The following is a 115343-nucleotide window of genomic DNA, read 5'->3' as shown; positions in this document are numbered from 1 at the left end:
ACTCTTTTACTCCTGTATATTGAGATAAGAGTTTTTTTGCTTGAGTTAAGGAAAGAGTTGATTTCGGATTTCGTATACTTTGATTAAGAGATCCTAAATGTGGTAACTCCTCAAAATCTTTTTTACATGGAGGAAGGTGAAATGTATAGTTTTGGCATTCAATTAACAAATCGGATTGTTGCTGACTATATTTAGGATTATTGGAGAAGTGTAGTCCAATTTTCTTTGCTTTACCCTCTGCAACTAGCTTGTGTAAACTATCCTGCTTTAGCCTGTATAAAAATTTAGGGTTAGTGGCAGTCTTTGCATGTCTATTGACAACGGATATTGCTTGTAAGAGGTTTTCTGTTGTTAGTTTTAAAGGTGGTGGATGCTTTTGAAAGTTATTTTTCAAATCTAAAATCTCCTTTCTCCATTGCTATATTTGTCATTATACTATTTTTATCTTGGAAAAACTAGCAGATAGTAGTTTTAGATATCATAGTCCCTTATTCGAGGTGCAGATGACTATTTTTACTACTGATGAGTGGTTCATCTTGAAGAAGGATAGCACTAGATGTATAAAAAGTTTTAGCCATATTTTTATAAAGAGAAGCATAGTATGTAATACTTTATAGGCACCACTAGTTGAAGTGGTACCTGTAAGCTTTATCTGTAGCTTATGGCTCTAGATTTTAGTGCTTGCCAAGAAGCAATAAACCGTTGCTTATTTACTTTTACATCTTTCCGTCCAGATAATGGGTCATTTAAGAAAACAAATTGATCATTAAAGCCCACTAATACAACAGCATGAAGATCTAACGGTGTTTTAATTATTTTTCCATTATGTTCCCATTCTTCCCATCTATCAGGTAATTTATAATCACCAGTTGTCCAAACTACAATAGGATAGCCATTTTTTACATGCTTTTCTAAGTCAGCAAAAGAGTAATTTGTTAGATTCACCGCTCTCTCAGGTAGATAGCTATTCACCAAATCCTCCATTGGTTTATCAAATACTGCATACCCAGGATTCTTTCCTGTCATATCTCCTACAAAACCTACGGAAGGATCTCCCCATTTAATAATGTTTCCATTCTTTCTGACCAATAAATCGGTGTCTTTTTGTATATTTTTATATAGCTCAAGTTTATCTACTTTTACACCTGCATAGTTTAAAACCATGGTTAAGCTTGTAACCTCACAACCATATTTTAATTCAGGGTTCTGATTGATGAGAGGGACGTCGAGTAACACATGTTCACTGCTTATAGGTTTTGTGACCTCATATGTTAGGTTTTCATAATTAGGTGATTTTGAATTAGAAGCTGTTTGCTCCCATAAAGGCTGAAACACATGAAGCAAAGGTATAGTGAACAGTAGTAATTTTAACAAATACATATATTCCTCTTTCTATGCCAACTCCTACTTTTAATATGACGAAAAATCTAGCTGATTATAACCATCATCTTTCCAAGAGATGTTTGTATATTGGTGTACTTAAAATTTCTCTTTTCTACCCATTCTTTCTGTTTAACACTATATGGTATAATGATTAAAAATATTTTATGTGGATTATTCTGGTATAAAATAATCAGTTGATATAACATGATGTGTCCGACTACGAGTTATAGAAGGGAGGCTCCCGAAATATGGATGCATTAGATATTTTGTCTGATTTAGATCATGTCATCCCTTTCTTTCAAGCGATATTTAGTGCAGATGAGCAATCAGTTATTGGCTATGAGGTGCTAGGAAGATACTATGGTAAAGATGGTATGGAAAGTCTTGGAGAATTTTTCTTGGATGGAGAAATACCTGAAGAGTATAAACAAGAGGTTGATCACGTTATTCTTACAAAGGCTTTAGAGAAGGCACTTACCTTAGAGGAAGATGTCTTGCTGTTTATTAATAGAGATGCTGATTTACTAATGTACGATGATGGAGAAGTATTCTTACAAACATTGTTAGAGTATGAAAAGAAGGGGATAAGTCTTAGCAGAATTGTGCTTGAGATTTCAGAAAGAAATTATAATGGACAGTACTATCATTTAGATCATCTCTTGACGTATTATCGTACATATGGAATTAAGATTGCTATTGATAAAATGGGCAGCGAAAGTAGTTACTTAGATCGAATAGGAGAGTTAGCGCCAGATATTTTAAAAATTGATCTTCTTGCACTACGCTCTACTTCTACTTCACATACATACCAAAATGTGTTATTTTCTCTTTCGATGCTAGCTAGGAAAATTGGAGCTACATTATTATTTGAGAATATAGAGATGGTGTATCAATTAAAATTTGCTTGGAAGAATGGTGGGAGGTATTACCAAGGGTATTATTTACACTATCCTGAAGAAGACTTTATTTCTCGTTCTAGTAGAAAAGAAACCTTAAGAAGTTTATTTCACGAATTTATCTTAGCAGAAAAGAAAAAACTATCAGCTATATTTACTATTACAGAAGATTTTCAAGTGAAAATGAATGAACTTTTAGTAAAAAATCGAAAATACACAACGTATGAAGAATTGCTTAAATATTTAACAGATGATTTAAGGGATATTGCGTTTAGAATGTATGTTTGTGATGAAGATGGCCAGCAAAAGTCAGCAAATATATATAAGGTAGATTCTAGTTGGATTCTGCAGCCAGAGTATATGAATAAAAATTGGAGTTGGCGACCATATTTCTTAGAAAATATTATTAAAATGAGAAACGAAAAAAAGGGGATACTATCCGATATTTATAGTGACATTGAAACAGGTGAAACGGTTAGGACATACTCCTATCCATTAAATTCAAAAGAGTATCTTTTTGTAGATTTGTCTTATAATTTTCTTGATAAAATGGATTTATTGCTAAATTAACCAGGATAAAGGGAATTTTCCTTTTATTCTGGTTTTTTACTGTTTTAAAAGGGAATAAAGAAAATATATCGCTTTTTATGAGTGAAAGATTAAATCTGAACATGCTACTTACCGTACTATGTAAGTTTTGAAATGAACATATACTTATAACAATTAGACATGTGAAAAACAACCTAACAAATAGAAAGGATGATTTTTCTTGAAATATACATATTCCATCTTTCTAGTAGGTATTGTGCTATTATTTGTTTGTTATACTCCCGACGTGAAGGCTGAATCTTCTTTAACTAGTAAAGAGGAGGTAATTACATTTTTAGGAAAAGCCTTTAATGCCCAAGTATCATTAAATAAACAGGCAAGGACATTAGAAGAAATGGAACAATCATTATCGCCTTTTTTCAATAGAGAATATATACTAGCATTCTTAGAGGATAATTTAGAAGGAACAAACGGAGAATATCGTACATATAGAAGTATTTATTCTACCAACTATATACCGTATTTTCAGTATTCTAACAGTACGAAGGTAGAAATAGGTGAAGATAAGATATTGGTTTATGATTTTCATGATTCTATCCATTATGATGGTGTTGAATATAAAGGCTCTTATGAGGGGTTGCTTCTTAGTAACATAAATGGCCATTGGCTTGTAACGAATGAGCTTAATGATAGAGAAGTTAAGGCAATGAAAAAAACAAGAGAAAAACGTCTAAATAGGCTTATCTATATGCCGTATGACATTTGGTTTGGTCAGAAAACAAGCGGTAAAAATTATGCTAGTAAAATGAAAAAACCGAATATAGACAAAACAAGATATGCAAATAGCGCTAGTAGTCAATCCATTTCGGTTTATGCTTTTTAACCCTATACTTCAATATTTAGAGCTGTAGTTATTTTCTCCAGATCAAATCCATAAATAACAGAGTCATCAATAATGAATGTCGGTGTCGAAAAAGACTGATATTTCTTTATTAATTCCTTTTTCGCAATAGGGTCTTTTTGTATATCTTTTATTTCAAAATCAAAGCCATGTTCTTGTAAAAATAATTTAGAGTATTCACAAGGAGGGCAATCTGGCTGTGTATAAAGAATAATTTTATGCATGACAATACCTCCCTTTCTTTCTTCATCTATCATACCTAGAATGCTATTAGTTAGCAATTCTTTTGTATGTGCAAGGTGATATCTTTCTTTGATTTATCGTTTTTATTAAAAAAAGATGTGTTTTTTTAAAGTTTTATTTGGACAAACTCTCTACAATCTTTTATTCTGTTATTATTGGCATTTACACAAAATAAGAATTGATTGGAAAATTAGTTAGTAAAGTGTATAGAAACATGCTAATAGTGAAACCTATGTAATACTAGGTTTGTTTGAAAGGAGAGAGAGCATGTCACAATTACAAGGCATATTAACAAGATTAAAAAATTTACAAGAGCAGGCTACGGGGGGAGAACCTAGTCAGCGTTTCTTTGAGGTAAATGGAGAAAGAAAATGTCAAGTAACATTTCATCCAAAAACAGAAACATTTGAATTAGAAGTATATAATGATAAAGAAAAACCAAAAAGATATCAATTTGACAATGTTGATATGATTACAATTGAAATTTTTGACTTAATTCAATAAGCTACACATAGAAAAGTTGTTTTCAAAGAAAGAAGATTAGACATAGGATATTTTCCTATTTAATGTTTAGTTCTCTTTTTAGAAAGCAACTTTTTTTGTATGATAGCGAGAAAGAAGAAAATACTATACTACTATGGAGGTGAATAACCATGATGCCAACTGTCATATGTCCAGAATGTTTTCATAAAGAGGACTTAGAAAATGTGTTAACTGCTCAATCTAATCAGAATGTTATTTTTCAATGTAAGGAATGTCAGTTAGTAATTAAGAACATTAAAACAAGTAAGGGTTAAAGAAGCATAATGCCGAGAACTATGTTAAAATAAGGTTGATAAAATAATATTAGGGAGTTTTCGGCTATGGCGAGTATTCACAGCGGAGAGTTTTTAGATGTCTTATGGAAAGATTTATTAATTCCTTCTGAAAGAGTTGCACATGTTCAAATAGGTAATAGTTTAGAACATGCCCTACTCGTTTTAACAAAAAGTGGTTATTCTGCTATTCCTGTTTTAGATGCACAATATAAGCTTCATGGGCTTATTAGTGTACCCATCATTATGGAAAGTATATTAGGATTAGAACGAATTGAATTTGAAAAATTAGAAGAGTTTAAAGTAGAGAGTGTCATGTTAACAGATAATCCAATAGTACATTTAAATACACCTTTCTTAGAGATAATTAAACATTTAGTTGATCATCCTTTTATTTGTGTGGAAGACGAAGAAGGATACTTTGACGGAATCTTAACTAGAAGAGCTATTTTAAAAAGATTAAATGGTTATTTACATCAAAATTTCCAAGAGAAATAATCTATATAACTGCTAACTCCTCCTCCTTTAAAACCCCTTATTATCAAGTATGCTATGAATAACAATGAGGAACCATAATTATGTCTACAATTTCTGAATTACAATTATTAACAGTGTTAGCACAAGAAATGAATATGCGTAAAGCTGCAGAGAGATTGTTTGTTACTCAACCAGCATTATCACAGCGGTTACAGACGATTGAAAAGGAGTGGGGAACTTCTTTATTTATTCGTTCTCAAAGAGGGCTAACCTTAACACCTGCTGGCGAATTGGTAATAGAGTTTGCAAAGAATACACTTGAAAAAGAGGAAGAAGTTCGTGAGTCTATTCACGGACTAAAAGAGGAAGTATATGGTACATTAAAACTTGCTGTCGCAAGCATAGTTGGTCAGAATTGGTTGCCAGCTGTTTTAAAACGTTTTGTGGAGCGTTACCCTCAAGCTAAAATATCTCTTGTAACTGGGTGGAGTAGTGAGATGATAAAATCGGTTACGGAAGAGAGTATGCACATTGGTATAGTTAGAGGTGCTTCGGATTGGAAAGGAGTAAAAAGACATTTATTTGATGATCCTTTATATTTAGTAGATAAAGAAATTGAGAACTTAGATGATTTGCATCACACTAATCGACCTTTTATCCAGTTTAAAAGTGACTCTAACTATTATGAAGAAATTCAAGTATGGTGGCATAGAAACTTTCAAATACCTCCTAAAAATACAATAATTGTAGATCAAATAGAAACATGTAAACAGCTTTCTTTTAATGGAATCGGTTATAGTATTTTGCCATCAATTGCTCTTCAAAAAGCAGAAGGCACTTTATCGAAGATTCCTTTATATAATGATCATAATGAACCAATTAAACGTGCAACTTGGTTAATTGGTTATGAAGCGTCTTTTCATCTTAAACAAGTTCAAGCATTTTTACAGATTGTTAATGAATATTTAGAAGAACAAAAAATAAGTAGTTTTAGGTTAGAGTAGCGAAAACGAGAATTTATGACTTGTTTTCACTACTTTTGTTTGGTAAAGTAAAATTTAGTGTTATATATACATATTGGAGGTAAAGCAAATGAAAATGATGGATGCAAATGAAATTATTTCATTTATTCAAAATAGTACGAAGTCAACACCTGTAAAGGTTTATGTAAAAGGTGATTTAGAATCAGTGACATTTGGCGATAATATTCAAACATTCTTAAGCGGAAATTCTGGTGTAGTATTTGGAGAATGGGATGAAATTAAAGAAGTTTTAGCTTCAAACAAAGATAAAATCAGCGATTACGTATTAGAGAATGATCGTAGAAATTCTGCCATTCCTTTATTGGATATGAAAAATATTAAAGCACGTATTGAACCAGGTGCAGTTATCCGTGACCAAGTAGAAATCGGTGATAATGCTGTTATTATGATGGGAGCAGTTATTAATATCGGGGCAGTTATTGGAGAAGGAACCATGATTGACATGGGTGTTATTATGGGTGGACGAGCTACTGTAGGTAAAAACTGTCACATTGGTGCAGGAGCTGTTTTAGCAGGGGTTATTGAGCCACCATCTGCAAAACCTGTTGTTATAGAGGACGATGTATTAATTGGGGCTAATGCGGTAGTTGTGGAAGGTGTAACAGTAGGAAAAGGTTCTGTTGTTGCTGCAGGAGCTATTGTTCTTGAAGATGTTCCAGCTAACACGCTAGTTGCAGGTGCACCAGCAAGAGTAATTAAAGAAATTGATGATAAAACAAGAGCGAAAACAGAAATAATGCAAGAACTTCGTCAATTATAAGTTAGGTTTGAAATGCGTGGAATTCTTCCACGCATTTCTTGTATCATTAAGGACTAAAAAAACTGAGAAAAGACCGAATAAGTAGAGTACAGCAGGAGATAAAGGGGGATATAATATGAAGCAAATGAGTTTAGTAGAAATTCGAAGAGCATTACATAGAATACCTGAAATTGGTTTTGTAGAATTTAAAACTCAAAAATTACTTTTAGAAATCATTCAGTCTATAAGAAATGATAGAGTCGAAATCAAAACTTGGAAAACAGGTATTCTTGTAAAGGTTAAGGGAAGTAACCCTACTAAGATTATTGGTTACAGAGCAGATATAGATGGCCTTCCTATTATAGAAGAAACCAATCTTTCTTTCTCCTCTATGCATGCTAATGAAATGCATGCATGTGGGCATGATTTTCACATGACAATTGCAATAGGGGTTCTTCAACATCTTATTGAAAATCCAGTGGATGATGATGTTGTATTTATTTTTCAACCTGCAGAAGAAGGACCAGGTGGCGCAGAACCGATGTTAAAAAGCGATGAATTTAAGGAATGGAAACCTGATATGATCATCGCGCTACACATTGCTCCAGAATATCCAGTTGGCACAATTGCTCTAAAACCGGGTTTGTTATTCGCTAATACATCAGAGCTTTTTATTGATTTAAAAGGTAAGGGAGGACATGCTGCCTATCCTCATCAGACAAATGACATGGTTGTTGCTGCTTGTTCGTTAGTTTCTCAATTACAGTCAATCGTCTCTAGAAATATTAATCCTTTAGAAAGTGCTGTTGTTACTATAGGTAAAATTACAGGAGGGACTGTTCAAAATGTAATTGCAGAAAATGCTAGATTAGAAGGTACTATGCGTACTTTATCTAGCAAGGCTATGGATAAGGTGAAAAATCGTGTACAATCCCTTGTTAAGGGGACTGAAATTGCCTTTGATTGTTCGGCTAAGATTGATTTTGGTAGTGGATATTATCAAGTATTTAATAATGAAAAACTTACGGAAGAATTTATGGAATTTACCCGTACAGAATCAAATGTAGAAGTAATTGAATGTCAAGAAGCAATGACTGGAGAAGATTTTGGTTATATGCTGAAAGAAATTCCTGGTTTTATGTTTTGGTTAGGCGTGGATTCACCTTACGGGCTACATCATAGTAAACTAAATCCAAAAGAAGATGCATTGGAAGTTGCTGTGCAATTACTCTCCTCTTATTTAAAAAGGAAAGGTAATGAGAAGGGAAGCTGAAATGAGTAAATAGATTATTCTTAAAGTGGGAATTTGAAAAAACCTAAACTAATACGAAATTCATTTGAAATTTGTATTATTGTTTAGGTTTTTCTTTAGCTGTAGTGCATTTGTTCTAGCAAATGCAAGGAAAATAAATTTTTGATTACTGATTCTGCTTATTAGGCATTGAAATTTTCTATGTCAATTTAGCCTTTATCGTTTCCAATAATAAAGGGAGTTTCCGGTTTTTTAATTCCGTTTTCCTCGAGAGAAATACCTGCTTTTTCTTTAATTAAACGTTCAATTCCCCATTGTTCTCCATTAACTGTTTTAGCAAGAATACGAATAGTAGTACTTGCTACTCCTAAATTTTGTATTCCTATCACATTTGGACCATCCGTTATAGCAGGATTATCCATCGCGATAGAATCACATGCTTTTTGTAGAATTTCAATTGTCTTAGGGATATCATTGTTATTAGACACCACAATATCTACTAATGCTTGCATATCTCCTCTAGAATGATTGCTTAATAATGTTATTTCGCGATTAGGAATAAAATGAAGGGTACCATCTGCTGATCGTACCTGAGTTGTTCGTAGACCCACTTGCTCCACTGTACCTGAAAAAGCAGCAATGGTCACTAAATCTCCTACATCTAACTGTCTTTCTAATAGTAAGAAAAAGCCTGTTACAATATCACTAACTAACCCTTGTGCGCCAAAACCTACAGCTAAGCCAATGATTCCAGCTCCAGCTAATATAGCAGTTGCATTTATGCCAAATAATTGAAGAATAGTAATGATTAGAATAAAAAACAACAGATAGGAAATTAAGTTATTTGTTAAACTCTCAAGAGTAAATGCTCTTCCTTTTGAGATAGCGTTTTTTTGGGTATAAGTCTCAAATAATCTACTAACAAAAGCTTTAGAAATCTTTTTAATAACTATGTAGATGATTAGAACAATTAGAATTCTAAGTGCTACTAAGCCAATTGAAAGTAGCAATGTAACCCAATCGATATTTGTTAAGTAATCTTTCAAATAATTCCATGTTGTCATAATGGTCTCCTTTATGATAATTTTCATTGAGTTATTCCCTAAATTGCTGTGAATTAAACAAAGAAGCTTAAAAAAATGTACACATAGAGAGATATAGTACAATCATTATTAATATGTTAGTATTAATGAGTAATGTAACATTAGTTACTAAATCAAGAAGTCAAGTAGGTAGGTTAACTTAAGTTAGGTAAGGAAATTTGTTTGATCTACTATGTTTGGAGGATTTAAAGTTGAGTAAAGCATTTGCAATTATAGGTTTAGGTAGATTTGGTGGGAGTATCTGCAAAGAACTAACAGAACTTGGCATGGAAGTTATGGCAATAGATAAAAGTGAAGAAAAAGTAAATGAATACGCTAATTTGGTTTCACATGCAGTAGTAGGTAATTCTGTTGATGAGTCTGTATTGAAAAGTCTTGGTATCCGTAACTTCGATCATGTAATTGTTGCAATTGGAGAAGATATTCAAGCTAGTATCTTAACAACCCTTATGCTAAAAGAGCTAGGTGTAAGTCATATAACAGTAAAGGCACAAAATGATTACCACGAAAAAGTCTTGAAAAAAATAGGAGCAGATGCAATTGTTCATCCTGAAAGAGATATGGGCAAACGTATTGCTCATAACATTGTTTCTAACAATGTATTAGACTATTTGGAGTTATCGGATGAACATAGTATTGTCGAAATTAAAGCAAGTCATAAGCTTGATGGACGCTCGATATTAGATTTAGACATTCGTGCTCGTTATGGTATTACTATTGTTGCAATAAAAAGAGAACAAGAAATTATGGTTTCTCCACAGGCTACAGAGCTTATTAAAGAAAATGATATTTTAATTGTTATTGGAGCAGATTCTGATATAACTCGATTTGAGAAGAAGGTTATGTCTTAAAGATTGGCTGTTGGATATGAATCTATATAAAAAGGATGTCTCATTAGAGACATCCTTTTGATGTTTATACTTCCATGATAATTGGAAGGATCATAGGTCTACGTTTTGTCTTTTCATATAAAAATGGGGAGATAGTATCAATGATTTCATTCTTGATCTCAGACCATTGAGTCGTTTTGCGATCCATCACCTTTGTTAGATGCTTACTAATTAAAGTTTGAGCATCGTTAATAAGGTCTCCAGATTCACGCATATAGACAAATCCGCGAGAAATCAAGTCTGGTCCAGCTGAAATTTTAAAATCTTTCATATTGATACTTACTACAACCACTACTAAACCTTCTTCAGAAAGAATTCGACGATCTCTTAGAACAATGTTTCCGATGTCTCCAATTCCACTTCCGTCAATATAAACAGATCCTGAAGGGATTTTTCCTGCGACTTGAGCAGAATCACTAGATAATGCAAGCACTTCTCCATTATCCATGATAAAACAATTTTCTTCTGGTACACCACAATCAACACCAGTTTGAACATGGTTTTTCTGCATACGATATTCACCATGAATTGGCATAAAGAACTTAGGCTTCATAAGTCGTAGCATTAGTTTTTGTTCCTGTTGTCCACCATGACCAGAAGTATGGATATTATTTAGAGGACCATGAATAACTTCAGCACCCGCACGGAATAGCATATTAATGGTCTTGTTTACACTCAATGTATTTCCTGGAACAGGACTAGAAGAGAATACTACAGTATCTCCAGGAATTATTTGAATTTGTCTATGAGTACCATTAGCAATTCTGGATAGTGCCGCCATAGGTTCTCCTTGACTTCCTGTACATAAAATAACTACTTGATTAGCTGGCAATCGATTGATTTGTTGTGGTTCAACAAATGTCTCTTTAGGAGCTTTAATAAATCCAAGCTCTAATCCAATATTAATCGCTGCTTCCATACTTCGTCCAAAAACAGCAATCTTACGACCAAATTCCACAGCTGCATCCGTTACTTGCTGTAGACGGTAAATGTTAGAAGCAAAGGTAGCGAAAACTAGTCGACCATCTGCTTTTCTAAAAATATCAAAAATACTTTTTCCAACCATCTTTTCAGACATTGTAAACGTTGGAACCTCACTGTTTGTACTATCAGACAATAAGCAAAGTACGCCTTCTTTTCCTATTTCTGCCATTTTCGTTAAGTTAGCAGGTTCACCAACAGGAGTGAAATCAAACTTAAAGTCTCCAGTGTGAACAATATTACCTGGTGGAGTTTTTACAACTACTCCATAGGAATCAGGAATACTATGAGTTGTTCTAAAGAAAGAAACAGAAGTTTTGCGGAATTTGATAACGTCATCCTCTTGGATTTCGTGCATTGTAGTTTGTCTTAATAATCCATGTTCTTCCAATTTATTTCTAACAAGCGCAAGTGCTAATTTTCCTCCATAAAGTGGAATATTAATCTGTTTTAAAAGATAAGGTATTCCACCGATATGATCTTCATGACCATGTGTAATAAATAATCCTTTTATCTTATCTACATTTTTCTCAAGAAAGGTATAATCTGGTATAACGTAATCAATTCCTAATAGCTCGTCTTCTGGGAATTTAATTCCAGCATCTATTAATATAATTTCATCTTGGAACTGAACTCCATACGTATTTTTACCGATTTCCCCCAATCCACCTAGGGCAAATACAGCCGTTTGATCATTTTTTACAAATTTCATTATTCAATCTCCAATACTGTAAATTCTTCACCTTGATTTTCATACTCTAAGAATGCACCATCTACAAGTGTAACAAACTCAATATTATATGGTTTTTCTGCCAACTTTGTTCTAACGTCTCTTTCAGAAATACCTTTAACATAGATAGATTTAGTTTTCTCTCTAACTGGTACCTCTAATCTTGAATCTTGATAGTATACTTTATAAATCATTATAAATCGCTCCTTAATTAATAATATCTTCTTTTATTATATAAAAATTAAACATGATTTTCATGTTTTTCATCACCAATTTAGTATCTAATTAACATAACGAGGAAATGATAATGCTTCCCTATTTAGGGATATATGTATTTATTCCTTATATAGAAAATGAGCAAATCGTTTAGCAAAAAGCAAAAGATAATAAAAGGCCAGACTCAACTACCACAATTGCTTGTACATAGTAGTGGTATAAAGAACCACTATTATACGTGGTGGCATGGGTCAGACCATAGGAAATACCTTTACTTTTAAACTAAGCTATTGTCTTTTTTCTCAATAAATCTTTCCACTGTTTTAAAAGCTTTTTCTTGAGCTTTTTTAACATAGTGGATCATCTCCTTATTCCTATTTTAAACCATTATTGTACAAAGTAAAGTCATCAGTTAAGTTTATCTGTACAATTTGTCCAAAAATAGTTTAATTTTGTACTTTTTGTATGCAGTTTTTGATATTTGGCTACGGCAATTATTCTAATTTTTTCTATATATTATTAGTATATGATTTATTTCTAAAAATTCTCATGGATATTATTGGGAATTAGTGTTGTGGGTTCTATTATCAGTTGAGGAATTTGTCCAACCAAAAAAATGGGTTGGACACTAAAATAATGGTTAGATGTAAGAAAGGGAAGTATCATTTAATCCTATCTTTCAATTGGAATGATATCTTCTGTAATAGCAAACGGATCACTTTCATTTATATGATCATAAAACATGATACCATTTAAATGATCAATTTCATGTTGAAATACTATGGCAGGTAATCCCTTTAAGCGAATCTTAATAACATTTCCATCAATGTCTAATCCTTTTACGGTTATTCTTGCATACCGAACAACGAATCCAGGAATAGATTCATCAACAGATAAGCAGCCTTCACCAGTAGTTAAATAAGACTTCTCAACAGAATGGCTAATAATTTTTGGGTTAAGAAGGGCATAGCTGTATTGACTACCATCTAGATCTTTTACATGTACAGCAATCATTCTTTTCGAAATGTTTATTTGTGGAGCGGCTAATCCAACTCCTCCTCTGAGATTATACTTTTCAGCGAGTTCAGGATCTTGGCTATTTATTAAGTAGTCCATCATACTTTTTAAAATTTTTTTATCTTCTTCTGAGGCAGGAATATTAACTTCTTTAGCTACTTCTCTTAAACAAGGATGTCCATCGCGAATGATATCCTCCATTGTTAACATATTGTTCACTCCTTATAAATCCTTTTACTATTCACTAGTCTAGCAGAGAAAAATAGAAAAGTTAAGATGGTTGAATTCTAAAGAACAAAAAGTTGCTTCTTAATACCTATCATACTTTTATGGACAAGTTAATATGCTATAGTAACAGAAATAATCATTTGAACAATATTTGGTTAAGGTAACTGCAATTGTATATTACGACACGAATAGATATATTGATTACGTAAGGAGGAAACAGATGAAGAAAAAAATTTTATTAATTGTTACTATGTTCTTATTATTAATTCTAACAGCATGTGGAAAATCTACTAGTGAAAAAATGTATGAAAAACTAGAACAAGTAGTTTCCATAGAGAAGGGGTTTGAAGAACAACAAGAGCCACTAGTGAGTCTAGAAAAAAAAGAACAAGAAATTTATTCGGAAATTATTACATTAGGGTTAGATCAAATGGATGAAATAACAGCTTTATCTAATGAAGCTTTAGAATCCATTGAAAAGAGAAAAGAATTAATGAATGAGGAAGAAGTAAGTATAAATCAATCTAAAGAAAAGTTTGAAATGATAAAAAGTGATATCGAAAATTTAGATGAAGAGAAGGATAAGGAAATAAAGAAGAAAGCAACTACTTTATACGATACAATGCTAGAGCGCTATGAGGTACATGGGGAGCTATATAAACATTACATAGAAGGCCTAGCATTAGATAAGAAATTATATGAAATGTTTAAAGAAGAAAATGTAGAGATGGAAGAACTAGAGAGTCAGGTTCAGAAAATTAATGAAGCATATGAGAAGGTTTATACTAATAATGAAAAGTTTAATGAGCTAACAAAGAAATATAATGAATTAAAGTTGGAATTTTATAAAGATACTGGTATTAAGTTAAAGGAAAGCGAATAGAGATAAACTTTTGGTCTATAAGTTGTACAAGCTACTCATTTCGTATTATTTACGAAATGAGTAGCTTGTGTCGTTTTAGGCTTTTTTTGTATGAATTTCAAAAAAATGTTATTCGACAAATAATTATTATAACACAGTTCAAATTAGTGTTAACTGTATGGTACAGTTTGTTTGATGTAATTAATACAGTTACATAATGTTTGTGTAAAAAAATAATAAAAACTTCGTGCATAAAGATTGACGGATAATATTTTTGTATATTAAACTTATAAATGTATTGAAAGTTGTATTAATCTTAACAAGTAGATTATTGATACAGACCATACGGAAACCGAATTATTTTTAAGACGTTTTATCTATCGATTTTTGTGGAAAACTGTTTAAGTGTTATTATTTGTTGCTTAAAGCGATCGTGTAACTAGTAAGCGTTAACTATTTTAGTTATTTACCACATCCGACAAACTTTAAACACAAGTAATAGTATGAAATCGTCTTTTAATAGGAAAGGAAAGGGTGGCTTTAATGGCTTCTAAAACTAAGAAGGCACAATTAGATGTGCAAGCACAACTTGAACAAGTTGAAAACCAATTTCAAACACTTCAGATCTTAAATGAAGAGGGCGAAGTTGTAAATGAATCTGCAATGCCTGATTTAAGCGATGAGCAATTACAAGAATTAATGACTCGTATGGTATATACGCGTATTCTTGATCAACGCTCAATTTCATTAAACAGACAAGGTCGCCTAGGCTTCTATGCACCTACAGCTGGACAAGAAGCTTCACAATTAGCTTCACAATTTGCATTAGAGAAAGAAGATTTCATTCTTCCTGGATATCGTGATGTTCCTCAAATCGTTTGGCACGGACTTCCTTTATACCAAGCATTTTTATTCTCTCGTGGACATTTCTTAGGAAACAAAATGCCTGAAGGTGTTAACGTTATTTCTCCACAAATCATTATTGGTGCACAATACATCCAAACTGCTGGTGTAGCACTAGGAATGAAAAAACGTGGAGCTAAATCTGTAGCAATTACTTACACTGGTGACGGTGGTGCTTCACAAGGTGATTTCTACGAAGGAATTAACTTCGCAGGTGCTTTCAAAGCTCCAGCAATCTTTATTGTTCAAAACAACCGTTTTGCAATTTCTACACCAGTTGAAAAACAATCTGCTGCTAAAACAATTGCACAAAAAGCAGTTGCTGCAGGTATCCCTGGTATTCAAGTAGATGGTATGGATCCATTAGCAGTTTATGCTGCTGTTCGTGATGCACGTGAAAGAGCTGTAAATGGTGAAGGTCCTACTTTAATTGAAACTTTAACTTACCGTTATGGTCCACATACAATGGCTGGTGATGATCCAACTCGTTACCGTACTGCTGATTTAGACAGCGAATGGGAAAAGAAAGACCCTCTAGTACGTTTCCGTAAATTCCTTGAAAACAAAGGAATCTGGAGTGAAGAAAAAGAAAACGAAGTAATCGAACGTGCTAAAGAAGAAATTAAAGAAGCAATCAAACTTGCTGACGAAGCTCCAAAACAAAAAGTAACTGACTTAATGAACATTATGTATGAAGAGCTACCAGCTAATCTTCAAGAACAATATGAAATTTATGCAGCAAAGGAGTCGAAGTAAGCCATGGCGCAAATGACTATGATTCAAGCAATCACTGATGCGTTACGCACAGAATTACGTAATGATCCAAATGTATTAGTATTTGGTGAGGACGTAGGTGTAAACGGCGGTGTATTCCGTGCTACAGAAGGTCTTCAAAATGAATTCGGAGAAGATCGTGTATTTGATACTCCATTAGCAGAATCTGGAATTGGTGGTTTAGCAGTTGGTCTTGGAATTCAAGGATTCCGTCCAGTACCTGAAATTCAATTCTTTGGTTTCGTTTATGAAGTAATGGATAGTATTTCTGGACAAATGGCTCGTATGCGTTACCGTTCAGGTGGCCGTTACAATTCTCCAGTAACTATTCGCTCTCCATTTGGTGGTGGAGTTCATACTCCTGAGCTTCATGCTGATAGCTTAGAAGGTTTAATGGCTCAACAACCTGGATTAAAAGTAGTTATCCCTTCTACACCTTATGATGCAAAAGGATTATTAATTTCAGCTATTCGTGATAACGATCCAGTTATTTTCTTAGAGCATATGAAATTATACCGTTCATTCCGTCAAGATGTACCAGAAGAAGAGTACACTATTCCACTTGGTAAAGCTGATGTTAAACGTGAAGGTAAAGATTTATCTATCATCACTTACGGAGCTATGGTTCAAGAATCGATTAAAGCTGCTGAAGAATTAGAAAAAGAAGGCTACTCTGCTGAAGTTGTTGACTTACGTACAGTTAGTCCATTAGACATTGAAACAATCATTGCTTCTGTTGAGAAAACAGGAAGAGCAATCGTTGTTCAAGAAGCACAAAAACAAGCAGGTATTGCTGCTAATGTTGTTGCTGAAATCAATGATCGTGCTATTCTTAGCTTAGAAGCTCCAGTTCTTCGTGTAACTGCACCAGATACAGTATTCGCATTTACACAAGCTGAAACTGTATGGCTTCCAAATTTCAAAGATATCATTGAAACAGCTAAAAAAGTTCTAACTTTCTAATATAGATAAGTTTGCATGAAATAAATTCTAAACAAATTGTATTTTTAAAAATTAGGAGGTTTGATTATATTGGCTTTTCAATTTAGATTGCCTGACATCGGTGAAGGAATTCACGAAGGTGAAATCGTAAAATGGTTTGTTAAACCAGGCGACACAGTAAAAGAAGACGACGTTCTTTGTGAAGTTCAAAATGATAAAGCAGTAGTAGAAATTCCTTCTCCAGTAGAAGGTAAAGTAGAAGAAGTACTTGTAGAAGAAGGGACTGTAGCAATCGTAGGAGATGTATTAATTACATTTGATGCTCCTGGATACGAAAACCTACAATTCAAAGGCGATCATGGTGATGAAGCACCTGCTGAAGAAGCTAAGCCAGAAGCTGCTAAAGAAGAAGCACAAGCTCCAGCTGCTGAAGAAGTAGATCCTTCAAAACGTATTATCGCAATGCCATCTGTGCGTAAATATGCACGTGATAAAGGTGTTAATATTCAACTAGTTTCTGGTACTGGCAAAAACGGACGTATCTCTAAAGAAGATATTGATACATTCTTAAATGGTGGAGCTGCTCCTGCTGCTGCTGCTGAAACTACAACAGAAGCACCTGTTGCTAACGAAACAGCTACTAAAGCACCACAACCAATTGCTATTCCAGAAGGTGATTTCCCTGAAACACGTGAAGCAATGAGCGGAATTAGAAAAGCTATTGCAAAAGCAATGGTAAACTCTAAGCACACTGCACCACACGTAACATTAATGGATGAAATCGAAGTTTCTAAATTGGTTGCACACCGTAAGAAATATAAAGATGTTGCTGCAGCAAAAGGTATTAAATTGACTTTCTTACCTTATGTAGTTAAAGCTTTAACAAGTGCATTAAAAGAATTCCCAGCATTAAATACATCACTTGATGATGCAACGAACGAAATCGTTCATAAGCATTACTACAACATCGGAATCGCTGCAGACACAGAAAAAGGTCTTCTAGTTCCTGTTGTTAAAAATGCTGATCGTAAAGGTATTTTCAATATCTCTAACGAAATTAATGAACTTGCTGGAAAAGCAAGAGATGGTAAATTAGCTCCAACTGAAATGAAAGGTGCTTCTTGCACAATTTCTAACATTGGATCTGCTGGTGGACAATGGTTCACTCCAGTAATCAACCATCCTGAAGTAGCTATCCTAGGAATTGGTCGTATTGCTGAAAAAGCAATCGTTAAAGATGGAGAAATTGTTGCTGCTCCTGTATTAGCACTTTCTTTAAGCTTTGACCACAGAATGATCGATGGAGCTACTGCTCAAAATGCAATGAATCATATTAAACGTTTATTAAACGATCCAGAACTATTGTTAATGGAGGCGTAAGTACATGGTAGTTGGAGATTTTCCTATTGAAACAGATACTATAGTCATTGGTGCAGGTCCTGGTGGATATGTTGCTGCAATTCGTGCAGCTCAACTTGGACAAAAAGTAACAATTGTTGAGAAAAACGTATTAGGTGGAGTTTGCTTAAACGTTGGATGTATTCCTTCAAAAGCATTAATTTCTGCTGGACATCGTTATGAGCATGCTATTCACTCAGAAGATATGGGTATTACTTCTGAGAATGTAAAAGTAGATTTCACTAAAGTTCAAGCTTGGAAAGATACTGTAGTTAAAAAGCTTACTGGTGGAGTTGAAGGATTATTAAAAGGTAACAAAATTGATATTGCATACGGTGAAGCATATTTTGTAGATGCTAACACTTTAAAAGTAATGGATGATAAATCATCTCAAACTTATACTTTTAAAAATGCTATTATCGCTACAGGATCTCGTCCAATTGAGATTCCTACATTCAAGTTCTCTAAACGTGTATTAGATTCTACTGGAGCTCTTGCATTACAAGAAATCCCAGAAAAAATCGTAGTAATCGGTGGAGGATATGTTGGTACTGAGCTTGGTGGAGCATATGCTAACTTTGGTACTCAAGTAACAATTCTTGAAGGTGCTGACGAAATTCTTGGTGGATTCGAAAGCCAAATGTCTGGATTAGTTAAACGTAACTTAAAGAAAAAAGGTGCTGACATTATTACGAAAGCAATGGCTAAAGGTGTTGAAGAATCTGACACTGGTGTTGTTGTTAAGTATGAAGTTAAAGGCGAAGAAAAAACAGTTGAAGCTGATTACGTATTCGTAATGGTTGGAAGAAAACCTAATACAGACGAACTTGGTTTAGAACAGGTTGGTATTGAATTAGCGGAACGTGGTATTATCAAAACAGATAAACAGTGCCGTACTACTGTAAGCAACATCTTCGCTATTGGTGATGTTATTACTGGTCCTCCACTTGCTCATAAAGCATCTTACGAAGGTAAGATTGCTGCTGAGGTAATTGCTGGACATAATTCAGAAATTGACTACTTAGGAATTCCTGCTGTAGTATTCTCTGAGCCAGAATTAGCTACAGTTGGTCATTCTGAAGCGTCAGCTAAAGAAGCTGGAATTGAAGTAAAAGCTTCTAAATTCCCATTCGCTGCAAACGGTCGTGCATTAGCACTAAACGATTCAGAAGGATTTATGAAACTTGTTACTCGCAAAGAAGACGGCTTAGTAATTGGTGCACAAATTGCTGGACCAAGTGCTTCTGATATGATTGCAGAATTAGGTTTAGCTATTGAAGCTGGAATGACAGCTGAAGACTTAGCAATGACTATTCATGCTCACCCAACTTTAGGTGAGGTAACGATGGAAGCTGCTGAAGTTGCTATTGGTAGCCCAATTCACATCTTAAGATAATCCTTAAAAAAGACCTTCTTATAAGAAGGTCTTTTTTTCATACTATTGAAAGATAAAATTCTCTATGGTCAATTTGTGAAAATGGAGATAATCCTCCCTCGAAACATAATGGAAAACGAGGGATTTTTTTATGTAATTCTCCCATTCGAATATGAAAATAGTTGGAGATTGAAAGAGCGATGAAATAATGTATGATACTTCGTAACATAGAGAATTTGGAAAAGACCACTTTTAGAAAAATAGTCGTAGAAATCCTCTTATTATCGTTACTACCATGAAAAACAATGGAAATAGACGGAGAATTACGCCTATTTCCTTAGAATACTTGAAATCGGAGAGATTTTCCTTACTTAACCGGAAAAATCCGCTTATTTGCAAGGAAATTAATATAATATTTGCCATTAGTCGGAATTCTCCGCTTATTTATGATGATTCCTCAAATTGGCTGCGGAATTTTTTAAAACATATTAATATAAGCTTAATTTTAATCCAGATGATTTATGTTTCAGTGATGAGACTCCTATGAAATCTGCTGAAGCTTTATACCCTGTTGGCCCAAGCGTGGACCTCGGAAAAAGCTTCGAGCCCCATGGAAAGCGAACCGAACACCTGTAACAGAAATCAAAACCTTATTTAGCGAGTTAATTACTTATACAAGCTCTCGACACACTCATGTTATAAAAAATGGAGGCATTTTCATTGACATCATCTTTTACATACTGTTGAAAAATAAAATTTTCTATGGTCAAAAAGTGAAAATATCGGTGAAATACCTGGTAAATTCATTAGAAAACGAGAGAGCTTGTATGTACGACACACCAATTCAAATGAAGAAATAGTAGAATCCATGCGGTAATATTGGACATCATCTTTTTTACTATAGATTTTATCATTTTGATGAAGTGATTAGAAATATTCTAGTAAAAGGAAAGGATTTTTAATAAGTTTATGAAGAGACACATATACTATCAATAGTAAGCTTGTTCAAATGGTGGTGTTTCTTTGAAGGTTTATACAACTATTATATTTCAATTAATGGTTTGGAGTGGTTTTTCCGTTATTGAATGGTTATCTCACCGTGATTTAGTTCTCTATAAAGTGATAATGTTTGGTGTCTTTTTTTATCTAGCCATTATTATTGGTAATTATATTATCCGATCTCCTAGAAAAACGCTACTTGCTACTATAATCAGTTTATCTATATATGGTTCCTTTCATCTTATTATGAGTATAATCACCTTAGTTTAATGATAAGATTACCCTTGATATGATGAAAAAGTAAAGTGAGATGGACAAGATGAAGGGATAAAATAGGGGTTACAAATAACTTGATGAATTTTACTCATAAGTGATGACCCCTACGTAGATGATTCTAGAGGGGCCTTTCAGTGGCTTCCTGGTAAGTCCCACAGTATTCTCCTTCTGTTACGCAGAACAACTGCATAGAAATTACCATGAGTTTTCTAAATCACTTTATCAAACAATATGAAGCGTCAGGATAATGATATCATCCTGACGCTTCATTATGATGTAGTAAGAAATTTTACAAATTAACGGATAGCTCGATGCTCTTTAATAACACGTAGCTTTTTAAAATCATAATCTTCAGGCCCCTGAACGGGCAGTCCTGCTTTCAAATTTTGTCTAATGTACTCAAGGTTGTCTTCCGTAATAATCTCTCCAGGAATAAAAATTGGAATGCCTGGTGGATACACCATAATAAATTCCGCGATCACTCTTCCAACAGATTCATCAAACTCAATCAATTCTGTTTCAGAATAAAAAGCATCTCTAGGTGTAAGTGCTAGAAGAGGAATATTTGGAAGCATTACTCTTGCTTCCACTTTAGACGCTTTATCTAGCCTCTCTGCAGCAAGAGCTTTTAATGCCTCAATCAATATATTTGCTTCTCTTTCCGAATCTCCAGGTGTAACAATACAAAGAATATTATAAAGATCAGACATTTCTACTTCTATATTGTAATTCTTGCGGAGCCACTCTTCTACTGTATGTCCTGTTAAGCCTAGGTCTTTAACAGAAATAATCAGTTTAGTTGGATCAAGGTCATATGCAAAATCTTCATTGAGAATTTCTTCGCCAACGCAATATAAATGATCAATATCATTTATTTGTCTACGAATGTATTGAGCAAGGTCGATTGTTTTGTCTAGTAATTGTTTACCCTCTGTAGCAAGACGTTTTCTCGCAACATCTAAGGATGCTAATAATAAATAAGAAGTACTTGTTGTTGTTAACATACTAAGAATAGATTGAACTCTCTTATAATTAACCAAATTGCCTCTCATATTAAGAATGGAGCTTTGAGTCATAGATCCGCCTAATTTATGTACACTAGTAGCGGCAATATCTGCTCCTGCTTGCATAGCAGACATAGGTAAGTCATCATGAAAATGAATATGAACTCCATGTGCTTCATCCACTAGAACAGGTATTTGATAAGAGTGAGCTAAATCAACGATCTTCTTTAGGTCTGCAGCTATCCCAAAATAAGTTGGATTTATCACTAATAATCCTTTAGCATCGGGGTGCAGATCAATCGCATGTTGAACAGCTTCTTTCGTAATACCATGAGAAATACCAAGATCTTTATCTACTTCTGGATGTATAAAAATAGGAATAGCACCAGCAAAAATAATGGCAGACATAACGGACTTATGAACGTTTCTAGGGACAATTATTTTATCACCTGGGCCACAAACACTCATAATCATCGTCATAATTGCTCCACTTGTTCCTTGTACAGAAAAGAAAGTATGATCAGCACCAAATGCCTCAGCTGCTAGCATTTGTGCATGTTTAATCATCCCTTTAGGCTGATGCAAATCATCAAGTGGTCCAATATTTATTAGGTCAATGGAGAGGGCGTTTTCTCCAATGAAATCTCTAAATTCGGGATCCATTCCATTTCCCTTCTTATGTCCAGGAATATGAAATTGTACAGGATCCTTTTTTGCATGCTCTAATAATCCGTGGTATAACGGTGTTTCGTGTTGTGACAATTTATTACCACACCTCTTTTTATATAGTATTTTTATACAACATCAAGCGAATTTTATTAAGTAATTTCCAATAAATGCTAGAAATTATTGTTCTTTTTTAGCCCGCTATAAATCGTCTAATTCGACTACCGTCTATTAGTTTGACCCTTATTTTAAAATATAAAAATCATAAAACAAAAGAATTATAGCATTTTTTATTTTCTTTGCATACAATAAGTTTCTACTATACTGAAAAGATTTATTTTTAAAAAATATAACTACCATTTTTACAATACCAATAAATGATTCATATAGCAAAAACAATGTGTGTAATAACAAAATAAATAGGAGGTAGGTCTATGAGATATTAAAGTAGGACGTTTTACTTTCTCTCGTTCATCTACTACAATAAAAATGGATGAACAGGAGAAAGTAAAGGTGAGTGAATAGAATGGATTATTCTTATCCGATTGATTTAGATTGGTCAACAGATGAAATTGTGACAGTAGTTTCTTTTTTTGAGTGTATTGAAAAGGCATATGAAAATGGGATAGATAAGTCAGAGCTTATGAATCAATATCGTTTGTTTAAGCAAATTGTTCCGGGGAAATCACAGGAAAAAAAAGTATGTGATGAGTTTGAAGAAGTAAGTGGTTATTCTACTTATCGTACAATAAAAAAAGCTAAGGAACTATCGGAAGGTCTTAAAGTGAAAATGCCATAAAAAAGGGAAGGCGCAAAACGCCTTCCTTTTTATTTTGTGGATAGTTTATAGATAGGCAAAAGAGTTTGAAAAGTTTCCTCTATATAAGCAACAAGTGCATCTCCGTTACTTACTAATGGGTCATCTGCTTTTATATGTTTACCTACTAGAAATTCTGCTTTTTTCACATCACGAAATCTAGTTAATACAGATTCTATGTCCGTATCTTCTACTCTACTTGCATCTTTTTTCATATGATCCATCGACAGATAAAATTCACTTGGGATAATTTTCTTTAATTGTTCTAATTCCTCTAGAAAAAGAGTAGCAATTTCCTCTTTTCTAGGTAACTCATATATATAAGCAAGCCAAATAAATAGATGATCATCAAATAATCCTACCTGAAAGTGAGGATGCTGTTTATAACCACGTTTATTAGATGCAATGGCTAACCAAGTATCTTTAGGCGGATTAACAGTGCGTCTTGCATGCTTAGCAATATGTAAAAACATTTCCTGGCCAAGCTTTGATGATAATTGTTCTGTGAGCTCTTGACCAATTTCTTTAAATTTAGGTTGAATTCTTTCTTGAATAGCCTCCATTCTAGAATCAAGTCCATCGATGGAGAATGTTTCAAAATCTGCTTTAGTAAAACCAGTAAATGACATTTTATAACTCCTTTAAGTTTACCTACTAAGTAGAAGGGTAAATAGTATATAAATGAAAGCAAGCAATTTAGTTATTAACTTACATACCGTTTGCTGCTCAATTAGTTGTCCATATTGTAGCATACATACTTTCGATAATGAAGGAATATGCGTAGATAAATAGGCGTTCACACAAAAAAGGAGCAAGCTTATTGGTGTTTACATAAGATATGAATAAACACGGTAATGTAAGTCGATGAAAGGGGTGTACTGTCGATGAAACAATTGATGAATGTAGCTAGTAAATTAGAAGTGGAAAAGAAAAAGCGAGCTGTTCTTCGGTTGGAAATGGATTATGAGTTAGCTACTTTATTTGAAGCGATGAATGAGAAGAACGAAAAGCAAAAAGTAGAGAGTAAAAGTAAGCTAGAAAGAATTAGGCAGGAACTTCTAAAAATGAATGCATTATAATGAGTATAGGAAATAATTCAAAAATCATGTAACTTCTTGGGGGAAAATATTCTCAAAGTTAGTTGCATGATTTTTGATTAAAAGTAAACGTTAAAAAAGATGCATATTCTTATATTATATTGTTTATGTAAAGCTTTGTTTTAATCTTGAAGTATGATAAAGAATTTTATAAGCTAAAATATAGAAAGAAATAGAAAAAGTTGTAAAGAAGGTAGATAGAATGACAAATTGGCAGGAAGTTGATACATATGCAAAAGAGTGGATAAAAGAGGCTGGAGAGAGAATAAAGAAATCTTTTTCTACAGAACTAGTAATTTCAACGAAATCAAATAAAAATGATCTTGTTACACAAATTGATAAAAGTACAGAAGAGTATTTAATAGCCCAGATTAATCATGTTTTTCCTTCCCATCGTATACTTGGGGAAGAGGGAATTTCTGAGACTCTGGATAATCTAAAAGGAATAGTATGGATTATTGATCCAATAGATGGAACAATGAATTTTGTGCACATGCAACGTGATTTTGCCATTTCGATTGGTATTTATGAGGATGGAATAGGAAAAATTGGCTTGATTTATGATGTAGTAGCAGGAGAGCTATATCATGTATTTAAAGGGAATGGGGTTTATATGAATGAGACTCCATTGTTGCCTCTAGCAGAAGTTAAGGTAGAGGAAGCCATCATAGGACTAAATGCAACATGGGTAACAGAGAATAAAAGAATTGATCCAAGCTTACTATCTCCGCTTGTTAAAGAAGCAAGAGGAACAAGATCCTTTGGGTCCGCTTGTCTTGAGCTGGCGTATATAGCTGCAGGACGCATGGATGCTTATATCACGTTAAGATTATCTCCATGGGACTATGCGGCAGGAAAAATAATGATAGAAGAATTAGGAGGGAAAGTTACTACCTTGAGGAATGAGTCATTAAGTTTATTGGGACAACAATCTTTCTTTGCATCTAAGCCAGGCTTACATGATGAGCTATTATCGAAATACTTGCTTAATGGAGCTTGGTAATAAGCTTTAAGCTTCACTTTTATGTTGCTGTCTCCATTTCTTTTTTTTCTGAACTCCACTGATTACAATACATAAGAAAAGAATGAAAGACAAAATGGCACCTATATAAACTTTTTCTAAAATAAAAATCTCAATGCTTACAAAGCTTATGACCCCATAGACTCTATGATAAAATAATGGGTGTTTATCTAAATTCATTGGTAGTCTCCTTTACATTTGTTCATTTTTACTTTAAATGACAGTCTGCATGTATGTATAATGATACTTGCGATAATAGATTACACAATATATATGAAATTTAGTTTAATTTAATTTTAAGAAAAAATAATTTTTAATATAGCGTTTTCACTAAAGTTTTTTTTATTAATATGAAAAAGCATTTAGGTTTCTACAATTTTATGTGGTATAATGACTCAGTTATAACATTATTTTAAAAATAAAAGAGATTCTAGATAGACATTTTAGGTAGGAGTGAAATTCTTGAAAATTAGAGAAGATATTCGTAATATCGCTATTATTGCCCACGTTGACCACGGTAAAACTACATTGGTTGACCAGCTATTAAAACAATCAGGAACTTTCCGTTCAAACGAACACGTTGAAGAACGCGCAATGGATTCCAATGATTTAGAAAGAGAACGTGGTATTACTATTTTAGCAAAAAATACTGCTATTCAATATAAAGATACTCGTATTAATATTTTGGATACACCTGGACATGCTGACTTTGGTGGAGAAGTAGAACGTATCATGAAAATGGTTGATGGAGTACTACTTGTTGTAGATGCTTACGAAGGTTGTATGCCACAAACTCGTTTTGTATTGAAAAAAGCTTTAGAGCAAAACTTAACACCAATCGTTGTTGTAAATAAAATTGACAGAGACTTTGCTCGTCCTTCAGAAGTAATTGACGAAGTAATTGACTTGTTTATTGAATTAGATGCTACAGAAGAGCAATTAGAATTCCCTGTAATTTATGCTTCAGCTATCAACGGTACAGCAAGTACTAACCCAGAAAAACAAGACGAAAACATGCAATCATTATATGATGCTGTTGTAGAACATATTCCTGCACCAGTTGATAATCGCGAAGAACCATTACAATTCCAAGTAGCTCTTTTAGATTACAACGATTATCTTGGAAGAATTGGGATCGGTCGTGTTTTCCGAGGCACAATGAAAGTCGGCCAACAAGTAGCTTTAATGAAATTAGATGGAACAGTAAAACAATTCCGTGTAACAAAAATCTTTGGTTTCTTCGGATTAAAAAGACAAGAAGTACAAGAAGCTTTTGCTGGGGATCTAATCGCAGTATCTGGTATGGAAGACATCAACGTTGGGGAAACTGTTTGTCCTTTTGATCAACAAGATGCTTTGCCAGTATTACGTATTGATGAGCCAACTCTTCAAATGACTTTCTTAGTAAATAACTCTCCATTTGCTGGTAAAGAAGGAAAGTATTTAACTTCAAGAAAAATCGAAGAAAGATTACGTGCACAATTAGAAACAGATGTAAGTTTACGTGTTGATAATACAGATTCTCCTGATGCTTGGACTGTATCTGGACGTGGGGAATTACATTTATCAATTCTAATCGAAAATATGCGTCGTGAAGGTTATGAACTACAAGTATCGAAACCTGAAGTTATCGTTCGTACTATTGATGGAGTTCGTTGTGAACCAATTGAGCGTGTTCAAATTGATGTTCCTGAGGAGCATACAGGTTCTGTAATGGAATCTATCGGAGCACGTAAAGGTGAAATGTTAGACATGATTAACAATGGAAACGGACAAGTTCGTTTAATTTTCAACGTACCTGCTCGTGGGTTGATCGGTTATACAACTGAATTCTTAACATTAACTCGTGGATATGGTATTATCAACCATACATTTGATAGCTACCAACCAATGGCTACTGGTCAAGTAGGTGGCCGCCGTCAAGGTGTGTTAGTAAGTATGGAATCTGGTAAATCTTCTACTTATGGAATTATGCAAGTAGAAGACCGTGGAATTATCTTTGTTGAAGCAGGAACAGATATTTACGAAGGTATGATCGTAGGAGAACATACTCGTGAAAATGACATCACTGTTAACATTACAAAAGTAAAACAAGCAACAAACATTCGTTCAGCGAATAAAGACCAAACTTCAACGATGAAGAAACCAAAAATCATGACACTTGAAGAGTCTTTAGAATATCTAAATGAAGATGAGTATTGTGAAATAACTCCTGAGTCTATTCGTCTTCGTAAAAAGATTTTAAATAAATCTGAACGTGAAAGAGTTACAAAGAAGAAAAAATCAGCAGAATAATATAGACAAAAGAGGTTCAGAATCTTTCATTCTGAACCTCTTTTTTATTATAGAAAAGAAAACCCTGGGCTATGCCAAGGGTTTTAAAAAGCTTACAGCGAGGTACGAAAGAAGTTCCCTTGTTGCCATCATAATTCGTTCTCCAACTGAAATAAAGTGGAAGAAGGCATTTCAGTTTAGCCAATAGAAGAATTAATTATGATGGGAGCAATTTTTCGATAATTTTATTTATAAATAGTTATTACTAAGAAGAAGTGGTACAAGGATTAAGTAAAAATAATAAAAAGGAAAGAGCAATATAAACTCTTTCCTTTTTACTGATACAAGGAGTGTAAATAGAATTTACCAATCATCGTCCTGTGGCTTGTTTTGATATAAAACAAAGTTTCCAGAATCCAGGTGTTTTTGTGTATTCTTAGCTATTCTTTGATCACATTCTCTACACATATATGTGTGAATTGGTCTATTTCTTAAACGTTTTGCTTCAAAAGAATTATCATTCAGTTCCTCTACTATATCGCACATAACACATTGTACTTTCAAATTTTGACACCTCTAATCTAAAAGAATCTAGGCAAAAAAAGATTATAGGCTAATTATAGTACAAGTTAGAATAGAATGAAATCGATATTAGTCTGTTATATGATGATTTGATTGTTCATCCTGTTCCTCTTCTAATTTTTTCTCTTCCCCTGTATTTAATTTTTCGTCTGACTTTTCTATACCTTTCATTGGTTCTCTATTAATATTATCAGAAGGAATTTCAGGAATTATTCTACCTGTGATATCTGCTAGCTCATTAAAGATCCCTTTAATGGGGTGTCCTTCGTCAATATCTTTTCCAATTTCTTTTAATCTTGCTGTGATGTCAGGATCAGCAACAACTAAAGCATTGGCTCCGTCTGGGTCATTCTTCAAACTTTCTGTTACTGCATATTTTAAAGAACCAACTTCAGAGCGATCAAGATCTTTATTTACATCAAGTCCAACAATGGCATATTTACCAATAACTACTGCGGTCGCATCATTAACATTTTCAATACTAGTAGAGAGGCTTACTAGTCTTTGGGCAATTTCTTGTCCTGTTTTACGATCTACTTCCTTTATTGTGGAATTATTTACATTTCTAACATGTGTAGGATTATTTTCAGTTTCTGTGCTTTGATATTCATCTACATTTTTATTACAACCAGCAAGTAAGACTAAAAAAGAAGCTAATAAAAATACTTTTTTCATCCTTAGTACCTCCAATATTTATTTGAATGACAAAAAATTCTTTGCTTTAGACAACGGAAATGACTCCTTGAGATTAAAAACCTGTCTTTTTCTCCATCCTTCTTAATTATTGTGCAAAATATCTTCTATCTTTATTCGATAAAACATATATTTAACCAAGGTTCCATCCGTTACAAAAAAAAACAAGAGTAAACCAAGACGTATTAGAGCAGGAGGCATCGGTTTGAGTAAAATTTATGTATTAGATACAAATGTCTTGTTACAAGATCCATATTCTATTTTTTCCTTTCAGGATAATGATGTAATTATTCCAGCAGTTGTATTAGAAGAGGTAGATAGTAAGAAGCGGTATATGGATGAAATTGGAAGGAACGCAAGACAAATTTCTAGACTAATCGATAACTTGAGAGAAACTGGAAAGTTACATGATGAAATTCCTCTCGAAAACGGAGGAACAATAAGAATAGAGTTAAATCATCGTTCCTTTCATGAATTACAAGAAATATTTGTAGAAAAGACGAATGATAATCGGATATTAGCAGTCGCTAAAAATTTATCTATAGAAGAAAGTAAAAAAGAAAATGGACGAACTGTTATTTTAGTAAGTAAAGATACACTTGTTAGGGTAAAAGCAGATGCAATTGGATTATTATCAGAAGACTTTTTAAGTGATCGGGTAGTGGAGAATGAGCATCTATATCCAGGATTTATGGATATACATGTTAATATTGATGTTTTAAATCGTTTTTATGAGAATGGACAGCTTCCAATTTCCGACATAGGAAAAGGAACGTTTTTTCCTAATCAGTTTTTACTATTAAAAGACGCTTTAGGATCATCTTCATCCGCATTAGGAATAGTAGATAGCTCAAGAAATTTTATTAAGAAATTAATTTTTGATCATGAGCATATATGGGGAATTCGTCCAAGAAATGTTCAACAGACCATGGCAATGGAATTGCTATTGAAAAAAGATGTTCCTTTAGTGACATTGATTGGAAAGGCTGGAACTGGAAAGACTTTATTAGCTCTTGCTTCTGGTTTAATGCAAACAGAGGATTTTGGAGATTATAAAAAGTTACTAGTAGCAAGACCCATTGTGCCAATGGGAAAAGATTTAGGGTATTTGCCAGGAGAAAAAGAGGAAAAGCTAAGACCTTGGATGCAGCCTATTTTTGATAATCTAGAGTATTTATTTAACACGAAAAAACCTGGAGAATTAGAGGCTATCCTTGCAGGTATGGGCTCTATTGAGGTAGAAGCATTAACCTATATTAGAGGAAGAAGCATTCCCGATCAATTTATTATCATTGATGAAGCACAAAATTTAACTAAACATGAAGTGAAAACGATTTTAACGAGGGTAGGAGAAGGTAGTAAGATTGTTTTAATGGGCGATCCTGAACAAATTGATCATCCGTACTTAGATGCCTTTAATAATGGCTTGAGCTATGTAGTAGAGCGTTTCAAAGATCAACCAATAGCTGGGCATGTGAAGTTGGTTAAAGGGGAGAGATCTAGCCTTGCACAGCTAGCAGCTGATCTATTGTAAATTCATTTCTGAGGAAAAATATAGGTAAACAGGTAGAGTACTTCTACCTGTTTACTATTAACTGATATGAAAAGTTTGGATGTTTTTTATTGGCTCTTGGTCTCTTCCTTTACTTCTTAGGTAAAGGTGAACAGGACCATCATATGTAAGCGGTTTTCCTTGTTTGCAAAACAAAAGATACATATCATCTAGAATTGATAATGGAAAGGTGAAATTTTGTGTTGTTGTAGATATGTTAATATTTTTTGATTTGTTCGTAGGCTCCGAATTTTGAATAAAAGGAGAGAGTGGCATGTAAAAAGTGCCTGTAATTAAGGCTACCTTTTTAAATGTTTGCTTCTCAGGTAGCTTTGCTCCTTGCGTTATTTCACGATCCCAATGTTTGGATGCCTCTTTCGTATATTCTTCTAAGGTATTTTTGTCTTCTTGTTGAGAGAATAATGTCTCTTCTGTCAGTTTCCGATCATCAAATATCCAGACAGTAGGATCAATCGTTATAGGAAACTTGATTAAACCACTTACTTGTATAATAGAATCCATCCATTTGCCCTCCTTCAAAATAGTCTAAATATAGTATAGCTTGTTATGTTTCATCTGTCATGGAATGACTAATTTTCACTTTGAGAGGATAGTTCTTGCATTTTCTTAGGGTTGAGTTTAAACTTTATTAATAGGATAATCGCTCGGAAACGGGGGGGATAGGGATTGACTTCTGATATTATTATTAATCATAAAGAAAAAGCTAATGAACTTCTAAAAGCTGATGCAGAGAAGATACTGAAGCTTATTAAAGTTCAAATGGACAACTTAACCATGCCTCAATGTCCTTTATATGAAGAAGTATTGGATACGCAGATGTATGGGCTATCCAAAGAAATAGATTTTGCTATCCGTCTTGGATTAGTAGAAGAACAGGTTGGTAAAAAAATACTAGATGAGTTGGAGAAGGAATTATCCGTTTTGCATGAAGCATCTATAAGAAAATAAAAAGCAAACTCAAACAAAGTAAGCGTTGTTTGAGTTTTTTTAGTGCAGGTTGTAATTCCATTTTAAAGCTCCTTTTTATACATAATAGGAAGACTTCCACCTCTTAGCAGGAAAAAAAGAAATAATAGCGAATAATTTTCTTTAAGAGAAATGAAATAAGGGATGCGATACAATGTTTAAAAAAATTATAAAATCCTATGATTATACCATTATTATTACAATGGTATTGTTAATACTATTTGGATTAATCATGATCTATAGTGCGAGTATGGTATCAGCAGTCCAATATTATGGGGAAGAACATAGTGACTTTTTCTACAAAAAACAAATAAAAAATATCCTAGCAGCTGGTTTTGCCTTTATTGTTATAGCTTTGGTTCCATATAAGCTATTTTTAAACAATAAGATTTTGGTTCCTATGGTGTTTGGATCGATTCTTGTTCTAGGAGGAATATTCTTTCTAGGTAGCGTATTTGGTAATGCACAAAGTTGGTATAAGTTTGGTACAACAAGTTTGCAGCCAGCTGAGTTTGTCAAACTCTCTGTTATTATTTACTTATCAGCCATTTATTCCAAAAAGCAGGCTTATATTAATGAATTTAATAGAGGTGTTGTTCCTCCATTAGCATATTTAGTTATTGTATGTGCCCTTGTTACAGCACAGCCTGATTTTGGTACTGCAGCTATTATTTTTATGATCGGTGCGACCATTATTTTATGTTCTGGAATGAACGGAAAAAATCTATTTAAGTTAATGCTAATAGGGCTAGGATGCATAGGATTAATAGTAGCTTGTATGTCATTAGCTGGAAAGAGTGTTTTCACAGAGAAACAAATGGCTAGGATTTTTGTATTTATGGATTCTCCCTTTGCAGAAGATGTTGTATTAAAGTCGGGATATCATATGAGTAACTCGCTTATTGCTATAGGATCAGGTGGCTTACAGGGATTAGGATTAGGTCAAGGTGTACAAAAGCTTGGCTATTTAACAGATGGACATACTGACTTTATTATGGCTGTAATAGCGGAAGAACTAGGGGTTTTCGGTGTCGGCTTTGTCATAATAGGAATTAGTTATATCGTATTACGGGGCATATACACAGGGTTAAAATGTAAAGATCCTTTTGGCAGCCTTCTTGCTATTGGGATATCAAGTATGATTGGAATTCAAGCCTTTATCAATATCGGTGGAGTGTCTGGATTAATTCCTTTAACTGGGGTACCTGTTCCATTTATAAGTTATGGAGGCTCTTCTCTATTACAATTAGCAATTGGAATGGGAATACTAGTAAATGTATCCATGTTCGTAAAATACGAGCGAGTATACAAAAACAAAGAAGAAACAGTTGTTGAGATACCAAAGAAAACCACGAACAGATTTGCTCGTTCTAATAGAAGTTCTTATTAGTAGTAATATAGGTTAAGGTATAAGTACTAAGCAAATTATCCTCGAATTATTAGGTGATTTTTACTCCATCTATCTCCTTATAATTCAGGTTTTTTTGTGCTTAGAATACAAAGTTTAAATATCCTTTCTTGGATTTCTCTTTGAAAATACCCTATAATAAGTAAGTGGGCATAGCTGTAATATGATTTTAAAACATCTTCCAAATTATGAAAGGTACACTTTTTTGTAAAAAAAAGAAGATAATTGGCTAAAAATATGGTTTAATAACAGAAGGGTCTTTTTCAATATTATTATAATGTTTATTGTGAATAACGGCACAAGTGACCGTTTGTATATAATAATAAAATTTTCTTATGGATGAAGTTCCTATAGGAAGGGGAGAAAAATAAAGTGGCAAACCATCGTGCTTATTCAGAAGCAGGACTTGACCAAAAACAATCAGAAACAAGTGCATGGAAGGACTTTTTAGCGCTTATAAAGATAGGAATTGTTAATTCAAATTTAATCACTGTTTTTACAGGTGTTTGGTTAGCTATTCAATTTACCGGTACAGGATTTTTAACGAATATTGATACCATTTTACTTACTTTAATAGGATCTGCACTTATTATGGCAGGCTCGTGTGTGTTAAATAATTATATTGATCGTGATATTGATCCGTTAATGGAAAGAACAAAAGCTAGACCTACTGTAACGGGTACAGTAACACCAACTAAAGCGGCAATATTAGGTTTTTCATTTCTAGCATTAGGAACTATTGCTTTACTATTTACGACAATTACTGCTACAGTTATTGCTTTAATTGGAGCTTTTAGTTATGTAGTTGTTTACACGATTTGGTCAAAACGTAAACTAGTATCTAACACCGTAATAGGTAGTTTTTCAGGAGCTGTTCCTCCATTAATCGGGTGGGCTGCAATTGATCCTAGTCTAGACGTAATGGCATGGAGTTTATTCTTAATTATGTTTGTTTGGCAACCACCACATTTTTATGCACTAGCGATTAGAAGAGTAGAAGAATATCGTGCAGCGGGAATTCCGATGCTACCGGTTGTTAAAGGGTTTGAAGTGACCAAAAAACATATTTATTTATGGATTGTAGTATTATTCCCACTACCATTCTTATTGCACACGATTGGAATTCCGTTTCTTATTTTAGCTACTTTGCTAAACATAGGATGGGTAATCACCGGTATATATGCAAGTAAGAAAAAAGACGAATATAAGTGGGCAACAGCAATGTTCGTTTATTCTATTCAGTATTTAACTATACTATTTGTCTCAATGGTTATTTTTACATTAATATAAAGCTCTTTGTAAGTTAGGTATGGGGATGGACGGAAAACAAAAAGGGTAAATATTTATGGAGTGGGGTTTCGAATGAATTTTAATGTACCGATATTACCAACAATTAGTACTGCTTTTATCGTAATTAGTGCCATTTTTGTGGCAATAGGATGGAGTTTAATTAAGAAGGGGAAAATAAAAGAACACCAAAAAGCTATGACTTTTGCAGGGATTTTTGCTGTTTCTTTCTTCATTATTTATGCTTCTAGAACCATTTTTATCGGGAATACATCATTTGGTGGACCTGATGATATTAAAATTTACTATACCATCTTCCTAATTTTTCATATTACTTTGGCTACAGTCGGTGCCGTTTTAGGGATAACGATGCTGTACACTGGATATAAACAAAAATATGCTATACACAGAAAAATAGGACCTACTACTAGCATTATTTGGTTTTTCACTGCTATAACAGGAGTAGCTGTATATATCTTGTTATATGTGATCTACCATGGTGGAGAAACAACCTCTGTTATAAAAGCAATACTAGGATTTTAAAAAACGAAAGCATCTCATATTGAGGTGCTTTTTTATTATACTAGTATAAATTCTTATGAAAATTCTACTTATTCTATTAAATTTTTTTAAATTAAGTTATACTAATTAATAATGATAGCACATATATTAATAGAAATAATGCTAGAGAGGGGGAAATCCTCTGAAAATTTTAATAAGAAGTCTTGTAATCATTGTTATATTAATTGCTGGTGCCCTTTATTTTAGTATTACAGATCAAGGTGATAATCCAGAAATTCTGGTTGATAATGAAGATAATCCAACAGAAGAAGAGAATCTGCAGCAAATAAATCAGGAAAATCAAGGACAACCTGTACCATCAGAAGGGTTAGGAACCTTAATTGGAAAGAGTGTAAGTGAGCTAGAAAGCTTATATGGTAAGCCAGCTAGAGTAGATCCTTCTGCATATGAGTATGAGTGGTGGATATATAATCAAAATATTGCCGACTATTTTCAAGTTGGTGTCTTGGATGATAAAGTAGTGACTGTTTATGCTATTGGATCAAATGTGAACATTTCGCCTTATAAAATTGGACAAGAGGTAGGAGAGATTTATACCACTACACCAATAGAAACAAATATTAGTTTAGATTATGAAAATTCATCTTATCGTTTTGAATTGTCTGAGGATGAAATAAATAATAGACCTTTAATTCAAATGGGTAATTATTATGCACAATTATATTTTGATAAATTTACAGGAACATTGTCAAGTATTCGTTACATGGATAAACGAACATTGCTCCATTTACGCCCATATGAATTAGTTTATAGAGGAGAATTATTAGAGACAGATGAAGCAGTAGAAAAGGATGAAGCTGTTGAGAGAGGGAATGAGCAGCAAATATTAGATATGACTAATGTCTTAAGAAGTAGATTTAATCTAGGAACAGTTGAATGGGATCAACAAACAGCGACTGTTGCCCTTGGTCATAGCCAAGATATGCACGATACAGAGACTTTCTCTCATACATCCGATAAATTTGGAGATTTAGAAGAACGATTAAAAACGGGTGAAGTATTTTATCAAGTGGCTGGAGAGAATATTGCTGCAGGATATGCAGATGCACCAGCTGTTATAGAGGGCTGGTTGAACAGTAAAGGCCATCGTGAATGCTTGCTTAATGAGAAGTTTACTCATCTAGGAGTAGGAGTTTACGATAAGTATTTTACTCAAAATTTTATAGAAAAATGGTGATTAAGTATGGTAAGAAGACCACGACTAGTAATAGACGGTTCTTCCTACCATGCTTTTTTTTAAAATGATATTTAGTGTTCTAGCTTTACTATAATCGTAGGAAAATACCCTATTTGTTTAATCAATAAAAAATGAAGGAAGAAGAATGCACACTTCTGCTATGATGACATACAGTAAATATAGGCATATGTATGGTATCGAGGTGAAAAGGTATGGCTAACAAACAGCTTCATCCTTCTATAGAGGAATTTAAAGCATTTATAAAAGTAAATCCAAAAATTATGAAGGAAGCTAAAAGTGGAAAGGTTACTCTGCAGGAGCTTTATGAGGATTGGTACTTGTTAGGACCAGATGACCCAAGGTGGACAGAATTAGAAGAAGGAAGTACAGGACATAAGCAGGAAGATTCAAAGGATAAGGACAAAGAAGGTACAGAGAATAAATCAGTTTGGATGTCCTCCATTATGGATACGTTGAAAAATATGGATCAAAATCAGTTACAAGGCTATATTGCTAATCTAAATCAGGCATTAGGAACTATTCAAGGTGTAATATCTCAATTTTCAGCAACTAATAATTCTAGTGGAAAATCAGCAGATTCTAATCCGCAAAAACCAACTGGTCCATTTTCGTTCCGAAAAGATTAACTAGGAGGTTTTTTATCATGAGACAGAATGTTAAAGAATACATTTCACAAAGTCAAGAGCTGCAGCAATTCTTAAGAGAGCAACCTTATTGGTATCGGTCTTTAAGTAGAAATCCTAATGAATTAGAAGCCTTTGAGGTTGCTTCCTTGCAATATTATAAAAAAACAATTCCAGATCATGTACAAAAATTCTCCAATGGCGTCCAAATGGCATCTATGATGGTTAGCATGTTTCAAGCAATGAACGCACAGCAATAATACCATAGAAACAAAACAGGAAGCATGAATTCATATTATTAAGATAAATGGTCATACTAACTCCATACTATTAAATGTACTGGAGTGTTTTTCATGAAAAAAATACTTACATTCTGTTTTCCTGTTTTTCTATTGGTAGCTGCTTGTACAAATGATATACCTGATAAAGAAATCGTTCCTAAAAAGAAGTCAGAATCAACATTTTTATCGAATGAAGTAGTACAAGCTTCTATTAATGAGCAAGCGGTGGATATACTTCAAGTTGGCCATGTAGTAAAAGGAAGTAGTGTGTATGTTGAATGTAAAGTGAATGGATATTCATTTCGAGAAAACAAGGAAGGCAAGTCTGTTAAATTAGTACTAGCAATAGATGGAAAGAATAAAAAGGAATATCATACTGCGGCATTTGTTATTCCAGATTTTCCAGCTGGTAAGCATGAACTCACGCTCTCATTAGTATCAGAGGAAGATCAATCCATGTTAAGTAAGAAAACATTTGATGTGTTAATAAAGGAATAAATAGTCTCTCTCCTTTTCTTTCTTTTATATTTCATGTAAAATAAAGAAGGAGGTGACAGATACGTGCTTGCTACAACTGAAATGCTACGAATGGAAGAGGAAGCAGAAATCATTGCACAAATGATTTTAGAATCAGAGGTTGCAGAACAATACCGTATTTGTTTGTCTATTCTACACTCAGATAAGGAAACACAGCGAAAAATACATTCCTTCAATCAGATGAAGGAATTGTATGAAGAAGTACAACGCTTTGGTAAATATCATCCAGAATATAAGAGAGTTATGATGGATATTAGACAGCTGAAACGAGAAATGGACTTAGATGTCAATGTGGCAGAGTTTAAAATAGCTGAAAACGAACTGCAAAAGCTATTAGATGATGTTAGTGTCATTATTGGCCACTCAGTATCTACGTATGTAAAAGTACCAACAGGTAATCCATTTTTTGAATCAGGTTGCTCAACTGGAGGATGTGGAAGCGGAGGAAGCTGTAGTTGTTCTGCATAATATAAGTTAAAAGCAATGGCCAAATGGTTCATTGCTTTTTTTAAAGAGAGTCATTAGCATCATTAGATTTCCTTTTCTAATCTGTTGTACTTATGTTAGAATGATGAAAAAATACGAAACTAAAGGAGCTAAAGAATGCTGGGGCAGAGGCAAGGAATTATTGTTTGGTTATTTTCGCTGAAACAAGCGAAAATGTTAAGAAGGTATGGGAATGTACATTTTATCTCAAAACGATTAAAATACGTAGTTCTATATACAAATCAAAGTGAAGTAGAAAGTTTAATGGAAAAGATACAAGCACATTCATTTGTGAAAAAAGTGGAGCCTTCTTATAAACCTTTTCTCAAGTTAGAATTTGAAAATTCAAAACCAGATAAAGCAAAAGAATATGATTACAAAATGGGAATTTAAATAGAAAAGCAGTATGAGTAATTAGGATTCTAACTATTCATACTGTTTTTGTCTATTTTAGAAAAGGCGAGTTTCATTGTGGAATAAAAAAAACCTACAGGCAAAAACCTGCAGGATCCTTCTATATCCTAAATTAGGAAAGAAGGTAAAGGGAGAGGAGAAACCGGAGGAAGAACTTATGGGGAAACGTAAGTCTTCTCCGCGGTTGGCAACAACATCCTCGAATAGATGTCGTTACTTACATTATCCCCAGCAATGGGTCTCTTATACATAAAAACATAAATTTTCTTTTTGTGGCGTTAAATTCGAAGGTTCATGGAACAATAACGATAAAATGTTGGCTCACTAAATGCTTTATGGTAGGATAGGAAAGGAAATAAAAGTATTTGTTAATAAGATAAGTTGTGGTGATGAAATGAGAGTTGTATCTGGAAAAAATAAAGGTATTTCCTTAAAGGCAGTACCAGGTAATTCTACAAGACCAACTACTGATAAAGTAAAAGAAGCTATTTTTAATATGATTGGTCCTTATTTTCAAGGAGGAGAAGGACTCGACTTGTTTGCTGGTAGTGGCGGACTTGGAATTGAAGCATTAAGTAGAGGCTTGGATCATGTTATTTTCGTAGATAGAGATGGGAAAGCCATACATACTATTAAAAGCAATATAAGTAGTTGTAAGTTAGATGAACAGGCGGAAATTTATCGTAATGATGCGGATCGTGCACTAAAAGCACTTATAAAGAGAGAAAAGAAATTAGATTATATTTTTCTAGACCCACCTTACAAAAAACAACAGTTAGAAAAATTGTTAACCATTATTTCGGAAGAAGGGTTATTAAAGGAAGACGGAATCATCGTTTGTGAACATGGTTCGGAAATTTCTTTACCTGAGACTATTAGTGGTTTTCTTCAAGTAAAGCATGAGAAATATGGAATCATTGGTGTTTCAATTTATTCAACTAATGGAATAATGGAGGATTAATAATGGCGAGTATAGCAGTATGCCCAGGTAGTTTTGATCCTATTACCTATGGACATATCGATATTATTAAGAGAGCAGCCAAGGTATTTGACCATGTATATATTTGTGTATTAAATAATTCAGCAAAAAAGCCCTTTTTTTCTGTAAAAGAAAGACTGTCTCTCATTCAAGAAGTGACGAAAGACATTCATAACGTGTCTGTGTCCTCCTATGAAGGGTTACTTATTGATTATGCAAAAAGTGTCAAAGCCAATGCTATCATTAGAGGATTAAGAGCAGTCTCAGATTTTGAATATGAAATGCAGATTACCTCTATGAACCGTTTGTTATCAGATGAAATCGAAACATTTTTTATCATGACAAATAATCAATATTCCTTCTTAAGCTCAAGTATTGTAAAAGAAGTAAGTAAATATAATGGAGATATCTCAGAACTAGTTCCAAAAGTAGTAAACGATGCCCTAATGGCAAAATTTAAGCAAGAGTAAAAAGACAGCCTATATCCAATAGGCTGTCAGCTTGTAGAAAAAGTATATTAGAAAGATAAAATAGAATTTTTATCCAGATGATTGTAGTGGAAGGGGTGAGACTCCTGTGGGATCTGCGAGACAGCTGAGACCCTGCAGGCGCATGCGCCGAAGCGGCTCAGCGCGAGCCCCACGGAAAGCGAACCCCTGTAAAGGAAATCATCCCCCTATTCAGCAGGGTGTTTAAATATACAGCTTTATATTCTCACTTTACTCCATAGAGGGGTTTCTCGACAGCAGGACAGCCTATATCCAATAGGCTGTCCTTATTAAATTTCACGCCTAAAGGCTAATCTTTTCCATAGTACAATGATATAGATAAAAAGGGAGAGAATGGTGATAACAGGCCCCCACATATTAATGGTTTCAAATGCTTGTTCAAAGAAGCTTTTTTGATTTTCACTAAATCCAGGAATGGCAATGGCAGGTGCATTTTCTTTTAAGAATAATGTATTAAACCAATTCCATGCTAAGAACGTATATACTCCTGCAAAAGTAGCTTGTAGCAATCTTGCAAAAAAGAATGGTTTAAAGCGAATATCTGTTTGGGCAAGAATACTGGCAACCTGTGCTTGCACACTTAAACCACTAAAACCTAAAATAACACTAGTAATGATTGCTTGGTGTAACAAAGAAGTATCAACCTCGCTTGTCAATTTGCTTCCAGTCGTTATTTCAAAAATTCCTGCTATTAAGGGAATGGTTAACTCACCCGTAAAGGTAAAAAACGAAAAAATAGGCTTTAATAATTCCCCAATATAGGATGTAATATTTAAATGAAGCAGAAGTCGATTGATAACAGAAAATAAGATAATAAATCCTCCAATCATTAATAATGATTGAATAGAGGAGGAGACAGCATCGCCCATTAATTTTCCTAGTGGGCGTTTATCTTTTAGTCGAGTATGATGAAGTTCACGGAAAGCTCTTTTAATAGAAGCCTTTTTGGTTTCCTTCTTTGTTACTTTCTCCTCTCTTCCGTAAAATCGCATACATAACCCAACTGTAAAGTTCGCTAAATAATGAGAAAATGCAAGTAAGATGCCGAGTTTAGGATTGTTAAAGAAAGCTGCCGAAACTGCCCCAATAATAAACATTGGATTAGAAGCATTAGAAAAGGATGCAAGTCTCTCTGCTTCAATTCTTGTTAATTGTCCTTCTTGACGCATTCTTGCGGTTAATTTTGCCCCTGTTGGAAATCCAGAAACCATTCCCATTGCCCATACAAACCCACCAACTCCCGGTACTTTAAAGAGCGGCCTCATTACAGGTTCTAACAAAACACCAATAAAACGTACCACACCAAATCCTATTAATACTTCAGACAGAATCAGAAATGGAAGAAGCGAAGGAAACACAATAGTCCACCATGTATTAAGTCCATCCTTAGATGCTTCCACTGCAATTCCTGGGAAAGAAATTAAGGCAAGTACTAAGAGAGAGGCAGACAAGGCTAGAAGTGCCGTCTTCATTTTAGACCGTAACAATATAATTGACTCCCTCCTTTAGAGCAAACAGATAGGCTCTAATTTTATGTAAATGAGGATAGCAAACCATGCTTTTGTACAATGGCTTGTACAGAAAATAATGATATTTAAATATCCCTCTACCAACCAATATACTCATAACATAAAAAAAAAGACCATAGAATTATGTAGATTGAATTTACAAGAAAGAGGTTGGTGAAAATTATGACACGACCAAAAGTTGGTCTTGCTCTAGGGTCAGGTGGTGCAAGAGGGCTAGCTCATATTGGGGTATTAAAAGTGTTAAAAGAAGCAAACATCCCCATTGATTACATAGCTGGTTCTAGTATCGGTGCTATTATTGCTTGTTTGTACGGAGCAGGTTTGGATGTTAATCGTCTTTATACGATATCAAAATTTTTTCAGCGCAAGTATTATTTGGATTTTACAGTACCTAAGATGGGGTTTATTGCTGGAAATAAAGTGAAAGAATTAATTCACTTATTTACATATGGAAGAAATATAGAAGAGTTAGATATTCCTATTTCCATTATTGCGACTGATTTACATTCAGGAGAGAAGGTTGTTTTCAAAAAAGGTCCTATTGCTTCTGCTGTACGTGCAAGTATTTCTATTCCTGGCATATTTGTTCCTGAGAAGATAAATGGAAGATTACTAGTAGATGGTGGAGTAGTAGACAGAGTTCCTGTTTCAGTAGTAAAAGAGATGGGAGCAGATATAGTTATTGGAGTAGACGTTGCTATCACGACAAATCAAATAGAAATAAATAATATCTACGATGTTATGATGCGATCCATTGAGATTATGCAGATGGAATTAGTCCAATCAAAAGGACATGTTACGGATGTTATGCTAAGACCTTCTGTTGGAATGTTTAGTAGCAAAGCATTCGTAGAAGTGGAGAAAATAATAGAGATAGGGGAAGAAGAGGCAAAAAAATACGTGAATGAAATCAAGAAAAAATTTAATTTATAGAAACAGAGCTGAAAAGTATAAAAAGCAAAAATCATTCCTATACTTTTCAGTTGTCCCTTCTTATTCCTTCATGATTGGTGGTTGTTTAAAATCCATCTCGAGTAGGGATTGTTGAGCTGTTATTGGTGCACCTAATGCATATATATGAGAAGCACGGATATCCAATTCAAGTTGATCATGCTGAAAGGAGGATATCTTAGAGAGCATAGGAAGAAGGAAATTTTTTTTATTTTCTTTTAGATAATCTCTTCCTTTTTTTGTCATTCCTAATAATCTGATATATGCTGGTTTCTTGACAGCTTTCATTTCTGCTTTAGTCGTATTTGTTAAGATATGTAAACATACCCTTTGAAGCCTTGTCCATGTATATCTTTTTGTTTTAATAGCGGTTAGAAATGCTTGAAAAGACTGTGCTTCCTTCGCAAATTTTAATAGTCGGTGTTCTAATCCTTCCTCTATTTCAAATATATGAGAAAGCTCCTGTGCTGTCAGCTGGAGGAGTCTGAACTTTAAGTATGGCCAGTAATTTTCCCAAGTATGATAGGTGTGATATGTATCTCTATAGGTTTGTAGAATGGAGTATGTACTCTTCGGTAAATATGGCTGAATAGCCATCATGTTTTTGTGCTTTCCTAACTCTTTTCTAATACTTGTTGCACTAGCTATTGTATCAGATGTGAATACTTCATCATGATAACCAGCTAGTTTGCGCGGAATAGTCAGAACTTCCATCTTATAGTTGCCTTTTTGAACAGCTTTATAATATTCGAATCCAAGTATATTATTTGGAGTTTGAAGATCAAGAGTTTTCACGCTTGTTCTTTTATTTAGTTCTTCTAAAGCAAAAGACCTTGCTTTAGGATAGCTGTAGCCTTTCTTGATATATTGTTTTACAAGGTCATTTTCTTCCTGTTGATGAAGTGCTAGAAATTCATAGGTTTCTTTAAAGTCATTTATATTACCAGATTCACTTCCGAAGCATACATAGTCACAAAGCATGCTATTAAGTAAATCTACTGCTCCAGATGCGAAAACCTCGGCATGTTGTGTAGCGAAAGAATACGGTAATTCAATAACCATATCGATACCAGCTTCTAAAGCCATATTCGTTCTAGCCCATTTAGAAACAATTGCTGGCTCCCCACGCTGTAGAAAGGGACCGCTCATTACAGCTATAACGATATCTGCATTAGATTTTTCTCGTGCCTGTTGCACATGATGTAAATGTCCATTGTGTAGTGGGTTATATTCTACAATAATACCAACAGCTTTCATTGTTATCTCCCTCTTGAAATTTTTTATAGTTATTTAGTGTCAATTCTATACTGTATAAATGAGTTTATCTTAAATGTAGATGATAGAAAAGAGGTAGCTTACAAAAGAAGAAAAGCTATAATAAAATAAAATGATTGCATTTATGTTAATTATGGGTAGAATAGAAAGGAAATTACTATTAAATGAAGGTTGATAAGATATACAGCTTATCATTTACTGTAAAGAAAAAATATTGACAAATAATTATATGACAGCTATAATTACCTTTGTTGCCTTGGGGTGATATATATGAAATGGACGTTAAGCCAGTTACAAAAATATCGAAGTAAGGAAATGCCAATAGATGAAACGGTAAATATGGATGGTATTATGAAAATTGATCCAAACATACGACGTGTTTCGCCTATTCATATAGTTGGGCGTACAGATATTGATTCAACAAAAGTGACCTTTCATTTACAAATTAAGGGCTCACTAGTGTTGCCTTGCTCTCGTACTTTAGTAGACGTGGATTATCCAATTAATGTTGAAACAACAGAAACCTTCCTTTTAAAAGTTTCAGAATATGAAATGAATGAAGAGGAAGTTCATCAAGTAAATGGAGATGTAATTGACCTAGAGCCAGTTATATCGGAAATTCTTTTACTTGAAGTACCAATGCAAGTCTTCTCTGAAGATACAAGAGAAGAGGGTGCTCCTCAATCTGGGAATGATTGGGAAGTAATCCAGGAAGAGGACCAACAGAAAAAAGTAGATCCTCGTTTAGCTGGACTTGCTAAATTTTTTGAAAATGAGTAATGAATGCTCAAAATTTTTTGAGCAGCAAAGAAAAATTTTGATAGGATTAATCCTTTCATTACTTTCTTAATACTCTTTAAGGAGGTGGGAAGAATGGCTGTACCTTTTAGAAGAACATCTAAAACTGCGAAGAGAAAACGTCGCACACATTTTAAATTACAAGTACCTGGTATGGTAGAATGCCCAAACTGTGGTGAAATGAAACTTGCTCACCGCGTTTGTAACGCTTGCGGAACATACAAAGGGAAAGAAGTAGTTAGCAACTAACTCTTCTAAGAAAAAGACACAAGGACTTATTGGTTCCTTGTGTCTTTTTCTTATTCTATAGAGTGTCATTATTATATATAGGAGGATAAGATGATAATTGTTAGTGCATGCTTAGCAGGTCAAAAAGTCCGGTATAATGGTACAGATTGCTTACATAATTGCATCATGGAGCTTATAGAAAAAGGTCGTGCTATCTCTGTATGTCCAGAAATATTAGGGGGATTCCAAACTCCAAGGGAGCCTGCTGAAATTATTGGTGGTGATGGCTACGATGTACATGATGGAAATGCTATTGTTGTAGATAAGAAAAGAAATGACGTTACACAAGCATATCTAGAGGGTGCATATAAGGCCCTTCAAATTGCGCAGGATTGGAATGCCAAGTTAATAGTTTTAAAAGAAAATAGTCCTTCTTGTGGAAGTGGATTTATCTACGCAGGAAGCTTTAATGGCGTGAAAAAAGAAGGAGTAGGTGTTACTACTGCTTTGTTTAGAAGAAAAGGAATAGAGGTTATTTCAGAACATTACATAACAACTGATGTATTAGCAAGATTTTAAACAACCTTTTAATAAGCAATGATATAAATGGACAAAGATTATTCATTTTTTCTTTTTCAAAACAGTAATATTCAGTCTATCTTTTCTAGTAGATGCATATGTATGAATAAAAAACACTAGGAGGGATTTACTGATGTCGACAACTAGACAAGATGCTTGGTCCAATGATGAGGATATATTGCTTGCGGAAATTGTACTACGACATATTAGAGAAGGTGGTACACAGCTTCAAGCATTTGAAGAAGTAGGCAAACTATTATCAAGAACAAGTGCAGCATGTGGGTTTCGTTGGAATTCATATGTGCGTAAACAATATAAATCAGGAATAGAAGTAGCTAAAAAACAGCGTAAGCAAGTAAAGAAGTCTCCTGTTGAAGAACAGCCGCTAGAGAAAAATGTTCAAGTAGAGGCTACTGAAAAGAAAGTAGAGTATGCCGATTTTAATGAGGTTTTGGCATATTTACAAGGCTTACATGCTAAGTCTGTAAAATGGGATAATAATGATGTGGATTCTGCTGTAGTAAAAGAGAAAACAAAAGAATTAGAAGAGAAGTTACTTCTTCTTCAAAAAGAGAATGAGGAGCTACAAAATGAATTAGATACGATCGAGGATGCTTATAAAGCCTTAGTTGATCTCATGGAAAAGGCAAGACAAATGGTGGTCCTGAAAGACTAATTCATGCATGTATGTTAGAAATCAGACTGATAGAAGCTCCATATTTCCTATTACTAAGATTATTCCATATCAGTCTGATTTCTTATTTGAAAAAATAACAAATGTTCCTCCTATTGACTAATTCTTCCGATATTGTACATTCTTTTTTTGAGTGTATCCGCCATATAACCTCCATTTCCTTCCTAACCATAACAATCTTACGCATAATAGCAAACTCCATTTAGAGTCTGTGTTTCCCAAAATACATTAATGTATGACATTTTATAGAAAAATAGGAATCTTTTTTAGATTATCTAAGTTTTTTGTACTAACAATTATTCTGAAAAATGTTAAGATAGTACTAAAATGTTAAGAATTTAAGGAGTTTTAAATGAAGATTGGGATTATTGGTGCAGGTGCTATTGGATTATTATGTGCCTACCAGCTAAATAAAAAGCATGATGTCACTTTATACGTTCGTTCCGAGAATCAGTTTAAAAAAATAACCGAAAACGGTTTATGTTACACCTTTAAAGAAGAGACAACCTGTGTACAAATCAACGTTAAGTACTTTAGTGAATGGTGTGGAAAAGAAGATTGCACGATTGTAGCTGTCAAGCAATACCATCTAGAAGGAATTTTTCATAAAATAAAGCAATTTTCAAATGACATGATGTCTATTATGTTTGTTCAAAATGGAATGAGTCATTTATCAGCTATTAAAGAGTTAGAATTTAGGAATGTGCTAGTTGGAATAGTGGAACACGGAGCATTAAAAGAGAATCTTCACTCAGTTATTCATACGGGAATTGGTTCCACCAAAATGGCTACTATAAAAGGGGAAGAAGGAAGCAATATAGTAAGAGAGCTAATCGAAAGTGATTTATCTGTCTTTCCGTTTATTCATGAACCAAATTATGAGCTATTTATGCAAAAAAAGTTATTTGTAAATAGTATTGTTAATTCCTTAACAAGCATTCTTAAGGTCAAAAATGGAGAATTGTTAAAGAATGAGCAGTATAAAAAATTAGTATCCTTATTGATGGAAGAGATTATTCAAGTTTTAACTCTATCGAAAGAGGAAGCAATTGAATATCGCCATTATTGTTTTCAAATCATAAAAAATACCGCAAATAATAAATCTTCTATGTTAAGAGATCTAGAAGCACATAAAACAACAGAAATTGATGCGATCTTAGGATATATCATAAAAAGAGCTGAAAGTATTCATATGAATGCATCTATCTCCACTTCTTACTATTATATGATTAAAGGAATGGAACAAGGAGAAGAGGGGAGTGGATTGAATTGTTAAATTTCACCTCCAACCTTTTAAGCTTTTTTGTGGTTTTTCCTATATTTATGTTGTTTTTTATATTTGTTATCAGTAAAATGATTACAAAAAAGCAAAGGTTTTCTATTCAGTTGTCTATTGATATTAGTACCATTTTTTTTGTATTTGCTGTTCATTTTATCGTGAAAGAAATCTCAACTATTCATTTATTACCTTATGTCATTATCTTTCTTTTAATAGTAGCTTCCATACTTACCATCGTACAATATAATATAAAGAAAGAAATCAAAGTAAGGAAAATTATAAAAGGTGTTTGGCGTTTAACCTTTCTTCTTTTTTTCCCTTTCTATTTAATAAGTATGGTATATGGGCTTATATCATCGATTATGTCCTCCCTTGGATGAATGATCAGTGATGATAGGCAAACTTATTCTCTTTTACCAGGATAGAGTGCTATACTACTAGGAAGTAGATATTTTACTATCATAAAACATACTAGGGTACAATACATATTAGCAAAAACTTGTATAGCAGAAAGGAAGTACATAAATGGAGATGATAAATCTCTCTTTGCCTGTGGCAAATAAGTTTGTAACAGATTATCTAAACGAAAACCATACATTAGAGGATTTTTTTCATTATTCTTATCTTAATAAACATAGTTACGAGGAAAGAGTAAAAGAATTAAATGCACGTAAATTTATGAGAAATGATGTAGCAGACTATATGGAGAGCTACATGAGTAAATTCCCACAAAGCTCGAAGGTTAAAGCTTCATTAGACAAACTAAGAGAGCCTAACAGTGTGGTTGTGATAGGAGGACAACAAGCAGGTATATTGACAGGGCCATTATATTCTATTCATAAAGTGATTAGTATTATTTTACTTGCAGAGCAAAAGGAAGAAGAATTAGGCATTCCTGTTGTACCTGTTTTTTGGGTAGCTGGTGAGGATCATGACTATTTAGAAATTAATCATATTTACTCTCCAGGAAAAGAAAAAATGAGGAAAATGGTTTTTCCTAAGCATGTAGTCGATAAAAAAATGGCTTCTGATATCACTTTAGATAAAGAAGTCTGTTTAGAGTGGATAGAAGAAGTGGTAGAAAGCTATGGAGAAACAGATCACTCTCATGCTTTATTAGAGCTATTACATACAGCTATTAATCAATCTGACACAATCGTGGACTTCTTTAGTTATCTAACCATGCAGCTATTTAAAGATTTTGGACTACTATTAGTGGATTCAGGCGATAAAGAAATTCGTAAATTAGAAAAGGAAATATTTTTACAACAACTAGATCATTTTGAAGGAATTGCCGAAGCAGTAACTTCTCAGCAGCAGCTAGTAAAAGATAAAGGATATTCGCTTGTTATAGAAATGAGTGAAAATCCAGTTAACCTTTTCTATTATGATGAAATGGAGCAAGAAAGAGAATTGCTTCAATATGATGCTTCCACTAACAAGTTTGTTGGCAAAAATGAAATAGTATTTACGATAGAGGAACTCAAAGAAATTGCTAGCGAGTTTCCACATCGATTAAGCAATAATGTAGTAACAAGACCAATTACACAAGACTTATTATTTCCAACACTTGCCTTTATTGGAGGGCCAGGAGAAATTGCATACTGGGCAGAATTGAAGCAAGCATTTGAATACTTAGATATCAAGATGCCACCAATTATGCCGAGGTTGAATATTACACTTTTAGAAAGAAGTGTAGAAGCAGATATCAACGAATTAGAGTTATCTATAGAAGAGATTCTGATGAAAGGGACATCTGACAGGACAGCCCAATTTTTAGATGCTGTATCCAATAAAAGCATAAATGACCTAATTAGTGAATTACGTGAAACCATTCATGCTACTTATCTAGACCTAGAGCAAGAATTGAATAAGGATTACAAAGGAATGCTTCCGCTATTATCTAAGAATGAAGATTTCTTACTAAATCAATTACAATTCTTAAAAAATAAAATCGATGACTCTACAAAAGAAAAGCATGAAGTGATTGTAAATAAATTTAATCGGATAGAAAGAAATTTAAAGCCTGAGGGTTCTCCGCAAGAAAGAATATGGAATATTACTTATTTCTTAAATAAGTATGGTTTTGACTTCTTAGAAGAAATAATGAAATTACCAATGACCTTTGATGGGACACATAAAGTAATTAAATTATAAGGATGAAAAGGAAAGGCGAGATTTATTTGCCTTTCCTTTTTTGCGTTCTCTTTTCAAAATTTCTAAAAATAGGTGTAGTAAAAATTTCTTTTATTGCAGGAAATATTAAAAATTCATAGAATTTTATTAAATAGTGGAGGAAAGTGGGGGAATGTGGTACATTGAGGGAAGAAGGTGGGGAATGCGGGTATGTTCATGGGAGAATATCATCATAATGTCGATACAAAAGGACGAATTATCGTTCCCGCTAAGTTTCGAGACAATTTAGGTGAAACTTTCATATTAACCCGTGGTTTAGATCGTTGCCTTTTTGGTTACCCATTAAGTGAATGGACCATAATAGAAGAAAAGCTGAAACAATTACCCTTAACGAAAAAAGATGCTAGAGCATTTACTCGTTTTTTCTTCTCAGGAGCTTCAGAATGTGAAGTGGATAAACAAGGACGAATAAATATTGCAGCACCTCTTGTACAATATGCACAATTGGAAAAGGAATGTGTCATATTAGGAGTCTCCAATCGCATTGAAATTTGGGATAAAACAGAATGGCAAAATTATTTTGCGGAATCCGAGGATTCTTTTGCAGAAATTGCAGAAAATATGATTGGATTCGATATTTAATATCCCAAAATACATAAAAGAAAATTATTGACAGGTGGACAACATGTTTAATCATACAACCGTACTTTTAAATGAAGCAGTAGATGCACTTAATATTAAACCAGATGGAATTTATGTAGATTGCACACTAGGTGGTGCAGGACATAGTGAATTGATTCTTTCCAAACTTTCAGCAGGCGGAAGACTAATTGCTTTTGATCAAGATGACGTAGCGATTAAAAATGCTGAACAAAAATTAGCACCATATAAAGAAAACTTAACGATTGTAAAAAGTAATTTTAGATACTTAAAAGAGGAACTTCTAAATCTAGGTATCACACATGTTGATGGAGTTTTATATGATCTTGGTGTTTCTTCTCCTCAATTAGATACACCAGAAAGAGGGTTTAGCTATCATCATGACGCGCCGTTAGATATGCGAATGGATAATGAAGCAGATGTCACCGCATATGAAGTGGTAAATCATTGGAAATATGAGGATTTAGTAAGGATTTTCTTCCGTTATGGAGAAGAGAAGTTCTCGAAACAAATCGCCAGAAAGATTGAAGCTGCTCGAGAGCAACAACCCATTCAATCAACAGCAGAATTAGTAGAATTAATTAAAGAAGGAATTCCTGCACCTGCTAGAAGAAAAGGCGGACATCCGGCTAAGAGAATTTTCCAAGCAATTAGAATTGCTGTAAATGATGAGCTTGGTGTATTTGAGGATTCTTTAGAACAAGCTATCTCCATTTTAAAACCAGGTGGAAGAATTAGTGTTATTACCTTCCATTCACTTGAAGATAGAATTTGTAAATCCACTTTTAAAAAGGCAAGTGACTTGCCGCCATTACCACCAGGATTACCTATTATACCTGATGAATTTAAGCCAGAATTAAAGCTAATAACAAGAAAACCAATAATTCCTTCCGAACAAGAATTAGAAGAAAATAATCGTGCAAGATCTGCAAAGTTAAGAGTAGCTGAAAAAAATAATTAAAAAGATTCAGGAGGTAGTTAAATGAGCAACTTAGCGAGAAAAATGCAACAAGAAAGTATACAGCAACAGGAAGTAAAGTCGATTAAGAAGGTTACGAAGCATGCCAAATCATTATTATCTCCTGGAGAAAAAATCCTTGGTGTTACTTGTGCAGCATTAATTTGTTTAGGTGGAGTAACAATCATCAGTAATCAATCTAAGATTTACGATGTGAACAAGGAAATTCAAACAACTCAAAGCTCTATTGCTGTATTAGAAAAATCAAATAAAGAGTTAGATGCTCAAATAAGTAACTTAAGCAATTTTGAACGTTTAAGAGAAGTTGCAGAAAAATTAGGATTAGATTTTAGTAAAGATAATGTAAAGGTTGTGCAATAAGCAATGATTCGAAAACAGCCTAATATTAATGTGGGAGCAGCCATCCTTTTTGCCTTTTTTTGTCTGCTCTTTTTTGTATTAGTTGTTCGCTTTGTCTATATTCAAGCAACAGGTGAGGTTTCTGGGACCGTTCTTGCGGCAGAAGCAGATAAAAGACATAATTCAAGTCGGACATTAGAGGCATCTAGAGGCAACATTTTAGATCGTAATGGTGAGGTTATTGCAGAAGATGCTGTGTCTTATAAACTGGTTGCAGTAACAGATGCAGAGCTTAGTAAAAATGATCCGAGTAACCCAGTACATGTAAAGGATCCAGAAAAGACAGCAAAGGAATTGGCAAAATATATTGATTTAGAAGAATCTGAGATTTATAGAATTTTAACAAAAGAAGGAGCTAAGCAGGTTGAATTTGGTACTGCGGGGAAAGACCTTTCTTTTGATGTGAAAAAGAAAATTGAAGAATTGAAGTTGCCAGGAGTACTTATTACAGAAGGCAAGAAACGTTTTTATCCAAATGGAATGTTTGCTTCACATGTTATCGGTTATCTAGAAGAAAAAGAAGACGAAGATACAGGTACATTCACGGAAACTGGTAGACTTGGAATTGAAGGGAGCTTGAATTCCCTCTTAACAGGAACAAATGGAAGTATGAAATATAGCAAAGATTTTTGGGGATATATTTTGCCTAATAGTAATGAAAAAGTAGTTGCAGCCAAAGATGGGGACAATGTGACACTTACTTTAGATAAAAGAATACAGTCCATCTTAGAAGATTCAATGAATAAGGTAGTAGAAGAGTATAATCCGAAAAAAATCATTGCTATTGTTGCCAACCCAAAAACGGGAGAAATCTTAGCGATGAGTCAAAGGCCTTCCTTCGATCCAGTAACAAGAGAAGGTATTTCAGATACATGGCATAATGAAGCCATTGAAACATCTTTTGAACCTGGTTCTACGATGAAAATCTTCACTTTAGCAGCAGCTGTGGAAGAAGGCGCATTTAATCCAGATGAGCAATATCAATCTGGAAGGTATGAAGGTATTGGAGACCATAATAATGGTGTCGGTTGGGGACCAATAACTTATTTAGAAGGAGTTCAACGTTCTTCTAACGTAGCTTTTGCCAAACTTGCGAAGGAAAAATTAGGGTTTGATAAGCTAAGAGAATATATAACCAAATTTGGCTTAGATCAACCTACTGGTATTGATCTCCCAAATGAAGCTAATAGTCAAATTGTTTATAATTGGCCAATTGAAAAAATTACGACTTCATTCGGTCAAGGAACAGCTATTACTCCTATTCAGCAAATACAAGCTGCTACAGCGATTGCGAATGATGGGAAAATGGTGATGCCTCATGTAATAAAGGAAATTCGTGATGCTTCAGGTAAACTTGTCAAGAAAGCAGAGACAGAAGTAACAGGAACTCCTATCTCAGCTGAAACAGCAAAGGAAGTTAGAGATATTCTGGAAACAGTCATTACGAGCGAAAAAGGAACAGGCTATAACAAATATAATATCGAAGGATACGATGTGGCCGGGAAAACCGGGACAGCACAAATTCCCAAAAGTGGCGGTGGCTACTTAACAGGTCATGATAATTATATTTTCTCCTTTTTAGGAATGGCACCAAAGGATGATCCAGAATTAATGATGTATGTTGCTGTTCAACAACCTGAACTAGAAGGAAATGAAACAGGCTCCGAACCAGTTTCTGAAATTTTTACGACAGTTATGAAAAGTAGTTTGCAGTATATGGATATTGCACCAACCAAAATGGTTGCTACTAAATCTGTTGAAATTCCTAATCTATCTGGTATGACGGTAGAAGAAGCGAAGAAAATAGCGGAAGAAACAGGCTTAACAGCTATTGTTATAGGAAACGGTAATACGATTGAAGGTCAACTTCCAGAAGAAGGACAGTCTTATCTAGAGGGCGAAAAGATCATACTCAAAACAAATGGTGAACGAACAGTTCCAGATATGACAGGCTGGTCCTTAAGAGATGCTATAAAAGTGGCAGATCTTCATTCTTTAAAATTAGAATCATCCGGCAGCGGATATGTGGAAACACAAAGCATAAAGGCTGGTTCTACGGTCGAAGAAAATGCAGAATTGACGATTACTTTGAAAGAACCGGAATAGAGCTTTTGTTTAGGTAGCTTTACTACATGATTGTATGTGGTAGAGCTTTTTTTAATGGCTTAGGAGAAAATATTTGTTATAGTTATAGAAAAGGAGGCGTAATATGTGTCATAAACGGAGAGAAGAATCAGATGAATTGCGGATATGGCGGGCGTTAAATGCGAGATTCCCGTTAGCAGACGAAGAAACACGATATTTTCATAATTTGCTAAAGGGGTGGGAGGGAGAGAAAAAATTTGATTCTTATACAGAAAACGTTTCGAAAGGAAATGTAATTTTAAATGATTTGCTATTTGAAGTGAGTAATACAATATTTCAAGTGGATTCTATCATGATTAGCGGTGAAACATTATTTTTGTATGAAATTAAGAATTATGAAGGAGATTATTATTATGAAAACGACCGCTTTTTTACTAAAAGCCAAAAGGAGATAAGTAATCCCCTGATACAATTGAAGAGAACAGAGACATTACTTAGACAATTACTTCACAAGCATGGATATTCTATTCCAATTGTGAGCAATGTAGTATTTATTAACCCCGAATTTTTCCTCTATCAAGCACCACTTCAATTACCAATCATTCATTGGAATCAATTAAATCGACATATTCTCCATTTGCAACAGAATACAATTCCACTTAAGAAACGTTCAAAATTGATAGCAGAGAAATTGAATTCCCTTCACCTAGAGGAAAATCCGTATAGAAAAATTCCTTCTTATCAGTATGAGGAGATTCAGAAAGGGATTTTATGTGCTGGGTGTGGCAGGTTTGGGTTTAGGGTTGTGGGGATGGGGGTGGAGTGTACTTTTTGTAATCATATTGAAAGATTTGAAAGGGCTGTATTAAGAACGATAGAAGAATTCAGAGTGCTATTTCCTAATAGTAAAATAACGACAAAAGCGATAAGTGAGATGTGTGGTGGAATTGCATCTCTAAAGAAAATTAGACGCATATTAGAAAGGAATTTTAAAATGAATGGTGTGCACCAATGGGCATTCTATAATGACATGGATGAGGTAGATTAAATAAATGTACGCTGAATTATGAAAGGCCAAATGTAGAAAAACCCAGCGAAAAGATCGTTCATAGCGAAAATGAAAGCCCAAATGAAGAAAACCCAGCGAAAAGATCGTTCATAGCGAAAATGAAAGCCCGAATGAAGAAAAACCCAGTGAAAAGGTCGTTCATAGCGAAAATGAAAGCCGAATGAAGAAAAACCCAGTGAAAAGGTCGTTCATAGCGAAAATGAAAGCCCGAATGAAGAAAAAACCAGCCGAAAGGTCGTTCATAGCGAAAATGAAAGCCCAAATGAAGAAAAACCTAGCGAAAAGGTCGTTCATAGCGAAAATGAAAGCTCGAATGAAGAAAAACCCAGCGAAAAGGTCGTTCATAGCGAAAATGAAAGCCCGAATGAAGAAAAAACCAGCCGAAAGGTCGTTCATAGCGAAAATGAAAACCCAAATGAAGAAAAACCTAGCGAAAAGGTCGTTCATAGCGAAAATGAAAGCCCGAATGAAGAAAAACTCAGCGAAAAGGTCGTTCATAAGCCCTGTTAAATTTCCATCTCCCTAAACCTCCCCACCCCACTTCCCGTTCTATTCCCACAAGTACAAGCATATATTGGAACGAGTTCGTATAAAGGAGGTTCCATTTGTATGCGGGTTTCAAATGTGACCGTGCGTAAACGGTTGATGATAGCGTTATTGGCAGGGATTGTTATTTTTCTAATTATTGATGTTCGATTAGCTTATGTTCAGTTTTTCCTAGGGGACGAGCTAACAACCAAGGCAAAGAATTTGTGGAGTCGTCAAATTGCGTTTGAGCCGCAAAGGGGAGAGATTATTGATCGAAATGGAGTGGCTTTAGCTACTAATATCAGTTCCCCAACCGTATATATTGTGCCACGGCAATTAAAAGATCCAGCAAATACCGCAGAAAAATTAGCGGAGGTTTTAGAAGGAGATAAAGAGGCTATCTATAGCCAAATTACGCAAAAAGAAATGAGTGTACGGATAAAAGAGGGTAGAAAGATAACCCATGAAAAAGCAAAAAAAGTACGAGCACTAGATATTGATGGTGTTTATATTGGCGAAGATTCAAAGCGATCGTATCCATTTGGAAACTATTTATCTCATGTTTTAGGTTTTACAGGAATAGATAACCAAGGATTAATAGGATTGGAATTAGAATATGATGATGAATTGAAAGGGCAAAAAGGATCTGTGCAATATTATTCTGATGCGAAGGGGCAGAGAATGAATGATATGGCAGATGACTATGAAGCACCCAAAGATGGAAATGATTTAATGCTAACGATTGATTCGAAAATCCAAACAATTGTGGAAAGAGAATTAGAAATAGCTGAACAAACGTATAATCCAGATTCTATTATAGCCATAGCGATGAATCCGAGAACAGGAGAAGTATTAGCTATGTCCAGCAGCCCTGATTTTGAACCGACTGACTATCAAAATGTTGATTCGACTATCTACAATCGAAATTTACCCATTTGGAGTGCCTATGAACCTGGGTCAACCTTTAAGATTATTACTTTAGCAGCAGCATTAGAGGAAGGAAAAGTAGATTTAGATAAAGATACTTTTTATGATAAAGGCTATGCAGAAGTTGGTGGAGCTAAGTTAAAATGTTGGAAAAGTGGAGGACATGGTTCTCAAACATTTTTAGAGGTTGTACAAAACTCCTGTAACCCGGGTTTTGTCGAACTAGGAGAGCGTTTAGGAAAAGAAAAATTGTTTAAGTATATTAAGGATTTTGGATTTGGTGAGAAAACAGGTATAGATTTAGCGGGAGAAGCCAAGGGAATTCTCTTTAATTTAGATAGAGTAGGACCAGTAGAACAGGCAACTACAGCATTTGGTCAGGGGGTTGCAGTAACTCCTATTCAACAAGTAACAGCATTGTCAGCTGCCATCAATGGCGGAACCCTATATACACCATATGTGGCGAAAAAATTAATTGACCCTGAGACAGGGGAAGTGTTAATGGAAAAAGAACCTACTGCCAAACGCCAAGTAATTTCTGAAGAAACTTCTAAAGAAATAAGAAGAGCTCTTGAGAACGTGGTAGCAAAAGGTTCTGGTGGAAAAGCGTTTGTAGAAGGATATCGTGTTGGGGGAAAAACAGGGACTGCACAAAAAGCCTCTAACGGGAAATATTTAGAAAATAATTATATTGTTTCATTCATAGGCTTTGCTCCAGCTGATGATCCAGAATTAGTTATTTATGTAGCTGTAGATAATCCAAAAGGAACCGTTCAGTTTGGTGGAACAGTAGCTGCTCCTATTGTTGGAGCAATGATGGGAGATAGCTTGAGGGCATTAGGAGTTGAACCAAGAGAAGATCAGATTGAAAAGCAATATAAATATCCAGATACACCATTAATCGAAGTACCAGATTTAGTAGGACATACGAAAAAAGATATTAGCGAAATGTTTATTAATTTAAAAATTGATTCAACTGGAAGTGGAGAAAGTGTTATTAAACAATCTCCAGCGCCTGGAACAAAGGTACAGGAAGGATCAACCATTATTATTCAGTATAATTAATGGTAGAAGTTAGCGGCCATTTATTGTGCCGCTTCTATTTATATAAAGAGCTGTTTTTCATAAAGTTCCTTATTTTTGAATACAAATTTAATAACAACAAAGCGTGCTTAAAGCAGTATCTAGAATGGGAAAAAGCTTGCATCTTTTTTGAACAGCATAGCGAAAAGTTTAGGAATCATGTAAAATAAAATACGCTAAGGAAAAAACACTCTATTTGTTAGCTTGATTAGTATATAATTAAATTTTGTTGTGTAATAAAAGTACATTCCATAATCACGAACAAATAGTAGGAAAAGATTCATTATACATATGGAGTTAGAGAAAAGAGGAATTAATGCGATGCGTTTAAAAGAGCTGATACAATGTTTACACCCATATACTCCTTACACGGGAGAGGATGTAGAAATACAATCGATTGAAAATGACAATCGCAAAGTGTCAAAGGGTAGTTTATTTATCTGTATCAAAGGATTTACAGTAGACGGACATGATTATGCTAAACAAGCATATGAAGCGGGAGCTGTAGCCATCATTGCTGAGAAAGAATTATCATTACCAATACCAGTTATTGTAGTAAAGGATACGAAGAAAGCAAGCAGTATACTCGCAAATGTTTTCTACCATCATCCTACTCAAAGCCTTCAATTGATTGGAATAACAGGAACGAATGGTAAAACAACTACAAGCCATTTAATTGAAGCTATTTTAAGAGAAGCCAATAAGAAAACAGGTATTATTGGAACAATGTACACAAAAATTGATGAAGAAATTCAAGAAACAAAAAACACTACTCCTGAGGCAGTTACTTTACAAAGATTATTCCATCAAATGGTCGAACGTGAAGTAGAAACAGCGGTTATGGAGGTATCTTCTCATGCACTTGTAGAAGGAAGAGTGTTTGGATGTGACTATGATATAGCAGTATTCACTAATCTTACACAAGATCACTTAGATTATCATGGAACAATGGAAGGGTATAAAAGAGCAAAAGGACTTTTATTCTCAAGACTAGGAAACACCTATTCCAATACAAAACCTAAGTTTGCTATATTAAATAATGATGATCCAGTAAGTCATGAATATGCAAACTTATCACCTGCACATGTGTTGACATACGGAATAGACAAAGATGCAGATGTTATGGCAAAGAATATAAAAATGACAGCTAATGGTACATCTCTTGATTTGATTACGCCTTTAGGTGAATTCTCCTTGCTTTTAAAAATGGTAGGGAAATTTAATGTATATAATATTTTAGCAAGTATTGGGGTGGGTATTGCTAGCCAAATCCCAATGAAAACAATAATAGCTGCTTTAGAGAAAGTAGAAGGAGTGTCTGGTCGTTTTGAAATGGTTCATGCAGGTCAGAACTTTTCTGTAATTGTTGATTACTCTCATACTCCAGATAGCTTAGAAAACGCGCTGAAAACTGTAAGGGAATTTGCAGAAAATAAGGTATATGTCATTGTCGGCTGTGGTGGGGACAGAGATAAAACGAAAAGGCCTTTAATGGCTAGAATTGCATGTAAGGAAGCAACACATGCCATTTTTACTTCTGATAACCCAAGAAGTGAAGACCCAGCTACGATCTTGCAAGATATGGAAGCTGGTGTATCTAGTATGGAGAATTATAGCATTATTCCTGATCGAAAGGATGCCATCTCTACTTGTATGAAAAATGCTCAAAAAGGGGATGTGGTATTGATCGCAGGGAAAGGGCATGAAACCTATCAAATAGTTGGTACAGAGGTATTGGACTTTGATGATCGATTAATTGCTAAAGAAGCGATTGAGGGGAGATAAAATGGCACTTTCCTATCATCTCATTCAAGAGGCATTTCCGGAAACCAAAGGATTTGTACAGGAAAATCTATTATTTGAAACAGTGTCATTCGTAGCAAATATAAAACAGCCAAAGGGATTATTTATCCCTATTCAATATGAAACATTCGTTACAGATCTGAAACAGGCAATTAACAATGGAGCAATTGGAGCAGTATGGGAAAAGGGAGAGAAGCCACCATCTTACACACCCAATCATTTTCCCATCTTTTATACTAATGATTTAAAGGAAGGCTTACAAAAAATGATAGCAATATATGAGAAACAATTAAATAATCAAGCAAACTCAACAAATTTTATCTTTTCGAAAGATTTAAGTCTTAATCAGGTTGTGAACACATATGATATAGCGGTAATAAAGGAACAAGTTTCCTTACTAAATTTCAATTGGAAAGGAGAGGAATAAAATGCAGGAGAAGGTTATTTTCTTTACTATCGTTCTTGGGTTTTTAATTACTGTGTTAATTTCTCCTTTTTTTATTCCTTTCTTGAGAAGATTAAAATTCGGACAAAGTATTAGAGAAGAAGGACCAAAATCACATCAAAAGAAAACAGGTACACCAACGATGGGTGGACTGATGATTATTTTATCTATCACAGTCACAACTTTGGTTATGATAAATAAGTTTTCAGAACCAACCATTAAAACCTACCTGTTGTTGCTTGTGTTACTTGGTTTTGGTTTATTAGGATTTTTAGATGATTTTATTAAAGTAGTTATGAAACGTAACTTAGGATTAACTTCTCGACAAAAATTATTAGGGCAAATTATCATATCGCTGATTTTTTACTTTGTACTAAGAGAAAATGAATTTTCAACTGCTGTTTCTATTCCATTTGTAGAACAACCAATTGAGCTTGGATGGTTTTATGCCTTGTTTATTATTTTCTGGCTAGTTGGATTCTCCAATGCAGTTAACTTAACAGATGGGTTAGATGGATTAGTTTCAGGTACAGCGGCTATTGCATTTGGAGCATTTGCTATATTAGCATGGAGTCAATCTCTGTTTGAAATTAGTATCTTCTCTGTAGCCATTGTAGGAGCTGTATTGGGATTCTTAGTTTTCAATGCACATCCAGCAAAAGTATTTATGGGAGATACAGGATCATTAGCGTTAGGAGGGGCTATTGCTGCAATAGCTATTTTAACTAAATTAGAAATTCTGTTAATTTTAATAGGTGGTGTCTTCGTTATTGAGACTCTATCTGTTATTCTGCAAGTAATCTCCTTTAAGTCTACAGGAAGAAGAATATTCCGCATGAGTCCCCTACATCATCATTACGAGTTGGTTGGATGGTCGGAATGGAGAGTAGCTGTTACTTTCTGGACAGTAGGGTTACTATTTGCTGCTTTAGGAATTTATATTGAGGTGTGGTTATAATGAAAGAAATAAAGAATTTTCATCATAAAAAAGTCCTTGTGTTAGGATTGGCGAAAAGTGGAGTAGGAGCTGCTCAATTGCTTCATAAACTAGGAGCGTTTGTAACAGTAAATGACAGCAAGCCATTACACGAAAATCCAGAAGCACAAGGGTTATTAGAGCAAGGCATAACGGTTATATGTGGAAGTCATCCAATTGAATTATTGGATGAAGGTTTTCAGTTAATAGTTAAAAACCCAGGGATTCCTTATCATAACCCAATGATTAAAAGAGCGGTAGAAAAGCAAATTCCTATTATTACAGAAGTAGAGCTTGCTTATCTTGTATCAGATGCGCCGTTTTTAGCTATTACAGGTTCGAATGGAAAAACAACTACTACAACACTTTTGTTTGATATGCTAGATATAGATAAGAAAAAGCCTTTAATCGCAGGTAACATTGGTACAGTTGCTTCTAATGTTGCGCAGGAGGCAAAAGAAGATAATCAGATTGTGATTGAGTTATCATCTTTCCAGTTAATGGGGATTGATCAATTTAAACCAAAAATTGCGATTATCACAAATATCTATGATGCTCATTTAGATTATCATGGAACAAGAGAAGAGTATGCTAGCGCGAAAGGGAATATCACACAGAATCAAGATGCAAATGATTATCTTATTGTAAATATAGAACAAGAGGTAGTCATGGAAATTGCTAATAGAAGTAATGCAACAATTATTCCGTTTTCCACAAAACGGGTTCTAGAATTTGGTGCTTATGTGAAAGATGGATGTATTTATTTTCATGATGAGAAAATCATTTATGTAAAAGATATTGTGCTTCCTGGTAACCATAACTTGGAGAACATTCTATCTTCTATTGCTGCTGCTAAATTAACTGGTGTATCCAATGAAAGTATTTTTAAAGTGTTAAATACCTTTACAGGGGTGAAACATCGTCTTCAATACATTGCAGAAGTGAATGGACGTAGATTCTATAATGATTCTAAAGCAACCAACATTTTAGCAACTGAAAACGCCTTAGCAGCTTTTGACGCTCCTACTATTCTACTTGCTGGTGGACTAGATCGAGGGAACGAATTCGATGAGCTGATTCCATCTTTAAAAAATGTAAAGGCAATGATTACATTTGGACAAACTGCTCCTAAATTAGAGAAGATTGCAGAGCTTGCTGGAATAAAAACAATTCAACGTGTCGATAATGTGGACAAAGCAGTGCCTGTTGCTTATGACCTTTCAGAAGAAGGAGATGTTATTCTTCTATCTCCAGCATGTGCAAGCTGGGATCAATATAAAACTTTTGAAGTCAGAGGAGACATTTTTATTCATGCAGTGCATATGCTTAAATAAGGGCTTGTCTCGAAGTTGATTTCTACAATTGTTACCAAGTGTTAGTTGTTTAGTGGAAAGAGAATAGAGTAATGTTGCATTATACATAGAATGGTAAAATCAGTGTATTTTACCAAAACAGCATGGAAAAGAAAATGTACCGTTTCAAATTCTTCATAAAGTCATGTTAAAGTGACTTCTGCTTATTTCATGGCTACATGTAACGGAATCGTTTAAATATATCATGAAGTGTCTGCTATCAATATCTGGTATTTAAGTTATTGATAGCAGACACCATTATATAGATGAAACGTTATAGTAGCATTTCCGCTTTTTTCTTCGCAAGCCCTAATCTTGCATTTTGAGGTGTTAACAATGGCATCAAAAAAAACTAGTCCAGATATCATCTTAATGATTATTACTTTTACGCTTTTGGCTATCGGTCTAATTATGGTATATAGTGCTAGTGCTGTAATGGCTGAGAGAAACTTAGGGGATTCTTTTTATTTCGCGAAGAGGCAAATGCTGTTTGCGGGTGTTGGAATAGCTGCCATGATATTCATCATGAATCTTGATTACTGGATTTGGCGTACTTGGGCTAAGCCTATTATTCTTGTTTGTTTTGCTTTGTTAGTAATTGTGTTAATTCCTGGTGTAGGGTTAGTACGTAATGGTTCTCAAAGCTGGATAGGTGTAGGAGCCTTTTCTATTCAACCTTCTGAATTTATGAAAATAGCGATGATTATCTTTTTAGCCAAATTTCTTTCAGAGAACCAGAAACATATTATCACAGTAAAAAAAGGATTGTTTCCATCACTGGGGCTTGTTTTTCTAGCTTTTGGTATGATTATGCTTCAACCAGATTTAGGAACTGGTACAGTTATGGTGGGGACGAGTATTGTCATGATTTTTATTTCCGGCGCACGAATTAAGCATTTTGTTATTTTAGGTTTAATTGGAGTAGCAGGATTTGTTGGACTTGTTGCATCAGCTCCATACCGGATTAAAAGGATTACTTCCTTCTTAGATCCATGGTCTGATCCTTTAGGAAGTGGCTTTCAGATTATCCAATCTCTCTATGCTATTGGACCAGGAGGGCTGTTCGGCTTAGGGTTAGGCGAGAGTAGACAGAAGTTCTTCTATCTTCCCGAACCACAAACAGATTTCATTTTTGCTATCCTATCAGAAGAATTAGGCTTTATTGGTGGATCACTTATTCTCTTATTATTTTCTTTATTATTATGGAGAGGTATTCGAATTGCACTAGGCGCACAAGACCTTTTTGGAAGTTTTCTTGCAGTAGGAATCATTTCAATGGTTGCTATTCAAGTAATGATTAATATCGGTGTAGTATCAGGGTTAATGCCAGTAACAGGAATTACTCTTCCGTTTCTTAGTTACGGAGGATCCTCGCTAACCCTCATGCTAATAGCCATAGGAATACTCCTTAATGTTAGTAGATATTCAAGATATTAGGAAAAGCACATATGCTTTTTCTTTTTTTTTGAAAAAAATATTATTCTCTAGAATATTATCTATTTTCACATTTATAAAAATCACTTTGCAATTATTGCATTTTAAATATACAAGTCACCAAAGAGTTTACAGTTCTTTTTCAATTTAAAGAAAGAGCTAAAAGAGGTTTAAAATAATGTAGAATAAGGTATCTCAATAGTTGGGATAAAAATTTTTTACAAATGCATTAGATTATTTCTGTTTTTTACCAATTCAAGATATAATAGGAATACAATAAATTTAAAGCAGTAGGAGAGAAGTGAAGGCATGAGAATTGTAGTAAGCGGTGGAGGAACGGGTGGTCATATATATCCTGCGTTAGCCCTTATTAGAGAAATTAAGAAACAAGTAAAAGAGGCAGAGTTTCTTTATATAGGAACAGAACAAGGACTAGAAAGCACACTTGTAAAAAGAGAAGAAATCCCTTTTAAAACGGTACATATAACGGGTTTTAAGCGGAAAATTTCCCCGGAAAACTTGAAAACAGTCTGGAGATTTATTTCGGGTGTTTCTAAAAGTAAAGCTATATTAAGAGAGTTTAAGGCAGATGTAGTAATAGGAACAGGGGGATATGTTTGTGGCCCTGTCGTTTACGCAGCTAGTAAAATGGGGATTCCAACCATCATACATGAACAAAATAGTGTTCCAGGCCTTACCAATAAATTTTTAAGTAAATATGTGGATAAGGTTGCAACATGCTTTGAGGAAGCAGCATCGTTTTTTCCGAAAGAAAAAGTGGTCTTAACAGGTAACCCTAGAGCGTCTGAAGTGTTAAATCAAGATGGTATTAAGGGACGACTATCAGTTGGATTAAAATTAAAGGATCCTTGTGTTCTCATAGTAGGAGGAAGTAGAGGAGCTAGACCTATAAATGATGCGGTTATAGCAGCATTGCCTTCTCTTGGTAAAAAGCCTTATCAGGTATTATATGTTACGGGAGAAGCCCACTATGAGTCAGTGAAAAAGGAAGTTGCGTTAGTTGGAAATCCGAGTAATGTAATAATTAAGCCATTCGTACATAACATGCCTGAAGTATTGACAAATATGGATTTAACTGTAGCAAGAGCAGGAGCAACTACATTAAGTGAGCTTACTTCACTCGGCATTCCAAGTATCTTAATTCCAAGTCCATATGTTACAAACAATCACCAAGAAAAAAATGCTCAATCCTTAACAACTAATGGAGCTGCCAAAATGCTTCTTGAAAAGGAGCTAGATGGAACCAAGCTAGTTGAAGAAATAGATACTATTATGTTACAGAAGGAAGTATTACATAATATGAAAGCAGCCTCTAAAAAATTAGGTATGCCAGATGCAGCTATCCGTTTGTATGATGTTATGAAAGAAGTTGTTAATAAGCGAAAGCAACAGAAATAGGAAGATAAATTCTATTTTCAAGTTTTCACTTTGCGATTAAAATGGTAGACTTGTTTCTGTGCAATAGTATCGGAAGTAATCTCTTAGGGGAGCATAGACCTTTAGATTACATAGAAATATGAGGTGATTTCTTGGCAAAAGGGAAGGTTGTATCTTTAGAAGATCGTATACCTAAATTAAAAGAACAACGTCGTAAAAAGGCAAATAGGCGACTTATTTTCTTACTCCTATTATTCTTCCTGATCATCATTTGTGTTATTTACTTTCAATCACCTTTGAGTCATGCAAAGAGCATTATTATTAAAGGAAATCAAATGTATTCAACGGAAGATATAGAAAAGATCAGTGGATTAAAAGAAGGGGTAAATATCTGGTCCATTAATCGTGATAAAGTATCATCAGATTTAAAAGAAGATGGTGGCATTCAATCAGTAGATATATCAATAAAATTCCCTAATAATCTACAAATAACCATTCAGGAGAATAAAAAGGTCGCCTATTTATTAGATGGTAATCAATATATTCCTGTTATGGAAAATGGCGAAGCACTGTATGGAAAAGTTGCTTCTAAAATTCCTACTGATGCTCCTATTATTAAGAATATGACAAAGAAACATGCGAAAAAAATTGCAAGGCTTAGTGAAGAACTTAATAAACTGCCAAACGTAGTTTATAATGCTATTTCTGAAGTAAGTTATACGCCCAAAGATACAGACTCCAACCATATAACAGTCTATATGAATGATGGAAATCAGGTGTTAGCAACTCTTTCCTCTTTTGCAGAAAAAATGGAACACTATCCTTCTATTTTAGCTCAATTGAATACCGATAAAAAAGGGGTTATCGATTTAGAGGTTGGCTCCTATTTTAAAGCGTTTGATACGGAAGAGGAACAGGGAGAAGGAGAAGAAAATAGTGAAGAATAGTAAGAGAAGAAGAAATGTGATATTTTCTTTCGTTTTTCTCGTACTTGGATTTATGATAGCTTTTTCTTTCCAAATCACTAATAAGGAGCAGAAACAACCTATATTAGATGATAGTCAATTTGAAAAAGACCTGGCTATACGTGATGAATTAATTGAACAAGAAGAAAAAAATAACACATTGAATAAAGAATTAATAAAGACTCAAAAGAAAATAGTGGAAATTGAAAAACAACTTTCTAGTGAAAAAAGTACCTATTCCAACATGGCCGAAGAAGCAGAGAAATATAGATTGCATCTAGGTAAAGTCGCAGTAAAAGGTGAAGGTGTGCAAATTACTTTAGAAGATGGAGATTATCAACCAGAAGAAGATAATGTGAATAATTATTTGGTTCACGAGCATCATGTATTTAGTGTGATTAACGAATTATATATATCAGGTGCCGAGGCAATTAGTATTAATGGTCAGCGGCTCTCACATAATTCCTATATCCTTTGTAATGGCCCAGTTATCGAAGTAGATGGAACTCAGCACCCAGCTCCCTTTATCATATCTGCCATTGGCGATAGCAAAGTATTAGAAGGAGCCATTAATATAACAGGTGGCGTGAAGGATGCACTTGTAAATGAGAATGTAAAGTTCACATTGGAAAGAAAACAAGCTATTGAAATGGAACCAATCATTGCTAGCAAGTAAATAGGAGAAAGAATGGTGAGTGTGAAGACAAATTTTCTTGTTATGTCTGGGATCACATTAATTATTGGGTTTATGATTGCAATCCAGTTTCAGACTTTAAAAGAACCAATAGAAAGAGATACAAGAGATACTTGGGAATTAAGACAAGATCTTTTACATGAGAAAGAAATAGAGCTACAGTTATTAAGCGAAATTCGTGCGAATAATACAAAATTAAATGAGTATGAAAGTAAAACAGAAGATAGCAAAGAAAGTATCCTTCAAGAGACATTAAACGAATTAAAAGTAGAAGCTGGATTAACGGAGGAAACTGGAGAAGGATTAGTTCTTTCTATTGAACCAGTAAATGAAGAGATTCTTTTAGGAGAGCAAATAGGCTATGTTACGGCAGAATTATTACAAAGGCTAATGAATGAGCTTTACTTATATGGTGCAAAGGAAGTAGCGGTTAATAATAATAGGTATATTAATACATCTGTTATTAGAGAAATAAACAATGTATTAAAAATGGATGGCATCGCTATAAATGAACTTCCTTTAGAAGTAAAGGTATTAGCAAAAGATAAAGATAGTGCTGAGAAATTATACAACCATATGAAGGTTTCTAAATCTGCAGATGAGTTCTTTCTTTCAAATCTTCGGTTGATTGTACATGAACCAAATGAAAATACAACGATTCCACGATTTACTAATACTATTAACACAAAATATCTAAGTCCAGTTAATGGGGAAGAAGGAGGCGGTTTATAAATATGTGGCTGCCTGTATTCGGATTAATAGTAGGAATTATATTAGGGTTATTAACAGATATAAAAATTCCCGAAGAATATGCGAATTACTTATCCATTGCAGTATTGGCTGCCCTTGATACCCTTTTTGGAGGCATTCGGGCCTATTTGCAAAATATTTTTGATGAAAAAGTCTTTGTGTCAGGATTTTTCTTTAATATTGCATTAGCGGCAAGTTTAGCTTTTCTCGGTGTTCATCTTGGTGTAGACTTATATTTAGCTGCCATTTTTGCTTTTGGTGTTAGATTATTTCAAAATATATCACTAATAAGAAGAATTCTTCTTACTAAAACAAATAAAAATGATTCCGAAAAAGTTGAAAAAAATTGACATATAAAAAAGGGAATATATTAGTTTTGGCGAATAGTTTAACTATTAATAAATTTAAGTTTTTAATAGAAATAACATGGATGAATAAAGTATTAAGTAAATAGTCCTGTTTATTCTGTAAATCTTTAAAAATCTATTGACACATAGTAAAAACTTAGTGAAAATATGGTGTTGCTTCTTTTAATATAAGAGAAATTGCATCTATAACTTCTTAAAAGTATAAAGTTATGTAGCTAGGGAAATTAGACAATAATTCTTTCTAAAATTGATGATTTATTTGTCGACTTTGACAATACTTGTTGTTCACTATATTTAAAATGCAAAAGGAGGTGCCCGAGAATGAACAGCAATGAATTATATGTAAGTCTTGACATCGGTACATCCAGCATAAAGGTAATCATTGGTGAAATGATTAAGGACTCTTTAAATATAATTGGTGTAGGCATCGTCCCATCAGAAGGTTTAAAGAAAGGTTCTATTGTGGATATAGATGAAACCGTTCATTCTATCCGACAAGCAATTGAACAAGCGGAAAGAATGGTTGGTATGGAGATTAAGCAAGTAATTGTTGGCGTATCGGGAAATCATGTGAGCCTGCAAAACTCTCATGGAGTAGTTGCAGTCTCAAGTGAGAATCGTGAAATTACAATTGATGATGTATTAAGGGTAAAAGATGCTGCGCAAGTGATATCCATCCCGCCAGAAAAAGAAATTATTGATATCATTCCTAAACAATTTATTGTTGATGGATTAGATGAAATTACTGATCCAAGAGGAATGATTGGTGTTCGTTTAGAAATGGAAGGTACTATCATTACTGGAAGTAAGACAATCTTACATAACACCTTAAGATGTGTAGAGAGAGCTGGATTAGAAATTCAAGATATTACTTTACAGCCTCTTGCTTCAGGCTCCTTTGCACTATCAAAAGATGAAAAAAACCTTGGAGTTGCCTTAATTGATATTGGTGGAGGATCAACTACTATTGCAGTCTTTGAAAATGGCCATTTAAAGGGAACAAGTGTCATACCAGTTGGAGGAGATCACATAACGAAAGACATTTCTATTGGTCTTCGTACTACGACTGAGGATGCAGAGAAGATTAAGATAAAGTATGGCTATGCTTTTTATGATCATGCTTCTGAGGAAGAGGTTTTTAGTGTTCCTATTATAGGAAGTGATCAACATCAGCAGTTTAATCAACTAGAAATTTCTGATATTATAGAAGCAAGATTAGAGGAAATTTTTGAACTTGTTGGTCATGAACTTGCAAGATTAGGAGTATATGATCTTCCAGGAGGATTTGTTTTAACTGGAGGGGTAGCAAGTACTAAAGGTATTCTAGAGCTTGCGGAAGATATTTTCCAAAGTCGTATTAGAATGGCTATACCAGACTATATAGGGGTAAGAGAACCACAATATACTACAGCTGTTAGTTTAATAAAGTTCTCCTATAAAAATAGTAAGCTTCAAGGTGGTAATATACACCAGCCAGTTTCTGTTCCTGCTGAGCAAAGAGAAAAGAAAGCTCAAAAACAACTTGTTCCTAATCCATCACAGGAAAGAGCACAAGCTGAAAAGGGACCATCTAAATTTAAGAAATTTATGGGATATTTCTTTGACTAAACAAGGATAATGTGTATTTTAAGAAACAAAATAGAAAATGGACAAGCTATTAATTTGTATGATTGGTATGTTACTCCATATCACCAAAGAGATCTTTTAGACGCGGACAGTTCGATACTGCTTAATATCGACGATTAGGAGGATTTGTCATGTTGGAATTTGATACAAATATAGATTCACTTGCTGTAATTAAAGTTATTGGTGTAGGTGGCGGTGGTAATAACGCTGTTAACCGTATGATAGAACACGGTGTACAAGGGGTAGAATTTATTGCTGTTAATACAGATGCACAAGCATTAAATCTATCGAAAGCTGAAATTAAAATGCAAATCGGTGGTAAATTAACTAGAGGATTAGGAGCTGGAGCTAATCCTGAAGTTGGAAAAAAAGCTGCTGAAGAAAGTAAAGAGCAAATTGAAGAAGCACTTAGAGGTGCTGATATGGTATTTGTAACTGCTGGTATGGGTGGTGGAACAGGTACAGGAGCAGCTCCAGTTATCGCTCAAATTGCACATGATTTAGGTGCATTAACAGTTGGGGTAGTTACTAGACCATTCTCCTTTGAAGGAAGAAAACGTTCAACTCATGCAGCTAGTGGGATTACAGCATTAAAAGATGCAGTAGATACATTAATTGTTATCCCAAATGATCGCTTATTGGAAATTGTAGATAAATCTACGCCAATGCTTGAAGCATTTAGAGAAGCAGATAATGTATTACGTCAAGGGGTACAGGGTATCTCTGATTTAATTGCGACACCTGGATTAATCAATCTAGATTTCGCTGATGTAAAAACAATTATGGTAAACAAAGGATCAGCACTAATGGGTATTGGTGTAGCATCTGGAGAAAACCGCGCAGCAGAAGCAGCGAAAAAAGCCATTTCTTCTCCTCTTCTTGAAACTTCCATTGACGGAGCACAAGGAGTACTGATGAATATCACAGGAGGAACTAATCTTAGTCTTTATGAAGTACAAGAGGCAGCGGACATTGTTGCATCAGCTTCTGACCAAGATGTAAATATGATTTTTGGTTCTGTTATTAACGATAATTTAAAAGATGAAATTGTTGTAACAGTTATTGCAACAGGCTTTAATCAAGACCTATCACAGCCACAAGCTGGTAGACCAACTTTTGGAGCAATGAAGCCGAATGCGAATAATACAACAAATTCAACTTCTTCTGTAACAAGAGAAGCAAAAAGAGAGGAAACACATCCTCCAAAAGAACCAGTAAGAAATACAAACACACAACAACAAAGTGAGGATACATTAGATATTCCTACTTTCTTAAGAAATCGAAATCGTAGAAGATAATAGCTATTAGTTTAATAAAATAAACACAAAAAAGCCTAGGAGTGAATCCTAGGCTTTTTTGTGCTTTTGAAAATGGAAGCTACATAACTAGAATGCTATTTTATATTGGAGAAAAGTCAATTTTCCTTCCTACAGGAGCACAGCCATTCCGAAATGGTGAGTATGGAAAAGGTGTTTATATGTGTAGGCAAATGCTTAATAGTGGGTATTAGAAAGCATAAATTAATGAAGCCTCAATGGATTACTATTTCCAAGTAGATATAGTTTCACTTTTTCAATGGCTTCTCGAAAATTTTGGACATTACTAATTTTTCGAAGAGAGTCCGAATCAAAGCCATCAGCCCCTGATACTCGGTCCAAAAGGGAAGAGAGCGACCATACCAATTTTCTATATTTCTAAAAGTGCTTTCTTTCTCCCTCTAAAAAATACTGAAAACGGTGAATTAGAACTAAAACTATGACTGCACGAGGAATAATGACAAAAAGTGTGTGAAATAGTGAAAATTTCTCGTTTTCTGATTACAGAAAGTGACAGAATTTCAAAGGGAAGTAAGTTATACTTTTTCGTATCAGATTAATAGAGAAAAGTATATAAACTATTTTCTTTTTCTTATCCAAGAAGATAATGAGTTTATTTACATAAAGTCATCTAAAGAAAGGAACCACATTGAATGTTGCTTTTCGATAAGGCTGCTAGTAGAGAGGAGGAGTTACATGTTTGGCCATGTATCTGGATGTAATTTGGCTATTAAATTTTTTATTTGACAGCTTACTACTATATTTAACTGGTATTCTGTTGAAACGAAAGATTACTCATTGGAGAGTCTTAATAGGAGGGCTAATTGGATCAAGTATTATCTTGTTAGCTATCACACCATTAAGTTCTATAACTAGCCATCCTTTCTCTAAGTTAATGTTTTCAGTTGCAATGGTAGCAACTGCTTATGGATATAAGAAATTCCGATATTATATTCAAAATTTAATGCTTTTCTATGTAGTTACTTTTCTAATTGGTGGTGGGTTAATCGGTGCACATTATTTTGTACAATTTGACTTTGATCTTTCCACCTCCGTTCTTTTCGCAAGTATAAGAGGATTTGGTGATCCTATTAGTTGGTTATTTGTATTACTTGGCTTCCCCCTAGCTTGGTATTTTTCTAGAAGGAATATAGAAAGCATAGAAATTACGAAAATTCATTACGACCAACTTGTAGACGTTACGTTTCAATTAGAAGAGAAAAGTATCACAGTAAAGGGGTTAGTAGACAGTGGAAATCAAGTCTATGACCCAATCTCAAGACTACCAGTTATGTTTATTAGCATGAATAACATACAAGATGATATTCCTGCAGAATTAATTAGACTTTCAGAGAAGCCAGAAGAGCTTTTAGATGGAAATCAGGAAATTCCAGTGAAATGGGAAAGTAGGCTGAGAATTATTCCATATAAGGTAGTAGGTAAAGATCATCAGCTTATCATAGCTATTAAGCCTAATGAGCTTACCATAAGGAAAGAAGACGAAGTTATTGTGGTTAATAAAGGGCTAATTTCATTTACTAAACAAGTTCTTTCATCTGAAGATGCGTTTGAATGTATTGTGCATCCGAAAATGATGGTAGGAAAAAGCACATTAGAAGAAAAAGTCAGTTAATATACTATACTCAAAATTTCATCATTTAGAAGGAGGAAATATAAATGTATAAATGGAAGCTTCGCATATCTTTTCTTTGGTATAAACTTTTAATGAAACTAGGCTTAAAAACAGATGAAGTTTTCTATATTGGTGGAAGTGAGGCATTGCCACCACCGTTAACAAAAGAGGAAGAGGAAATGCTTTTAGCAAAACTTCCAAAAGGAGATCAAGCGGCTCGTTCCATATTAATTGAACGAAACTTACGCTTAGTTGTATATATCGCTAGAAAATTTGAAAACACAGGTATTAATATTGAAGACCTTATTAGTATTGGAACAATTGGTTTGATAAAGGCTGTCAATACTTTTAACCCGGAGAAAAAAATCAAGCTAGCTACATATGCTTCAAGATGTATCGAAAATGAAATATTAATGTACTTAAGAAGAAACAATAAAATACGTTCAGAGGTTTCTTTTGATGAACCACTGAATATTGATTGGGATGGGAATGAATTATTACTATCTGATGTAATGGGTACAGAAGATGATATTATTACAAAAGATCTAGATGCGAGTGTAGATAAAAAATTGTTAGTGAAGGCTTTGCATCAATTATCGAAAAGAGAAAAGCAGATCATGGAACTACGCTTTGGCTTAGGAACAGGGGAAGAAAAGACCCAAAAAGATGTGGCAGATATGCTTGGAATCTCACAGTCCTATATTTCCCGTTTAGAAAAAAGAATCATTAAAAGATTGCAGAAGGAATTTAACAAAATGGTATAAAAATTTTTTCAAGCAATTCCTTGTCCTATAAAGGTTTAATTGAAATTCACGTAAATTGGAAATTTAACAAAAATTTTAGAAATGCATATTTTTCCCTCTCAAGGAAATACTGTTTTTTGTACAGCAGCTCCTGTGAGGAGGGAAACAGATTGACTCGAAATAAAGTAGAAATTTGCGGTGTTGATACATCAAAACTTCCAGTGTTAAAAAACGAAGAAATGAGATTGCTCTTCAAGCAAATGCATGATGGAGATACCTTTGCAAGAGAAAGTCTAGTTAATGGAAATCTCCGTCTCGTATTAAGTGTCATTCAAAGGTTCAATAACCGAGGAGAATTTGTAGATGACTTATTTCAAGTAGGTTGTATCGGTCTAATGAAATCAATCGATAATTTTGATTTAGGTCAGAATGTGAAATTTTCCACCTACGCTGTTCCAATGATTATTGGAGAAATACGTAGATATTTACGTGATAATAATCCAATTAGGGTTTCTAGATCTTTAAGAGATATTGCCTATAAGGCACTACAAGTTAGAGAACGATTGATGAATAAAACATCAAAAGAACCCACAGCAGAGGAAATCGCAAAAGAACTTGATATTCCTCATGAGGATATTGTATTCGCATTAGACGCTATTCAAGACCCAGTCTCTCTATTTGAACCAATTTACAATGATGGTGGCGATCCTATTTATGTCATGGATCAACTCAGTGATGAGAAGAATAAAGATATTCAATGGGTGGAAGAATTAGCACTTAAAGAAGGTATGCGTCGTTTAAACGATCGGGAAAAGCTTATACTTAGAAAAAGATTTTTCCAAGGAAAGACACAAATGGAAGTGGCAGATGAAATAGGAATCTCACAAGCACAGGTTTCTAGATTAGAAAAAGCCGCAATCAAACAAATGAATAAAAACATTCAAAGCTAGAGATAGCTTAAGAAGGGTTAGGACACTTGGTAGTAGGTGGAAAAAGCTTCCTACTTGTAAGTGCTCCTAAGCCTTTTTTTAGTTAGATAATGGGACTTAATATAAAAGTCAGCTCATATAAGTATACCGAATTGTTTTTTCCATATAGAAAAGGTTGTGTTATCTTGTATTATTTGTAATAATATGATGTTTTACTATGACCAGTCTACACACATATGGTAAACTAAAACAAAAAGATGAGGTCATAAAAATGGAACCTTTTACTTTAGAAAATAAAGAATTTCTTCGTATCAAAAAATGGGAAGATTCATTTCCATTTTTAGTAGCTGGTTTCACGACTAAAAATGGCGGGAAAAGTACTGATAATAAGACTAGTTTAAATATGGCATTTCATGTAGATGATACCAAAGAAAAGGTTGTAGAAAATCGCCAAATTGTAGCGAGTAGACTTTACTTTCCATTAAGTCAATGGGTAGGTGCTGAACAAACACATAAGAAGCGTATTAAAGTAGTGACAAAGGCAGACATTGGATCTGGCTCCAGTGATTATGAAAGTGCAATTAAAGATACAGATGGCTTATTTACATTAGAAAAGAATGTTCTATTAACATTATGTTATGCTGACTGTGTTCCATTGTATTTTATACATCCTAAAACAAAAGCCATAGGTATTGCACATGCAGGTTGGCAAGGAACTGTTCAACTTATTGCCAAGGAAATGATAGAGATATATGCAGCTCATCAAATCCCAGCAGAGGAAATTCAAGTTGTAATAGGACCTGCTATTTCAGATCGCTATTATAGAGTGGATAATCGAGTAATTGATAAAGTAGATAAGGTAGTACTCAACAAAGAAAAGGCTTATCAAATGGTATCACCAGGACAATATCAATTGAATTTACAAGAAGTAAATAAGCAAGTATTAATGCAATCAGGGGTAAGAAAAGACAATATCGAAATCACCAATTACTGTACTTTCCACGATATGGATTTCTTTTATTCTCATCGAAGAGACAATGGAGATACAGGAAGAATGATGAGCTATATTGGATGGAGAGAGGGTTTGTAAACAGCTATGTTAGTAAAGGATAATTTAGCAGGCATAACAAGAGAAATAGATGCTGCATGCAAACGAGTAAATCGTTCAGCTGATGAGATAACATTAATTGCTGTTACGAAATATGTTACAATAGAAAGAGCTAAAGAAGCAGTGGAAGCAGGAATAAATAATCTTGGGGAAAACCGAGAAGAAGGATTGCTAGCCAAGTATGAGGCATTTCAAGAACAACCTAATTGGCACTTTATTGGTTCATTGCAAACAAGAAAAGTGAAGGGTATTATTAATCATGTAGACTATATCCATTCATTGGATCGCCTTTCTTTAGCGAAAGAAATACATAAAAGAGCAACTAAAGTGATCAAGTGTTTTATTCAAGTGAATGTATCTGGGGAAGCATCAAAGCATGGATTAAATCCGAATGAAGTTCTTGATTTTATTAAGCAATTAGAAGAATATGAAAATATACAAGTTGTCGGATTAATGACAATGGCTCCATTAATGGAAGATAAAGAAATATTGCGCAGTTGTTTTAAAGAGTTAAAGAACTTACAAACAAAAGTACAAGAATTAGCGTTATCTTTTGCTCCGTGTACAGAGCTTTCTATGGGAATGTCCAATGATTATGGAATTGCTATTGAAGAAGGTGCGACAATGATAAGAATTGGAACTGCACTAGTAGGTAACGAAGAATAGGAGGGGAGCACCTGTGAGTATAAAATCAAAAATTAAAACATTCTTTTTCTTAGATGATGAAGAATATGAGGAAGAAGAGCAAAGACGATATCAAGAAGAAGTGGAAGAGCCAGCAAGGAACTTTAAACAGCCGGTACAACATGCACCACATATTCAACCTAAAAGCAATAACCAAAATGTTGTCAGTTTACAAAGTGTCCAAAAAGCATCAAAGGTCTATTTATCAGAACCTAGAGTATATGCGGATTCGCAGGATGTGGCAGATCAAATAAAAAATAGACGTGCAGTGGTTGTTAATTTACAACGTATTGAAAAAGATCAAGGCTTAAGAATTATTGATTTCTTAAGTGGCACTGTATATGCCCTAGGGGGAGATATACAAAAGATTGGATCAGATATATTCCTTTGCACACCTGATAACGTAGAAGTATCAGGTAATATATCTCAAATTTTACAAGAGGCAGAATATGAAAATACGAGGTGGTAGAAACTAATGAATTCGATAATTATTATATTATCTTACTTATTACAGTTTTATTCTTATGCGATTATTATCTATATCTTTATGTCATGGATTCCTAATGCAAGAGAAACGGCAGTTGGAGTTTTCCTTTCAAAAATCTGTGAACCTTATTTAGAAATTTTTAGAAAAATAATACCGCCACTTGGAATGATTGATATTTCACCAATTGTTGCTATTTTTGTTCTTAACTTAGCTGGAAGAGGAGTAGTTCAATTATTTTATTGGCTGTAATAATTCTATCTCATATAGAATGACCCAGGGCATCTAGCCCTTTTTTTATGGAAAAAAGGAGTAAAGCACATGTCTATTTATCAGCATTTTCGCCCAGATGAAAAAGAATTTATTGATCAAGTGTTAAATGTTAAAAATTATGTAGAAAGCACGTATTCTCCCAAGTTGACTGATTTTCTTGATCCTCGTGAACAAAGAATTTTAAGTCTTATCATAGGAGATAGCCAAGAAGTGAAGTACAAGCTATTTGGTGGGTATGAACAAGCGGAAAGAAAAAGAGCGATTCTTTACCCAGATTACTATGAAGTTAGTACAGAAGATTTTGGTTTGGCTTTACTAGATGTAGATTATCCTAAAAAGTTTGTTACTATTGAGCATCCAAAAGTTCTGGGGAGTCTGATGTCACTTGGATTAAATAGAAACAAATTCGGAGATATTATCATAAATAAAGAAGACGTACAAATTATTGTAGAAAAAGAAATGGAAGATTACGTTCGTTTACAATTAGACTCTATTGGAAAATCAAAAGTTAACCTAATTCCAACTTCACTCGAGAATATCCATTCTACAGATGAAGATTGGATGGAAGTCACTATGACCACTTCTTCTTTACGGTTAGATAATGTAATAGCAAACATGTATAAGTTTTCAAGAGAAAAAGCCAAAAATTATATAATACAAGGATTAGTTAAAGTTAATTTTGCCGTTAACGAGAATATATCGTTCGTTTGTGAAGAAGGGGATGTTTTCTCCGTAAGAGGCGAGGGAAGATCAACTATTAAATCAATAGAGGGAAAAACAAAGAAAGATAAGTTTCGAATAGTAGTTGGTAAATTGAAATAGAAAGAATAAAATAGGACTTAAGATTCATCCATAAAAAAACTTAGTTTTTTTATGTAGGTTCTATGATACAATAATTTTTAGTATCAATATTTTTCACGTTTCTGCTTATTTTTCAAAAAAATTGCAGGAAAAAAAGAGCACCTGTCGAAATATAGATTCATACATACAGAAATTGAAGCTTGGGAGGTGGCATTATGCCATTAACACCGTTAGATATTCACAATAAGGAATTTGCAAAGGGGTTCCGTGGATATGATGAAGATGAAGTAAATGAATTTCTAGATCAAATCATTAAAGATTATGAAAATATTATTCGTGAGAAAAAAGAACTAGAAGAAAGATTAAGTGAGCTTACCGACCGAATCGGCCATTATAATACGATTGAAGAAACGTTGAATAAATCCATTGTTGTAGCACAAGAGGCAGCGGAAGAAGTAAAACGTAATGCCCAAAAGGAAGCAAAACTAATCATTAAAGAATCAGAGAAAAATGCAGATCGTATTGTTAATGAATCTCTAGCTAAAGCAAGAAAAATCGCTTTAGAAATTGAAGAATTGAAAAAACAATCTAAAGTTTTCCGTACACGTTTCAAGATGCTAATTGAGGCTCAATTAGATATGCTAAACAATGATGATTGGGATCATTTATTAGAATATGAATTAGATGCTTCTGAATTAAATTCAACAAAATAATCCGTCTTGTCTTGACTAAATATCATAAAATGAAATATAATTTTTTAACAATAGTATATTCATGTGCGTTGATAGGGATAGTAAAACTTTCAATAGTAAACTTATAAAAAGCAGCGAATCAGGGGATGGTGGAAGCCTGATATAAGTAGAAGTTTGAAAATCACCCTGGAGTCCTTTTCTGAAACAGTAAGTAAGAAAAGGCGGTTCATACCGTTAACAAATGTCTGAGTGGATAAATGTTTTTTTATCTATAAGGGTGGTACCGCGGGAAATAAAAGCCTTCTCGTCCCTTTTTTATGGGATGAGAAGGTTTTTTGCTGTGTATAAAAGTATATAATAGAAAAGCATGGTACAAAGGTTGGACGAACGAACATGAAAATGAATAATTTATGTGGAGGATATTATGGAATATAAAGATACATTACTTATGCCAAAAACGGCTTTCCCAATGAGAGGGAATTTGCCAAATCGTGAGCCAGACATTCAAACAAAATGGAATGAAATGGACATCTATGAAAAAGTGCAAAAACGAACAGAAGGCCGTCCTTTGTTTGTTTTACATGATGGACCTCCTTATGCTAATGGAGATATTCATATCGGGCATGCTTTAAACAAAATTCTAAAGGATTTTATTGTAAGATATAAGTCTATGACTGGATATCAAGCACCATATGTACCAGGTTGGGATACACATGGTCTGCCGATTGAACAAGCTTTAACCAATAAAGGGGTTAAGCGTAAAGAAATGACGATTGCAGAATTCCGTAAACTATGTGCTGAATATGCATTAGAGCAAATTGATAGTCAACGTGAACAATTTAAACGTCTTGGTGTTCGTGCTGATTGGGAAAATCCTTATATTACGTTAGAACCTGCTTATGAAGCACAACAGATTAAAGTATTTGGTGAAATGGCGAAAAAGGGTTATATCTACAAGGGATTAAAGCCTGTTTATTGGTCCCCAACAAGTGAATCAGCACTTGCAGAAGCGGAAATTGAATATAAAGATAAACAGTCTGCTTCTATCTATGTTGGTTTCCCAGTGAAAAATGGAAAAGGTGTATTAGACCAAGATGTACAAATTGTTATTTGGACAACAACTCCTTGGACTATTCCTGCAAACTTAGGGATTTCTGTACACCCTGATTTAACCTATGTAGTGGTTGAAGAAAAAGGAAAGAAATACTTAGTAGCAAAAGATTTATTAGAAAGTGTAAAAACAGAGATTGGCTGGGAAGAAGCGAATACTGTGAAAGAAGTAAGAGGAGCTGAGCTAGAAAATATTTTAGCTTCGCATCCAATATATGGGCGTGACTCATTAGTAATGCTTGGTGAGCATGTAACAACAGATGCTGGAACTGGCTGTGTACATACTGCACCAGGTCACGGGGAAGATGACTTCTTAGTAAGTCAGAAGTATGGCTTAGAAGTATTATGTCCAGTTGATGACAAAGGTGTTATGACTGACGAAGCACCTGGCTTCGAAGGGTTATTCTATGATAAAGCAAACAAACCAATTACAGAAAAATTAGAAGAAGTTGGAGCTTTATTAAAACTTCAATTTATTACGCATTCCTACCCACATGATTGGAGAACGAAAAAACCAGTAATTTTCCGTGCAACAGCACAGTGGTTTGCTTCTATTAAAGATTTTAGAAGTGATTTATTAGCTGCTGTTAACGAAACAAAATGGGTTCCTGCATGGGGAGAAACAAGATTATTTAACATGGTTCGTGATCGTGGGGACTGGTGTATCTCTAGACAACGTGCTTGGGGAGTCCCAATTCCCGTATTCTATGCAGAAAATGGCGATAGCATCATTACAGATGAAACGATTGAGCATATCTCTAATTTATTTAGAGAAAAAGGTTCTAATATCTGGTTTGAAAAATCAGCAAAAGAATTATTACCAGAAGGATTTACACATCCAAGTAGTCCAAATGGTGAGTTTACAAAAGAAACAGATATTATGGATGTATGGTTTGATTCTGGTTCTTCTCATCAAGCAGTATTGGAAGAGAGAGATGATCTTCAAAGACCAGCAGATCTATATCTAGAAGGATCTGATCAATATCGTGGTTGGTTTAACTCTTCTTTATCAACAGGTGTTGCTGTAACTGGGAAAGCTCCATATAAAGCGGTACTAAGTCATGGATTTGTATTAGATGGTGAAGGTCGCAAAATGAGTAAGTCATTAGGAAACGTTATGGTTCCGGCAAAAGTCATGAACCAATTAGGTGCTGATATCCTGCGTCTATGGGTTGCTTCTGTAGATTTCCAAGCAGATGTACGTGTATCTGATGCAATCCTAAAACAAGTAACAGAAGGATACCGTAAAATTAGAAATACTTTCCGTTTCTTATTAGGAAACTTAGCAGATTTCAATCCAGAAACAGATGCATTATCATATGATGAGCTACGTGAAGTAGATCAATTCATGATGGTGAAATTAAATAAATTAGTTAAGAATGTAACAGAGTCTTATGATAAATACGAATTCTCTACTATTTATCATCAAATTAACAATTTCTGTACATTAGATCTTAGTTCATTCTATTTAGATTTCTCTAAAGATGTATTGTACATTGAAGCAGTTGATAATAAAGAGAGAAGAGCTATTCAAACAGTTCTATATGAAAGCTTAATGAGCTTAACAAAGTTAGTTGCGCCAATTCTTCCGCATACTGCTGATGAAGTATGGGAGCACATTGATTCTGTTTCAGAAGAAAGTGTACAGCTTACTGACTTCCCAGAGTATACAGAATATGACAATAGTGCAGCAATTGAAGAGAAATGGAACAGATTCTTAGAAGTACGTGATGATGTGCTTAAAGCATTAGAAGAAGCACGTAATCAAAAAGTAATCGGTAAATCATTAGCAGCAAAAGTGACTCTATATGTGAACGAAGAGGTAAGTAGCTTGTTGAATTCTATCCAAGAGAACTTAAAGCAATTGTTCATTGTATCAGGTTTTGAAGTTGCTGGTGAATATCATTTAGCTCCTGAATCAGCACTTAAGCTTGAAAATGCGGCTATCGTAGTAGAAAAAGCAGATGGTGAAACATGTGAAAGATGTTGGACAGTTACAACAGATGTTGGAACTGTGGAAGAACATCCAACACTATGTGCTAGATGTGCGACAGTAGTTAATGAAAATTATTCTGCTTAATTGAATAATTGAAAGTAGGAAAGTTGATTACCTCGTGAGAATGTATGCGGGTTGATCAGCTTTTTTATTTGGTTAAGTAGCCTAGCTAATATAAATGTGTTAAAAGTGAGAAATAGATATTTAGCTTTTATTCACTTAATCAATAGCAAAATCCTTCCAGCTCCGTTAATAGTTGTTATGACTGTTAAAAGTTATAACGGTTGATACTTGATTTTTAGTAAAAACTATGCATATCAAAGAAACGGAGGTAATGGAATTGAATTCAACTATTGAAGAGCTTTATACAGAACTCCGTCTTACACAAATAGAATTAACAACTACATTAAGAGTCAAAAGAGAATCTAAAATTAATAAATATATTGAAGAAGAGCTCCGCGATGTAGAGGAAACGATGCAAAAATTAGAAAGTGGCAATTTCGGGATGTGTGAAATGTCTGGAGAATTACTTCCGGTAGACTTACTTGCAATGATTCCTACTATTAAAACAAAGGAGGATATAAACGGGATTTATTCCTACTTTCGAAAATCGATTCATTAAGCGAACAAAAAGGAGAGCCAAGCTACCGTTTTTACCTTGTTTATGCTAAAATGCTAGAGGAGACTCGAGAATTGGAGGAAACTTTAGTGTTTTATTACATAATTGCATTATTCATCGTTATTTTGGATCAATGGACAAAATGGTTAGTAGTAAAAAACTTGGAACTTGGTGAAAGCGTAGAAGTCATTAAGGATTTCTTTTATATAACTTCCCATCGTAATAGTGGAGCTGCATGGGGAATATTAAAGGATCAAATGATTTTTTTCTATATTATCACTATCATTGTGGTGCTAGGTCTTGTTTATTTAATTAAAACAGGTACTAAAGGGAAATTGTTATATGGAGTTTCCTTAGGATTAATTTTAGGTGGAGCAATTGGTAACTTTATTGATCGTGTTAGACATCAATATGTAGTAGATTTTATAAATACGTATATCTTCAATTATGATTTTCCGATATTTAATATTGCAGACTCGTCTTTAGTAATTGGTGTGATTTTATTAATCTTCGTCATGCTGAAGGAAGATATAGCAGCAAAGAAGGAGAAAAAAGATGGAAACAAGGGAACATATCATTCAGAGTGAACAAGTAAATGAAAGAATTGATAAAATTCTTTCCACTTTAGATTCAGATTGGTCAAGAAGTCAGGTTCAACAGTGGATTAAAGAAGGTCATGTAACAGTAAATGGAAAAGTAGTGAAAACAAAATATAAAGGCGTTTTAGATGACGTTGTCACTATTTCCATTCCTGAGCTGACTGAATTAGATGTATTAGCAGAAGAAATGGATTTGGAAATTTATTATGAAGATCAAGATGTCATTGTTGTTAATAAACCAAAGGGCATGGTAGTGCATCCAGCTCCAGGGCATACGACAGGTACATTAGTAAATGGGTTAATGGCACATTGTAAAGATCTTTCTGGAATTAATGGTGTGATGAGACCAGGGATTGTGCACCGAATTGATAAAGATACTTCTGGCTTGTTAATGGTTGCTAAAAATGATGCAGCACATGAAAGCTTAGTTAATCAATTAGTAGCAAAAACGGTTACTAGAAAGTATAAAGCTTTAGTGCATGGGTCTATTCCACATGATTATGGAACAGTTGATGCACCAATTGGTAGAGACACGAAAGATAGACAAAGTATGGCGGTAGTAGACAAAGGTAAACACGCTGTTACTCATTTTCATGTTTTGGAAAGATTGGATGGCTTTACTTTTGTAGAATGTCAATTAGAAACGGGTCGTACTCATCAAATCCGCGTTCATATGAAGTATATTGGTTTCCCACTAGTAGGAGATCCTAAATATGGACCAAGAAAAACAATGGATATTGGTGGACAAGCACTACATGCCGGTATTCTTGGATTTAATCACCCGAGAACAGGAGAATATTTAGAGTTTGAAGCACCTTTACCTAAGGAGTATGAAGAGCTACTAGATAATATAAAAAATAATCGTTGACATGAAAGCTTCTCTATATTAAGATAGATTTAGTTGAATAAGTCCTTTAAATCAATCCCGTGAGGTTGAGAAGGAAACGGTGAATAGCTACTAGGATAGCTATATAGAAAACACGTGTATCCTCTCATCCATTAGGGTGTGAGGATATTTTTTTTTACAAAATGAAACACAGCATGGAAGGTGATCGAGATGTCGCAAAAGGCACTTGTACTAGACGACCAAGCAATAAGACGAGCATTAACAAGAATTGCTCATGAAATCATTGAAAGAAATAAAGGAATTCAAGATTGCATTTTGGTAGGAATTCGAACAAGAGGTATTTACATTGCGAATCGCCTTGCAGAAAGAATTGCTCAAATTGAAGGGAAATCAATTGAGGTTGGAGAGCTAGATATAACTCTATACCGAGATGATTTATCTAAAAAAACGAAGAACGAAGAGCCACTAGTAAAAGGTTCTGACATTCCAACAGATATCCAAGGACTAAAAGTTATATTAGTAGATGATGTGCTATACACTGGCAGAACTGTTCGAGCTGGTATGGACGCACTAATGGATATGGGAAGACCAGCCTCCATTCAACTTGCCGTACTTGTAGATCGCGGTCATAGAGAACTACCTATTCGAGCTGATTATGTTGGGAAAAATATTCCAACATCTAGTTCAGAAAAGATAGTGGTAGAACTACAAGAAGTAGATGGACATGATGAAGTTAATATATTTGAAAAGTAAATAGAGCCCTTTTAAAGACAGTCCTGTGAGACTGAAAAGGGGAGTAAATAGAAATGGCTTATTTAAGCTTATCTAAAACCCCTTTTTTGCTGTGCAGAAAAGGGGTTTTATTGTTTCTTCTATAGGGGATACTAACAAGCAATTATATACTTATTATTTTTTTTATGCAGAAAGAGGAGACAAATATGACAGAAATGAAGATAAAACCCTTATTAGGAATAAAAGATAAACCAACGACCATGCAGTGGATTACACTAAGCTTACAGCACTTATTTGCCATGTTTGGTTCAACTATACTTGTACCATACCTAATTGGGCTAAGTCCTGCAGTAGCACTTATCTCAAGTGGACTTGGAACCATTGCTTTTCTTCTTATCACACAATTTAAAGTACCAGCATACTTAGGTTCATCATTCGCCTTCATTGCACCAGTTATCGCAGCAAAAACAGCTGGCGGGCCTGGAGCAGCAATGATTGGAACATTTATTGCTGGGTTAGTATACGGAATAGTAGCACTAATCATTAAGGGAGCAGGTTACCGTTGGATCATGAATATCCTGCCTCCGATTGTAGTAGGACCAGTTATCATGGTAATCGGATTAGCACTAGCATCAACAGCAGTTAACCAAGCAATGTACGAAGCAAACGGAACAGCAGATCAAAAATACAGCTTGCTTTACTTATCAGTAGCTCTCGTAACATTACTTGCTACTATACTTTTCACGATATTTGGTAAAGGGGTTTTAAGCTTTATCCCGATTCTAGCAGGAATTATTGTAGGATATGTTTATGCAGTTATTGTTGGAGTAGTTAACTTCCAAGGGGTAATCGATGCAAAATGGTTTAGCATGCCAGATTTTATCTTCCCATTCGTTGATTATGATGTGAATATCTCGATGGCAATACTTGGATTGTTTATACCAGTAGCCATTGTAACTTTAACAGAACATATTGGACATCAGCTAGTATTAGGAAATGTAGTAGGAAAAGATTATATTAAAGATCCAGGTTTACACAGAAGTATTCTAGGTGATGGTACTGCAACAATTATTTCTTCCCTAATGGGTGGACCTCCGAAGACAACTTATGGTGAGAATATCGGAGTACTTGCTATCACAAAAGTATTTAGCGTATATGTTTTAGGTGGAGCAGCAGTATTCGCGATCATCTTCGGATTTATTGGAAAAGTAACAGCACTAATTGAATCAATTCCAACACCAGTTATGGGGGGAGTATCCATTCTACTGTTCGGAATTATCGCTTCATCAGGATTAAGAATATTAGTAGAAGCAAAGATTGATTTCAACAACAACCGTAACCTAGTAATTGCCTCTGTCATTCTTGTAGCAGGTATTGGAGGACTTTCCTTACATTTCGGAGATGACTTTGCACTAGAAGGAATGGCTTTCGCAGCAATTCTAGGAATTATCTTAAACTTAGTACTACCAGGAAGAGAAAAAACGAAAGACATCGTAGCAGAAGACAATTCAAAATAAATTACACCTTTTAAACAAGTACAGAGAGACTTATAAGGGTGCCAAAAAAGCAGGTATAGGGAAGCATGAGAGTATGAGAAATAGTACTGCTCTGCTTCACTCTATACTAGTAGAGATTTTTTGACGCCCTAACAATAAGTTAGGGCGTCTTTTTTTAAAATGAGTGGAGGTAGGATAATGGAGAACTTACTAACTACAACAGATTTAACACTTGCAGAAATCCATGAAATCTTAAGGGAAGCACAAAATTTTGCAAATGGAGAAGCCTGGAATCCAGGAAATCAAAGTTTTGTTGCAAATCTTTTTTTCGAAGCTAGTACAAGAACGAAAAGTAGCTTTGAAGTGGCTGAAAGAAAGTTGGGCCTTGAGGTGATTCCATTTGAAACCACTACTTCTAGTGTAGTAAAAGGAGAAACACTATATGATACAGTTCGAACGCTGGAATCAATAGGGGTTAACGCTGTTGTAATAAGGCATGAAGAAGATCATTATTTCGATGAGCTGGTAGGGAAAATTAATATCCCAGTAATCAACGCTGGAGATGGTTGTGGGCATCATCCGACTCAATCTCTGTTAGATCTTCTCACCATACAGCAAGAATTCCAACGCTTCAATGGCTTAAAAGTGAGCATTATCGGTGATATTCGCCACAGCCGTGTTGCAAGAAGTAATGCAGATGCATTAACAAGACTCGGAGCACATGTCGTTTTCTCTGGACCGAAAGAATGGTTTGATGAAACAGTACTCCAAGATGCAAATTATGAAGATATTGATACAGCGATTGAAACCTCTGATGTTGTGATGCTACTAAGAGTTCAGCATGAAAGACATGGAGAAGGTAAGGTGGCATTTGATAAAAATATGTATCATAAGCAATTTGGATTAACAGTAGAAAGAGAAAGAAAAATGAAGCAAGGATCCATCATTATGCATCCAGCTCCTGTCAATCGCGATGTAGAAATTGCCGATGAGCTAGTAGAGTGTGAGCGTTCCAGAATTTTTAAACAAATGGAAAATGGTGTTTATATTCGAATGAGTGTATTAAAAAGATCACTACAATCAATTGAAGGAGGAAACAAATATGTCAATTCTAATCAAAAATGGCCAGTTGTTCAATAATCAAGGGGAATTAGAAGTCAAAGACATCTATGTTGTTGGAGATGTTATCCAAGAAATTGGGGCAGATTTACAGGTCGAAGCAAATGAAGTAATTGATGCAAAAGGAAAACTTGTTTCCCCAGGTTTTATTGATCTACATGTACATTTAAGAGAACCAGGTGGCGAAAAGAAGGAAACAATAGCAACAGGTACCATGGCAGCGGCAAGAGGTGGATTTACAACGATTGCAAATATGCCAAATACAAGACCTGTTCCTGATACAGTAGAAAATTTACATAGTTTAAATGAAAGAATCAAAGAGACAGCGAATGTTCATGTATTGCCATATGCCTCAATCACCATTCGCCAATTAGGGGAAGAACTGACAGACTTTGCTGCACTTAAGGAACTTGGAGCATTTGCCTTTACAGATGATGGAGTAGGAGTGCAAGAAGCAGGACAAATGCTTAAAGCAATGAAGAAAGCAGCAGAGCTAGACATGGCGATTGTGGCACACTGTGAAGACAATAGCTTAATCAATAAAGGCTGTGTCCACGAAGGAGAATTCTCAAAAGCAAATGGATTAAACGGAATTCCAAGTATTTGTGAATCTGTTCAAATAGCAAGAGATGTTCTTTTAGCAGAAGCAACAGGCTGTCACTATCATGTATGCCATATCAGTACAAAAGAATCAGTACGTGTAGTAAGAGATGCAAAAAAAGCGGGAATTCGCGTAACAGCAGAAGTATCACCACATCATCTTTTGTTAACAGATATGGATATCCCAAGCATTGACACAAATTATAAGATGAATCCTCCTTTAAGAGGAATAGAGGATAGAGAAGCATTAATAAACGGCTTGCTTGATGGAACGATAGACTTTATCGCAACAGATCATGCTCCACATACAGCAGAAGAAAAGGCGCAAAGTATCCAACTTGCACCATTTGGGATAGTTGGCCTGGAAACAGCATTTCCTTTACTATATACAAGGTTTGTGAAAAAAGGATTAATGACGTTAAAGCAACTAGTAGATTATTTAACTACGAAACCTGCTGAATCTTTTAAACTAGATGCTGGAAAATTAGAAATAGGAAAAGCAGCAGATCTTGTCATTGTAGATTTAGAAAGTAAAGATGCAATAGATCCAAATTCATTTTTATCCAAAGGAAGAAATACACCATTTGCTGGCTGGGAATGTCAAGGATGGCCAGTTACTACTATTGTAAGTGGGAAAATTGCTTGGAGAAAGGAAAGTGTACACGCATGAAAAAACAATTAATTCTAGAAGATGGAACGGTACTAATCGGCGAAGGATTTGGAGCTGATACAGAAAAAGTTGGAGAAGTAGTATTTAACACAGGAATGACAGGCTATCAAGAAATTCTCTCAGATCCATCTTATTGTGGGCAAATTGTTACATTAACCTATCCTCTTGTAGGAAATTATGGCATCAATCGTGATGATTTCGAGTCCATAACACCAGCCATTCATGGATTTATTGTGAAAGAAGTGTGTGATTTTCCATCTAATTGGAGAAATGAATTATCATTAGATGAATTTTTTAAGCAAAAAAACATTCCAGGTCTTGCTGGAATTGATACGAGAAAGCTGACACGCATTATTCGTCAATATGGAACATTAAAAGGTGCCATTTGTGGAATGGAAGAAAACGTGCAAGAAGTGATAGCTAAGCTAAAAGGAACAAATTTACCTGTTGATCAGGTTAAGCAAGTATCTACAAAGAAGCCATATCCAAGTCCAGGTAGAGGATCAAGAGTAGTACTAGTAGACTATGGAATGAAGCATGGTATTTTACGAGAATTAAATAAAAGAGATTGCGATGTAATCGTCGTTCCTTATAACACAACAGCAGAAGAAATTCTGCAACTAAGCCCAGATGGTGTGATGCTTTCAAACGGACCTGGAGATCCCAAAGATGTGCCAGAAGCTATTGAAGCGATTAAAGGAATTATTGGTAAAGTACCAATGTTCGGTATTTGCTTAGGTCATCAACTATTCGCCCTAGCTAGTGGTGCTAACACAGAGAAAATGAAATTTGGACATAGAGGTTCTAACCATCCAGTAAAAGATTTATTAACTGGAAAAGTTTCTTTAACCTCACAAAATCATGGCTATACCGTAGAAGAAGAGTCTATTAAACATACAGAACTAAAAGTTACTCACATTGCCTTAAATGATGGAACAATTGAAGGATTACAGCATAAAGAGTACCCAGCATTTACCGTGCAATATCACCCAGAGGCATCTCCTGGACCAGAGGATGCAAACTACTTATTCGATCGTTTTATGGAAATGATACAATCTCACAAACAGGAAGGTGTCGCAAATGTCAAAGCGTAAAGATATTAACAGCATACTAGTAATCGGATCAGGACCAATTATCATTGGGCAAGCAGCAGAATTTGACTATGCAGGAGCACAAGCTTGTATTGCTTTAAAGGAAGAAGGATACCGTGTTATCCTTGTAAACTCTAATCCTGCAACCATTATGACTGATACAGAAATGGCTGATAAAGTATATATTGAGCCATTAACACTTGAATTTGTTAGTAGAATTATTCGTAAAGAAAGACCAGATGCGATTCTTCCAACATTAGGTGGACAAACAGGCTTGAACCTTGCTGTTGAATTATCAGAAGCAGGTGTCTTAGAAGAGTGTGGAGTAGAGGTGCTTGGTACGAAATTATCGGCGATTCAACAAGCAGAGGATCGTGATCTTTTCCGCCAACTAATGAACGAGCTAGGAGAGCCAGTGCCAGACAGTGAGATTATTCATAACATGGATGAAGCAAAAACATTTGTTGCCGAAATTGGATATCCAGTCATTGTACGCCCAGCATTCACTTTAGGTGGAACCGGCGGAGGTATTTGTCATAATGATGCAGAATTAGAAGAAATCGTAACAAGTGGATTGAAAAACAGTCCAGTAACTCAATGTTTATTAGAAAAGAGTATTGCAGGTTTTAAAGAAATTGAATACGAAGTAATGCGTGATAGCAATGATAATGCCATTGTGGTATGTAATATGGAAAATATTGATCCTGTAGGAATTCATACAGGTGATAGCATAGTAGTAGCACCAAGCCAAACGTTAAGTGATCGAGAATATCAATTACTACGAAATACATCTTTAAAAATCATTCGCGCATTAAAAATCGAAGGTGGCTGTAATGTTCAGCTAGCACTAGATCCAGATAGCTTTCAATACTACATTATTGAAGTAAATCCAAGGGTAAGTCGCTCATCCGCACTAGCAAGTAAAGCGACTGGTTATCCAATTGCTAAACTTGCAGCAAAAATTGCTGTGGGCTTAACACTAGATGAGATGATGAACCCTGTTACAGGAAAAACATATGCAAGCTTTGAGCCAGCACTTGATTATGTGGTAAGTAAAATTCCACGCTTCCCATTTGATAAGTTTGAATCTGCGAAGCGTAACTTAGGAACACAAATGAAAGCAACCGGAGAAGTAATGGCAATTGGACGTACATTTGAGGAATCTCTATTAAAAGCGATTCGTTCTCTAGAAGCAAAGGTATATCATTTTAGCTTAAATGCAGCAGATGAAACAAGTGATGAATTATTAGAGAAACGAATCAGAGTAGCAGGAGACGAACGTTTATTTTACATCGCAGAAGCATTGAATAGAGGAGTAAGCATTGAAACCATTCATGAATGGAGCAAGATTGATCTGTTCTTCCTTTACAAGTTACAAGGTATTATTACGTTTGAAAGAGAACTGGCAGTACATCCATTCGAGTATGATTTTGCCAAAAAAGCAAAAGAAAAAGGATTTGCTGATATTCAACTTGCTAAACTATGGAATACAACAGAAATGGAAGTGTATAACTGGAGAAAAGAGATTGGCTTAATTCCAGTCTATAAAATGGTAGATACATGTGCTGCTGAGTTTGAATCAGAAACACCATACTATTACGGTACGTATGAGGAAGAAAACGAATCGGTTGTGACAGATAAGAAAAGTATTGTAGTCCTTGGCTCTGGACCAATTCGTATCGGCCAAGGGATTGAGTTTGACTACGCAACCGTTCACTCTGTATGGGCAATTAAAGAAGCTGGGTATGAAGCAATCATCATTAACAATAATCCTGAGACGGTTTCTACTGATTTTAGTATCTCAGATAAGCTATACTTTGAGCCACTAACGATTGAAGATGTTATGCATATAATCGATTTAGAAAAACCAGAAGGAGTGGTTGTTCAATTCGGTGGGCAAACAGCGATTAATCTTGCAGGTCCATTACAGGAGCGTGGAGTGAAGATTTTAGGAACATCTCTAGAAGATTTAGATCGTGCAGAAGATCGTGATAAATTTGAACAAAGCTTGCGTGACTTAGGCATTCCTCAACCAGAAGGAAAAACAGCATTAACAGTGGAGGAAGCATTAATCGTAGCAAACTCAATCGGCTACCCAGTGCTAGTAAGACCTTCGTATGTGCTAGGTGGAAGAGCGATGCAAATTGTCTACAAAGATGATGAATTAATTCCATATATGAAAAATGCGGTTAAAGCAAGTCCTGGTCAACCAATCTTAATTGACCGTTATCTAACAGGAAAAGAAATTGAAGTGGATGCAATTTGTGACGGTACAGATGTTGTCATTCCAGGAATCATGGAACATATTGAGCGTGCAGGTGTCCACTCTGGTGACTCGATTGCGGTGTATCCACCACAAAGTCTATCAGCAGAGATTAAGCAAACATTAGTAGACTATACGACAAGACTGGCAAAAGGCTTAAATATTGTTGGGTTGTTAAATATCCAATATGTTGTGTCAAAAGGGAGTGTGTTTGTTCTAGAAGTAAATCCACGTTCAAGTAGAACAGTACCTTTCTTAAGTAAAATTACAAATGTACCAATGGCAAAATTAGCGACAAAAGTGATATTAGGCAGTTCTCTAAAGGATCAAGGCTACACTTCTGGGTTAGTACCAGAGAAATCGGGTGTCTATGTCAAAGTTCCAGTATTCTCTTTTGCGAAATTAAGAAGAGTGGATATTACATTAGGACCTGAAATGAAATCTACTGGTGAAGTAATGGGGAAAGATATTACGCTTGAAAAAGCTCTATATAAAGGGTTAATTGCTTCAGGAATGAAAATTAAAACATTTGGAACAGTGCTTATGACGATCGGGGATAAAGATAAGGATGAAGCTTTACAACTAGCGAAGCGTTTTACCAATATTGGTTATAGCTTAATGGCAACAAGTGGTACAGCAGAATTACTAGAAAGTAATAACATTCCTGTTCAAATAGTAGATAAAATTGGTGGAGAAGGTACAACACTAATCGATGTTATTCGTAACGGTCAAGCACAGTTTGTCATCAATACGTTCTCAAAAGGTAGTCAGCCAGCAAGAGATGGATTCCGCATCAGACGCGAATCTGTGGAAAATGGTGTACCTTGCTTAACATCCTTAGATACAGCAGAGGCAATCCTTCGTGTGGTAGAATCTATGACATTCTCAGCAGAGGCGATGGAACATAGCGAACAACAAGCGGAGGCAGTATTAGTATGATAAGAAACGAAATCTGTACAGTAGTGGAACAAAAAGAAATTGCTGAACATATTTATGAGCTCACCTTAAAGGGTGAGCTTACTGCTGAAATGAAAGAGCCTGGTCAATTTGTGCATATAAAGGTAACTGATATGGCTGCACCACTTTTAAGAAGGCCTATCAGTATTTGTCGAATCAATCAAGAACGTCGAACATTCACGATGATTTACCGTGCTGAAGGTGACGGAACAAAGCTGCTCGCAAAAAAGACTTCAGGTGAGGGAATTGATATTCTTGGTCCACTAGGAAATGGTTTTCCAGTAGAGGAAGCAAGTGTAGGTCAAACAGCTCTATTAGTTGGCGGTGGAATAGGCGTACCACCTTTATATGAACTAGCAAATCGTTTAGTCGCGAGAGGTGTCAAAGTCATTACTGTATTAGGTTTTCAAACAGCATCTGTTGCTTTTTACGAAGAGAAATTTGCAGCCATTGGGGATGTATATGTGGCTACAGTAGATGGAACATATGGAACACAAGGCTTTGTTACAGATGTAATTGCACAAAAAGGATTAGATTTTGATGTTATGTATTCTTGTGGTCCAACTCCTATGTTGAAAAATTTGGAGAAAAGCTTTCCAGATAAAAAAGTGTTTATCTCTTTAGAAGAAAGAATGGGCTGTGGAATTGGTGCATGTTTCGCTTGTGTTTGTCATACGGCAGAAGATCCAACTGGATTTAGTTATAAAAAGGTTTGTACAGATGGACCAGTGTTTAAGGCAGGGGAGGTTGTTATATGAATAGGTTACAAGTAGAGCTTCCAGGTTTAAGTCTTAAAAATCCTATCATGCCTGCATCAGGGTGCTTCGGATTTGGACGTGAATATAGCAATTTATATGATTTAAGTGAGCTTGGCGCTATTATGATAAAAGCAACAACGGTAGAGCCTCGTTTCGGAAATCCAACACCACGTGTGGCAGAAACAACTTCTGGAATGCTGAATGCTATTGGTTTGCAAAATCCAGGGCTATCTGGTGTGGTTGGAAATGAATTACCTTGGCTAAGTCAATTTGATGTGCCTATTATAGCTAATGTAGCAGGATCTTTAGAAGAAGACTATGTAACAGTTGCGAAAGAGATTTCTAAAGCATCAAATGTCAAAGCACTGGAACTAAATATTTCATGTCCTAACGTTAAAACAGGTGGAATTGCATTTGGTACTATTCCTGAGGTTGCAAAAGACTTAACAAAAAAAGTGAAAGAAGTTTCTGAAGTACCTGTTTATGTAAAGCTTTCTCCTAATGTAACGAATATTGTGGAAATGGCAAAAGCTGTTGAAGCGGGTGGTGCTGATGGAATTACGATGATTAATACATTAGTAGGTATGCGTCTTGATTTAAAAACAGGTCAGCCAATTCTAGCTAATAAAACAGGAGGGTTATCTGGACCAGCTGTTAAACCAGTAGCAATTCGTATGGTTTATGAAGTAAGTCAAGCAGTAAGCTTACCAATAATCGGAATGGGTGGAATAGCATCCGCAGAAGATGTACTAGAATTTTTCTATGCAGGAGCAAGTGCTGTAGCAGTAGGGACTGCTAACTTCGTAGATCCATTTATTTGTCCAAAAATAATTAATGAACTTCCAGAGCTACTAGATCGCTATGGATTTGAACATATTTCTGAAGTAACCGGAAGGAGCTGGAGAAAGCATGAACAATTCGCTTATCATCGCGCTTGATTTTGCTAATAAAGAGGAAGTGTTTACTTTCTTGGACAGCTTTAAAGAGGAGTCTTTATTTCTTAAAGTGGGAATGGAGTTATTTTATAAAGAAGGTCCAAGTATTATCCATGCTTTGAAAGAGCAAGGACATCATATTTTCCTAGATTTAAAATTACACGATATTCCAAATACAGTTGGAAGTGCAATGAGAAATATTGCTTCACTAGGCGTTGATTTAGTCAATATTCATGCAGCAGGTGGTACGGAGATGATGAGACGAGCAGTAGAGGGGCTGGAAGCTGGAACCTTATCTGGCATGAAACGTCCGAAATGTATTGCTGTTACACAGTTAACAAGTACCTCCGAAAGTAGAATGCACCATGAGCAGTTGATTAAAGTACCATTGCTTGATTCGGTCTTGCATTATGCGAGTATTACCAAAGATGCTGGTTTAGATGGTGTAGTATGTTCTACGTTAGAAGCTGGTCCTATTCGAGAAAAATTAGGCTCTGAATTCTTAACAGTAACTCCAGGAATTCGTTTAGCTAGTGATGAAGTGCAGGATCAAGTACGAGTAGCAACACCTAAAATCGCAAGAGAAAGTGGCGTTTCCAATATTGTTGTTGGGCGTTCGATTACAAGAGCAGAAAATCCTTTTGAAAGCTATCGATTGTTTAAAACAGATTGGGAGGGTATTACTATATGAAACATGAAATCGCAGCGCAATTATTAGATATTAAGGCCGTTTTTTTACAGCCAAACGACCCATTTACATGGTCTTCTGGACTGAAATCTCCTATTTATTGTGATAATCGCTTAACTTTGTCTTATCCAGCAGTTCGTAAAAATATTGCAAGTGGCTTAGCTTCGTTAATCAAAGAACATTTTCCTGAGACAGAAGTGGTTGCAGGGACTGCCACTGCTGGTATTCCGCATGCTGCATGGGTAAGTGATATTCTAGACTTGCCAATGGCATATGTACGTTCGAAAGCAAAAGAGCATGGAAAAGGGAATCAAGTGGAAGGTAAAGTAATGCCAGGCCAAAAAGTGGTGGTAGTAGAGGATTTAATCTCCACAGGTGGAAGTGTTATCACGGCAGTGAAAGGCTTGAGAGAAGCTGGCTGTGAAGTACTAGGAGTTGTATCTATTTTTACATACGAACTGGCAAAAGGGAAAGAGTTGCTTGAAGAAGCAGAAATTGCTGTTTCTTCTTTAACTGACTATACTAGTTTACTAGAAGTGGCTAATGATAAAGGATATATTGAAGAAGCCGATTTAACGAGTTTAAGAGCTTGGAAGGAAAATCCGGAGAAGTGGTAATAGAGTTTAAGACAGCACTTGCAATTGAGTGCTGTTTTTTCTTTGTAATTAGTTTTATTATAGCGATCGTTTTGTTAACATGCATAATTAAAAGGATTATCCAATTATTAGTAGAATATGTTGATGAAGTGCTTTAGACGGAGGAAGGAGAGGATAGTAATCTATGACAAAATTAAATAAGTATCTAATAATCACTTTTTTATTTACCTATATTGTTTGGGGTATTATCATTGCTTATACCCAAATAAGTAATATTTCGTACAGTACTTCTATTTTCATGCTAATATTGTATATTATAGGCGTGTTAGCTCCTATGTTTACAGCTTTAATACTCAATAAAAAAATGATTTCCAGCGATGAATTTTATCAATTCTTAAAGAATAGCTTTATTCCCCCTAAAAACTATAAATGGTTTATATTTATCGTTATAATAACAGCAATCTTTCAACTTCTTCCTTTTTCCTTACTTGGTGGCGAAAAGAATGGGCCACTTTATCTTATGGTTTTGCAATTCCCTCTCTTTATCATAATTGGTGGTCTGGAAGAAGTAGGGTGGCGAGGACTTATGCAACCTGAAATGGAAAAAAGATTATCTCCATTTTTAAGCACATTAATTATAGGTATTGTGTGGAGTCTTTGGCACTTGCCGTTATTTTTCATTATTGGAACATATCAATATGAATTTTTAAATTTCTTCACATTCAGCCTTAATACGATTTCATTTTCATTCCTATTATCAGTTATTTATCATCATACAAAAAGTGTTTTTAAGTGTATCATGACACACGCATTATTGAATAGTATATCTTCTGTTTATGTAATTAAGGAGTCATTATATGCTGAGTTATGGATATTAGCTTTATCACTTTTCATATTTTATCTAGCATCTCTTGGTAACATAAATAATCAAAGCCGAAAAATATGAAAAGTGAATTAATAAGAATTATTCGGCTTTAATAAAAAGCGAGAGTAGTACACTCTCGCTTAGCATTTCCACTTATTCCTTCTTCAACCGAATAACCGTCTCTTCATCAGGTGTAACATAAACTGTTTGCTGATTATCATATATAACAAAGCCGGGTTTCGCTCCACTAGGCTTTTTCACATGGCGTACTAGCGTAAAGTCAACTGGAACTGAACTGGATTGTCTCGCTTTACTGAAATAAGCAGCAAGTTTTGCAGCTTGCAGTATAGTTTCCTCTGAAGGCTCTTTACTACGAATTACTACATGAGAACCAGGAATATCCTTCGTATGAAGCCAGATTTCATCACGTGCTGCCACACGATTGGTTAAATAATCATTTTGTTTATTATTTTTACCAACCAGGATCTCAGTTCCATCCATAGAAAGATAATAATCTAATACAGGTTTAACATTTTGTGGTTTTTTATTATTCTTTTTCTTTCTTTCGCGTAGATATCCCTCTTCTACTAATTCTTCTCTAATTTCCTGAATATCTTTAGGAGAGGCAGAAAGAATTTGTTGATAAAGAGTTTCAAAGTATTCGTATTCAAGCTCTGCTAAACGAATTTGTTCTTTAATTATTTCCACCGAATTTTTCGCTTTTTGATATTTAGTAAAATATTTTTGCGCATTTTCCGATGGACTTAGTCGCGGATTCAATGTAATCTTCATCATTTTACTATCTTCATCATAGTAATTGATTACTTCGATTTCAGACATCCCTTTTTTTGCTGCATAGAGATTAGCTGTTAATAGCTCTCCAAGTAATTGATATTCATCGGCATTCTCTGCTTCTAACAATGATCGTTCTAGCTTTTTAATTTTTTTGCTATTCTTATCTCGTTCATTCATGATAAAGCGTTCTAAATCATTGCTTTGTTGCTTTACACGATCTCGCTCTGCTTTTCCAAAATAATAGCGATCAAGCATTTTACTTAAGGTTGGAAAGGTTTTTATCTCACCTTTTATATGCTCTAATGGAAGAAAATAAAAACTTTCTTTTTCAGATGTAATAATAGAAGGGGAGTAAGTGCCTTTTTTCACAGGTTCCATAACTGTTAGGAAAGCTTTAGGTAATGTCTCTTTATTAGCAAGACCTGCGCGATACATAATTTCCTTTGCGATTAATGGAGAAAATCCAGCAAATTGTTGTACTAACTGCTTGTCTAATTTTCCACTGTTGAAATCTATAGCTCTTAAAATATCCTCTTCAGTAGCTGTATACGGATCTTGTTTCTCCTGTGCGGGCGGAGCTTTATATTCATAGCCAGGCAAAATAGCGCGGTGACTGTTCACTGCATAGGAAATATGTTTAATACTATCTAAAATAGTATTCTTGTCTCGATCCACTAAAATAATATTACTATGTCTACCCATAATCTCAATCATAAGCTTTTTGTAGGAAGTATCGCCAATTTCATTTCTTCCTCTTATTTCTAATACAATAATCCGTTCATTATCTATTTGATAAACATCTTCTATAAAATAACCCTCCAAATGCTTTCGTAACAGCATACAAAACATTGGTGGTTCTTTTGGATTTTCGTAGGATTCTTCTGTAAATTGAATACGTGCATAGCTAGGATGAGCCGATAAAAGTAATTTTTGATTCTTTCCATTAGCACGTACAGATAAAATAATCTCATTTGTAAAAGGCTGCTGAACTTTATTAATTCTGCCTCCAAGTAATTGTTCTTTTAATTCAAGTGACATTGCTCTTGTAAATAAACCATCAAATGACATAACTAACAACCTCATTTATTATAAATTCCTGTCTTTACTCTATCTCTTAATGAAGATAAATACAAGGATTTGAAATGAAATAGATGACCGAAGACGTTTATTAGGGAAGAATCTTTTTATTTACTATAAAGCTATTACAAACAAATTATTAATTTCATCACAAACATGAAAGAATAATTCATTTTTTTGTCCAAGTCTGAATAGAATTCTCTTAGAGTGGTGTTGGGACAACTATGTATGTTAGTTACTAGCATGTTAACGTTGATCCAAACAGCTACGATTTCTTCGCTACTACTAATTTTAGCGAACGGTGAATGAAAAAAGGGGGAAGTGTGATGGCCGGATGAATTATCATGAATTGAACGAAAAAGAAGTTGAACAAACATTAAACACTGATTTTTCGGCTGGGTTAACAGATGATAGTGTAAAAGAACGACGAAACCAGTTTGGTTTAAATGAATTAGATGAGGGAGAGAAGCAATCTTTATGGCTTTTATTCTTTAGTCAGTTTAAAGATTTTATGGTAATCGTTCTTTTAGCAGCGACACTTATATCTGGTTTGTTAGGTGAATATATTGATGCGATTGCAATTATTGCAATCATCATCTTGAATAGTTTCATTGGCTTCTTTCAAGAGATTAGAGCAGAAAAGTCGCTATCTGCCCTTAAAGAATTATCACAGCCTCATGTAAATGTTCTAAGAAACGGTGAATGGGTAAATATCCTATCGAAAGAATTAGTTCCTGGTGATGTCATTAAGTTCTCCAGTGGTGACCGCATTGGAGCAGACGTGAGAATTATTGAGTCTAGAAGCTTAGAGGTAGAAGAATCTGCACTAACAGGTGAATCTGTACCAGTTTCTAAAACCGTTTCTGCTATTAAAAACAACAATCTAGCATTAGGCGATATGGAAAACATGGGCTTTATGGGTACAATGGTTTCTAGGGGAAGCGGAATTGGGGTTGTTATTGGAACAGGAATGAAAACAGCAATGGGACAAATTGCTGATCTTCTGCAAAATGCAGATTCTGTGACAACACCGTTGCAAAGACGTTTAGAGCAATTAGGAAAAATACTAATTGTAACAGCTCTATTCTTAACTGTTTTAGTAGTAGTTATTGGTGTATTCCAAGGAAATGATTTATATACAATGATTATCTCTGGTGTCTCCTTAGCAGTAGCTGCTATTCCAGAAGGATTACCGGCGATAGTAACCATTGCCTTATCATTAGGCGTACAGAAAATGATTAGGAAGAATGCGGTTGTAAGAAAGCTTCCTGCAGTAGAAACATTAGGGTGTGCGTCCGTTATTTGTTCTGATAAAACAGGGACATTAACACAAAACAAAATGACCGTTACAAAGACATGGATTGGTGGAAACACCTATACAGTTGATGGAATTGGTTATGATCCTAAAGGAAGCTTCTATCTAGAAGATAAGAAGATTGATCCAAATAAAGACAAAGCACTTCAACAGTTATTAACATTTGGAATGCTTTGTAATCATGCAGAAATTATGCATAAGAATAAAGAGTTTGTCTTAAATGGAGATCCAACAGAGGGTGCATTATTAGTTGCTGGAATGAAAGCAGGCTATGATCGCAATCAACTACTAAATACATTTACTATTGTGAATGAGTTTCCATTCGATTCTACTCGAAAAATGATGAGTGTTGTTGTTAAAGATCCAACTGGCAGACAATTTATTGTCACAAAAGGTGCTCCAGATGTATTAATAGGTGTAAGTAAATCGATTCTATTTGAAAATCGTTCGCAAAACCTGGGGACAGACCAAAAAAAGGTCGTACAACATGCGATAAATGGACTTGCATCACAAGCATTAAGAACCATTGCAGTTGGTTTTAGAGAAATTTCAGCAACCACTATGGTTTTACATGAAAGAGAAGCAGAAAAAGATCTAACCTTTATTGGTCTTCAAGGAATCATTGATCCTCCTAGACCAGAGGTGAAACAGGCTGTTAAAGAATGTAAGGATGCTGGAATAAAGACAGTTATGATTACAGGGGATCACGTAATTACTGCAAATGCGATTGCCAAACAATTAGGTATTGCGAATAGTCGTTCTAAAGTAATGGAAGGTAAAGAACTTTCCAATATGAGCATTAGTGAATTAGAAGATGTTGTCGAAGATGTTTCTGTATTTGCAAGGGTTTCACCAGAACATAAATTAAAGATTGTTCAAGCTTTCCAAAATAAAGGACATGTCGTGGCGATGACTGGTGATGGAGTAAATGATGCACCTGCCATTAAGAAAGCGGATATTGGAATAGCAATGGGGATTACTGGAACAGATGTTGCGAAAGAAGCTTCTTCCTTAGTCTTAATGGATGACAATTTTGCAAGTATTAAGTCTGCTATCATTGAAGGAAGAAATATTTACGAAAACATTCGTAAGTTTATCCGCTATTTGCTTGCTTCTAATGTTGGGGAAATTCTAGTTATGTTATTTGCTATGATTTTAGCTCTACCGTTACCGTTAGTTCCCATACAAATTTTATGGGTTAACTTAGTAACAGATGGATTACCAGCTATGGCGTTAGGATTAGATAGACCAGAAGATAACGTAATGAAACGAGGACCTAGAAATCCTAGTGAAGGGGTGTTCTCGAGAGGATTAGGCTGGAAGGTAATTTCTAGAGGATTCTTAATAGGGATTTCTACTCTACTTGCCTTTATGTTTGCTTATGATAATAATCCAGAAAATCTCGAATACGCTCAAACCGTTGCATTCATTACATTGGTACTAGCACAGCTTATCCATGTATTTGACTGTCGAAGCGAAAAATCGATATTATCTCGAAATCCTTTTGGCAACATGTATTTAGTTTGGGCAGTAATATCATCCTTAGTATTAGCAATAGGTGTTATTTACATCCCATTTTTACAAGAAATTTTCCATACAGTGCCAATTCTAATGAACGATTGGCCAATGATCATCGGACTCGCATCAGTCCCAACATTTTTACTAGCTGGATCATTTTTATTAAGTAAATCAAAATAAAATATGATATAATACAAAAAGGTAGTAGAGATAGCTCTATTACCTTTTGTTTATTTTATGAAAATAAATTATAATGTAAATAAATTTACACTTAGAAGTTTATCAACAGTCTGAATTATAATGTAAATAAATTATAAATATGGTATTATAATATTTTATATCACCTAACCTATTAATCAATGAAAAACAACAAAATATCTTCACTGTAATGGATGTGTAAGTATGGTTAAAAGTATGACAGGATTTGGAATGGCAAAAAAAGAACTACAGCATTTATCCATTCATATCGAAATTAAGTCTGTTAATCATCGCTTTATTGACCTCATTTTTAGAATGCCTAAGCAATTCTTATATTTGGAAGATCAACTAAAGAAAATAATTTCTAATGATATACATAGAGGTAGAGTGGAAGTATACGTAACCCTTGAAAGCAAAGGGAACACAGAAAAGAAAATTGTTGTTAATTGGTCATTACTTGACCAATATCATGAATTACTAACTAATCTTAAAGAAAGATATACCATAAAAGAATCGATATCACTTCAAGACTTAGTAAGTAAAGAAGATTGCTTTGAATTGCTTGACCACGAACTAGACACAGAGGAGTTAGCAAGTGAATTGGTCACTGTGTTTAGTGAAGCAGTCGTACAATTAGAACAAATGCGTAAGGTAGAAGGATTAGAGTTGAAGAAAGATTTAATTAGTCATTTAAAGCGACTAGAAAGTCTTCTATCTCGATTGCAAGAGGTAGCTCCACAAGTTGTTGAGCAGTACCGAGAAAAATTAAAGGCAAGACTTGATAAGTTTCTTATAGAACCTGTAGATGAAACTCGTCTTATTGCTGAGGTTGCCATATTTGCTGATAAGGCGGATATTAATGAAGAATTGGTTCGTTTAACTAGCCATATTCAACAATTCTACTTTATTTTAGAAGAAACTACACCTGTTGGAAGAAAGCTTGATTTCCTGCTACAGGAAATGAATCGAGAAATTAACACAATTGGTTCAAAAGCTAATTCATCTGTTATTGGGACGTTGGTAGTAGAGTCTAAAAGCTGTCTAGAAAAAATAAAGGAACAGATTCAAAACATTGAATAAGTGGGTTTAGAATAAATCTTCCTAGTTAACACTAAAACTAATTAGATTGGAGTAATAGGATGTCCATTAAATTAATAAATATTGGATTTGGTAACATCGTTTCTGCTAATAGAATCATTTCTATTGTTAGTCCAGAGTCTGCTCCCATTAAACGCATTATACAAGATGCTAGGGATAGGGGTTCACTTATAGATGCAACATATGGCAGAAGAACAAGAGCCGTTATTGTCATGGATAGTGACCATGTTGTTCTCTCAGCAGTACAGCCAGAAACAGTTGCTGCTAGGTTAAATGATCGTGATGATATGATGGATGAAGGGTAGGAGAAGGATTTGGTAGAAAAGGGACTTTTAATAGTATTATCTGGACCTTCAGGTGTAGGGAAAGGTACTGTTAGAAAAGAAATATTTTCACAAGAGAATACTTCTTTTGAATATTCTATTTCCATGACAACGAGACTCCCACGTGTTGGTGAAGTAGATGGAGTTGATTATTTCTTTAAATCTAGAGAAGATTTTGAGGAATTAATCGAACAAGGAAAGTTACTAGAATATGCAGAGTTTGTTGGGAACTATTACGGTACTCCAGTAGATTATGTAAGAGAAACTACTCTAAAAGGAAAAGATGTCTTCCTTGAGATTGAAGTAGAAGGTGCTAAGCAAGTAAGAGAAAAATTTCCTGATGGATTATTTATCTTCTTAAGTCCACCGAGTCTCTCAGAATTGAAGAATCGAATTGTGACAAGAGGAACAGAAACAGAAGAAATTATTAATAATCGAATGCTTGCAGCACGAGAAGAATTAGAAATGATGCACCTATATGATTATGTTGTAGAAAATGATACAGTAGAGAATGCTGTTAAAAAAATCAAAGCAATTATAGTGGCAGAGCATTGCCGTAGAGAAAGAGTAGAACCTAAATATAAAAAAATGCTGGAGGCTAAATAATTTATGTTATATCCATCTATTGACAAATTAATGACGAAAATTGATTCCAAATATTCCTTAGTATCTGTAGCTGCTAAAAGAGCTAGAAAGCTACAAACAAATGCTAAGCCACAATTGACTAAGTATGTTTCTCATAAAAATGTTGGGAAAGCATTAGAAGAAATTAACGAAGACCAATTAACATACAGAGTGAATATACCAGCTAACTTAATCGAAGACTAAGATTGAGAAAAAAATACTAATTCTATTAAAAGACTTAAGCAAAAGGATGATCAAATTTTGCTAAGTCTTTTTTCGTGGACATACCTAAAAAATAATACTATGCTTATGTGTAATGAATGTAATTGACGAGTAAAATATCTATGGAGGAAGGAGGCAGTCCGATGCTAACAGGAAAGAAGATTCTTCTCTGTGTAACAGGAGGGATTGCTGTATATAAAGCGTGTGCGCTGACAAGTAAGCTAACACAAGCAGGGGCAGAGGTAAAAGTAATGATGTCTGATTCTGCCATGCAATTTGTTAATCCACTAACATTTAAAGCTCTATCTAAAAATGAAGTGTATACAGATACATTTGATGAAAAAGATGCGAAAGTAATTGCTCATATTGACTTAGCTGATTGGGCAGATCTTATAATAGTGGCACCAGCTACTGCCAATGTAATAGGAAAGCTTGCTAATGGCATTGCTGATAATATGATAACTACCACCCTTCTTGCAGCAACTAGTGATGTCTGGATTGCACCAGCCATGAATGTACATATGTATGATCACCCAGCTGTGGTGAAAAATATGGATACTCTTGATCAATATGGATATCGATTTATTAATCCTGGAGAAGGTTATTTAGCTTGTGGGTATGTAGGAAAAGGAAGACTCGAAGAACCAGAAATGATTGTTCAGCATGTCGAGAATCACTTTGCGAAAGAGAAACATTTAGCAGGAACTACAGTACTTGTTACAGCAGGTCCAACTCGAGAAAAAATTGACCCTGTACGCTTTATTTCTAATCATTCAACTGGAAAGATGGGATATAGTATTGCACGTGTTGCAGTCGAACAAGGAGCTAATGTTATTTTAGTTTCAGGTCCAACTCACTTAAATCCTCCAAAAGGAATAAAAGTCGTAAAGGTTGAGAGCACGGAAGAGATGTATCAAGCAGTAATGGAACACAGTGAATTAGCAGATATTATTATAAAGACTGCTGCAGTTAGTGATTATAAACCAACTGTTGTGCATGAACATAAGGTGAAGAAACAAGATGGACCAGAAATACTGGAGTTTACTCGGACGAAAGATATCTTACTAGAGTTGGGAAAAAGAAAGAAGGACCAAATCTTAATTGGATTTGCTGCAGAAACACAGAATATGGCACATTATGCGATGGATAAATTAACCCGTAAAAATACCGATATGATTGTGGCTAATAATGTTAATAGACTAGATTCTGGGTTTGGAACAGACACGAATCTTGTAACCATGTATAAGAAAGATGGAAGTATAATAGAATTACCGCTTCTTTCAAAGGAGAAAGTGGCTGAAAGGATACTAGAACAGGCTACTAAAATGAAAGAAGCTGGTCAGATATGACTGTAGCTAAGGTGATAGTGGATGTACCGGCTAAACAGACGGACAGGCCATTTGACTATCTTATCCCAGAGTGGTTGGAAGAGGTCATTCAACCAGGGATGAGAGTAATCGTTCCTTTTGGTCCAAGAAAGGTCCAAGGGTTTGTAGAAAGTGTTGTAGCTACCTCTACTTTTAAATCACTAAAGAAAATCTCGGAACCAATGGATCTAATCCCTGTATTAAATGAAGAGTTATTATCCCTTGCAGATTGGCTAAGTCATTCAACCCTTTGTTATAAAATATCTGCCTATCAAGCAATGCTTCCACCAGCTTTAAAAGCGAAATATCAGCGGAAAATAAAAAAAGTATTGGGAAATGAAACAGTACTAGATCCGTCCATTATAGAGCTTTTAAAAGACAAGGAAGAAATAGCATGGGAAGATGCATTGGAATCAGTTTCTCATTCCACTCTTCAAAAAGAAGTGAAAAAAGGCACAATTGAGGTTATCTATGAAGTTAAATCAAGAGGACAAAAAAAGAAAGTGAAGCATATTTATCCTCTAATGGGTAGAAAAGAACTTCAGCAATATCAGGAAACTATAAACAAAAATGCTAAAAAACAACATTCCCTTCTATTATATTTTATAGAAAACCCAAAACCGATAGAACAAAAGAAGCTTTTAACACATCTAGGCATCTCTACTGCTGCTATTAAAGGGTTAATAGAGAAAGGTGTACTTGGTGAAGTGGAGCAAGAAGTCTATCGTGATCCATATGAGGAGAGAGTATTTGAAAGAACGAAGTCACTATCTTTAACAGAGGATCAAGCAGAAGCGCTTGCGCCCATTTGTGAAGCTGTAAAAAATAATCAGCATGAAGTTTTTCTTCTATATGGTGTGACAGGTAGTGGGAAAACAGAAGTGTATTTACAGTCTATTGAGAAAGTATTACAAAAAGGGGAAGAAGCGATCGTTCTTGTTCCAGAGATTGCTCTTACTCCACAGATGGTTAATCGCTTTAAAGGTCGATTTGGCGATAAGGTGGCTGTTCTTCATAGTGGTTTATCAGTTGGCGAAAAGTATGATGAATGGCGAAAAATTCAAAGAAAAGAAGTAAGTGTAGTTGTAGGTGCTAGATCCGCTGTTTTTGCACCATTTGAAAACTTGGGCATTATTATTATTGATGAAGAGCATGAGATGACCTATAAACAAGAAGAGAATCCAAGATATCATGCTAAAGATGTGGCAATTGAAAGAGGATTAAAACATAATTGCCCCATTGTTTTAGGGAGTGCTACCCCTTCTTTAGAAAGCTTTGCAAGAGCGCAAAAAGGGGTATATCAGCTACTGTCTTTACCTAATCGAATGAATAACCAGGCGTTACCTAAGGTTGAAATCATTGATATGCGAGAAGAGCTTCGAGATGGAAATCGCTCTATGTTTTCAGGTGTCTTAATGGAAAAATTAAAGGATCGACTAAAGAAAAAAGAACAAACTGTCTTATTTTTAAATAAACGTGGTCATTCCTCTTTTGTTATGTGTCGTGATTGTGGATATGTAGTAAAGTGCCCTAACTGTGATATTAGTTTAACGTATCACCGTTACCAGAACCAAATGAAGTGTCATTATTGTGGCTTTGAGGCCCACACACCAACTATATGTCCGGAATGCAATGGGGAGCATATTCGTTATTTTGGAACAGGTACACAAAAGGTAGAAGAAGAGCTAGCGAAAATCCTACCAGAGGCGAGAGTTATTCGTATGGATGTGGATACAACTAGCAGAAAAGGCTCGCATGAGAAATTGCTTGATAAGTTTCAAGAGGGAGAAGCAGATATTCTCCTTGGTACGCAGATGATTGCAAAAGGCCTTGATTTTCCTAGAATTACATTAGTTGGAGTTCTTTCAGCAGACACGATGCTCCATTTACCAGATTTCCGTTCATCAGAAAAAACCTTTCAATTACTAACACAGGTTAGTGGTAGAGCTGGTAGACACGAATTGCAAGGGGAAGTAATCTTCCAAACATATACGCCGGAGCATTATAGCATTGAGCTTGCAAGTAAGCAGAATTACGATCTTTTTTATCAAACAGAAATGCAAATAAGAAGACAGCATGCATATCCGCCGTACTACTTCCTAACGATGATTACTATAAGTCATGAGGAATTAATGAAGGTAGTATCTATATCAGAAAAAATAACAAGTGTGATAAGGCAACGTTTATCACCGAAAACGGTTATACTTGGTCCAGTAGCTTCGCCTATATCAAGAATTAAAAATCGTTATCGATATCAATGCTTAATTAAATTCAAGCAAGAACCTCATTTAGAGGATGTACTCAAATCGGTTTTAGATCATTATCAGCAAGAGATAAGTTCAAATGGCTTGCAAATCTCTATTGATGTGAATCCGCATATTTTGATGTAAGAAAACCCTTAGGCAGTGGAAAACTTGCTTAAGGGTTTTTTGATTAGATTTCCTTCTCTAAATAATAGATACCAACTCTTATATTTTGTCTATGGTTTCCGAAATGCTCCCCAAAAAGAGTTAATCCTCCTACTTTCTTTGAGTCTTGTTCTGCAGCTATTTTTAGCGTTAAAATAGGAGATTGTTCTAATTGAAGATCATCAATCGTTACACTTGAAAGTGGCTCCCCATCAATTCCAGTATCAATTTTATTAATACGAATTGTTTTTAATAAACCATACTGACTAAATTTATCATTCCACCAACTAGGGGTATAACGTCCTCGAACATCTGAAAAGTTACCAGGAACGGTATAGGTTCCAAGTTTTACATTATTCATATAGAAAGTAATATCACTTGGCCAAACATTATTGGATAAAGGAAATTCAGAAGCGAGTTCCAAGCTTATTTCCACCATTTCTGGAATTTGGTTAGGTGATAAAAGGTTAGGGATTTTATATTCTACAAAGCCTTCTGACAGCCATAGGAGCTGTGTATCTACTCTTTTACTATCCATGAAATATTTAGGATCATCAGGCTTCCCAATTACCTCCTTTTCTGTTGCGATTCCGCAGGTAGGTTTTGCTTGAAAGTCTGTGTAATGCCCAATTTTTAGATCTGTTAAATGAAGTAAATATTCTTTAAAAATCTTTTTCGGAAACTGTATGTCAATATGATCGATAGCCAGCTGTACTATTTTCTGAAGCCCTGATTTTCCAGGAGTTCTTATAGACTTTACAATCCCAGCTTCTTCTAACTTTTGGACATGTCTAGTCACAATTGCGGGACTAATATTTAATTGTCTAGCTAAATCTGAAATGTTACTCTGATTGTTTGATAGAATTTCAATTATTTCAATCCGTGTTTCACTACAGAGTGCTTGGTAAACATGGAAGTAATCTTTAGAAACTTGAATTTGCAAAATGTATCATCTCCTTTAACCAAAAGATTAAATAAAAGCTTGTACAATAATTGTATCACTCTACTTGTTTAACTACAACAGAAAACACTGTGAATATTGATAAAATAAGATTGACAACGCTTTCTTTTGTTGTTAAATTGAAATTGTAAAACAAATATAGGAATTTCTTTAACTAAATAGTTAAAGAATAGAGTGACATGAAATGGGGAGGGATTTAGATGGGTACTTCGAAGAAAAGGTGGAAACTATTTGGAGTGTTAGGTTTATCCATTGCATTAATGACAGGATGTAGTAGCTCAGGTGCAAGTAGTAGTGCTGCAAAAAATGAAATAACTTTTTGGAATCCATTTACAGGACCTGATGGAAAGAACATGCAAGCAATGGTAGATGAATACAATAAGACCGATCCAGAATTCAAAATCAAGAATATCTCTTTAAAAGAAACAGATATGTATACGAAAATTCCTACCATTGTAAATTCTAATAAGAATATTCCCGATTTAACGATTGTCCACGCAGAACGAATTAAACAATTTAAAGATAATGATATGTTGACATCCTATAATGAGTTGTTAGCAGACTATCCAGAGATAAAAGCAGAAAACTATGTTCAAGAGGCATGGAATATAGGAGAGTTAGATGCTGAACGCTATAGTATTCCATTGGATATACATACATTTGGCCTCTATTACAATAAAGACTTAGTAAGTAAATATTTACCTGCAGCGTTAGATGATAATATTGTGACATTTGCTGAAATAGAGCAAGTAGGAGAAGTATCGAAAAAAGATAAAATAGCTTCTATTGGTGTTTCTTGGTTAAAACCAAACTTCTTATCTCTATATGCACAAAATGGTGGCGTATTATCAGAAGATGGTATTCAACCTACTCTAGATAATCAAGCAGGAAAAGACACATATAACTTGTGGAAGAATTTAGTGAAAGATGGATACACCACAAAGGATGGAGAAGATCCTACTCAAATGTTTTTAACTGGTAAAGTTGTTTTTCTTCCAGAAGGAATTTGGATGCAAAATCAAGTGAAACAAAGCAAAATCAACTGGGGATTAACCAATGCACCACAGATTTCAGATGACTTGTCGAAAACAGTTAACTGGTCTTCTTCCCATCAATTCGTGATGTTTAAAGATGAATCTCGTAATGAGGAAAAGGAAAAAGGAGTGATGGAATTTTTAAATTGGGTTCGAGATAACTCGATGGAATGGGCGAAGTCAGGGCAGAATCCAGCAACTTTATCACTATTAGAAGAGGAAGAATATAAACAAATGCCTCAAGCTTTTTTCTTATCAACACCAGAGCAACAAGCAACTCTAAAAATCTTTGACTACAAATACAACGGTTATGTATCAGAAGCACTTGATGCACACGCAGGGGATGCTGTGTTTGGAAAATTAGATGTCGATAAAGCGCTTACTCAGATGCAAAAGGAAGTAGCGGCGAAGGTAGAAAAAGATAATTCGAATTAAGTAGATAAAGATAGAAAGCAAAAAAGCATAACATATTTTTATATGTGTTAAGACTCAGACTGTAGACAAACTTCTAATGGACCCTCAAGAGTAAATAATGTAGCGCATTTAATGATTTGCCTGAAAAGAGCTGATAAGGTTCGCTTACCATAGGGCTCTCGTAAATGAGCCCCGTGGAAAGCGATCGGTAAGCACAGACTAACTATATTAATGAGGAGCCTCACCCTTAGAAAGTAAATCAGTTGATAAAAATAATGGGTATTCCTCCTAAATCATTTTTATTACAAGCTTAGGCAAATCATCGTTTTATATATGTTTAGCCTAAGTCTGTATTCTAGACTTCCGTTAATAAATCATTTTCTTTATTTAGAAAAAAAGAAAGGGGAGAAAGGGTAATGGAAACAGCTCCTAATCTAAAAAAAGGGAAGCAAATAGAATATAAGAAATCGAAGAAAATCTCTTTTGCTCCATGGTTGTTTTTAACTCCACATTTACTCATTTTCGGTGTGTTTTTCCTTATTCCAGTTTTCTTTGGCATCTATATTTCCTTTACAGAATGGGATTTAATAAGCTCTCCGACTTTTATTGGATTAGATAATTATAAAGAGATATTACTTCAAACAGATTCTATTTTTTATGAACAGCTTCATACTGGGTTGAAGAATACGTTCTTATTTGTATTATTTGTTGTACCATTCTGTATTATTGTACCACTACTGCTTGCAAGTGCATTAAATACCAAACCAGTACTATGGAAATTCTTTCAGTCGTTATTCTACTTACCATCCTTATTCGCTATATCTGCTGTAGTAATCATTTGGACACTAATGTTCAATGTAACCTATGGACCTATCAATAATATTTTAAAATTAGAAACAGTGTGGACTGGAACACAACCTTATGCATGGATTGCTTTAATAATTGTTACTGTTTGGTGGTCGATTGGAGGGAATATGATTATTTATCAAGCTGCATTAAATGGAATTTCAAAGGATCTCTATGAAGCAGCTGACATAGATGGTGCCTCTACTTTCCAAAAGTTTATAAAAATTACTCTTCCAAGTATTCGTGGCCAACTGTTGTATACGGTGGTTATTACTACGATTGCTCACTTTAATGTTTATGGTCAGCCTTTAATGCTTACTGGTGGAGGACCTACTGATTCAACAAGAGTACTGTTAATGGATATTCAACAAAATGCATTTGGTTCTGGTCAGTCTATTGCTGGAATTTCTTCTGCTATGGCAGTGATTCTTGGGCTATGTATTATGGTCATAGCATCACTACAGTTTTTTTTCCTACGAGAGAAGAAGAATTGAATCAAGGGAGGGATACATATGAACGGAAAGAGAATAAATCCATTTCCAAAGATAATCGCCTTTGTGTTTTTACTTGCGATGTCCATCATTTGGGTTATTCCATTAGTTTGGGGAATTGTAACATCCTTTAAATCAGAAATAGAACTTCAATCAGTTGGATTTAAGTTTCTACCTATTGAATGGGTGCTTTCCAACTACACATCTTTACTAGTAGATAATGCAAGTACTCCGTTAATAAGATGGTTTACTAATTCTTTATTTATCTCCATTTCTCATACTCTATTAGTTTTAGTAGTTGTCACCATGTCTGCTTTTGCTTTTAGTAGATTAGAGTTTAGAGGCAAGCAATGGTTATTCTCCTTTTTATTGGGAACCATGATGTTTCCAGCAGTCGTTAATTTAATTCCACTGTATAAAATTATTGATATTCTAGGTTGGGTAAATTCTCCGATTGCTATGATCGTTCCTGGAGCAGCGGGTGTATTTAATATTTTCCTAGTGAGGCAATTTATGAATAATATTCCAACTGAATTTGATGAAGCCGCAAGAATGGATGGTGCAACAGATTTTCAAGTTTTAAGAAAAGTGATACTACCTTTAATCAAACCAGTTCTACTGGTAGTCTCCTTATTTTCCTTTACAGGCTCTTGGAATGACTTCTTATGGCCATCTATTGTATTTAATGATGTAGAGAAGATGCCGATTACACCAGGTCTTCAATTACTACAAGGCATGTATCAGGCACAACCAACTCTATTAATGGCTGGGGCACTAATTGCCATAATTCCAACCTTTATTCTCTATTTGTTTGCTCAAAAATATTTCCTAGATTCCATGTCCCTATCTGCAGGGGTGAAGGGATGATGAGCAGAAGATTGGAGAGGAATTTAGTAAGGATTGTCGGTGTATGGCAAATAATAGATGGACTAATTACGATTTTAGTATATGGTACCTTGAAGAAAGTAGGAGGAGCAAATCTTATTGAAAATACTAGTTTTGCCTATATGAAAGCGATGGAATCTATTGTTGGCAGTATCTATATATTTATTGGTATTTTTGGTGCTGCTCTAATCGGACTTGGTATGTTTAACTTGGTGTGTGCGAAAAAATATATAAAAGATGATCAAGTACATGTAAAAGTTGCTTTATGGTTATTCATATGTGGAGCATTTAGCTACATCATTATGGATATTGTTAGTGTCATTTTATGTATGTCTGCTGGACTAATTATTCTAGCGAAAAATAAGAGTATTAAGCAGTTAACTATAAAAAGAAATCAACATATTGGAGGCATTAACTAATGAATAATCTACATCCTACCCCGCAGTTTAGAAGAGATAAATGGCTATCTTTAGATGGAAAATGGGATTTTGCATTTGATAATGAAAAGAAAGGGGATAAAGAGAAGTGGTTTCATACATTTCCAAAAGGAAGTCTCATCGAAGTACCCTTTACGTATGAAACAAAATTAAGTGGGATTCACCAAGAGGAACATCATGAAACGGTATGGTATGAAAGAATAGTAGAAATAGATGACTTAGAGAAACATCCTATTGTTCATTTTGAAGGAGTAGACTATGAGGCTTTTGTCTATGTAAATGGTAATCTTGCAACTAAGCATCGAGGTGGTTATCATGCTTTTTCGGTAGATATTGCGAAGTTCGTTCATGTTGGAGAAAATAAATTGACGGTTAAAGTAACTGATTCTAAGGATTGTTCCCAACCAAGAGGGAAACAACGCTGGCAGGATGAGAACTTTGGGTGCTGGTATGTGCAAACAACAGGTATATGGAAATCAGTTTGGATGGAATATGTTTCTCCGATGAATATAGAACATGCAAAAATTACTCCCTTATATGATGAACAAGAGATATTGATTGAATTAGATACGAATATTCCTATTGAAGCAGATGGTTATAGAGTAGAAGCAACAATTAATTTTGATGGTAAATTGATTAATTCACTCTCGGCTATCCTTATAGATGGATCAGCTTGCCTTCGAGGAAGTGTACTGGAACGAAAAGATCCATGGACAATGAAAACGTGGAGTCCAGAGAACCCGCATCTATATGATTTGCACATATTACTGTATAAAGAGAATCAATTATTAGATGAAGTACATTCTTATTTTGGAATGAGAAAAATATCGATAGATGGAAACAGAATTCTTCTTAATAATAGAGAATTGTATCAACGTCTTATATTAGATCAAGGCTACTGGCAAGACTCTGATTTGACACCCCCAAGCGTGGAAGCTTTAGAAGAAGATATAAAAAAAGTATTGGAGTTAGGTTACAACGGTGTAAGAAAGCATCAAAAAGTAGAAGATTCGCGTTTTTTATATTTAGCAGATAAATATGGGTTATTAGTCTGGTTAGAAGTAGGATCTACATATGCATTTAATGATCGTGCAGTTAAAAACTTTACACATGAATGGCTAGAGATAGTAAAACAAAGCTATAACCATCCTAGTGTTATTACATGGGTTCCTTTTAATGAGTCATGGGGAGTTTCAGCTATTCATCACAATAAAAAGCAACAAGCATTTACAGAGAGTATTTATTATTTAACGAAAACATATGATCAAATGCGCCCTGTAATCACGAATGATGGTTGGGAACATACTATTTCTGATATCATTACCCTTCATGATTACGAAGAATTTGGAAAACTTTTTACAGAACGCTATAAAGAGATGGATTATGTCCTATCGAATAGAAAGCAATTCAATAAGGATTTTTATCCATTTGCAGAAAACTATTCTTATAAAGGCCAACCCATTATTATTTCCGAGTTTGGAGGTATTGCATTCCAAACAGAAGAGGGATGGGGGTATGGAAATCAAGTGAAAGATGAAGAAGCATTTTTTAAGAGGTTTGAAGATATACACTATGCGATTCAGGACTTAGATTATGTGGTGGGATATTGTTATACACAGCTTACAGATGTTCAACAGGAAGTGAACGGGCTTCTTACAATTGACCGAAAACCAAAGGTATCAATGGATAGGGTTAAGAAAATTAACACAAGAAGAATGAAACCATAGGAGGAAGTCAATGAATAGAGTGGAATACCCGAGACCTCAGTTCGTGCGCTCAGAGTGGATGAACTTAAATGGAAAATGGCAGTTTGAGTGGGATGATAAAAATGAGGGGTGGAAGGATAAGTACGCTAATCAACAAAAGCTAGCAAGAGAAATAAATGTACCTTTTGTCTATCAATCTAAACTTAGTGGAATAGAAGAACAGGCCATTCATGAATATGTTTGGTACAAAAAAGAAGTGGAATTAGAGAATCATAAAGACATGGTGACTTTGCTTCATTTTGGCGCTGTTGATTATCATTGTAAAGTATATGTGAATGGCCAATTTGTTGGTGAACATGAAGGTGGACATACTTCCTTTTCATTTGATATAAGTGATCGTTTAGTGGAAGGAAAACAAACTATTACCCTTTTTGTACATGATCCATTTGAGGATGAAACCATTCCTCGTGGGAAGCAGTTTTGGCAAGAAGAATCCAGAGGGATTTGGTATACCAATTCTACAGGTATCTGGCAGACTGTTTGGTTAGAGCAGGTAAAGAATGAGCATATAGAAAAGGTTAAATTCACCTCAGATTTTGATAATGGGATGATATGGTTGGATCTTCTTGTAAGTGGTGCTACAAATCTTAAGGAGAAAAATTGGTTTTTAGAATATACGATAAGTTATAAGGATGTTGTGATAGCAGAAGATCGAATAAAATTAACGAGCCATACTAGTAAAAGAGCAGTTGATCTTATCCAAAACAAAATTTTCCGTTCTAATTTCCATGATGCAGGATTTGCTTGGACACCTGAGAATCCTAACCTTTTTGATGTGAAATTAGTATTAATGAATGATTCAGGCGACGTACTTGATACAGTAAAATCTTACTTTGGTTATCGAAAAATACATACAGAAAGCAGGATGGTGTTTTTAAATAACAAGCCATACTATCAAAAGTTAGTATTAGACCAAGGATATTGGCCAGACGGATTATTGACAGCACCAACAGCAAGTGACTTAAGTAAAGATATCGAATTAGCAAAAGAGATGGGCTTTAATGGTTGTCGAAAGCATCAAAAAACAGAAGATCCTTTATTTATGTATTATGCGGATAAGTTAGGATTCTTGGTTTGGGGGGAGTGTGCTTCTGCACCTGTATTTACAGAAAAAGCGGCAACTAGATTAATGAAGGAATGGATGGAGATTGTGGATAGAGATTATAATCACCCGTCTATCGTAACATGGGTACCGTTGAATGAAAGTTGGGGTGTTCCTAATATCCATTCTGATAAAAGACAACAGCAATTCTCTAAAACAATGTATCATCTATTACATGCTATCGATGGTACGAGACTAGTCATTTCTAATGATGGATGGGAAGCTACAACAACTGACATATGTGCCATCCATAATTATAATCATGGAAGACTGGAAGAAAAGACGAAGTATGAATATTTTAAAGAAACTCTTTCCTCTGTTGAGAACCTAATATCACATGCACATGGCAAGTGGCAGGTATATGCAAATGGATACGCTTATCAAGGAGAACCAATCCTTCTAACGGAATTTGGAGGAATAGGATTTAAAGTAGATGATCAAGTGGGATGGGGATATACTTCTGTGCAATCAGAAGAAGAATATATAGAAGATTATCGACGTATTATGGATGCTATCTTTCAATCAAACGGGTTATGGGGATATTGCTATACGCAGCTTACAGATGTAGAACAAGAGATAAATGGACTGCTTACTTATAAACGAAAACCGAAATGCAAACTTTCTATCATAAAAGAAATAAATAATCAGTATTTACCTGATAGACTTCAATTGGAATCATAGAACAATAGAATTTTAAATAATAATAGAATATGGTGTAAAAAGTCTGGGATCGAAATAAAGTGTACCCTTTGTAAAGGACATTTTATAAAAAGCCTATGCTGCCATAAGAAGATGATTTCTGTATTGAACAGGAGTCATCTTTTTTAAGTTCCATTGGTATCTATAATTATTGTAATAA

At 34.6% G+C, this 115343-nt stretch carries 114 protein-coding genes and 1 other annotated feature (1 of these 115 running past the window's edge); of the genes, 96 read left to right on the top strand and 18 right to left on the bottom strand.

The window, feature by feature from the left end; translation table 11 throughout:
* Positions 1 to 394, bottom strand: partial view of a YkyB family protein gene (locus tag F9279_RS10890; RefSeq protein ID WP_152112882.1) — the 5' portion only. It extends 74 nt beyond the left edge of the window; 394 of the gene's 468 nt are visible here — the first part of the coding sequence; the start codon lies at positions 392 to 394; the stop codon falls past the left edge of the window.
* A gap of 254 nt (positions 395 to 648) precedes the next feature.
* The gene (locus tag F9279_RS10885) at positions 649 to 1380 is read right to left on the bottom strand and encodes a C39 family peptidase (protein WP_152112880.1); all 732 of its coding nucleotides are present in this window, start codon (positions 1378 to 1380) and stop codon (positions 649 to 651) included.
* Positions 1381 to 1631: 251 nt separating this feature from the next.
* Between F9279_RS10885 and F9279_RS10880 the strand changes: the two genes are divergently transcribed.
* Both F9279_RS10880 and F9279_RS10875 read left to right on the top strand, forming a co-directional pair.
* A complete protein-coding gene (locus F9279_RS10880) occupies positions 1632 to 2849 on the top strand; it encodes an EAL domain-containing protein (RefSeq protein ID WP_152112878.1) in 1218 nt (405 codons plus the stop codon).
* Positions 2850 to 3048: 199 nt separating this feature from the next.
* Positions 3049 to 3711, top strand: a complete 663-nt coding sequence (locus F9279_RS10875; protein WP_152112876.1) for a DUF3993 domain-containing protein — start codon at positions 3049 to 3051, stop codon at positions 3709 to 3711.
* A gap of 2 nt (positions 3712 to 3713) precedes the next feature.
* Here F9279_RS10875 and F9279_RS10870 read toward each other — a convergent pair whose 3' ends face one another.
* Positions 3714 to 3953, bottom strand: a complete 240-nt coding sequence (locus F9279_RS10870) for a glutaredoxin family protein (protein WP_152112875.1) — start codon at positions 3951 to 3953, stop codon at positions 3714 to 3716.
* A 286-nt stretch (positions 3954 to 4239) separates the two neighbouring features.
* Between F9279_RS10870 and F9279_RS10865 the strand changes: the two genes are divergently transcribed.
* From F9279_RS10865 to F9279_RS10845, 6 genes are all read left to right on the top strand, one after another.
* Complete coding sequence (locus tag F9279_RS10865) at positions 4240 to 4476, top strand: YkuJ family protein (RefSeq protein ID WP_152112873.1); 237 nt, start codon at positions 4240 to 4242, stop codon at positions 4474 to 4476.
* 152 nt (positions 4477 to 4628) lie between these two features.
* Positions 4629 to 4769: a hypothetical protein gene (locus F9279_RS25160; RefSeq protein WP_226793432.1), complete on the top strand. Its 141-nt coding sequence runs from the start codon at positions 4629 to 4631 to the stop codon at positions 4767 to 4769.
* 66 nt (positions 4770 to 4835) lie between these two features.
* Complete coding sequence (gene cbpB / locus F9279_RS10860) at positions 4836 to 5285, top strand: cyclic-di-AMP-binding protein CbpB (RefSeq protein ID WP_152112872.1); 450 nt, start codon at positions 4836 to 4838, stop codon at positions 5283 to 5285.
* Positions 5286 to 5365: 80 nt separating this feature from the next.
* Entirely contained in the window at positions 5366 to 6268 is a 903-nt protein-coding gene (locus tag F9279_RS10855; RefSeq protein WP_152112871.1) for a LysR family transcriptional regulator, read from the top strand.
* Positions 6269 to 6356: 88 nt separating this feature from the next.
* On the top strand, positions 6357 to 7067 hold the full coding sequence (dapD, locus tag F9279_RS10850; RefSeq protein ID WP_152112869.1) for a 2,3,4,5-tetrahydropyridine-2,6-dicarboxylate N-acetyltransferase: 711 nt from the start codon (positions 6357 to 6359) through the stop codon (positions 7065 to 7067).
* A 115-nt stretch (positions 7068 to 7182) separates the two neighbouring features.
* Positions 7183 to 8319, top strand: coding sequence for an N-acetyldiaminopimelate deacetylase (locus F9279_RS10845; protein WP_226793429.1), 1137 nt, complete (start codon positions 7183 to 7185; stop codon positions 8317 to 8319).
* A gap of 188 nt (positions 8320 to 8507) precedes the next feature.
* On the opposite strand, the gene F9279_RS10840 is transcribed toward F9279_RS10845, so the two are convergent.
* Positions 8508 to 9362: a mechanosensitive ion channel family protein gene (locus F9279_RS10840; protein WP_152112867.1), complete on the bottom strand. Its 855-nt coding sequence runs from the start codon at positions 9360 to 9362 to the stop codon at positions 8508 to 8510.
* A gap of 230 nt (positions 9363 to 9592) precedes the next feature.
* On the opposite strand from F9279_RS10840, the gene F9279_RS10835 reads away from it, so the two are divergent.
* Entirely contained in the window at positions 9593 to 10252 is a 660-nt protein-coding gene (locus F9279_RS10835; protein ID WP_152112865.1) for a potassium channel family protein, read from the top strand.
* A gap of 64 nt (positions 10253 to 10316) precedes the next feature.
* Here F9279_RS10835 and rnjA read toward each other — a convergent pair whose 3' ends face one another.
* From rnjA to def, 3 genes are all read right to left on the bottom strand, one after another.
* On the bottom strand, positions 10317 to 11984 hold the full coding sequence (gene rnjA, locus F9279_RS10830; protein WP_152112863.1) for a ribonuclease J1: 1668 nt from the start codon (positions 11982 to 11984) through the stop codon (positions 10317 to 10319).
* Positions 11984 to 12196 carry a DNA-dependent RNA polymerase subunit epsilon gene (locus F9279_RS10825; RefSeq protein WP_152112861.1) on the bottom strand — a complete coding sequence of 71 codons (213 nt, stop codon included), beginning with the start codon at positions 12194 to 12196 and terminating at the stop codon, positions 11984 to 11986. Before F9279_RS10825 ends, rnjA begins: the two co-directional genes overlap by 1 nt.
* Positions 12197 to 12890: 694 nt before the next feature.
* Positions 12891 to 13445, bottom strand: coding sequence for a peptide deformylase (def, locus tag F9279_RS10820; protein ID WP_152112858.1), 555 nt, complete (start codon positions 13443 to 13445; stop codon positions 12891 to 12893).
* 238 nt (positions 13446 to 13683) lie between these two features.
* Here def and F9279_RS10815 point away from each other — a divergent pair, with 238 nt between their 5' ends.
* The 6 genes from F9279_RS10815 (at position 13684) to F9279_RS10790 (ending at position 20986) form a co-directional block, all read left to right on the top strand.
* Entirely contained in the window at positions 13684 to 14346 is a 663-nt protein-coding gene (locus F9279_RS10815; RefSeq protein ID WP_152112856.1) for a YkyA family protein, read from the top strand.
* 522 nt (positions 14347 to 14868) lie between these two features.
* The gene (pdhA, locus tag F9279_RS10810; RefSeq protein ID WP_152112854.1) at positions 14869 to 15984 is read left to right on the top strand and encodes a pyruvate dehydrogenase (acetyl-transferring) E1 component subunit alpha; all 1116 of its coding nucleotides are present in this window, start codon (positions 14869 to 14871) and stop codon (positions 15982 to 15984) included.
* Positions 15985 to 15987: 3 nt separating this feature from the next.
* Positions 15988 to 16965 (top strand): alpha-ketoacid dehydrogenase subunit beta, encoded by a 978-nt coding sequence (locus tag F9279_RS10805; RefSeq protein ID WP_152112852.1) that lies wholly within the window; start codon positions 15988 to 15990, stop codon positions 16963 to 16965.
* A 69-nt stretch (positions 16966 to 17034) separates the two neighbouring features.
* The gene (locus F9279_RS10800) at positions 17035 to 18324 is read left to right on the top strand and encodes a dihydrolipoamide acetyltransferase family protein (RefSeq protein ID WP_152112850.1); all 1290 of its coding nucleotides are present in this window, start codon (positions 17035 to 17037) and stop codon (positions 18322 to 18324) included.
* 4 nt (positions 18325 to 18328) lie between these two features.
* Complete coding sequence (gene lpdA, locus F9279_RS10795; protein WP_152112848.1) at positions 18329 to 19738, top strand: dihydrolipoyl dehydrogenase; 1410 nt, start codon at positions 18329 to 18331, stop codon at positions 19736 to 19738.
* 1002 nt (positions 19739 to 20740) lie between these two features.
* Positions 20741 to 20986 (top strand): hypothetical protein, encoded by a 246-nt coding sequence (locus F9279_RS10790; protein WP_152112846.1) that lies wholly within the window; start codon positions 20741 to 20743, stop codon positions 20984 to 20986.
* 302 nt (positions 20987 to 21288) lie between these two features.
* Here the strand turns inward: F9279_RS10790 and F9279_RS10785 are convergent, their stop codons facing one another.
* The gene (locus tag F9279_RS10785; RefSeq protein ID WP_152112844.1) at positions 21289 to 22758 is read right to left on the bottom strand and encodes an aminotransferase class I/II-fold pyridoxal phosphate-dependent enzyme; all 1470 of its coding nucleotides are present in this window, start codon (positions 22756 to 22758) and stop codon (positions 21289 to 21291) included.
* Between the two features lie 430 nt (positions 22759 to 23188).
* Here F9279_RS10785 and F9279_RS10780 point away from each other — a divergent pair, with 430 nt between their 5' ends.
* The gene (locus F9279_RS10780; RefSeq protein WP_152112842.1) at positions 23189 to 23461 is read left to right on the top strand and encodes a UPF0223 family protein; all 273 of its coding nucleotides are present in this window, start codon (positions 23189 to 23191) and stop codon (positions 23459 to 23461) included.
* Between the two features lie 29 nt (positions 23462 to 23490).
* Here the strand turns inward: F9279_RS10780 and F9279_RS10775 are convergent, their stop codons facing one another.
* Positions 23491 to 24108 (bottom strand): YktB family protein, encoded by a 618-nt coding sequence (locus tag F9279_RS10775; protein WP_152112840.1) that lies wholly within the window; start codon positions 24106 to 24108, stop codon positions 23491 to 23493.
* Between the two features lie 255 nt (positions 24109 to 24363).
* On the opposite strand from F9279_RS10775, the gene F9279_RS10770 reads away from it, so the two are divergent.
* Positions 24364 to 24558 (top strand): hypothetical protein, encoded by a 195-nt coding sequence (locus F9279_RS10770; RefSeq protein ID WP_152112838.1) that lies wholly within the window; start codon positions 24364 to 24366, stop codon positions 24556 to 24558.
* 220 nt (positions 24559 to 24778) lie between these two features.
* A complete protein-coding gene (locus F9279_RS10765) occupies positions 24779 to 25579 on the top strand; it encodes an inositol monophosphatase family protein (protein ID WP_152112836.1) in 801 nt (266 codons plus the stop codon).
* Positions 25580 to 25585: 6 nt separating this feature from the next.
* Here the strand turns inward: F9279_RS10765 and F9279_RS10760 are convergent, their stop codons facing one another.
* Entirely contained in the window at positions 25586 to 25777 is a 192-nt protein-coding gene (locus F9279_RS10760) for a DUF5325 family protein (protein WP_152112834.1), read from the bottom strand.
* 282 nt (positions 25778 to 26059) lie between these two features.
* Between F9279_RS10760 and typA the strand changes: the two genes are divergently transcribed.
* Positions 26060 to 27892, top strand: a complete 1833-nt coding sequence (gene typA, locus F9279_RS10755) for a translational GTPase TypA (RefSeq protein WP_152112832.1) — start codon at positions 26060 to 26062, stop codon at positions 27890 to 27892.
* A 342-nt stretch (positions 27893 to 28234) separates the two neighbouring features.
* On the opposite strand, the gene F9279_RS10750 is transcribed toward typA, so the two are convergent.
* Both F9279_RS10750 and F9279_RS10745 read right to left on the bottom strand, forming a co-directional pair.
* Positions 28235 to 28435, bottom strand: a complete 201-nt coding sequence (locus tag F9279_RS10750) for a YlaI family protein (protein ID WP_152112830.1) — start codon at positions 28433 to 28435, stop codon at positions 28235 to 28237.
* An 87-nt stretch (positions 28436 to 28522) separates the two neighbouring features.
* Positions 28523 to 29128, bottom strand: coding sequence for a YhcN/YlaJ family sporulation lipoprotein (locus F9279_RS10745; RefSeq protein ID WP_152112829.1), 606 nt, complete (start codon positions 29126 to 29128; stop codon positions 28523 to 28525).
* 223 nt (positions 29129 to 29351) lie between these two features.
* On the opposite strand from F9279_RS10745, the gene F9279_RS10740 reads away from it, so the two are divergent.
* A complete protein-coding gene (locus F9279_RS10740; protein ID WP_152112827.1) occupies positions 29352 to 30680 on the top strand; it encodes a PhoH family protein in 1329 nt (442 codons plus the stop codon).
* Positions 30681 to 30737: 57 nt separating this feature from the next.
* On the opposite strand, the gene F9279_RS10735 is transcribed toward F9279_RS10740, so the two are convergent.
* The gene (locus F9279_RS10735) at positions 30738 to 31220 is read right to left on the bottom strand and encodes a peptidyl-prolyl cis-trans isomerase (protein ID WP_152112824.1); all 483 of its coding nucleotides are present in this window, start codon (positions 31218 to 31220) and stop codon (positions 30738 to 30740) included.
* 165 nt (positions 31221 to 31385) lie between these two features.
* Between F9279_RS10735 and F9279_RS10730 the strand changes: the two genes are divergently transcribed.
* From F9279_RS10730 to coaD, 12 genes are all read left to right on the top strand, one after another.
* Positions 31386 to 31667, top strand: coding sequence for a YlaN family protein (locus F9279_RS10730; protein ID WP_152112822.1), 282 nt, complete (start codon positions 31386 to 31388; stop codon positions 31665 to 31667).
* A gap of 172 nt (positions 31668 to 31839) precedes the next feature.
* Positions 31840 to 33075 carry an FtsW/RodA/SpoVE family cell cycle protein gene (locus F9279_RS10725; protein WP_152112820.1) on the top strand — a complete coding sequence of 412 codons (1236 nt, stop codon included), beginning with the start codon at positions 31840 to 31842 and terminating at the stop codon, positions 33073 to 33075.
* Between the two features lie 390 nt (positions 33076 to 33465).
* Positions 33466 to 34383 (top strand): heme o synthase, encoded by a 918-nt coding sequence (gene cyoE / locus F9279_RS10720; protein ID WP_152112818.1) that lies wholly within the window; start codon positions 33466 to 33468, stop codon positions 34381 to 34383.
* A 72-nt stretch (positions 34384 to 34455) separates the two neighbouring features.
* On the top strand, positions 34456 to 34923 hold the full coding sequence (locus tag F9279_RS10715; RefSeq protein ID WP_152112817.1) for a DUF420 domain-containing protein: 468 nt from the start codon (positions 34456 to 34458) through the stop codon (positions 34921 to 34923).
* A 160-nt stretch (positions 34924 to 35083) separates the two neighbouring features.
* Positions 35084 to 36139, top strand: coding sequence for a CAP domain-containing protein (locus F9279_RS10710; RefSeq protein ID WP_152112815.1), 1056 nt, complete (start codon positions 35084 to 35086; stop codon positions 36137 to 36139).
* Between the two features lie 212 nt (positions 36140 to 36351).
* Positions 36352 to 36786, top strand: coding sequence for a YlbD family protein (locus F9279_RS10705; RefSeq protein WP_152112813.1), 435 nt, complete (start codon positions 36352 to 36354; stop codon positions 36784 to 36786).
* Between the two features lie 17 nt (positions 36787 to 36803).
* Positions 36804 to 37043 (top strand): YlbE-like family protein, encoded by a 240-nt coding sequence (locus F9279_RS10700; protein WP_152112811.1) that lies wholly within the window; start codon positions 36804 to 36806, stop codon positions 37041 to 37043.
* A 93-nt stretch (positions 37044 to 37136) separates the two neighbouring features.
* Complete coding sequence (locus F9279_RS10695; protein ID WP_152112809.1) at positions 37137 to 37562, top strand: hypothetical protein; 426 nt, start codon at positions 37137 to 37139, stop codon at positions 37560 to 37562.
* Positions 37563 to 37625: 63 nt separating this feature from the next.
* The gene (locus tag F9279_RS10690; protein WP_152112806.1) at positions 37626 to 38069 is read left to right on the top strand and encodes a YlbF family regulator; all 444 of its coding nucleotides are present in this window, start codon (positions 37626 to 37628) and stop codon (positions 38067 to 38069) included.
* A gap of 135 nt (positions 38070 to 38204) precedes the next feature.
* On the top strand, positions 38205 to 38480 hold the full coding sequence (locus F9279_RS10685; RefSeq protein WP_152112804.1) for a YlbG family protein: 276 nt from the start codon (positions 38205 to 38207) through the stop codon (positions 38478 to 38480).
* Between the two features lie 415 nt (positions 38481 to 38895).
* The gene (gene rsmD / locus F9279_RS10675) at positions 38896 to 39462 is read left to right on the top strand and encodes a 16S rRNA (guanine(966)-N(2))-methyltransferase RsmD (protein WP_152112800.1); all 567 of its coding nucleotides are present in this window, start codon (positions 38896 to 38898) and stop codon (positions 39460 to 39462) included.
* A gap of 2 nt (positions 39463 to 39464) precedes the next feature.
* The gene (gene coaD, locus F9279_RS10670) at positions 39465 to 39950 is read left to right on the top strand and encodes a pantetheine-phosphate adenylyltransferase (protein ID WP_152112798.1); all 486 of its coding nucleotides are present in this window, start codon (positions 39465 to 39467) and stop codon (positions 39948 to 39950) included.
* A 308-nt stretch (positions 39951 to 40258) separates the two neighbouring features.
* Here coaD and ylbJ read toward each other — a convergent pair whose 3' ends face one another.
* On the bottom strand, positions 40259 to 41476 hold the full coding sequence (gene ylbJ / locus F9279_RS10665; protein ID WP_152112796.1) for a sporulation integral membrane protein YlbJ: 1218 nt from the start codon (positions 41474 to 41476) through the stop codon (positions 40259 to 40261).
* Between the two features lie 204 nt (positions 41477 to 41680).
* Between ylbJ and F9279_RS10660 the strand changes: the two genes are divergently transcribed.
* Positions 41681 to 42451: a patatin-like phospholipase family protein gene (locus tag F9279_RS10660; RefSeq protein ID WP_152112794.1), complete on the top strand. Its 771-nt coding sequence runs from the start codon at positions 41681 to 41683 to the stop codon at positions 42449 to 42451.
* Between the two features lie 60 nt (positions 42452 to 42511).
* On the opposite strand, the gene F9279_RS10655 is transcribed toward F9279_RS10660, so the two are convergent.
* Complete coding sequence (locus F9279_RS10655) at positions 42512 to 43726, bottom strand: nucleotidyltransferase (RefSeq protein WP_152112792.1); 1215 nt, start codon at positions 43724 to 43726, stop codon at positions 42512 to 42514.
* 288 nt (positions 43727 to 44014) lie between these two features.
* Here F9279_RS10655 and F9279_RS10650 point away from each other — a divergent pair, with 288 nt between their 5' ends.
* The 50 genes from F9279_RS10650 to F9279_RS10405 all read left to right on the top strand — a co-directional run bounded on the left by F9279_RS10650 (position 44015) and on the right by F9279_RS10405 (position 95684).
* A complete protein-coding gene (locus F9279_RS10650) occupies positions 44015 to 44524 on the top strand; it encodes a YceD family protein (protein WP_152112790.1) in 510 nt (169 codons plus the stop codon).
* A 93-nt stretch (positions 44525 to 44617) separates the two neighbouring features.
* Complete coding sequence (gene rpmF, locus F9279_RS10645) at positions 44618 to 44791, top strand: 50S ribosomal protein L32 (RefSeq protein ID WP_152112788.1); 174 nt, start codon at positions 44618 to 44620, stop codon at positions 44789 to 44791.
* 90 nt (positions 44792 to 44881) lie between these two features.
* On the top strand, positions 44882 to 45349 hold the full coding sequence (locus tag F9279_RS10640) for a DUF523 domain-containing protein (RefSeq protein WP_152112786.1): 468 nt from the start codon (positions 44882 to 44884) through the stop codon (positions 45347 to 45349).
* A 133-nt stretch (positions 45350 to 45482) separates the two neighbouring features.
* Positions 45483 to 46025: an RsfA family transcriptional regulator gene (locus F9279_RS10635; protein WP_152112784.1), complete on the top strand. Its 543-nt coding sequence runs from the start codon at positions 45483 to 45485 to the stop codon at positions 46023 to 46025.
* A 370-nt stretch (positions 46026 to 46395) separates the two neighbouring features.
* A complete protein-coding gene (locus tag F9279_RS10630; RefSeq protein WP_152112782.1) occupies positions 46396 to 47319 on the top strand; it encodes a 2-dehydropantoate 2-reductase in 924 nt (307 codons plus the stop codon).
* A complete protein-coding gene (locus F9279_RS10625) occupies positions 47313 to 47702 on the top strand; it encodes a DUF3397 domain-containing protein (protein ID WP_152112780.1) in 390 nt (129 codons plus the stop codon). The genes F9279_RS10630 and F9279_RS10625 overlap by 7 nt, the downstream gene beginning before the upstream one ends.
* Before the next feature lie 145 nt (positions 47703 to 47847).
* Positions 47848 to 49479 carry a bacillithiol biosynthesis cysteine-adding enzyme BshC gene (gene bshC, locus F9279_RS10620; protein WP_152112778.1) on the top strand — a complete coding sequence of 544 codons (1632 nt, stop codon included), beginning with the start codon at positions 47848 to 47850 and terminating at the stop codon, positions 49477 to 49479.
* Between the two features lie 189 nt (positions 49480 to 49668).
* Positions 49669 to 50100 (top strand): division/cell wall cluster transcriptional repressor MraZ, encoded by a 432-nt coding sequence (gene mraZ / locus F9279_RS10615; RefSeq protein ID WP_152112776.1) that lies wholly within the window; start codon positions 49669 to 49671, stop codon positions 50098 to 50100.
* Between the two features lie 43 nt (positions 50101 to 50143).
* Positions 50144 to 51079 carry a 16S rRNA (cytosine(1402)-N(4))-methyltransferase RsmH gene (gene rsmH / locus F9279_RS10610; protein WP_152112774.1) on the top strand — a complete coding sequence of 312 codons (936 nt, stop codon included), beginning with the start codon at positions 50144 to 50146 and terminating at the stop codon, positions 51077 to 51079.
* Positions 51080 to 51100: 21 nt separating this feature from the next.
* Positions 51101 to 51457: a cell division protein FtsL gene (gene ftsL / locus F9279_RS10605; protein WP_152112772.1), complete on the top strand. Its 357-nt coding sequence runs from the start codon at positions 51101 to 51103 to the stop codon at positions 51455 to 51457.
* Between the two features lie 3 nt (positions 51458 to 51460).
* Positions 51461 to 53602: a penicillin-binding protein gene (locus F9279_RS10600; RefSeq protein WP_152112770.1), complete on the top strand. Its 2142-nt coding sequence runs from the start codon at positions 51461 to 51463 to the stop codon at positions 53600 to 53602.
* Positions 53603 to 53705: 103 nt separating this feature from the next.
* Complete coding sequence (locus tag F9279_RS10595) at positions 53706 to 54629, top strand: nuclease-related domain-containing protein (RefSeq protein WP_152112768.1); 924 nt, start codon at positions 53706 to 53708, stop codon at positions 54627 to 54629.
* A 181-nt stretch (positions 54630 to 54810) separates the two neighbouring features.
* On the top strand, positions 54811 to 55176 hold the full coding sequence (locus F9279_RS10590; protein ID WP_152112766.1) for a hypothetical protein: 366 nt from the start codon (positions 54811 to 54813) through the stop codon (positions 55174 to 55176).
* A gap of 83 nt (positions 55177 to 55259) precedes the next feature.
* Positions 55260 to 57170: a stage V sporulation protein D gene (locus F9279_RS10585; RefSeq protein WP_152112764.1), complete on the top strand. Its 1911-nt coding sequence runs from the start codon at positions 55260 to 55262 to the stop codon at positions 57168 to 57170.
* Between the two features lie 339 nt (positions 57171 to 57509).
* On the top strand, positions 57510 to 58973 hold the full coding sequence (locus tag F9279_RS10580; RefSeq protein WP_152112762.1) for a UDP-N-acetylmuramoyl-L-alanyl-D-glutamate--2,6-diaminopimelate ligase: 1464 nt from the start codon (positions 57510 to 57512) through the stop codon (positions 58971 to 58973).
* Position 58974: 1 nt separating this feature from the next.
* Entirely contained in the window at positions 58975 to 59418 is a 444-nt protein-coding gene (locus tag F9279_RS10575; protein ID WP_152112760.1) for a hypothetical protein, read from the top strand.
* Between the two features lies 1 nt (position 59419).
* A complete protein-coding gene (gene mraY, locus F9279_RS10570; RefSeq protein ID WP_152112758.1) occupies positions 59420 to 60394 on the top strand; it encodes a phospho-N-acetylmuramoyl-pentapeptide-transferase in 975 nt (324 codons plus the stop codon).
* Complete coding sequence (gene murD / locus F9279_RS10565; RefSeq protein WP_152112756.1) at positions 60394 to 61746, top strand: UDP-N-acetylmuramoyl-L-alanine--D-glutamate ligase; 1353 nt, start codon at positions 60394 to 60396, stop codon at positions 61744 to 61746. Before mraY ends, murD begins: the two co-directional genes overlap by 1 nt.
* Positions 61747 to 62100: 354 nt before the next feature.
* Positions 62101 to 63201 (top strand): stage V sporulation protein E, encoded by a 1101-nt coding sequence (gene spoVE, locus F9279_RS10560; RefSeq protein WP_152112754.1) that lies wholly within the window; start codon positions 62101 to 62103, stop codon positions 63199 to 63201.
* 306 nt (positions 63202 to 63507) lie between these two features.
* The gene (gene murG, locus F9279_RS10555; protein WP_152112752.1) at positions 63508 to 64617 is read left to right on the top strand and encodes an undecaprenyldiphospho-muramoylpentapeptide beta-N-acetylglucosaminyltransferase; all 1110 of its coding nucleotides are present in this window, start codon (positions 63508 to 63510) and stop codon (positions 64615 to 64617) included.
* Between the two features lie 131 nt (positions 64618 to 64748).
* Positions 64749 to 65543 (top strand): cell division protein FtsQ/DivIB, encoded by a 795-nt coding sequence (locus tag F9279_RS10550; RefSeq protein ID WP_152112750.1) that lies wholly within the window; start codon positions 64749 to 64751, stop codon positions 65541 to 65543.
* Positions 65533 to 66237, top strand: a complete 705-nt coding sequence (locus F9279_RS10545; protein ID WP_152112748.1) for a DUF881 domain-containing protein — start codon at positions 65533 to 65535, stop codon at positions 66235 to 66237. Before F9279_RS10550 ends, F9279_RS10545 begins: the two co-directional genes overlap by 11 nt.
* 12 nt (positions 66238 to 66249) lie before the next feature.
* Positions 66250 to 66987, top strand: a complete 738-nt coding sequence (locus F9279_RS10540) for a DUF881 domain-containing protein (protein ID WP_226793427.1) — start codon at positions 66250 to 66252, stop codon at positions 66985 to 66987.
* A 2-nt stretch (positions 66988 to 66989) separates the two neighbouring features.
* Positions 66990 to 67355, top strand: a complete 366-nt coding sequence (locus tag F9279_RS10535; RefSeq protein ID WP_152112746.1) for a small basic family protein — start codon at positions 66990 to 66992, stop codon at positions 67353 to 67355.
* 339 nt (positions 67356 to 67694) lie between these two features.
* On the top strand, positions 67695 to 68981 hold the full coding sequence (gene ftsA, locus F9279_RS10530) for a cell division protein FtsA (protein ID WP_152112744.1): 1287 nt from the start codon (positions 67695 to 67697) through the stop codon (positions 68979 to 68981).
* 149 nt (positions 68982 to 69130) lie between these two features.
* Positions 69131 to 70297: a cell division protein FtsZ gene (ftsZ, locus tag F9279_RS10525; RefSeq protein WP_152112742.1), complete on the top strand. Its 1167-nt coding sequence runs from the start codon at positions 69131 to 69133 to the stop codon at positions 70295 to 70297.
* A gap of 724 nt (positions 70298 to 71021) precedes the next feature.
* Positions 71022 to 71948: a sigma-E processing peptidase SpoIIGA gene (gene spoIIGA / locus F9279_RS10520; RefSeq protein WP_319020758.1), complete on the top strand. Its 927-nt coding sequence runs from the start codon at positions 71022 to 71024 to the stop codon at positions 71946 to 71948.
* A 44-nt stretch (positions 71949 to 71992) separates the two neighbouring features.
* Positions 71993 to 72712, top strand: a complete 720-nt coding sequence (gene sigE, locus F9279_RS10515) for an RNA polymerase sporulation sigma factor SigE (protein WP_152112738.1) — start codon at positions 71993 to 71995, stop codon at positions 72710 to 72712.
* Positions 72713 to 72861: 149 nt separating this feature from the next.
* A complete protein-coding gene (gene sigG / locus F9279_RS10510; protein WP_152112736.1) occupies positions 72862 to 73641 on the top strand; it encodes an RNA polymerase sporulation sigma factor SigG in 780 nt (259 codons plus the stop codon).
* Between the two features lie 250 nt (positions 73642 to 73891).
* Positions 73892 to 74710, top strand: a complete 819-nt coding sequence (pgeF, locus tag F9279_RS10505; RefSeq protein ID WP_152112734.1) for a peptidoglycan editing factor PgeF — start codon at positions 73892 to 73894, stop codon at positions 74708 to 74710.
* A 6-nt stretch (positions 74711 to 74716) separates the two neighbouring features.
* Positions 74717 to 75394 (top strand): YggS family pyridoxal phosphate-dependent enzyme, encoded by a 678-nt coding sequence (locus tag F9279_RS10500; RefSeq protein ID WP_152112732.1) that lies wholly within the window; start codon positions 74717 to 74719, stop codon positions 75392 to 75394.
* 13 nt (positions 75395 to 75407) lie between these two features.
* Positions 75408 to 75881, top strand: a complete 474-nt coding sequence (locus tag F9279_RS10495; protein WP_152112730.1) for a cell division protein SepF — start codon at positions 75408 to 75410, stop codon at positions 75879 to 75881.
* Between the two features lie 6 nt (positions 75882 to 75887).
* Positions 75888 to 76148 carry a YggT family protein gene (locus tag F9279_RS10490; RefSeq protein ID WP_152112728.1) on the top strand — a complete coding sequence of 87 codons (261 nt, stop codon included), beginning with the start codon at positions 75888 to 75890 and terminating at the stop codon, positions 76146 to 76148.
* A gap of 69 nt (positions 76149 to 76217) precedes the next feature.
* Positions 76218 to 76991 carry an RNA-binding protein gene (locus F9279_RS10485; protein WP_152112726.1) on the top strand — a complete coding sequence of 258 codons (774 nt, stop codon included), beginning with the start codon at positions 76218 to 76220 and terminating at the stop codon, positions 76989 to 76991.
* Positions 76992 to 77185: 194 nt separating this feature from the next.
* On the top strand, positions 77186 to 77683 hold the full coding sequence (locus F9279_RS10480) for a DivIVA domain-containing protein (protein WP_152112724.1): 498 nt from the start codon (positions 77186 to 77188) through the stop codon (positions 77681 to 77683).
* A 59-nt stretch (positions 77684 to 77742) separates the two neighbouring features.
* Positions 77743 to 77977 (top strand) — a binding site (T-box leader).
* A gap of 109 nt (positions 77978 to 78086) precedes the next feature.
* Entirely contained in the window at positions 78087 to 80852 is a 2766-nt protein-coding gene (gene ileS, locus F9279_RS10475; protein WP_152112722.1) for an isoleucine--tRNA ligase, read from the top strand.
* A 256-nt stretch (positions 80853 to 81108) separates the two neighbouring features.
* Entirely contained in the window at positions 81109 to 81390 is a 282-nt protein-coding gene (locus tag F9279_RS10470; RefSeq protein WP_152112720.1) for a hypothetical protein, read from the top strand.
* Between the two features lie 50 nt (positions 81391 to 81440).
* Complete coding sequence (gene lspA / locus F9279_RS10465) at positions 81441 to 81974, top strand: signal peptidase II (protein ID WP_152112718.1); 534 nt, start codon at positions 81441 to 81443, stop codon at positions 81972 to 81974.
* Positions 81943 to 82854, top strand: coding sequence for an RluA family pseudouridine synthase (locus F9279_RS10460; RefSeq protein ID WP_152112716.1), 912 nt, complete (start codon positions 81943 to 81945; stop codon positions 82852 to 82854). Before lspA ends, F9279_RS10460 begins: the two co-directional genes overlap by 32 nt.
* 189 nt (positions 82855 to 83043) lie before the next feature.
* Positions 83044 to 83586 (top strand): bifunctional pyr operon transcriptional regulator/uracil phosphoribosyltransferase PyrR, encoded by a 543-nt coding sequence (gene pyrR / locus F9279_RS10455; protein ID WP_152112714.1) that lies wholly within the window; start codon positions 83044 to 83046, stop codon positions 83584 to 83586.
* Positions 83587 to 83771: 185 nt separating this feature from the next.
* Positions 83772 to 85082: a uracil-xanthine permease family protein gene (locus F9279_RS10450; RefSeq protein WP_413463204.1), complete on the top strand. Its 1311-nt coding sequence runs from the start codon at positions 83772 to 83774 to the stop codon at positions 85080 to 85082.
* A gap of 177 nt (positions 85083 to 85259) precedes the next feature.
* Positions 85260 to 86201 carry an aspartate carbamoyltransferase catalytic subunit gene (locus tag F9279_RS10445; RefSeq protein WP_152112712.1) on the top strand — a complete coding sequence of 314 codons (942 nt, stop codon included), beginning with the start codon at positions 85260 to 85262 and terminating at the stop codon, positions 86199 to 86201.
* Complete coding sequence (locus F9279_RS10440) at positions 86164 to 87450, top strand: dihydroorotase (RefSeq protein ID WP_152112710.1); 1287 nt, start codon at positions 86164 to 86166, stop codon at positions 87448 to 87450. Before F9279_RS10445 ends, F9279_RS10440 begins: the two co-directional genes overlap by 38 nt.
* The gene (locus F9279_RS10435; protein WP_152112708.1) at positions 87447 to 88544 is read left to right on the top strand and encodes a carbamoyl phosphate synthase small subunit; all 1098 of its coding nucleotides are present in this window, start codon (positions 87447 to 87449) and stop codon (positions 88542 to 88544) included. The genes F9279_RS10440 and F9279_RS10435 overlap by 4 nt, the downstream gene beginning before the upstream one ends.
* Entirely contained in the window at positions 88531 to 91743 is a 3213-nt protein-coding gene (gene carB, locus F9279_RS10430) for a carbamoyl-phosphate synthase large subunit (protein WP_152112706.1), read from the top strand. The genes F9279_RS10435 and carB overlap by 14 nt, the downstream gene beginning before the upstream one ends.
* Complete coding sequence (locus tag F9279_RS10425; RefSeq protein ID WP_152112704.1) at positions 91740 to 92519, top strand: dihydroorotate dehydrogenase electron transfer subunit; 780 nt, start codon at positions 91740 to 91742, stop codon at positions 92517 to 92519. The genes carB and F9279_RS10425 overlap by 4 nt, the downstream gene beginning before the upstream one ends.
* On the top strand, positions 92516 to 93457 hold the full coding sequence (locus F9279_RS10420) for a dihydroorotate dehydrogenase (protein WP_152112702.1): 942 nt from the start codon (positions 92516 to 92518) through the stop codon (positions 93455 to 93457). Before F9279_RS10425 ends, F9279_RS10420 begins: the two co-directional genes overlap by 4 nt.
* Positions 93429 to 94145, top strand: a complete 717-nt coding sequence (pyrF, locus tag F9279_RS10415) for an orotidine-5'-phosphate decarboxylase (RefSeq protein WP_152112700.1) — start codon at positions 93429 to 93431, stop codon at positions 94143 to 94145. The genes F9279_RS10420 and pyrF overlap by 29 nt, the downstream gene beginning before the upstream one ends.
* The gene (gene pyrE / locus F9279_RS10410; protein ID WP_152112698.1) at positions 94142 to 94759 is read left to right on the top strand and encodes an orotate phosphoribosyltransferase; all 618 of its coding nucleotides are present in this window, start codon (positions 94142 to 94144) and stop codon (positions 94757 to 94759) included. Before pyrF ends, pyrE begins: the two co-directional genes overlap by 4 nt.
* 163 nt (positions 94760 to 94922) lie before the next feature.
* On the top strand, positions 94923 to 95684 hold the full coding sequence (locus F9279_RS10405; protein WP_152112696.1) for a type II CAAX endopeptidase family protein: 762 nt from the start codon (positions 94923 to 94925) through the stop codon (positions 95682 to 95684).
* 72 nt (positions 95685 to 95756) lie between these two features.
* On the opposite strand, the gene F9279_RS10400 is transcribed toward F9279_RS10405, so the two are convergent.
* Entirely contained in the window at positions 95757 to 97466 is a 1710-nt protein-coding gene (locus F9279_RS10400) for an NFACT family protein (protein WP_152112694.1), read from the bottom strand.
* Between the two features lie 343 nt (positions 97467 to 97809).
* On the opposite strand from F9279_RS10400, the gene F9279_RS10395 reads away from it, so the two are divergent.
* From F9279_RS10395 to priA, 7 genes are all read left to right on the top strand, one after another.
* Complete coding sequence (locus F9279_RS10395) at positions 97810 to 100488, top strand: calcium-translocating P-type ATPase, SERCA-type (RefSeq protein WP_152112692.1); 2679 nt, start codon at positions 97810 to 97812, stop codon at positions 100486 to 100488.
* A 222-nt stretch (positions 100489 to 100710) separates the two neighbouring features.
* Positions 100711 to 101586 (top strand): YicC/YloC family endoribonuclease, encoded by an 876-nt coding sequence (locus F9279_RS10390; protein WP_152112690.1) that lies wholly within the window; start codon positions 100711 to 100713, stop codon positions 101584 to 101586.
* A gap of 59 nt (positions 101587 to 101645) precedes the next feature.
* The gene (gene remA / locus F9279_RS10385; RefSeq protein WP_152112688.1) at positions 101646 to 101909 is read left to right on the top strand and encodes an extracellular matrix/biofilm regulator RemA; all 264 of its coding nucleotides are present in this window, start codon (positions 101646 to 101648) and stop codon (positions 101907 to 101909) included.
* Between the two features lie 9 nt (positions 101910 to 101918).
* On the top strand, positions 101919 to 102533 hold the full coding sequence (gene gmk / locus F9279_RS10380; protein ID WP_152112686.1) for a guanylate kinase: 615 nt from the start codon (positions 101919 to 101921) through the stop codon (positions 102531 to 102533).
* 3 nt (positions 102534 to 102536) lie between these two features.
* On the top strand, positions 102537 to 102755 hold the full coding sequence (gene rpoZ / locus F9279_RS10375; protein ID WP_152112684.1) for a DNA-directed RNA polymerase subunit omega: 219 nt from the start codon (positions 102537 to 102539) through the stop codon (positions 102753 to 102755).
* Positions 102756 to 102916: 161 nt separating this feature from the next.
* Entirely contained in the window at positions 102917 to 104122 is a 1206-nt protein-coding gene (gene coaBC, locus F9279_RS10370) for a bifunctional phosphopantothenoylcysteine decarboxylase/phosphopantothenate--cysteine ligase CoaBC (protein WP_152112682.1), read from the top strand.
* Positions 104119 to 106530, top strand: a complete 2412-nt coding sequence (gene priA, locus F9279_RS10365; RefSeq protein WP_152112680.1) for a primosomal protein N' — start codon at positions 104119 to 104121, stop codon at positions 106528 to 106530. Before coaBC ends, priA begins: the two co-directional genes overlap by 4 nt.
* A gap of 43 nt (positions 106531 to 106573) precedes the next feature.
* Here priA and F9279_RS10360 read toward each other — a convergent pair whose 3' ends face one another.
* A complete protein-coding gene (locus F9279_RS10360) occupies positions 106574 to 107491 on the bottom strand; it encodes an ArsR/SmtB family transcription factor (RefSeq protein WP_152112679.1) in 918 nt (305 codons plus the stop codon).
* 218 nt (positions 107492 to 107709) lie between these two features.
* On the opposite strand from F9279_RS10360, the gene F9279_RS10355 reads away from it, so the two are divergent.
* From F9279_RS10355 to F9279_RS10330, 6 genes are all read left to right on the top strand, one after another.
* Positions 107710 to 108978: an extracellular solute-binding protein gene (locus tag F9279_RS10355; RefSeq protein ID WP_152112676.1), complete on the top strand. Its 1269-nt coding sequence runs from the start codon at positions 107710 to 107712 to the stop codon at positions 108976 to 108978.
* A 395-nt stretch (positions 108979 to 109373) separates the two neighbouring features.
* On the top strand, positions 109374 to 110297 hold the full coding sequence (locus tag F9279_RS10350) for a carbohydrate ABC transporter permease (RefSeq protein ID WP_152112674.1): 924 nt from the start codon (positions 109374 to 109376) through the stop codon (positions 110295 to 110297).
* Between the two features lie 18 nt (positions 110298 to 110315).
* Positions 110316 to 111161 carry a carbohydrate ABC transporter permease gene (locus F9279_RS10345; protein ID WP_152112672.1) on the top strand — a complete coding sequence of 282 codons (846 nt, stop codon included), beginning with the start codon at positions 110316 to 110318 and terminating at the stop codon, positions 111159 to 111161.
* Positions 111161 to 111598, top strand: coding sequence for a hypothetical protein (locus F9279_RS10340; protein ID WP_226793424.1), 438 nt, complete (start codon positions 111161 to 111163; stop codon positions 111596 to 111598). The genes F9279_RS10345 and F9279_RS10340 overlap by 1 nt, the downstream gene beginning before the upstream one ends.
* Positions 111598 to 113343, top strand: coding sequence for a glycoside hydrolase family 2 protein (locus F9279_RS10335; protein ID WP_152112668.1), 1746 nt, complete (start codon positions 111598 to 111600; stop codon positions 113341 to 113343). The genes F9279_RS10340 and F9279_RS10335 overlap by 1 nt, the downstream gene beginning before the upstream one ends.
* 10 nt (positions 113344 to 113353) lie before the next feature.
* Entirely contained in the window at positions 113354 to 115165 is a 1812-nt protein-coding gene (locus F9279_RS10330; RefSeq protein WP_152112666.1) for a glycoside hydrolase family 2 protein, read from the top strand.
* A gap of 93 nt (positions 115166 to 115258) precedes the next feature.
* Here F9279_RS10330 and F9279_RS10325 read toward each other — a convergent pair.
* A partial coding sequence (locus F9279_RS10325) for an IS3 family transposase (RefSeq protein ID WP_152113033.1) occupies positions 115259 to 115343 on the bottom strand: 85 nt, incomplete at its 5' end.

The sequence above is a fragment of the Bacillus sp. B1-b2 genome (assembly GCF_009183415.1).
Classification (GTDB): domain Bacteria; phylum Bacillota; class Bacilli; order Bacillales; family Cytobacillaceae; genus Niallia.
The sequence above is the reverse complement of the archived record's forward strand: the minus strand, read 5'-3'. Positions and strand labels throughout refer to the sequence as shown.

Bases quoted from the DNA above. Each gene is read 5' to 3' on its own strand.
- F9279_RS10885 (WP_152112880.1), bottom strand. From the start codon at position 1,380: ATGTATTTGTTAAAATTACTACTGTTCACTATACCTTTGCTTCATGTG.
- F9279_RS10880 (WP_152112878.1), top strand. From the start codon at position 1,632: ATGGATGCATTAGATATTTTGTCTGATTTAGATCATGTCATCCCTTTC.
- F9279_RS10870 (WP_152112875.1), bottom strand. From the start codon at position 3,953: ATGCATAAAATTATTCTTTATACACAGCCAGATTGCCCTCCTTGTGAA.
- F9279_RS10865 (WP_152112873.1), top strand. From the start codon at position 4,240: ATGTCACAATTACAAGGCATATTAACAAGATTAAAAAATTTACAAGAG.
- F9279_RS25160 (WP_226793432.1), top strand. From the start codon at position 4,629: ATGCCAACTGTCATATGTCCAGAATGTTTTCATAAAGAGGACTTAGAA.
- cbpB (WP_152112872.1), top strand. From the start codon at position 4,836: ATGGCGAGTATTCACAGCGGAGAGTTTTTAGATGTCTTATGGAAAGAT.
- F9279_RS10855 (WP_152112871.1), top strand. From the start codon at position 5,366: ATGTCTACAATTTCTGAATTACAATTATTAACAGTGTTAGCACAAGAA.
- dapD (WP_152112869.1), top strand. From the start codon at position 6,357: ATGAAAATGATGGATGCAAATGAAATTATTTCATTTATTCAAAATAGT.
- F9279_RS10845 (WP_226793429.1), top strand. From the start codon at position 7,183: ATGAAGCAAATGAGTTTAGTAGAAATTCGAAGAGCATTACATAGAATA.
- F9279_RS10840 (WP_152112867.1), bottom strand. From the start codon at position 9,362: ATGACAACATGGAATTATTTGAAAGATTACTTAACAAATATCGATTGG.
- rnjA (WP_152112863.1), bottom strand. From the start codon at position 11,984: ATGAAATTTGTAAAAAATGATCAAACGGCTGTATTTGCCCTAGGTGGA.
- F9279_RS10825 (WP_152112861.1), bottom strand. From the start codon at position 12,196: ATGATTTATAAAGTATACTATCAAGATTCAAGATTAGAGGTACCAGTT.
- def (WP_152112858.1), bottom strand. From the start codon at position 13,445: ATGTTAACAATGGAGGATATCATTCGCGATGGACATCCTTGTTTAAGA.
- F9279_RS10815 (WP_152112856.1), top strand. From the start codon at position 13,684: ATGAAGAAAAAAATTTTATTAATTGTTACTATGTTCTTATTATTAATT.
- pdhA (WP_152112854.1), top strand. From the start codon at position 14,869: ATGGCTTCTAAAACTAAGAAGGCACAATTAGATGTGCAAGCACAACTT.
- F9279_RS10805 (WP_152112852.1), top strand. From the start codon at position 15,988: ATGGCGCAAATGACTATGATTCAAGCAATCACTGATGCGTTACGCACA.
- lpdA (WP_152112848.1), top strand. From the start codon at position 18,329: ATGGTAGTTGGAGATTTTCCTATTGAAACAGATACTATAGTCATTGGT.
- F9279_RS10780 (WP_152112842.1), top strand. From the start codon at position 23,189: ATGGATTATTCTTATCCGATTGATTTAGATTGGTCAACAGATGAAATT.
- F9279_RS10775 (WP_152112840.1), bottom strand. From the start codon at position 24,108: ATGTCATTTACTGGTTTTACTAAAGCAGATTTTGAAACATTCTCCATC.
- F9279_RS10770 (WP_152112838.1), top strand. From the start codon at position 24,364: ATGAAACAATTGATGAATGTAGCTAGTAAATTAGAAGTGGAAAAGAAA.
- F9279_RS10765 (WP_152112836.1), top strand. From the start codon at position 24,779: ATGACAAATTGGCAGGAAGTTGATACATATGCAAAAGAGTGGATAAAA.
- F9279_RS10760 (WP_152112834.1), bottom strand. From the start codon at position 25,777: ATGAATTTAGATAAACACCCATTATTTTATCATAGAGTCTATGGGGTC.
- F9279_RS10745 (WP_152112829.1), bottom strand. From the start codon at position 29,128: ATGAAAAAAGTATTTTTATTAGCTTCTTTTTTAGTCTTACTTGCTGGT.
- F9279_RS10735 (WP_152112824.1), bottom strand. From the start codon at position 31,220: ATGGATTCTATTATACAAGTAAGTGGTTTAATCAAGTTTCCTATAACG.
- F9279_RS10725 (WP_152112820.1), top strand. From the start codon at position 31,840: ATGTTTAAAAAAATTATAAAATCCTATGATTATACCATTATTATTACA.
- F9279_RS10715 (WP_152112817.1), top strand. From the start codon at position 34,456: ATGAATTTTAATGTACCGATATTACCAACAATTAGTACTGCTTTTATC.
- F9279_RS10705 (WP_152112813.1), top strand. From the start codon at position 36,352: ATGGCTAACAAACAGCTTCATCCTTCTATAGAGGAATTTAAAGCATTT.
- F9279_RS10700 (WP_152112811.1), top strand. From the start codon at position 36,804: ATGAGACAGAATGTTAAAGAATACATTTCACAAAGTCAAGAGCTGCAG.
- F9279_RS10695 (WP_152112809.1), top strand. From the start codon at position 37,137: ATGAAAAAAATACTTACATTCTGTTTTCCTGTTTTTCTATTGGTAGCT.
- F9279_RS10685 (WP_152112804.1), top strand. From the start codon at position 38,205: ATGCTGGGGCAGAGGCAAGGAATTATTGTTTGGTTATTTTCGCTGAAA.
- rsmD (WP_152112800.1), top strand. From the start codon at position 38,896: ATGAGAGTTGTATCTGGAAAAAATAAAGGTATTTCCTTAAAGGCAGTA.
- coaD (WP_152112798.1), top strand. From the start codon at position 39,465: ATGGCGAGTATAGCAGTATGCCCAGGTAGTTTTGATCCTATTACCTAT.
- F9279_RS10660 (WP_152112794.1), top strand. From the start codon at position 41,681: ATGACACGACCAAAAGTTGGTCTTGCTCTAGGGTCAGGTGGTGCAAGA.
- F9279_RS10655 (WP_152112792.1), bottom strand. From the start codon at position 43,726: ATGAAAGCTGTTGGTATTATTGTAGAATATAACCCACTACACAATGGA.
- F9279_RS10650 (WP_152112790.1), top strand. From the start codon at position 44,015: ATGAAATGGACGTTAAGCCAGTTACAAAAATATCGAAGTAAGGAAATG.
- rpmF (WP_152112788.1), top strand. From the start codon at position 44,618: ATGGCTGTACCTTTTAGAAGAACATCTAAAACTGCGAAGAGAAAACGT.
- F9279_RS10640 (WP_152112786.1), top strand. From the start codon at position 44,882: ATGATAATTGTTAGTGCATGCTTAGCAGGTCAAAAAGTCCGGTATAAT.
- F9279_RS10635 (WP_152112784.1), top strand. From the start codon at position 45,483: ATGTCGACAACTAGACAAGATGCTTGGTCCAATGATGAGGATATATTG.
- F9279_RS10630 (WP_152112782.1), top strand. From the start codon at position 46,396: ATGAAGATTGGGATTATTGGTGCAGGTGCTATTGGATTATTATGTGCC.
- bshC (WP_152112778.1), top strand. From the start codon at position 47,848: ATGGAGATGATAAATCTCTCTTTGCCTGTGGCAAATAAGTTTGTAACA.
- mraZ (WP_152112776.1), top strand. From the start codon at position 49,669: ATGTTCATGGGAGAATATCATCATAATGTCGATACAAAAGGACGAATT.
- rsmH (WP_152112774.1), top strand. From the start codon at position 50,144: ATGTTTAATCATACAACCGTACTTTTAAATGAAGCAGTAGATGCACTT.
- ftsL (WP_152112772.1), top strand. From the start codon at position 51,101: ATGAGCAACTTAGCGAGAAAAATGCAACAAGAAAGTATACAGCAACAG.
- F9279_RS10600 (WP_152112770.1), top strand. From the start codon at position 51,461: ATGATTCGAAAACAGCCTAATATTAATGTGGGAGCAGCCATCCTTTTT.
- F9279_RS10595 (WP_152112768.1), top strand. From the start codon at position 53,706: ATGTGTCATAAACGGAGAGAAGAATCAGATGAATTGCGGATATGGCGG.
- F9279_RS10590 (WP_152112766.1), top strand. From the start codon at position 54,811: ATGAAGAAAAACCCAGTGAAAAGGTCGTTCATAGCGAAAATGAAAGCC.
- F9279_RS10585 (WP_152112764.1), top strand. From the start codon at position 55,260: ATGCGGGTTTCAAATGTGACCGTGCGTAAACGGTTGATGATAGCGTTA.
- F9279_RS10580 (WP_152112762.1), top strand. From the start codon at position 57,510: ATGCGTTTAAAAGAGCTGATACAATGTTTACACCCATATACTCCTTAC.
- F9279_RS10575 (WP_152112760.1), top strand. From the start codon at position 58,975: ATGGCACTTTCCTATCATCTCATTCAAGAGGCATTTCCGGAAACCAAA.
- mraY (WP_152112758.1), top strand. From the start codon at position 59,420: ATGCAGGAGAAGGTTATTTTCTTTACTATCGTTCTTGGGTTTTTAATT.
- murD (WP_152112756.1), top strand. From the start codon at position 60,394: ATGAAAGAAATAAAGAATTTTCATCATAAAAAAGTCCTTGTGTTAGGA.
- spoVE (WP_152112754.1), top strand. From the start codon at position 62,101: ATGGCATCAAAAAAAACTAGTCCAGATATCATCTTAATGATTATTACT.
- murG (WP_152112752.1), top strand. From the start codon at position 63,508: ATGAGAATTGTAGTAAGCGGTGGAGGAACGGGTGGTCATATATATCCT.
- F9279_RS10540 (WP_226793427.1), top strand. From the start codon at position 66,250: ATGGTGAGTGTGAAGACAAATTTTCTTGTTATGTCTGGGATCACATTA.
- F9279_RS10535 (WP_152112746.1), top strand. From the start codon at position 66,990: ATGTGGCTGCCTGTATTCGGATTAATAGTAGGAATTATATTAGGGTTA.
- ftsA (WP_152112744.1), top strand. From the start codon at position 67,695: ATGAACAGCAATGAATTATATGTAAGTCTTGACATCGGTACATCCAGC.
- ftsZ (WP_152112742.1), top strand. From the start codon at position 69,131: ATGTTGGAATTTGATACAAATATAGATTCACTTGCTGTAATTAAAGTT.
- spoIIGA (WP_319020758.1), top strand. From the start codon at position 71,022: ATGTATCTGGATGTAATTTGGCTATTAAATTTTTTATTTGACAGCTTA.
- sigE (WP_152112738.1), top strand. From the start codon at position 71,993: ATGTATAAATGGAAGCTTCGCATATCTTTTCTTTGGTATAAACTTTTA.
- pgeF (WP_152112734.1), top strand. From the start codon at position 73,892: ATGGAACCTTTTACTTTAGAAAATAAAGAATTTCTTCGTATCAAAAAA.
- F9279_RS10500 (WP_152112732.1), top strand. From the start codon at position 74,717: ATGTTAGTAAAGGATAATTTAGCAGGCATAACAAGAGAAATAGATGCT.
- F9279_RS10490 (WP_152112728.1), top strand. From the start codon at position 75,888: ATGAATTCGATAATTATTATATTATCTTACTTATTACAGTTTTATTCT.
- F9279_RS10485 (WP_152112726.1), top strand. From the start codon at position 76,218: ATGTCTATTTATCAGCATTTTCGCCCAGATGAAAAAGAATTTATTGAT.
- F9279_RS10480 (WP_152112724.1), top strand. From the start codon at position 77,186: ATGCCATTAACACCGTTAGATATTCACAATAAGGAATTTGCAAAGGGG.
- ileS (WP_152112722.1), top strand. From the start codon at position 78,087: ATGGAATATAAAGATACATTACTTATGCCAAAAACGGCTTTCCCAATG.
- lspA (WP_152112718.1), top strand. From the start codon at position 81,441: ATGCTAGAGGAGACTCGAGAATTGGAGGAAACTTTAGTGTTTTATTAC.
- F9279_RS10460 (WP_152112716.1), top strand. From the start codon at position 81,943: ATGGAAACAAGGGAACATATCATTCAGAGTGAACAAGTAAATGAAAGA.
- pyrR (WP_152112714.1), top strand. From the start codon at position 83,044: ATGTCGCAAAAGGCACTTGTACTAGACGACCAAGCAATAAGACGAGCA.
- F9279_RS10450 (WP_413463204.1), top strand. From the start codon at position 83,772: ATGACAGAAATGAAGATAAAACCCTTATTAGGAATAAAAGATAAACCA.
- F9279_RS10445 (WP_152112712.1), top strand. From the start codon at position 85,260: ATGGAGAACTTACTAACTACAACAGATTTAACACTTGCAGAAATCCAT.
- F9279_RS10440 (WP_152112710.1), top strand. From the start codon at position 86,164: ATGTCAATTCTAATCAAAAATGGCCAGTTGTTCAATAATCAAGGGGAA.
- F9279_RS10435 (WP_152112708.1), top strand. From the start codon at position 87,447: ATGAAAAAACAATTAATTCTAGAAGATGGAACGGTACTAATCGGCGAA.
- carB (WP_152112706.1), top strand. From the start codon at position 88,531: ATGTCAAAGCGTAAAGATATTAACAGCATACTAGTAATCGGATCAGGA.
- F9279_RS10425 (WP_152112704.1), top strand. From the start codon at position 91,740: ATGATAAGAAACGAAATCTGTACAGTAGTGGAACAAAAAGAAATTGCT.
- F9279_RS10420 (WP_152112702.1), top strand. From the start codon at position 92,516: ATGAATAGGTTACAAGTAGAGCTTCCAGGTTTAAGTCTTAAAAATCCT.
- pyrF (WP_152112700.1), top strand. From the start codon at position 93,429: ATGAACAATTCGCTTATCATCGCGCTTGATTTTGCTAATAAAGAGGAA.
- pyrE (WP_152112698.1), top strand. From the start codon at position 94,142: ATGAAACATGAAATCGCAGCGCAATTATTAGATATTAAGGCCGTTTTT.
- F9279_RS10405 (WP_152112696.1), top strand. From the start codon at position 94,923: ATGACAAAATTAAATAAGTATCTAATAATCACTTTTTTATTTACCTAT.
- F9279_RS10400 (WP_152112694.1), bottom strand. From the start codon at position 97,466: ATGTCATTTGATGGTTTATTTACAAGAGCAATGTCACTTGAATTAAAA.
- F9279_RS10395 (WP_152112692.1), top strand. From the start codon at position 97,810: ATGAATTATCATGAATTGAACGAAAAAGAAGTTGAACAAACATTAAAC.
- F9279_RS10390 (WP_152112690.1), top strand. From the start codon at position 100,711: ATGGTTAAAAGTATGACAGGATTTGGAATGGCAAAAAAAGAACTACAG.
- remA (WP_152112688.1), top strand. From the start codon at position 101,646: ATGTCCATTAAATTAATAAATATTGGATTTGGTAACATCGTTTCTGCT.
- rpoZ (WP_152112684.1), top strand. From the start codon at position 102,537: ATGTTATATCCATCTATTGACAAATTAATGACGAAAATTGATTCCAAA.
- coaBC (WP_152112682.1), top strand. From the start codon at position 102,917: ATGCTAACAGGAAAGAAGATTCTTCTCTGTGTAACAGGAGGGATTGCT.
- priA (WP_152112680.1), top strand. From the start codon at position 104,119: ATGACTGTAGCTAAGGTGATAGTGGATGTACCGGCTAAACAGACGGAC.
- F9279_RS10355 (WP_152112676.1), top strand. From the start codon at position 107,710: ATGGGTACTTCGAAGAAAAGGTGGAAACTATTTGGAGTGTTAGGTTTA.
- F9279_RS10350 (WP_152112674.1), top strand. From the start codon at position 109,374: ATGGAAACAGCTCCTAATCTAAAAAAAGGGAAGCAAATAGAATATAAG.
- F9279_RS10345 (WP_152112672.1), top strand. From the start codon at position 110,316: ATGAACGGAAAGAGAATAAATCCATTTCCAAAGATAATCGCCTTTGTG.
- F9279_RS10340 (WP_226793424.1), top strand. From the start codon at position 111,161: ATGAGCAGAAGATTGGAGAGGAATTTAGTAAGGATTGTCGGTGTATGG.
- F9279_RS10335 (WP_152112668.1), top strand. From the start codon at position 111,598: ATGAATAATCTACATCCTACCCCGCAGTTTAGAAGAGATAAATGGCTA.
- F9279_RS10330 (WP_152112666.1), top strand. From the start codon at position 113,354: ATGAATAGAGTGGAATACCCGAGACCTCAGTTCGTGCGCTCAGAGTGG.